A 115,343-nucleotide genomic window follows, 5' to 3' on the forward strand; every position below is an offset into this window, starting at 1 on the left:
TGTGAGCGTTTGAGGTGGTCTTGAAGATTTTGCCACAGCCACCTGATGCAAACACGATTGACTTAGCCTGGAAAACGTGAACGTCGCCGGTTGCCAGATCGTAAGAAACGACGCCAGCAGGACGCTTGTTGCCGTTTTCGTCATCGACCATCACCAAATCAAGCACGTAGTACTCGTTGAAGAACTCAACGTTGTGCTTGACACAGTTCTGGTAGAGGGTCTGCAAAATCATGTGACCGGTACGGTCTGCTGCGTAGCATGCGCGGCGAACGGGTGCCTTACCGTGATCGCGGGTGTGACCACCAAAACGACGCTGGTCAATACGCCCCTCGGGGGTGCGGTTGAAGGGTAGACCCATCTTTTCCAAATCGAGTACTGCGTCAATAGCTTCTTTCGCCATGACCTCAGCCGCGTCCTGGTCTACCAGGTAGTCGCCGCCCTTGACGGTATCAAAGGTATGCCATTCCCAGTTATCGTCTTCAACGTTCGCTAGAGCAGCACACATGCCGCCCTGCGCTGCACCGGTGTGGGAACGAGTGGGGTAAAGCTTAGTCAGTACAGCAGTGCGTGAACGCTGACCTGCTTCAATAGCCGCACGCATACCGGCACCGCCGGCACCAATAATAACTACGTCGTACTTATGTACCTGCATGGTGAGAATGCTTCTTTCTCTGTTTCAAAAAATTATGGTGTTCTACGGTGCTGTGCAGAAGGAAGGCAACAGCTCAGCCGATGCACCAACGGGGCACGGATCAAAGGTGAAAATCACCAGAGTGCCCACCAGAATGACGAACGCGGATGCCAGGAAGAGGATGACCTTCAAGAAGGTACGAACGCCGTCTTTCTGAGCATAGTCATCAATGATGGTGCGAATACCGTTGGTGCCGTGCAACATTGCAAGCCACAGCAACAGCAGATCCCATACCTGCCAGAAGGGGTTAGCGAGCTTACCGCCCACGAAGCCGAAGTCGATGCGGTGTACGCCTTCGCCCATCATGAGGTTCACAAAAAGGTGACCAAAAATCAGCACGACCAGCATGACGCCCGAAAGGCGCATGAAGAGCCAGGCGTACATCTCAAAGTTATTGCGCTTTGAGGATGAGCGGTTGTACTTTACACCATTGACGGTGATATCACGGCTACGAGGTGCAGCTACCTTAGCTTTCAAAGGAGTAGGCATGTCTTAGTGACCTCCAAAGACGATGGGAAGGTGGCGGAAGAGGAAGCCAGCCATGAAGATTGCCCAGAGGATCAAAACGCCCCAGAGCAGAGCTTTGTGATTCTTGGTGCCGCCACTCCAAAAATCAACCAGAATAATGCGGATACCGTTGAAAGCGTGGTAGAGAATAGCCGCTACCAGACCGGCCTCGCCAAGACCCATGATAGGGTTCTTGTAGATATGCATGATTGCATTGTAGGTTTCAGGTGAAACGCGCACCATTGCGGTATCGAGCACGTGAACCAACAAGAAGAAAAAAATCGCAATACCTGAGATGCGATGAGCTACCCATGACCACATACCTTCGCGGCCGCGGTAGAGGGTGCCCTTGGATGTATTCGGCACTGAATAGCCTCCTGCACGTGAGAGTCGTAAAGCGCTGACCTCCACCGCAGTATTTCACAGCTGGCTCAACGCAATACATAATTTTAGACTTGTTCTGCTATCAAAGATTACCAGCACCACGCAGACTTAAGTGACAATATGTCATAAAAAAATCCCCCTCAATTAGCCTACATTTTCATAGTCTTAATCAGTACGAGGGCGTATTTACAGGGCAAACGAAAGACTAAGCAGAACCGAGCCGGTATATCTTTTGGTCAAAATTACTTCTCGGGAGCGTTCATTATGACAAAAATGCAGGTATTCTTTAGACGATGAAAACTCCAATTGAACGTTTTTACCCGTTGATTCCCGCCGGTGGTGTCGGTTCACGCCTCTGGCCGCTATCACGTGCCACTGTGCCCAAGTTTCTGCTCAACCTCACCGGTGGTGAGTCTTCGCTGTTGCGCTCAACCTACGACCGTTTGGTTGATGTGAGCAATGGTTCTGTCATGGTCGTCACCGGTGTTGCCCATGCAAACCGTGTCACTCAACAAATTGATGAGCTACGCGCATCCGATCTAGTGCTAGAACCCTCACCGCGCGATTCCGCAGCGGCAATTGGGTTGGCGTGCGCTATTATCTACCAGCGTCAGCCCGACGCGATTATTGGTTCTTTCGCCGCTGACCACGTCATCGAACCGGTGGACGAGTTCCAGAAGGTCGTTACCGAAGCGGTGAATACTGCTGCTACCGGCAAAATTGTGACCATTGGTATTACCCCCACCGAGCCCTCCACCGCTTTTGGTTATATTCGTGCCACCCATTCTCTAGAGCTCGCTGAAGCACCACACGCTATGGCAGTAGCAGAGTTCGTGGAGAAGCCCGACGCGCCGACCGCCGCTGAGTACATCTCCACCGGGGATTACACCTGGAACGCTGGCATGTTCGTAGCGCCTGCCGAACTCATGCTCAAGCACCTAGAGCAAAATGAGCCGGAGCTGCACGCCGGGGTCACCCGTATTGCGCGCGCTTGGGATACCCCTGACCGCGATGATGTCATGAACGATGTGTGGGAAACCCTACCCAAGATTGCTATCGACTACGCGGTGGCAGAACCCGCTGCAGCTGCAGGCGATGTCGCGATGGTGCCCGGTTCTTTCAGCTGGGACGATATCGGTGACTTTGACGCTGTTGCCCGTCTCAACCTTGAAAAGACCGATAAAGAACTCTTCACCATTGGCGACGAAGTTCAGGTCTTCAACCAGAAATCAACCGGCATCATTGTTGCAGGTACCCACCGTAAGATCGCTGTCATCGGTATTGAAGATGTTGTCATCGTTGACACCCCTGATGCCCTGCTGGTAACCACCCGTAAGGACGCGCAGGATGTAAAGAATACTGTTAATGAGCTCAAGAGCCAGGGCTTAGAGCGTCACCTCTAAGCTACTGCTAACTACGCTAAAAGCTGCACCCCCGGAGTTTTTGTGAGGGTGCAGCTTTTATTTATACCCGGCGAAAAGATTTAGGCTGCCCGAAACTAGTTCGCTCATTCGGTGAAACGGTCTGAGAGTACAAAAAAGCGAACTCACCATTGTCGGCGGATCCGCTGTATGAGTTATCGTTCAATGAGAGTTGCAAACGATGCCCGGCGGGTTTCATCGCGCACCGTAGCGCGGCGGGTGAAGTCGGAGGCACCCCAAAGAGACGCCCAAACATGACTGCGTCTTTAAGTACTAGTTCTCCGGCACCTGCAAAGGTAGGGAAACCCGTAGTTATCACCACCCAAATCAGGAACCCACGCATGGGGGTGTGATCAAAAATAACAGGGCCACAAAGCTCATGCCCGCAAGCAGCAAAGCACGGATACGCAGAAGCTGATGCACTGAAGACAATCAAGATTTACCATCGCCATAAACCACAGTTCGATGACCTTAATGACCTTAAAAATATCAACTTCAACAACCCTAGCTGACCATGAAAAAAATTGGTGAGCCCCTCTCCCAATGGGCGGAGTCTGATAACTTTTTCGAGGCCCTAGACACAGCAACTATCCTGCTTAGAGCTCTTGAAGGTGTTGCCCGCGCTGAAAGAATCTCGCGACTACCACCCGAGGACGCCCAGCTCTTGATGAAACTGTCAACGGTCACACTCCCCCAGCATCAGTGCCCAAGTAACCCCTGACATCAAAGACCGCCTTACCAGCGACATCCAAGAGCAAAGCATGAACACGCCTGAGGTTATCCGAGAAGCACTTGACACATTCCCACTCCAAGCAGCTTAGAAAGCCACAACCAGGGCGCTGATCTTAGGTGCGATGCAGACCATCTTATCTTTTACGTTCAAAGCTCATCGGTTAGATAGAATCCCCCTAACCTCGGGTAGAAAGCCCGAACGGGGTGAGAGGCCGCAAGCCGAAGATGCCATGACTACTTTGGGAAGATTAGCATGAAAATGTGTATATTTTCAGTCTAGAAAAGTACCCGGTGGCTCACGACTGTCAGCGTATCTGTGACGTTTAATAACTATTGACTCAAAGAGAAAGTGGCTTCGGTGGCTTGAGGTATGTTCTAACCTTATGCCGATGCCGTTACGCCTAGGTCAGCTCAATCGTGCCGACCCAGTGCCACTCTTCTTTCTCATAGCGGTACACGCAAAGCCGCTGAATCTCGAACCGCTTAAGCGCGTCAGGGAGGCACTTGAAGTCCCTGAGGGAACGGTCAATCACTTCGTGAGGTACATGCTGAGCAAGAGTCAGATGCGGGCGATACTCAAACGGCGAAGCGCTGCTTTCTACCGCGCGCTCAGCAACCCGATTGAGACCTATTAACTCGGCACCCCCCTCTATCAACGGCAAATAACTCACCGTGGTAACAGGCGCAAAACTGGCAGGCTCCCCCAGACCGACAAACACGCGTCTGCGCCCCATGAGAGCCTTTTGCAAAGCTGCGAGGGTCTGGCTGGCAGGCACCGTCTCAGGTGCCACCATCACCGTAATGTGGACGCTACCGGGATTAAGAATCTCAGGTTGGGCCACCCGCCAACGCTCAATACGCGCAGCTAGCTCATCGGGTACCCGTGCAACGAGACTCACATAACGCTCGTTGGCACGCAGAGTAGGCGAACCGCTTGAATCTGCACTACTCCTCCGGTCCCACTGCTTCACCACTGCGTGTACTACTTCTGAGCGGGCAAAAACCCAATACGATCGTAGACGTTCTCAACGGTGACGGACGCGATTTCACGTGCCTTAGTAGCACCGATAGCCAGCAGACGGTCAAGTTCTGCGGGGTCATCCATCAGCTCTAAGGTGCGTTCGCGCATGGGGGCGAAAGTCTCAGCGGCAATTTCAGCCAAATCAACCTTCAGGTGCCCGTACATTTTGCCTTCGTACTCCGCGACAATGGTGTCGATGCTCTTACCGGTGAGTGCCGAGTAGATGCTCAAGAGGTTAGAAATGCCCGCCTTATTCTCGCGGTCAAAACTGATTTCACTACCGGCATCGGTCACCGCAGACTTAATTTTCTTGGCAGTTTTTTTAGGATCATCCATCAACCAGATAATGCCTTTATCAGTTTCCGCTGACTTCGACATCTTAGAGGTCGGGTTCTGCAAATCATAAATCTTAGCGGTCTCTTTAAGGATGCGTCCCTCAGGAACGATAAAGGTATCACCAAAACGTGAATTGAAACGCTCAGCGAGGTTACGGGTGAGCTCCAGGTGCTGGCGCTGATCTTCACCCACAGGAACCTCATCAGCCTGGTAAAGCAAAATATCTGCTGCCATCAGCACCGGGTAAGTAAACAACCCCACCGACGCTGAATCGGTACCCTGCTTTGCGGATTTGTCTTTGAACTGAGTCATGCGCGACGCTTCGCCAAAGCCCGTGATGCAATTGAGAACCCACGCCAGCTGAGCGTGCTCGGGCACCTGCGACTGCACAAAAAGAGGGGTACGCTCAGGATCAATACCGGCAGCAATGTACTGGGCAGCAGTCATGCGGGTACGCTGCGTCATGATGGCGGGGTCCTGAGGCACAGTAATAGCGTGCATATCAGGAATGAAGAACAGACATTCGGTGCCCGGTTCGTCCTGCAAAGCAACCCAATTACGTACCGCACCCACGTAGTTGCCCAAATGCAGGGAATCTGCAGAAGGCTGCGCCCCCGAGTAAATACGGGTGGCACTCTGCGCCGCATTAGGAATAACTGACTTGAGGTTCTTCTTTTCGCTCATAATCTGTCTCTAAAACTTTTCTCGTCCATCAGGTATACACCCGTTTTGTTTAAAAGCTGTGGGCTGAACCCGGTACGTGCTTACGCTTTTCCAGCGGCTTCTTTGACCATGCTCATGCCATTTTGAGCGGTCACATCAATGGTATCGAGCGCACGAGCAATCATTGCCGGTGACTCATCATCGTTCTTCTTAAGTTCATCTTTAATAACTTTGGACTGCACCAGCACAATCTGGAAGCTGTGCGCCAGTTTGTCATCAAGCATCGCGTCCTCTTCTTCTAAGAACTGACGCATACGTGCAGCGTTTTGATTCTGCTGGATGTTCAACGAGCGTGTAACAGTCACAGCGAGGTAAACAGCTACGCCCAGCCAGCCCGCAATGACGGCGGTGAGAATCCACCCGAGAACCGAGGCCTCGTTGGCGGACGTCATGATTGCCCAGATCAGCAGTACGACGAGAAGTGCCATACCGATGCCAGCACCGATTAGGGCTTTCTGGGTACCGGGATTATTTTCAGGAGCCTTGCGCTGAGGAATAGACATGGTTTCTATTATGTCAAAGAAGCACCCCAGCATAAAACGCCCCTCGTCTGATAAAAAGAGGCGGGCAGAAAAACCCCGGGTTCGCACCTAAAAAGTTAGAGTACGGACGCGGGGTCATTCAGTTGTTAGTTTTTATGAAGTGGCGGCGCGCTCCGCGGTTTCAACCACGTTAACCAGCAGCATAGCGCGGGTCATGGGACCAACGCCGCCGGGGTTAGGTGAAACCCAGGATGCTTTAGCTGCTGCCTCAGGGCTAATATCGCCGGTCAGTTTCTTCTTGCCGGTTTCGGGATCTTCGATGCGGGAGACTCCCACGTCGAGCAAGATTGCACCGTCCCTCACCATGTCGGCAGTAACAATATGTGGCTGACCAACTGCCGCCACGATAACGTCTGCTGCGCGCAGGGCATCAGCTACGTCCTGGGTGCCGGTGTGTACCAGGGTGGGGGTGGCGTTGACGTTCTTGCGGGTGAGTAGCAACCCCAGGGGGCGACCCACGGTGACGCCGCGACCAAAGACAGCAACAGTTTTGCCGTTGAGGTCTAGCCCGTGACGTTCTATGAGTTCGATGACACCGTTAGGGGTGCAGGGCAGGGGCGAGTCAATCTCTCCCCCCGCGTTGAGCACCAGGCGCCCCAGGTTGGTGGGGTGCAAACCGTCGGCGTCCTTATCGGGGTCGATCAGCTCAAGAATATGGTTAGTGTCGATATGCTTGGGCAGTGGCAGCTGCACAATATACCCAGTACATGCAGGGTCATTGTTCAGCTTCTCAATCTCAGCTTCAAGCTCCTCCTGCGTAGTTGATTCGGGTAGGTCAACGCGAATCGAAGCGACGCCGATTTCTGCGCAGTCCTTGTGTTTGCCACCAACATAAGAGTGGGAGGCCGGGTCATCGCCCACGAGCACGGTGCCCAGACCGGGGGTGGTTCCCTTAGCTTTAAGAGCCTCAACGCGCTCTTTCAGCTCAGCTTTAATCGCTGCGGCGGTTGCCTTACCGTCAAGAATTTCAGCCATGTTTACCACTCCTCGATGCCTGAGTAGAGGGGGAACTTCTCGCACAAGGCAGTAACGCGAGCGCGCTGAGCGGTGACGTCTGCACCGGGCTTGAGGGTCTCAGCGATAATGTCTGCAACCTCAGCGAACGCTTCAGCGTCAAAGCCGCGGGTTGCCAGCGCGGGGGTACCGATACGCAGACCAGAGGTAACCATAGGCGGACGCGGGTCGTTGGGGATCGCGTTGCGGTTGACGGTAATGCCAGCTTCGTGCAGCAGATCTTCTGCTTCTTTGCCGTTCAGTTCAGCGTTTGCCAGTGATACCAGTACTAGGTGAACGTCGGTGCCACCGGAGATCAGTTCAACGCCGGCGTCCTTGAGATCCTGCTGTCCCAAACGCTCAGCCAAAATCTGTGCGCCTTCGAGGGTGCGTTTCTGGCGGTCCTTGAATTCTTCGGTACCAGCGATCTTGAAGGCGGTAGCCTTACCCGCGATAGCGTGCATGAGGGGGCCGCCCTGTTGACCGGGGAATACCGCTGAGTCAATCTTCTTCTTCAGCTCTTCGGTGCAGAGAATGAAACCTGAGCGGGGGCCACCGATGGTCTTGTGGACGGTGGAGGAAACCACGTGAGCGTGGGGTACGGGGTTGGGGTGCAGACCTGCTGCCACCAGACCCGCGAAGTGTGCCATATCAACCCACAGGTAAGCACCGACCTCATCAGCGATTTCGCGGAAAGCCGCGAAATCGAGCTGGCGGGTGTAGGCTGACCAACCGGCGATAATGACCTTGGGCTTCTCGGCGCGAGCGAGTTCACGGACTTCGTCCATGTTCACGCGACCGGTTTCTTCGTCTACTCCGTAAGCGGCAACTTCATACAGCTTGCCTGAAACGTTCAGCTTCATGCCGTGAGTCAGGTGACCGCCGTGAGCCAAAGACAGACCCATGATTTTATCGCCGGGGGTCAGTAGCGCATGCATCACAGCGTTGTTTGCCTGAGCGCCTGCGTGGGGTTGCACATTCGCGTGCTCCGCACCGAAAAGCGCTTTTGCGCGTTCAATCGCTAGGGTTTCAACAACATCAACGTACTCGCAACCGCCGTAGTAGCGACGTCCTGGGTAACCTTCTGCGTACTTATTGGTCAGAACTGAGCCCTGAGCCTCCAACACCGCACGCGGTGCGAAGTTCTCAGAAGCAATCATCTCAAGGGTGTTCTGCTGGCGCTCCTGCTCAAGTTTAATGGCTTCAGCAACTTCAGGATCAACTTCTGCCAAGGGAAGATTTACAACAGAGGAGGTGGTCATGCAACGTCCTTTTTTCTAGTGTCAAGGTTGCGAGCCTGCTCTTATATGAGGCTCACGACGTATTCGTACAGACCCTTCTCATTTTAGGTGAGTCCCCGGTCTTATGCGAAGAGGCGCACAGCGCTAACCCAGAGATAGAGTCTGAAGAAGCAAAGAGAAGCCCCTGCAACTTATCCCCCGCTCTCACCAGAAACTCTGTGGCGGTTGGTAAAGTTAATACCAGAGCACACCACCGGTAGAAGAAAGAGCACCCTCACCATGTCAAAAACCCAGTCCCGCCGTGAAGCCCTAGAGCAGCGCCGCAAAAAAGATATCCGTAAGTGGGTTGCCGCAGGTGGAGCTGCTGTGGTGTTACTTGGCGGTGGTGCCCTTGCTTTTAATTTGCTGGACGATAGTTCTAGAAATTCTGCCCTCAAGGCGGCTACCGAGATTCCGGCAGAGTGCAGCACCACCCAGCGCATTAATGTAGCAGCGTCAGAGAAACTTGCAGCGATTATTGAGATGATTCCGGTAAGCGCCGAGGATTGTATCTCCCTTGAAGTTGATAGCAGCGCCTCCCCCACAGAAGTCGCGTCCAATATTATCGGCGGCGCTAACGTACCCCACATCTGGATTCCAGACTCATCGGTGCGTGCAATGCTAGAGCTACAGGGTAAGGCGGGGGTCACCACCATTACCGATTCGCTCGCTAGCACCCCAGCGGTTCTTATTTCTGACGAGAACGTTAATTACAGTACCTGGTCTGACGCTGTGAAGGATGCTGATAATGTTTCGATGAGCGACCCCAAGGTGGACGGTGGCGCTTTTGCTTCTCTGATTTCTGTGGCGTCTGAGGTGGACGACCAGAAAGCTTCGACAGAAGATCTTAAAGCCGGTTCGGGCTTGCGTGCGCAGACCATTGGTGTCGAAGCTCCGGTGAAGAGCGCTTCAGATCTACTCAGCGATGTCGATGCGGGCACCATTCCAGCTGCGGTTGTCACTGAAGCTGACTATGCCCAGTACGCCCTCGATGCTAAAAATCCCTCGATTTTGGTGTCGATTCCTTCTTCAGGCACCACTGTTTTGGATTACCCGCTGATGGTGCCCGATGTGAACGCTAGCAACTCAACGGTGACTACCGCCGCCCAGAAGATCGCCGATTTTGTTGCTTCCGAAGAGGGCAAGGATGCGTTGGCTGAGGCGGGTCTGCGTACTTCCTCCGGTGACATTTTGAGTGAAGAAACGTCGGTGGGTGAACCTACCCAGCTAGAAGTCGCTGACAAGGAGACCCTAACGAATCTGTGGACTGCCTACTCTTTGCAGTCAGCACCCTTGAACGGTTTGATTGTTATTGATTCCTCGGGTTCTATGGAAGAGCCTGTTGCTGGCACTGATAAGAACCGTATGCAGGTAACCACGGAGGCTGCTCTTGCCGGTTCGCAACTATTCCCGGCACGCGATTCATTGGGTGTTTGGGCTTTTGCGCGTGAAATCGGTGAGGACGCGCAGGGTGCCCCGACTGATTACAAGCAGCTCGCTCCGATTCGCGGTATTGAAGAGGAGGTTGAGGGTCGTACCCACCGCGAGGTCATTCAGCAGGTTGTCTCTGAGATGAGTTTCTACCCGAAGGCTCAGACCGGTCTGTACGATTCTTTGTTGGCTTCTTTCCGGGAGATGAAGGCTAATTACAAGCCCGGTGCCGCTAACGTGGTGGTGTTCATGACGGACGGCGCGAACTTCGATGAGGGTTCTATTAGCCGTGAAGATATGATTGCCGCTATTCAGGCGGAGCAAGATCCGAATAATCCGGTCTTGTTTGTGCTGATTGGTATTTCTGAGGACGCTGATCTGGAGGATCTCAAGACCATCGCACCGCAGATTGGTGGTCAGGTATTTGAGGCTGATAACGCTTCAGATATTCAGCGTGTGTTCCAGCAGGCGTTCTCTGCTGACGCGCCCGCAGCAACTGAGGAACAGCAGCAGGAGGCTGCGGCAGCTACCGAATAGATGTGTACTGCTAAGAATATTGGAACTGCCCCGGCTCTTTGGTGAGAGCCGGGGCAGTTTTGTGGTGTTGGCGAGGTGGAGATTTTCCGAACTCGTAAAGAAAGAAAAATCTTCGCCTAGATCCACGCGTTAGCGCGGAAGGTTATTTTTAGTGGAAGAAATGACGGCTTCCAGTGAAGTACATGGTCACTCCTGCTGCTTTAGCTGCTTCGATGACTTCTTCGTCGCGAATAGAGCCGCCGGGTTGCACGACGGCGCGGATACCTGCGTCCAGGAGTACCTGGAGACCATCTGCGAAGGGGAAGAAGGCGTCGGATGCTGCGACGGAGCCGCGGGCGCGTTCTGCGCCGTCTGCTAGGGTGTTGGCTCGTTCGACGGAGAGTTTGCAGGAATCGACGCGGTTGACTTGACCCATGCCGATGCCGACTGCTGCGCCGTCTTCTGCGAGCAGGATGGCGTTGGATTTCGCTGAGCGCAAGGCGCGCCAGGCGAAGGAGAGGTCGGCGAGGGTTTTGTCGTCTGCAGCCTCGCCTGCTACGAGTTGCCAGTTTTCAGGGTTGTCGCCTTCGGCGTGGAGGCGGTCGGCGTCCTGGATGAGTGCGCCGCCTGAGATGGGGCGGTGTTCGAGGGTGTCGCGGGCGAAGCCTTCGGGTAGCTGTAGGATGCGCAGGTTCTTCTTGGATTGCAAAATTTCAAGTGCTTCTGCGGTGTAGCCGGGGGCGATGATGACCTCGGTGAAGATGCCCTTGACGGTTTCTGCCATGGGGGCGGTGACTTCGCGGTTGGCAGCGATGACGCCACCGTAGGCTGAGAGGGGGTCGCAGGCGTGGGCTTTGGCGTGGGCGTCCGCAATAACGTCTACTGCATCTGCTGATCCGACGGCGATGCCGCAGGGGTTGTTGTGCTTGATGATGGCAACAGCGGGCTCGTCAAAGTCGTAGGCAGCGCGCAGGGCGGCATCACCGTCAACGTAGTTGTTGTAGCTCATTGCCTTGCCGCCGAGCAGGGTCGCCTGGGCGATGCCGGGGGCTGCTGCGGCATCGGTGTAGAGGGCACCTGCCTGGTGGGGGTTTTCACCGTAGCGCAGTGATTCAGCCAGCTCGTAGGAGTGACCAGCGAAGGGTGCCCAGGTGTGTTCGTCATCGGTTTCGAACTGGGTGGCAGTCCAGGTAGCAACCGCGGTGTCGTAGGCTGCGGTGTGGGCGAAAGCGGCGGATGCCAGGCGGCGGCGCTGCTTCAGATCAAAACCGCCGTTCTTGGCAGCTTCTACGACCTCGCCGTACTTGGCGGGATCTACGACGATTGCTACAGCGTCGTGGTTTTTAGCGGCTGCGCGTACCATGGAGGGACCACCGATGTCGATTTTTTCGATGATGGCGTCCTGGTCGGCACCCGATGCTACGGTGTCAACGAAGGGGTAAAGGTTTACAACGACCAGGTCGAAGGCTTCGATGTCCATCTCGGCGAGGGTGTCGATATGCTCCTGCTTGCGGCGGTCAGCCAGAATACCGGCGTGTACGCGCGGGTGCAGGGTTTTGACGCGACCTTCGAGGCATTCGGGAAAGCCGGTGATTTCTGAAACTTCAGTCACGGGGACGCCAGCACCTGCGATGGTGGAGGCAGTTGAGCCTGTTGAGACGATGGTGACGCCGGCTTCGTGCAGCCCCTGGGCTAGTTCTTCGAGACCGGTTTTGTCATAGACAGAGATAAGTGCGCGCTTTAGTGGTACGCGGTCTAGCTCAATGAGACTCACTGATACTCCAATGCTTATGCCCCTTTTTTCTTTGGGTTGGTGGGGCAGGTGGATGGGTTGTCGTGAGCCGGTTTTAGCCCCGGCCCGTGGCTGACCGTAACGGTCAAACTGTGGGGCATTTCAGGGGCTAGGCGGTAGCGAGCGTATTGATGGTCTCTACCAGTAGCTTGCGCTCTTGAACTTTGATGCGTTCGTGCAGGGTTTCTTCGGTGTCATCGTTATGCACAGCAACGGCGGCTTGGGCGAGAATCGACCCGGTATCAACACCAGAATCAACGAAGTGCACGGTGAGACCGGTAATTTTCACTCCGTGGGCTAGCGCATCACGCACGCCGTGTGCGCCAGGGAAGGAAGGTAGAAGCGCCGGGTGGGTGTTGATGATGCGCTGTTCAAAGTGCTGCACCAGTTGGGCATCTACGATGCGCATGAACCCTGCAAAGACGATGTAGTCGGGGGCGTAGGAGGCGATTTGCTCTTCGAGTGCGCGGTTCCATTGCTCACGGGTCTCGTACTGTGAAGGCTCCACGAGGAACGTTTCGATGCCGCTGTTAGCAGCGCGATCAATGCCGGTACAGGGTTTATCTGCCCCCACCGCAACGATTTCAACGTTCAGTGTGCCTGCTTGTACTGCGTCCATCATGGACTGCAGGTTGGTGCCGGAGCCTGAAACCATAACAACTATGCGCATATATAGAAGAATACATGAGTGTTTTCACTCTGGCTGACTAACATTCTGGTGTGTGAGCGCCACAACGGGAGCCGGTTCTAGGCAACTAGGGCTTAGCGGTAAAGTAAGGGTATGTCTTACCCAACACAGACTCCCCCGTTTGATGCCAAACGGCAGGCTGAAAAGGTCACTGTGTGGCGTCGAGCCACGATTTTGCTGACTTTGCTTGCCCTGATGATTTTGCTGAATGCTGCGCAGTGGGCGTGGGTGAGCAGTGTGCTGTTTGTGCTGGCTATTGTGACTATTTCGATGGCAATTGCCCGTTTGGCGCCGCTCAAGCCCCCGGTGTTTAGCTACATACTGTACTCGTGCATGATTTTATTCTGCGTGCTTTTGGCTTTTTCTTCAGCGGTCACCGCTCTCTTTTCGGGTGTTAGCGGCGAATATGCCCAGTGTACGCAGCAGGCAACCACTATTGCCCGCGCTCAGCAGTGCTCCACCGATATGGAAAACAGTCTGATGGACGCCCTGACCGGCAAATAGTTACTCTGCCGATTGACGGTATTTTTTAGCTTTAGGACGCCTGATAATCGGACGTTTTTTCTCGGCGGGTTCTGTTTCAGTTACCGGTTTTTGCGCTGCATTATCTTTTTGATCAGCGGCTGTTACTGATTCTGCGGGGCTCTCTACGACAGTCTCTACTGCTGCTACCTGCTGTTGGTCAGGATCCTCAGCATTATCTGCCGTCTTTTCTGAGCTCTCGTGTTCTTCTGCTCGTACAGAACCGGGCAGTTCCTCATCGGCAAATAAACGCGCGAACGGGTTATCCACCTTGTCAGGTGTATCTTGGGTGCCCGCTTCAACGACTTCGCCCTCAATCACGGGAGTTTCAAGAGAGTTGGCTGTGGAGCGGCGGGATCCCTTCTTCCAGAAAGCACCGCTGCGCTGGTGATCGGAGCTTTTGCGGTTTGTGGCGGTACTCGCGAAGCGGTCTAGTTCAGAGGAGTTATCAAGTTCCGCAAAGGGCGCAACGATAGATCCCAGAAAAACACCGATTGCCATCAGGACGGCGGTATGTGCCGCAAAAAGCAGGGGGTCAGCACCGATATCGGTCAAGCGCCCCAAGCCCAAGGAGCCGTGTGCTAAAGCGCCAGTGATGAACGCCAGCACCCCGCTGAGTGCGCCCACGAGGATTGCTAGAAACAGGTGAGACAGTGGCCAAGAAAGCCAGCGGTAAGACAGTTTGAGAGAAAGCCACTCATCGAAGTGGTTTTCACCCTCCCTAAAGAACCACCAACCGGCGGCAAGACCCGCGATCACGGGCACCGACAGGACAAAAAGGCTCCACGGTTCAACCGGTTGCGGAAGGGCTGAAAGCAACGGCAAAGCCGGCATCAAACCCACATCGGTTGTTTGTAAATTGATCGTGGTTCCCTCACCGAGAGCAAACCCAGCGCCGGTTGACCATGACATCGCGTACACCACGAAGTTAGGCACAAAGCCCATCTGCAATAGGGTTATAGCGGTATCGCCCACCACCCCGGCGTGCAAGCTCTGGTAGGTGGCGATGACATCGTTCCAGTTGTAGATAAGCGCAACAGCAGCTAGTACCGCACCACCCACCACGAAGGCTAGGAACCCCACGACTACAGAACGCACCAATGCCCACACGTAAGATCCAGTCCACCGCGAATACTGGCTAAAACGCCGCACCCAGGTAGCAGCGTTTACACCGATCATGCGTGCCAAAGACCGTGACTCGTAGTAGCCACCTGCCACCGCACCGCATAGACCCACGGCAACAGTCATCAGCACTGATGTACTAAGAGGTGTGCTGATAAACGGGGTTGCACCCAAGAAACTTGCGGCAGCGGCAACCGCTGCGTAAAAAAACAAGCCAGAAACAATCGGCACCCAAAACTGCCCCTCGTAGGACGCCTGCGCCAACCGGCGTCCTGACCTGAAAGTCAGCGCCAGCGGAAGAAGCGTCAGACCCAGCGGAGCTAAACTCACCGTGCCTGCGATGGCCGCAAAAACCCCGTTCACCGGAATGTTCAGGTTTAAAGGGGCACCGTGCATCAGCAACCAAATATTTGATGCCACCTGCCCCGCGGTCACCAGACTTGAGCCATGAGCCAGATCGTTGGTGAGGGCAACTGCACCCACCAACAAAAACACAGCACACAAAGAACTGAAAGCAGCAACAAAAAACTCCACTATCCCTTGAAGCCACAAAGGCATAGGAATCGTGCGAGCTGGCGCGGTCTGGGGTGAGGAGGCAGGGGTTTTCATCCCTAACATCTTGTCATGAACTCCCCCACCGTGTGAGCTTCGAGCCACTATTTGAGGCGAAATACCCCCGTTTTTGTGCAAGTTCACACCGAACAGTTACTGTGTGGCAGATAGAGTTGAACCACTATGACACTTTCTTCTGAACCTTTTGTACTGATTACCGGAGCCTCTGCTGGCATTGGCCGTGAGTTTGCCCGGCAATATGCCCAGCGTGGCTACCATCTGGTGATTCACGGTCGCAACCGTTCTGCGCTGGAGTCTTTAGCTCAACAGCTGACCCACCGCTACGGGGTGGAGGTTGAAATTCTTACCGCTGATCTAGCGGTGCCCCACGAGGTTGAACAGGTAACGGAACGCTTGAGTGACGCCGCCAAACCTGTAGAAATTCTTATTAACAATGCAGGGTTCGGCTTGGGTAAGGCTTTTGAGAACGCGAGTGTACACGAGCATGCGCAGCAGGTTGAGGTACTGGCGAAAGTTCCCTTGCAGCTCATGCACGTTGCTTGCCAGCAGATGCTCACCCGCGGTCGGGGCAGGGTTATTAATGTGGCATCGGTGGCGGCGTTCATGCCCAACGGCACCTACTCTGCGGTGAAGCGTTTTTTGGTGACGCTCAGCGAGTCAGCGCACCTGCAGTATGCACCCCGTGGCATTTCTGTCACCGCAGTGTGCCCCGGTCTCACCCGCACCGGGTTCCACGGAGCTATGGGGGTTGATGAACCCATGTTACCGGGCATTTTCTGGCTCACCCCCGAACAGATCGTACGCGAGGCTATCGACGCTAATCTGAAGGGTAAAGCAGTATGTGTTCCGTCACTGCCCTACAAGGTGTTGGTAGCGGTGCAAAAGATAATGCCCGCAGCTCTTGCCACCGAGCTGGTAGCGAGAACTCGCAATTACTAATGCACGGAAGGCTCTGTAGCTTTAGACCTCGAGGAAAGGGTTGCGGGCCTCCACACCCCACTGACGGTAAACCTCAGCTTTAGAACTTGCAATCTCTAGATGGTGGACGGTGGCAGTCGCCGCCATCAGCCCCTCTAGAGCAGCAGTGGGTAGAGGCGTTGCCGTTGCAGAACCTACAGCGTGCAACTTCACTTCAGCGTGACGTCCTGCCCATTCCAAAGCAACCGCAGCGTCAATATCAAGAACGTGTTTGCCGAACCTATCTACCAGTTCAGCGATCCACCGCTCGGTCTCGGAATACGGGTAAAGTCCCTTCAACTCGCCCAAGCTCAACACCGAAATGTAAAGCACCTTATACGAGTTGCGCCGTAAGAAAGCTACAACCTGCGGGTTGGGTTCTGCCTTGCGAATCTCGGCAAGAACATCAGAATCAAGCAGTAAACCGGCTGCGCTCATGCTGCTTTCAGTACACCGTAGTCAGTGGAGGGAATACCGGCAGGGTTAGGGGTGAGCAAGAAATTCAGGAACTCCCCACGAGCATTTGAGATGCGGGTGTAATCCTGAATGCTAATCGCAGAGTAACCCCCACGTGCAGGAACAGAAGCAGATACCAAATCCCGTGCAAAAGATTCGGTAGGGCGGATTGTTGTTGTAGGCATTGCCATGTTGCGCAGAAGATACCGCGCATTCCTTTCGAAACGCTGCTCTTGCCTGTACCAATCGTGACGCATGTATGCGTGAATACAGACCGCTTCGTCATCCGAGCCACCCGTGAACATGGGGTTGGCGTTCAACTAAAGTCGGAGCTTGTCAGTTGAAACTCTTGAAGCTGTTTCAATCATGGCAAGGCGCACAGAAATTTGCAAGTGTTTTTGTCAAAAAATCTTCGCAGAGCCTGCGATGCAGCTTCGATGGTTGCGCTCAAGACTTGACCGCCGTGCGTACACCTTACCCGTTATATACGCCCATCATCCGCTTGATACGGGCATTTTTTCGGTTGCCAGCTACCTACGCCACAGAAACACGCCTAAAGATACGCATGTCTAATTTCACAAACAGGGCACATTGTAGTTATCTAGAAATTGTTCCTACACTTGTAAGATATTCTTTATTCTTTTACCGAAGGTGGATTTTCACGTGAAAACACTCATGCACCGCGCCTTAGCAACAGCTGGCGTACTCTCAGTGGGTGTTTTATCAGCGTGTGGAAACATGAACGCTGAGGCGGACGCGCCTGCGTCCCTGAATACCGCAGGAATAGCCCAAGCAGATGCCAATGAAATTGCGGGCATTATTCCTACCCAATCGCAAATTTCAGATAAAGAAACTTTTAGCTATTTAATTGCTAATCCCATTATTGAAAAATTTGAACCTCAGTCATGGTTCAAATCCTCCCCCCGCAATGCCCTGTGGAACGCCGATCAGCTCACTGACAACGCAACAGCTATTCAAGAAAGCATTGACCGTTGTGCAGCCTACGAGCAAGTAGCGCCCGGTCTGATCGCCACGCCCTCAGAAGACTGGCTCGTGTCTTCCATTGACCGTCGAGAAATCCTGATCGGTCAAAGCGACGTTAACCAGATCGCCGGGTACAGCCAAGTGGTTGCTACCCCCTCAGCAAGCGATGCTGCCAACCTTTTTGCCGAAATCAAAAACCAAACCAATTCCTGTTCTAACGCTCTCAAAGCTGTTTACCCTCAAGCTGCTGACCAGTACTCCTTGCGGTCGCCTTCTATTGACCCACAGAGCGGCACAGTAACACTCGCTGGCACCTACCGCGGGCAGAAATTCCAACTCTCAGTGACCCACCGAGACCGCTACCTGATTTCCACCTGGTTCAAGACCCAGGTCTCCCCCGAATCTGATGTACGAAAGCCCATCGGAACTATTCACTCCCTGGCAGTGAGTAACGCAGAGGCAATACCCGCCAAAGCAGAATCAAAATAAACCGCACGAAACGCCCACGCTACCGCGCTTATCACTGAGCGTAGTAGCGTGGTGTTCTGTTAAGACCCTTACTTTGAAAGGACGCTCGTGGAGTCCTCGCAGCCCTTCCCCGATATTCCGGTGACAGCACCAACTATCTTGAGGCAGGTAGGGCACGGGGCGTACACCCGCGGGCAGGGCTACATGCGGCAAGGGCAAGTGCAGCGTTACAGCTTCGACTCCACCACCCGCGTCCTTGCAGGGAAAGTTAGTGGCAGCGGCGCTCAAACCTATGAAACGAGCGTTACCTTTCCAGCAACCACGATCCCCGGTTCTTTGGCTTTTTCTAGCTACTGCTCCTGCCCGGTAGGGTACGACTGCAAACATGCTGTTGCGCTCATGCTGACCGCTATTGATCGCTCCACCAAAGCAAAAAAGGCGATGACCACCTCATCCCCCACCTGGAACACCGGTGCGCTAACAGAAACTGTGCAAGGGGCTGATGCCGAAAAAACTACCGCCAGAGACATCTCTACCCTTCTTCACCGCGCTTCAGACCTACCGGCAGCTGACTCAGCCCTGCCCACGTGGCGTCGTGCCCTCTCCCACACTCTAGCGGCGCGTCCGCACTCGGGTCTGCGCGAAACATCGCAGGTAGCGGGTGCTCTCGAACTCAAAATTAATGTTCCCGGACGCTTTGCCACCGGTGTCACGAGCGCCACAGCCGCCCCCGCCCAGCTCTTTGCGCGCCCCATGATGAAAGGCTCCAGCGGCAAATGGATCAAGGGCGGTCTCAGTTGGGAAACCTTCATGCAACGCGGCCTTCAGGGCTTCGCGCAGACCTCGCTCTACACTGAACACGAACAGTGGTTCACCGATTTCTACGCGGTCGTGCGCCCCGCGCAATCCGCTTACACCTCGCACAGGGACTGGGTGAATCTCTCCCACACCAGCTCTACCCTGCTCTGGCAGTTGCTCTCCCAAGTAGCCGAGATAGGGTTGGTCTGTGTGCTCGACGGGCAAGAAATCACCCTTGCTATTGCCGATACCCCAACGGTGTACCTTGATGCCCACTTCACCGACGACCAAAACACTCTAGTGCTGACGCCCATACTGAGCTGGCACAATTTCTCTCTGTCTGCCGCGCACTTCCATAAACTAGGCGAACCACGTAAAGGTTTTCTGGCACTGGGGGACGCGGCACAGACCGTCTACTCCCGCGAAGCCGCCCACGCTCAACGCGAGAGACTGGTCCCAGCAGCACTCACCAGCGAGAACCTACCAGGTGAGCTAGAAAGCGAGGACGCACCTGCCGCCTTTACCTCGTCCGCTGACCTCGTCTTTGTGCCCCTCGACGAACCCCTCACCTCAGTTGCCGAATCACTCATCGCCACCGAGCCACTAGAGATTCCCGCCAGCGAGATTGATACCTTCTACCGAGACTTCTACCCTGAACTGGCTCGTTCAGTACCGCTGATCTCCCACGATGAACGCCTCACTCTGCCAGCGCTCGCTCACCCCGAACTGGTGCTTTTTGTAGATTTTGCTGAACAAGCTACCCCCGCAGCACGCACCGTGTGGCAGTGGGCGTACCCCAAAGACCCACTACAGACGGTTCCTGCTGATAACAGCGGTTCCGCTGAAGACACCCACATTTTCCTGCCCGCACTGGGCTACCCCGGTGAAAACCACGCCAGCGTGCGAGACACCGCCTTTGAAGCCCGCGTCCTGAAAAAAGTAAAGACAGTTCGCCCGGCGGTACCCTTCACTAAACACCGTTGGGAGGGGTGGAATACGCGCGTCCTCGTCGATGAAGCACTGCCCGCTCTAGCTGAGATTGACGGGGTACACATCGAAGTCACCGGTGAGATCCCCACCTTCAAAGAGCTAGATACTGAACCAGAAATTATCATTCGCGTGGACGATACCGGCAGGCGCGACTGGTTTGGTCTGGGTATCGCCGTGAAAGCGGGCAACTGGTACGTAGGTTTCTCTGAAATCTTTGCTGCCCTGGCACAGGGGCAGACCCACATGCTCTTGGGAGATGGCACCTATTTTGCTCTCAATCGCCCCGAGTTTTTGAAACTACAAGAACTAATTATTGAAGCAAGCACCCTCAACGAACGCGGCGGCAACAAAGAACTCACCATCACCCGCCATCAGGCAGGGCTCTGGGAAGATCTCGAAGAACTCGCCTCCACCGTAGAAACCACCCGTGCGTGGGAAGAGCACATCAGCGCCCTGCTTACCAAGGAGCAGACGGACGCACCCTCAGTACCCCCGCAGCTACAGGCAACCCTGCGCCCCTACCAGTTAGAGGGTTTCCACTGGCTGAGTTTTCTGTGGCAGGCACAGCTCGGCGGTATTCTTGCCGATGACATGGGTCTGGGTAAAACCCTGCAAACAATCGCGCTCATCGCCCACGCTAAGCACTGGTGGCAGCAGGACGCCGCAGACGCCGAAGGTGAGCAACAGGATTTCGCTCCCTTCTTGGTGGTTGCGCCGACCTCGGTAGTGCCCAACTGGATCAGCGAGGTAGAGCGGTTCGCACCGCATCTGAAGGTCGTGGGCATCAGTGCCTCCCAAGCAAAATCTAAGACCCCCCTAGCGCACACTATTACCGGGGCTGACGTTGTCATTACCTCCTACGCCCTGTTCCGCATTGACGAGCAGGCGTACGCAGATGTGGGCACGCCAGTTCCCTGGAACGGGCTCATTCTCGATGAGGCGCAGTTCGTCAAAAACGCAAAAACCAAAGCGCACCGCATCGCCCGCGAACTCCCCGCCCGCTTCAAGCTAGCGGTCACCGGCACTCCCCTAGAGAATAACCTCATGGAACTCTGGTCAATGTTCTCTATTACTGCCCCAGGACTCTTTCCCTCAGCACGAGCCTTCAAAGACTACTACGCCACCCCGATTGAGTCGGGCGAAGAAACCGCTGCCCTAGGCAAACTGCGCTCACGGGTGCGTCCGCTCATGCTACGCCGCACCAAAGAACTCGTAGCAGCCGATCTACCCGAGAAAAACGACCAGCGCGTCAATGTTCCACTCGCAGCAGCTCACCGTAAAACCTATGACACCCATTTGCAGCGCGAACGTAAAAAGATTCTGGGCTTGGTCGAAGACTTCGATAAGAACCGCTTCACCATCTTCAACTCGCTGACCGCCCTGCGCCGACTGGCACTGGATGCCTCACTCATTGATGCCGAAAAGTACGCTGAGGTGCCCTCATCGAAGCTGGATTATCTAGAAGAGAACCTGCCCGAAATCGTTGCCGAGGGGCACAAGGCACTGATTTTTAGCCAGTTCACCAGCTACCTGAAGCTCATTGCTACCCGGTTGGAGACCCTGGGCATCGATTATCTCTACCTTGACGGTACTACGCGCGATCGCGCGTCCGTACTTGAGGCGTGGAAAGAAGGACGCGCGCCGGTTTTCTTGATTTCGCTCAAGGCAGGTGGTTTTGGGCTCAACCTCACCCAGGCTGATTATGTGTTCATCATGGACCCTTGGTGGAACCCTGCCGCCGAAGATCAGGCGGTCGACCGCGCTCACCGCATCGGGCAAACCAAGAACGTGATGGTCTACCGGTTAGTGTCAGCGGGCACCATTGAAGAGAAGGTCATGGAACTCAAAGAGTCTAAGGCTGCACTCTTTGACGCGGTGGTGGATGACGGGCAGTTCTTCAGCTCCCGGTTGGATGCCGCCCAGGTACGCCAGCTGCTAATGGGCGGGGAGTAAAGCAGCAACGCGCATCCTGTTTAAAAGGTTTACCCCGCCCCAAAGTGCCACTGCAGGGATCAAAAAACGCCCTCTCATGACATGTTGAGGCGGAGTAAAGAATAAGCTGGGTTAGAATTGCCCCGCAAACTTCTCTTCAAACTCAGACGCGGTAGCGTAAGAGGTCTGGGTGCCGTACTTGGTCACGGAATCACCGGCATACAGGTTAGCAATGCGCAAAGACTCGGCAACATCACCAGTTTTTGCCCAGTAGTGACTGAAGCAACCAATAAAGGCATCACCCGCACCGGTGGTATCAAGGGCATCGACAGCATTACCTTCGATAATCTGCTCGCCGTGCTCGCTTATCCACAGCACGCCGCGAGCGCCCAGCGTCACAATAACGTTAGCAATACCAACATCGCGCAGCACATGGGCGGCGTTCTTAATGTCTTCGATTGATTCCACGGGCATACCGGAGAGAAGCTCAAGTTCGGTTTCATTCGGCATGATGAAGTCAACCGTGCGGACGCGTTCAAGCGACAGTTCAGGAGCGGCGGGAGCAGGGTTAAGCAGTACGGGAATGCCCAGCTCTTTGCCAAGGTCGATAGCGGCGTAGACGGTTTCGAGAGAGATCTCTAGCTGCAGTACGATGAGCTGGCAGGTTGCGATGTCATCGCGCGCGTTGTCAAGATCGGCAGGTGAGAGTAGGGCGTTAGCGCCTTTGATAATAATGATGGAGTTGTTTGACTTCTCATCCACAAAAATAGGCGCTACACCGCTGGAGCCTTCGGTGCGAAGAATATATTTATCGTCAATCCCGTTCTCTTTGAAGTTAGCGACGGTGTTCTCGGCGAAAAGATCGTTACCAACGCGCGTCACCATCAGCACCTCAGAGCCAAGACGCGAGGCAGCAACTGCTTGATTGGCGCCTTTACCGCCGCATCCCAAACGAAAATCCGGGGCTTCAATGGTCTCCCCTACTGCGGGCATCCGGTGAATGTAACTAATCAGATCAACGTTGTTTGAACCGATAACTGCAATTTTCATAGGGTGATTCTCTGTGCTTCCTCTTCGTTCAGCAAACCGGTAGTAACTGTAAAGTGACGAGTTTCTCCGGGGGCTAATTCTATGAGTGTTCCTGCTTTTTGCGCAGCGAGATACCCCTCGGGACGTGAGGTGCCGGGTAGGGCGAAAGCAGCAACAGACTGGTCTGGGTTATGCAAGATCCAGCGAGTGGCTACCGGGAATTCTTCGGTTGCGAAGCTGGTATAGAAGGCAGTTCCATCGGGTCGAGTAAGAGTGAACTGTGCGTCTTTGACCTTCTCGGTGAGGTGATCTGCGAAATAGACAATTTCGGGATCAAAGGCTTCTGCGCCCTCCAGCGAATCTGCCTTGTATTCTCCTGCCAGAATTTTTCGGTTGATTTCTTCCCACTGCGGAGTTGGAGTGACATGTGCTGGTACGCTCTCACGCAGTTTGAAGGCATTCGCATCCAAGTTATCGTGCATGGTGCCGCCGGGCACGAAAGCGTAGTTCATGTGACACATGTACTGTAGCGGCATCCGTTGATAAGTAGAACGGTTCGTCACGGCCAGCCCGATATCAAACCTACCGCTATCAGGGGTGAACGTTACAGAAGAAACAGCGGTGTAATGATAACCAAACCCTTGAACATATTCATACTGAGATTCAACGCTCAGTGTGCCGTTTTCATGAATCACCAGCTGTGCACGGTTCATAGGCGCGCACGGAAACTCACCGTGTAAAGGATGCTTATCTTCGGGAGACGGGCAACCGTTAGCCAGTAGACCAGAATGGAAAGCAAAGCAACCGTAAGTATCTTGAATCGTAGCTACCGGGTGGGGCTGAGTAAACATGTTCTTCATGCGTAGGCTCACCCCGTCCGCCTCAGCGTCCCACAGCATACCGCCTAAGTAAGGCAGAATCTCAACGCGCAGACGGGAGCTTTGCACGGTTAAAGATTCAACACCCGAGGGGTACTTCTTAGCCCAAACCTGCCAGTGAGAGCTATTGAAAACATCACGAGGGGTATCCCCAAAGGTTTCACGATGAATAGCAATACGAGAAATCATGCCGCAGTCTCCTTCGAAGCTACAGGGGTTTTGCTGTGACGGTAGATATCCCAGAAATACAGTGCCATAGTGCCGAAGCAGAAAATGTTGATAATAAAGCTAAACTGCATGGAACCGCTGAGATCAGAAATAAGACCCTGCAACACAGGAATAACGGCGCCACCTATAATAGCCATCACAATGATTGCTCCCGCCGTTTCCGCGAAGCGCTTGTCTTCAACGGTGTCAAGGGTGCGAGCGTAGATAGTTGCCCAGCCCGGTCCCAGCATGGCAGAGGCAAATACTGCCGCCCATACCGCGCTGAAGTTGGGAACACTAATAACGTAGACCAAAGCCAACATACCCAATACCGAGTAAGCAATAAGGATCAGATCTTGGTTCACTCGGGTCATCAAGAAGTTGGCGAACATCTTGCCAATGAAGAAAGCAATGAAAGCATAAATCATGTAGTTAGATGCGCTGCGTTCATTAATGCTTGAATCCATCTGCAGAGCCAAACGGATGGTAAAAGACCACAGTGCTGTCTGCACACCCACGTACATGAACTGAGTAATAATGCCCTTGATGAAAGCTGGGCGCTGTGACAGGTAAGCAAGAGTTTCAGCCACGCTCGAAGGTTTCTCTTGATTCGCCTCATTGAGCGGCTTGCAGTGGGGATACTGGGTGATAGCCACCAGAAGCACAAGTACTACAAGCACCATAATCATCAGACGGTACGGTTCAAGGGTGCGTTGCAAGGCCTCCGTTGCGAGCGCCTGACGTGCGGACGCATCCAGCCCCTCCAGCTGCTTGTGGAGGGCATCGCCGTCAGTAAAGATCAGGTACTTACCTAATAAAGCGCCTGCCAAAAACCCCACGGGGGTGAATGTCTGTGAAATGTTCAGACGAAGAGTTGCACTTTCTTTGGGACCAATCATCGACGAGTAGGTGTTGGCTGATGTTTCAAGGAATGAGAGCCCCACAGCTACAGAGAAAATTGCGGCTAGAAAAACAGTGTAAGTAGCAACGTGAGAAGCAGGGAAGAAAAGCATGCAGCCAACGATGTATATGCTCAACCCCAGTAGAAGACCTACTTTGTAGCTGTATTTTCGGATAACTCGAGAAGCTGGAATGGCAATAACAAAGTAACCGCCGTAAAACGCTGACTGCACAAACGCCGATGCTACATCTGAGAGAGTAAAGAGGGCTTTGAACTGGGTAATGAGGATGTCGTTGAGACTTGCTGCTGCTCCCCACATAGGAAAACAAATAGAGAGCAGAATGAACTGAAAAAGCGGAATCTTGCTCAGGTAACCATCTTTTAGCTGCAAGCTACGGTCTTTGATGAGACCAAACCTTGTATTAGGAACACCACCGTCTACAGGTAAATGCGCCTTTGCACTTTCGCTCATAAGTAGTCCTTATCAATAAATTCAAGCTGAGAACCACCCCTGATGTGACCCAGAGAGCGCTTCTTGCTAATTGTCGGTAACTGTAAGAACAGAACCTGAGACTCATCTAAAAATTGATAAGAAGAGACTCCATTGTCTGACCTATGACAACGATAGTAGAACTCCCTTGAGGCGCATCACAGCGTTTTTGGGCACATATGTTCCAATAATGCCCCCTTCTCTTCAGAGAGCAAGAACCTATGAAGACTTTTTAAGTAAGAGCTGAGCTGTATGAATATCAGTGACAAGTTTATTGGCATAGCCCCAAGTCAGTGCCACGTGCAAGACATCTACGCTGGACTCCCCACCAGCAACAGCTATCTTTTGTTCTATTTTGCGCAGCTTAGGCAGGGTAATCCCCATAGTTCTCGCGTTGAGATCGGGAACGCAGACGCGAGCTCGACTATCAATAAATCTCAAGCAAAGATCGCCCACCGCTTTTGTCTGCAAACGCTGTTGCTCATCAGGAGCCAGGTTTTCAGACTGCAGGAGAGCGACGCTATCGACATACCCTCGGGGCGAATAAATCATCACCCGGCACTGCTCACTCTCACGCGCTAACTCCTTGATCTCAGCGCTAGCAACAGCACGCAGCTTCTCATCACACGAATCGAAAATTGCTGGGTAGTCAGTGCTATACCACCTAGCGTTCAATGCTTGAGCCAACTGTTTGTAACAGTGTTCCTTGCGAACTGACCCCACGCGTCCTGCATCGCCACCTAATTGAATGAGCTTTATACCTTCGACATCGCACTCCGGCATAGCATTGGCAACTTCTGCGATGGTTTCAGACCACACGACACCGATAGAATCACCCGAAGTTACCGTCTCTTGAATCATCAACGCGGCTGCTCGTCCCAAAGCTTTTCGCAAGTCGGTAGGTCCGTTCCCGCTAGCCACCACTATACGAACATCTAACAGGTGGTAGCGCTCCTGCAGGGTTTTGATGATCCTACGGTTGTTTTCTCTCGGATCGTTAACGTGTACGCACACAAAACCGCGCTCGCGAGCATGGGTGAGGAGTTTAGAAACTGCTGGACGCCCGATGTGCAACAGCGGAGCGATCTCGGCTTGTGTCATTCCCGAGTAATACATTTTCGTGGCATCAATAGCTTGCTCGTCCCGCCGGGTTAATCCAAATTCATTGCGTTTCATAACCTTAAATAGTTTACTCCGCCCTAAAGTGCCACTGCAGGGGTCAAAAACGCCCTCTCATGACATGTTGAGGCGGAGTAAAGGCTCATCTGTATTTAGGCTCGTACCGAGGACGGGCAGCCCTCCTCATGTTTGCCTTCTTCAACTGCCGTGGCAGCCGGGATGCCCGCGTCATGCTTGCCATGGGCACCGTCATGATGCTCGTCATGGGTTCCATGACCGCCGCCGTGACCCCAGGGGGTGAAGTGCAAGATACCCACGATAGTTGCGCCCACGACCAGACCGAAGACCAATGATAGACCGGTGTTTGCAAACCAGGCCAGTACCGAGCCGATGGCACCGTGAACAGCGTGAGAGACACTGTGCTCTACGCCATGCACGAAGTCATAGGGTGCGGGTAGCCCCAGCTTGTGCATACCGTCCAGCAGAATATGACCGCCCACCCAAAGCATCGCCAGCATACCGATGAACGAAATAACCTTCATGACAATGGGCATAGCTTTAACTAGCCCACGGCCGAAGGACTGAACACCGCTACTTTTGCCCTTGCGCACCAAGTAGAGGCCAAAGTCGTCCATTTTCACAAGCAGAGCCACCGCACCGTAGACAGCAATAGTGATGCCGATACCGACCACTATCAGAATAAGGGCGCGGTTAATCAGAGATTCCGAAGCGACCTCATTCAGCGAAATCACCATGATTTCAGCACTCAAAATGAAGTCGGTACGAATGGCACCGGCAATCACCTTGTTCTCGGCTTCTTCGCCCTCAACCACTACAGGCACATCGGATTCGTGCTTGTCTTTGGAGACCAGCTCGATGACCTTCTCAGCGCCCTCATAACAAAGGAAAGCGCCACCCAGCATCAGCAGTGGGGTCAGCAACCAGGGTATGAACTGGCTCAGCAGCAGAGCAAAAACAAGAATAATCGCCTTGTTCTTCAGTGAGCCAATAGCAATTTTTTTGATGATGGGGAACTCACGTTTAGGCTCAACGCCCTGAACGTACTGGGGTGTTACTGCGGCATCGTCCACCACCACACCAGCGGCTTTAGCGGACGCGCGTCCGGCAGCAAGTGCTACATCGTCCAGGTTTGCTGCGGTTAGTTTTACTAGGGCTGCTACGTCATCAAGTAGCGCCGCCAAACCACCGGCCATACACATCACTTCTTTTCTTTATGTAAAAGCCCATTACGGGGCAAACAGAAAGTACTGTTACTGAAATTATCGTAGTTCAAGGTGTCGAGTGTTATCAGTAGCAAGGGGGTGTGAACTCTGCCGAGCTACACGGGCGCGTCGATGGTGCCTGCGATATGTCTTCGTGTGACATGCTACCGGTAGCGCTCTTGCACAGCGTTGGGTGAAAGTGGTTGAGTGGGTAGTGGTTCATCTCAACGTATTACATAAGGAGACTGTTCATGGCCGTTTCGCCTACCGTAAAGTTTAATGACGGCAACACTATTCCCCAGCTGGGTTACGGTGTGTGGCAGGTTAAAGACGATGTTGCTGAGAAGGTCGTTGGTTTGGCACTGGATGCTGGTTTCCGCCACATCGACACCGCCCGTATCTACGGCAACGAAGCAGGCGTCGGACGCGCGCTGGCGGCATCATCTGTCAACCGCGACGATGTTTTTGTAACCACCAAGGTCTGGAACGAAGACCAGGGCTACGAATCAACCTTGGCTGCTTTCGATGCGTCCATGAAACGCCTCGGCATTGAGACCCTCGATTTGCTGCTGATTCACTGGGCAAGTGTTCATCGCGGTCTCTACCTTGAGACCTGGAAGGCTTTCATCGAGCTGCAGAAGTCAGGTCGTGTGAAGTCTATTGGTGTTTCAAACTTCCCCGAGGAACAGCTACGCGAGATCGTCGCTGAAACCGGTGTGACCCCCGCGATTCACCAGATTGAGTTGCACCCCTTCTTCAACCAGGAGCAATTGCGCAAGGTTAATAACGAGCTGGGTATTGTGACTCAAGCGTGGTCACCCCTGGGTCAAGGTGGCGATATTCTGACCCACGAGACCATCACCAAGATCGCTGAAAAGCACGATGCTACCCCCGCTCAGGTTGTTATCGCATGGCACCTGGCTATCGGTAACGTGGTTATTCCCAAGTCAGTAACCCCTGAACGCATTGTTGAGAACTTTGAAGCTCTCAACATCACTTTGGAGGCTAAGGACGTTGACGTTATCAACGCTCTGAGCCATGAAGACGGCCGTATCGGACCCGACCCGGCTAAAGCAGAATTCTAAAAAATACGCAGATTAGCGTAGAGCGGCGGCAGAGTCAGACGGCTCTGCCGCCACTGTGCATCACTGTGTTTAGGGGTTCTCCCTCCTTATTTTTAAACCCACTATTGGCTGAAAATTTACGGCACAGCTACCCACTCTTTACTTTGCATGATTGATTTCACCCTGCCACCTGCCCGTGTTTCTTTGGGGGCAGGTGGTATTTTTTATACATCGAGCACTCACCGTCAGTGTGGGTGCTTTTGCCTTATGTAGATAAGGAACCACCGTTAGTCGAAAGGGCTGAAGGGCACATGAAAAGGTATTTAGCAGACCCCAAAGTAAGATTTTTATTAGTGGGCGGGTTCTGTTTTGTGCTCACTATGGCTATTAACTACGGGCTAAAATACACTGTACTGACTCACAAGCCAACGTCCGCTCTGATTATCGCTACCGCTGCGGCGTCCTTCGTCAGCTACATTCTTTCTTCTCGCTGGACTTGGGAGCACAGCTCAGGCAAAGCACGTCCGCGCGAATTCGTGGGCTTTATAGTTGTGACCGTGCTCGGCATCATCGTTAATGCCTTCCCCCAGTGGGTTTCACGCTACGTTTTTCATATTGAACAGCCCCACGTCAGCTTTTTGATACAAGAAGCAACAGACTTTATTGCCGGCCCTATTTTGGGCACCATCTTGGCAATGTTCTTTAGATACTGGGCACTTGACCGTTTTGTCTTTCACGGCAAGAAGGCACGCCAAGAGGCCCAAATCACTGAAACACTGCCCGCTAATACCGGCACGTTTGAGCGAGTCTAAGCTACTGCCCTAGCGCTTACGTTTACCGCCCCGATGCGAGCTGGGACGCGCGTCCGCCTTCTCATCGACTAAAAGGGTGAGTGAGATGCGCTTGCGCTGCGGATCAACTTCAAGCACCCGCACGGTGACCACGTCGCCGGAGCGAACGATGTCGTGGGGGTCTTTCACGTAATCGCGGCTCATTGCCGAAAGGTGAATCAGCCCGTCTTGATGTACACCGATATCAACGAAAGCGCCGAAAGCGGCAACGTTCGAGACGGTGCCCTCTAAGAGCATGCCGGGTCGCACGTCGCTAATGTTCTCAACACCGTCGGCATATTTTGCTGTTTTGAAAGCAGGACGCGGGTCGCGACCAGGCTGGGCAAGTTCAGCGAAAATATCGCGTACGGTGGGCAGACCAAAGCGGTCAGTGACGTAATCAGCTGGTTCTAGTTCAAGTAAACGGGTAGCAGGCACGGCTGTCCCCTGCAATCCACCGGCGTCCTTCACGATGTTGCGGGCGAGGTCGTAGGCTTCTGGGTGAACGGCAGAGGCATCGAGCGGTTCATCTCCATCTGCGATACGAATGAAACCAGCTGCCTGTTCGAAGGCTTTTACGCCCAGACGGGGAACATCCAGAAGCTGCTCGCGGCGGGAAAAAGGACCGTGCTCATGACGGTAGGCGACGATATTTTCGGCAGTGGTTTTATTCAGCCCTGCAACCCGCGCCAGCAAAGCGGCAGACGCCGAATTAACCCATACCCCCACCGCGTTCACGCAATCTTCAACCACGTGGGTCAGGGCTTGTTCAAGCAGGGTTTCGGGAACATCGTGCTGGTACTGCCCCACACCAATTGACTTGGGGTCAATCTTCACCAGCTCCGCCAGAGGGTCTTGCAGACGACGGGCAATAGACACTGCCCCGCGCACGGTCACATCGAGGTCCGCGAGTTCATCGCTAGCTCGCTCTGACGCAGAATATACCGATGCACCAGCCTCAGACACCACCACTTTTTGTAGACGCAGGTTCTGCGCAGCACAGCGGCTGATTAAAGTGGCAACCATACGGTCAGTTTCGCGCGACGCAGTGCCATTGCCAATAGCAATCAGCTCCACGGCATGACGCTGGCACAGGCTCTGCAAGGTGATCAGAGCTTCTTCAAGTTTATGGTGAGGTGCATGCGGGTAAATCGCACCGGTTTCTAGCACCTTACCGGTACCATCAACCACCGCAAGTTTCACTCCGGTACGCAACCCCGGATCAAGCCCGAGCACCGTACGGGTTCCTGCCGGAGCTGCCAACAAAACGTCCCGCAGGTTGGAGGCAAAGACGGCAATCGCGTCCTGCTGGGCTTTTTCAAATAATTCAGTACGAATATCGCTTGCCAGACGTGGTAGAAGACGCTGACGCCAGGTTGTGCGTACCGTGGTAGCAAGCCATGAAAGCACCCTGTCGTCATCATCAGAGACAATATTGAGCACCTGCACCGGGATGCCCAGATCGATAGCTACCTGAGCTTCAAAGCTGGCGCGGGCGTGCTCGTAGGCATCTGCCTGACGCTGGGCTTTAGTACGGGCTTCACCGCTGAGCTTACTCAGAGCTGGGGCGGGCTGCGCCACGTCAATACTCACCTTCACGGCTCCCGCTTTTTCGGCGCGTAGCAGGGCGAGGACGCGGTGCGAGGGTATACGGCGAATGTGCTCGGAGAAAGCGAAGTAATCAGAGAATTTAGCGCCAGCCTCTTCTTGCCCCGGAACCAGGCGAGCGCTGATGATACCGGTGTTCCAGAGTTTTTCATGTAGCGTGCTCATGAGGTCGTGGTCGTGAGCGGCACGGTCCATGATGATGGCGCGAGCTCCTGCTAGGGCGCTGGCGGCATCTGTAACACCGGTATCTGGTGCTGCTTCTTCTTCAGGTTCGTGGATATAAGCTGAGGCGATATCGTTCAGACCTGCTAGCGGTACCTGCAAAAGGTCTTCAACAAGGTCTTCAAGACCGGCTTCGTAAGCGATTTGGGCGTGGGTACGGCGGGCACTTTTGTAGGGTGCGTAGAGCGCGTTAAGTTCGCTTTTGGTGGCGGCTGCAAGCACTGCCGCCCGTAGAGATTCACCCAGCGCCTTCTTGCGGGTGAGAGAGTCGAGGACGGACGCGCGTTTGGCTTCAAGGTCACGCAGGTACAGCAGACGCTCTTGAATGGTGCGCAGCTGGGCGTCATCGAGTGAGCCGGTGCGTTCTTTGCGGTAGCGGGCAATAAAGGGAACGGTGGCACCGGCGTCCAAAAACTCGCAGGCAGCTTTGACCTGCCCCTCGCGTACGCCAAGTTGCTCGGTGATAGAGCGAATAATTTGCGGGTCTGCGAAGGTGGTGCCGGTCATCATAATCACTAGTGTCTCATGTGCCTGTGCAAGGCTAGAAATTAGACGCGGTGCGTAATCTTTGTCTTTGTTCGGGGTGTTCTTTGAAGCGCTGTGGTACAGACCCTAGAGTTAGACATACGTTATGTGTTCGCCTGGTTTTATACTTGGTCTGTAGTCGCCCCCAGCTGTTGTTTTTGACGAGGAGTTTTTGCCCATGTCTGTTAACCCCACGATGAGCTATGACGAGTTTTTGGCACAGTACTCTGCGGTGCTCGGGGATATGGCAGATACAGGTATCACGCCCTCTGAGGCTGTGGTGCGTTTTCGCACTGTTTACCCGGACGCACCCGCCCATTACTTAGACAAGGCAATGGTGTCGGGGCAGTGGTTTTTTGTGGGACGACGTGAGAGCCCCATCAACAATGTGATGATAGCTGCCGCCCTATGGTATGCGGTGGCTGAGACCCTGGAGCTTGAGCCTGATCCCCACTACGCTGCGGTGCGTATTGACCCGATCATCATGCAGGATGTTCCGCGTATGTTAGAGATGGCACAGGTGAGCGCACAGAATATTTCGCTGGTGATGTCAAAAATCGGCGCGACGCTCAACTACCTCACCAAGCACCCCTACGCTTCGTTGGACGAGTCTGAGTACGTGGAGTTGTTAGAGAACCCCACCGCTGAAATGCGCGAGGTCGACACTGATGCTGTTCAGTGGCCACCCACCGCTGAAGTTATCTCAGACCGTTTGGGGAATGGTTCATGGGCTACTGCTTTGTTACGTACCAGCATCTGTCCACCCGATATTGATGAGATGGGTTTCTCTGTTGATCCGAACTCCATCTCAGATAGGGAGTTCCGTAACGCTCTTTCTGATTTCTTGAGCTATTGCGTACGCTACGACCGTAAACCTTCCGTTCTGCTCTACGGTGCCTGGTCTACCGACCGTGATCATCTGGGCAAGGTGCCTCTTTTGGGCGCTATTCGCGGACGCTACGGTTCATGGCACATCGCCCTGCAAAAAGGACGCAAGCTCATCAATGACGCGGTGGCTATGGGTAGCGCAAAGGCTATTCCGGTTTCAGCACAACGCAACGGTGCTGCCATGACCATTGAAGAACTCAACGCTGAGGGCATTGGTGTGGTCACCACGTCCGCCCTTCCCTTCAAAATACCGGATGAAGCCTCAGGGTGGATCAGTCTTAATGCGGTAACTACCTCCCGCCTTGAAGAGCTACCTGTCAACCAGACCCTGCGCATCTTCTACCTCAGCCCCGATATGGTGGCGGCCGAAGAATTTACCCCCTTTGTCTCTGTTCTGCGTTCGTCTACCGGGTACCGCTGCGAGCTCACCCCCACTACTGGTTTCGAGAACATTACCGTCACCCTTGACCCGCACTATTTGCTGGCACACGGCTGGTTTGCGCCCAGCGAGGTGAGCCCCGTGTGGAGTCACAGCTTCTTAGATGTTCAAGAGACAGCCACCGCCGTTCTCAACGCCATGCAATTCGGCGCAGGGTGTTCCCGCGTTGACTATTTTCAGTCGGACGCCCCCAGCAACGCCTCCGGAGCCGATGCAGTCCACCCTCATACCGGCTCCGTTCCCATGGTCACAGTAGCTCAATTAAGCACTGTAGAACTGCGCAGCGAATAAAAAGAGACCCCTGCATCTTCTCCAGATAAGCCAGGTATAGTCTTGTACTTTGCCCATTTGAGAGGAGATTTCCTGCTATGTCGAGTCCGCCCCGCCTTGACCCCTCGTACGTGCCTCGATTTTCTCCGCGCAAGCCCAAGGGCAAGCTCCCCTTAGCGCTAGCTGTACTCGTACTGGTGGCGGTGCTTGTCATGGGATTCAACTGGTTGCGGGCATCCAACTGGTCAGTTGAGGAAGCCCTACAAAAGATTCCCGATGACCTGTGGAACACCGTAGTTCTGGGGCAAGAACCCAGCAAAACCGTTGATAACACCGGGTTTGAGCTCTCGCGTCCACGAGAATATTCAACCGCTCTTGCAGTGCTAGATACCCTGCCCGTTCACGAGAAGGGCAGTTCTGCCGGGTACTCCCGCGAAGAATTTGGTAATGCGTGGCGTGATACCGACCGTAACGGCTGCGACCAGCGCAACGACATTCTGGCCCGAGACCTCAACAACACCACCGTTGATTCGAAGTGCAGAGTACTTTCGGGGATTCTCGATGATCCCTATACCCTTGATACGGTAGATTTTCAACGCGGGGATCAAACCTCATCGCTGGTACCCGTTGATCACGTTGTTGCGCTCTCGAACGCCTGGGTGACAGGAGCGTCCAAACTTAACGATGTGCGACGCGTGCAAATCGCCACCGACCCGCTCAATCTTCAAGCAACTACCCGTTCAGCGAACACTGAAAAATCTGATAGGGACGCCTCAGACTGGCTGCCCCAGCCGGGTTACCGCTGCGAGTATGTGGCACGGCAGGTGTCAGTTAAAGCAGCCTACGGTCTGTGGGTTACCCCCGCCGAGAAAACAGCGATACACCGTGTGCTCAGCGATTGCCCAGAACAGCCTGCCTACCGTTCGCGCTTCGTAGGCTAATAGCCTTCGGTACATCTCAAGGAGGCGGCGGTGAATCAGTTAGCCCGGTACTCACCGGGTAGCGCCGAGTATCGGCGGCTACTCATTGCTATGTTCTGCGCGGGGCTTGCCACCTTCGCCCAGCTTTATGCTCCCCAGTCGGTGTTGCCGGCTATAGCCGCGGGCATCAACGTCAGTGTGGATACTGCTGTCCTCACGATCTCTGCGGCAACCGCCGGTTTGGCTCTTTCAGCCCTCGGCTGGGCCTGGTTAGCCGATAGGTTCGGACGCGCCAGAATCATGCTCTGGGCATTACCCTGCGCCACGGTACTGGGGCTGCTCAGCCCCCATCTCAAGCCCTACTCACTACTGCTTGTTGTGCGTTTTATCGAGGGGTATTTTCTCGCCGGGGTCGCCGCAGTTGCGGTCTCTTACATTGTCAGCATCACCACCGTCACCGCCCGCTCAGCGGCAGCCGGAATCTTCATCTCAGGCACATCTCTTGGAGGTCTTGCAGGTCGGTTAGTCAGTGGCTTTGTTGCTCAGTTCTTTTCATGGCAAGCAGCCCTCACCAGTGTCTCGGTGCTGGCGATGGCGGCAACTCTGACCTTCTACCTCTTGCTGCCCAGGGTGCAGGAGCATCCGCGCAATGCCTCCGCCCATGCTAGTCAGTTCATGCGCCAGCATCTAAGAAACCCCGTGCTGATGGGGTTGTACCTTGCTGCCTTTTTACTGATGGGGGCTTTCGTCAGTATCTACAACTACCTGACCTTCAGGCTCGAAGCGCAGCCCTTCGCTCTGCCCGTAGCTCTTGTTTCCCTGCTTTTTTGTGCCTACCTGCTGGGCACTTTCTCATCGACCTACGCCACTTCTTTAGTTAAAAAGTATCGCTTCGGGCAGGTTTTTGGCACAGCGGTAGGGCTGACAGTGCTGGGCATCCTGCTCACGCTCAGCAGTTCCTTAGTGGTCATCATCGCAGGTTTGGCAACGCTGACCACGGGGTTCTTCGCTGCCCACGCTCTCGCCTCAGCGCAGGTGGGAATTATCGCCGCAACAGGGCGTACCCAGGCAACTGCCCTCTACAACGTCTTCTATTACGCAGGATCAGCCGTCGTGGGCTGGCTCATGGGTCTGCTCTACGTTCAGGCAGGCTGGTTAGCTGTTGCCCTCACCTGCGCCGCCTGCGTGTTAGCCGCCGGACTTCTGGTAGCTAACACGTGGCGTCCACCCACGAAAAATCCCGCCCCACCGGCTACACCCACTAGCTAGTGAATGTAACCGTCGGAGCGGGATCTCTGTGAAGGTCAGTCTCAGCAGTGCTTACAGGTTTACTTCGCGCTGCATATCTTCTTTGAAACGCTTGTAGCCGGCAATACGAGTGGGTGAGTTGCGTACTGCAAACCAGCCGATACCCAAAATGATGAACCATAGGGGCATCGCAAACAGGGCGTTGCGGGTGTCTTCGAAGGACGCCAGTAGCACCAGCATTGCCGCGAAGAAAACGAGCACTAGGTACATGGACGCCACCCCACCGGGCACTTTGTAGAGAGATGCCGCATGACGCTCCGGGAACTTCTTGCGGTACACCAGGTAAGCAATCACCATCATTGACCAGTTGAAAATTGCCAAAACAGCTGCGACAGTGGTGACAAGCTCGAAGGCTGCCATCGCGCTTTCACCGGAGTAGAGCAGTACCAAGCCGAAGAGCATGAGCACGGCGGTCAAGAACAGAGCGTTGCGGGGAACACCTGCTGATGACAGCTTGCCGAAGGACTTAGGCGCGCTGCCCTCTTCTGCCAGACCGTACAGCATGCGGGAGGTTGAGAAAACACCGGAGTTTGCGGACGAGGTGGCGCTAGTGAGCACCACGAAGTTCACAACAGAAGCGGCAACGCCCAAGCCAGCGAGAGTGAACATTTCAACGAAGGGGCTCTGATCGGAGGGGATCGAACGCCAGGGGGTCACCATCAGAATAACGGCGATGGTGAGAACGTAGAAGAGAATAATACGAATGGGAACAGCGTTGATCGCGCGGGGCAGGGTCTTGGTGGGGTCTTTAGTTTCCGCTGCTGCGGTACCAACAAGCTCAGCGCCCAAGAAAGCGAAGAGAGCAAGCTGGAAACCAGCGAGGAAGCCGGTGACACCGAAGGGGAAGAGACCGCCGTCGTTCCAAATATTTGAAACCTGCGCCTGGTGACCCTCCGGTGAGGTAAAGCCAACCACGACCATACCGATACCAACAATAATGAGGGCGATGATGGCAACAATCTTAATCATCGCGAACCAGAACTCGATTTCGCCAAAGTTCTTGACGCTGGGCAGGTTAAGGAGCAAAAGAGCAACGATGAGAGCGATCGCTGGAATCCACGCCGGCAAATCTGGCCACCAGAAATGCACGTAGTTGGTAATAGCAATAACGTCTGCAACACCGATAACTACCCAGGTAAACCAGTAGGACCAGCCCACAAAAAAACCTGCCATGGGACCTAGCAGGTCGGTTGCGAAGTCAGCGAATGACTTGTAGTTAAGGTTTGAGAGCAGCAGCTCTCCCATGGCACGCAGCACAAAGAAAATCATGAAGCCGATGATGGCGTACACAAACAAAATTGAGGGGCCTGCCAAAGAGATAGTTTTGCCAGAACCCATAAACAGGCCGGTGCCAATAGCACCGCCAATAGCAATCAGCTGAATATGTCGGTTGCTCAAACCGCGCTGTAGCTCACCCTGGGGTGCGGGTGTATGCGAGGGGACTGCCATCGCGACCTCCTAATAATCCTGCTCTGCGTTAGGTGGTTGACCCAGCAACAGCCAGAGAGGTTTCTATAAGTACCTATTACTATGTAATGCACCTATCTTAGTAGGCATTGGCATCCACAACTTACCCATGGTGCAGGTATATCCTAAAAAAGTACGAGAAAAAAGAAAGTTTTTTCTGTAAAAACACTTGATAATACTTTCTATGTAAAGTAATATTTTTGTATAAACCGCCAGCAAGGCACAAACTCGCACAAGGAGAAACTCATGGGAATCCTTTCAAACGCCGCCCTTCGCACCGCAGCAGGCGCCTTCATTCTTAACTCAGGCATCAACAAGTGGAACATGGACGAGGAAACCTACGGTTACCTCAAGAGCATGGGCTCAGCAGCAACCCCCGCTGTCAATAAGCTCTCCAATAAGCAATTCGGCAAGGGTCTCTCAGCAGCAGAAATTACCCTCGGAGCTGCCCTGCTGTGCCCCCTGGTACCGGCTAAACTCGCAGGTCTTAGTCTGACTGCTTTCGGCGCAGGTCTGGTAGCTATGTACCTCAACACCGATGAGTACACCGAAGCAGACGGCATTCGCCCCACTCAGGAAGGTACTCCCTTCGCTAAGGACATCTTCCTCGTCTCATCAGGTCTGGCACTGCTGACTTCAAAGAAGAAGTAACTTCTCTTTTAGGGCTTGAACCCAAAAACGCCGGCGGCACAGCTTTACAGCTTGTACCACCGGCGTTTTTTATGCGTCCGCTTCTATGGTTCTACCAGTCACTGTTACCAGCCTTGTAGTCTTCACTCATTTGAGCAGTAATTTTCTTGAGCTTGGTCGTATCGGGGTGCTCAAGCTCGGGCTTAGGCATAGTGAGGTCAACCTCGTGGTCAATCTGAGCATCAAGAGCGCCGGGGTGCTGACCCATGAAGTACTCAATATCTTCAACTGATGCCTCAAAGTCGGGGTCATGCTCAAGATAGAGCTTGGTTTCACGCACTACCAGACCAGAAAGAATGACCAAACCGATAAGGTTGGGAATAGCCATCAGACCGTTCATAACATCCGAAAAGGTGAACACTAGACTTAGCGGGGCAACAGCACCTAAACCACAGGCAATAGCAAAGACCATGCGGTAGGTCATCAGGGCTTTCTTGCCTCCACCCAAGGACGCGAGCGCGCGTTCACCGTAGTACGACCAGCCGAGCACGGTGGAGTAACCGAGCAGTACCAGACAGAAGGTAACAATATAGCCGCCCCACTCACCGGGCAGGCCAGTAGCGAACGCTGCGGAGGTCATGGTTGCGGGGTCGTCGTAGCGCCAGGTGCCGGTAGTGATGATGATAAAGCCTGTCATGGAGATAACCACGAGAGTGTCTACGAAGGTCTGGGTCATGGAGGCAAGACCTTGACGGACGGGGTGGGAGGTGGCTGCTACGGAAGCGGGAATAGCTGCGGTACCCATGCCAGATTCGTTAGAGAAGAGTGAACGCTGAGCGCCAATCTGTAAGGCAATGAGAAAACCTGAGCCAACAGCACCGCCGGCAACGCCCGCGCCGGTAAAAGCACCGGTGAAAATCAGGGAGAATGCTTCGGGAATGTTCTGGTAGTTGAGCGCCACGATGTAGGCACCAAAGCCTAAGTAGATCACGATCATCAGGGGCACGCAGAAACCGGTGACCTTTGAGATGGTCTTGATACCGCCGAGCAGGGCAATGGCGGTAAGAATAGCGATGGTGATTGCGGTGGTCATCGGCGGAACGCTGAAGGAGTTTTCCAGGTTAGCGGCAATCGCGTTGGACTGGGTCATGTTGCCAATACCAAAGCAGGCAATCACGCAGCAGACCGCGAACATGATAGAAAGCCCGTACCCGAACTTATTGGGGATGCCGCGGCGCAGGTAGGACTGCGGGCCGCCGGTCATCTCACCCAGCTGGTCGTGGTGGCGAAAGCGTACGCCCAAGAAACACTCAGCGTATTTGGATGCCATACCGATTAGCGCGGTAATCCACATCCAGAACAAGGCACCCGGACCACCCAAGCTGATGGAGAGAGCGACACCGACGATATTGCCGGTACCCACGGTAGCGCCCAGTGCCGTTGCCATCGCCTGAAAAGAGCTAATTTCGCCCTTGAGACCGGACTGCTTGGCGCGGCGACCGAACTGAATACTCATTGCTTTAGCAAACAGCCGAAACTGAATACCGCGCAACCGCACCGTCAGAAAAAGACCGGTGCCCAAGAGCAGAGGAAGCAAAAGCCAAGGCCCCCACACAAAACTAGATACTGCTTCTAAGGTAGATTCGAGCGCTTGCACGATTGCCTTGCCGCCTTTGTATAAAATGTTTAAACCGTCATAGGTGGTTACCATTCTAACCAGTATCTGTGGGGTACCGAACTGTTACACCCGTTAGTGAGTCATCAACCACTATCATTGAACAGTTACTATTGCGCCCACGTGCTTAGAGTTTCCGTACGCGGGCTTTACATCAACTCAAGGAGAGTTATGGAAACTAACAAGATGAAAGAAGATTTGGCTGCTAAAGAGGAGATGCGCGCGGCAGGCTTTGAGCCTATGGAGCAGGAGGTTCCTGAGAAGTTCCACCGCCAGCCCTACTCGTTTGTGCGCCGCGGTGATCGCCTGACCGCCCGTCGCCAAAAGGCGTGGGATACCTACGCACCCACCCACATCCTAGATTTGCCCCGCACCATCGCTGATACTTCGGTAGCGCCCGGGGCAACGTTTGATGAGCAAGCACTCTACGGGCGTACCGCTCCCCTCGTCGTCGAAATTGGCTCCGGTTTGGGCGAGGCTATTGTACACCGCGCGTCCGAAGTACCCGAAAACAATTTTCTTGCTGTTGAGGTCTATACCCCCGGCATCGCTGATTTGCTGCTAAAGATGGGTCAGGCTGGCGTTGAAAACGTGCGCGTGGCACAAGCGAATGCGCCCGAGCTGCTCGATAACTTGCTCGAAGAAGATTCTGTGGACGAGCTGTGGGTTTTTTTCCCCGACCCCTGGCATAAATCCCGCCACCACAAGCGCCGTCTGGTCTCCCCCGATTTTGCCTCCAAGGTAGCGCGCGTACTCAAGCCCGGCGGAATCTGGCGTCTTGCTACCGACTGGGAAGAATACGCCCTGGTCATGCGCGAGGTACTGGAGGCTCACCCTGACTTTGAGAACGTGTACGCCGGTGAGAACACCAGCGAAGAAGACCCCATCGGTGGTTGGGCACCGCGCTGGGAAGGTCGCACGCTGACTTCCTTTGAGCGTAAGGCAGGCGAGGCAGGACGCCGCGCCCACGATCTGACCTACCGCCGCAAGTAAAGCACATAGGCTGGGTCATCAGTGATCGCTTTTTCTCTGGCTCTGTGCAGTCTAGGAATCCCCTGCCAGCGGTCTTTTCCCAAGAATCTGCGATATAGTATCTAAAAAATATGGGTGACCCTACTTTTATTTTTTCTCATCTCTCGTAGCAATTATGAGTAGAGTGAGAACTGATAGCTAGAGGTGAGGGAAACCAATAGACCTCCGAGCATCAACCGCTTAAGCCCACAGTCTCTGTGGGCTTTTGTCGTTAATAACTGATATTCCTGTAAAACCTTCTTCATGTTTCTTGCCTATATCGATGAAATTGGTGAACCAGGCGCTTTCGTTTTCTAAAGACCATGCACGGTACAAAACATCCTCTGCATTTAGCTAGGCTGGCTTCGTAATACCAGAGGAAAGTGTGCGGCAGTTCGGTGCCAAGGTGATTCCTATGGTGCGCGAGCTCGTGGCACAGGAGAAGGACTGTGCGCGTCCACCCAGTAGATCGGGCAGGGGCAGGGGGTGCCGATTAAACAGTGAAAGGTACCGCTTGTGCAAGCGGTACCTTTCACTGTTTATCGATACTTATCCCCAAAACATCTAGGGGTTACTGACCGGTCTTCTCATAGGAGTCGATCGCGCCGGGATTGCCCTCCATGAAAGCATCAATCTGAGCTTTGTCGGCGCGCAGCTGAGGATCGTTCTTCAGATAGTGCTTGGTCTCGCGGGCAATCAGACCCGAAAGAATCAGCAGACCAATCAGGTTGGGAATAGCCATCAGACCGTTGGCGATATCTGAGAAGGTCCAGACGGTAGTGAGTTCGGTGGTGCAGCCAACGAAGACGATACCCGCAAAGAACATGCGATAGACCATCACACCACCGCGTCCAACCAGACGCTCGACGTTGCGCTCACCGTAGTACGCCCAGCCCAAGATAGTGGAGTAGGCGAACATCACCAGACCGATAGTCACAATCCAGCCACCGATCGGGCCGATTTCCCCACTAAAAGCAAGGTTAGTCATGGTAGAGGCTGGAACCAGTTCACCGTCAGTACCGGTTGCATGCCAAGCGCCGGTAACGATCAGAACCATACCGGTGCAGGTCACCACGATGATGGTGTCGATGAAGGTCTGGGTCATTGACACCATACCCTGACGCACCGGGTGGGTGGTCTGCGCAGCCGCAGCGGCAATAGCGGCAGAACCCATACCTGATTCGTTCGAGAAGATACCGCGGGCAACACCGTACTGAATCGCGTAGATCATTGCGGAGCCGGCAAAGCCACCAACAGCGCTGGTGCCGGTGAAAGCATCCGAGAACACCTCACCAAAAGCGGCGGGAATCTGAGCGAAGTTCACACCGATAATGTACAGCGCACCACCAACATAGAAAACAATCATCACGGGTACAAAACCAGCGGTAACCTTAGCGATGGACTTGATACCACCTAACAGAACCATCAGCGTCAGTAGCGCCAGCAGAGTACCGGTGAATGCAGCGGGAATATCGAATGTTTCCTTCAGGTTGCTCGCAATGGAGTTACCCTGGGTCATGTTGCCGATGCCGAAGGACGCCAGTACAGCAGCAATAGCGAAGAAAAGCCCCAGGAACTTACCCAAGCCACCTTTAATGCCACGCTCTAGGTAGTACTGCGGACCGCCAGAAACTTCACCTTTAGAGTCCTTGGAACGGTAGCGAACCCCCAAGAAAGCCTCTGAGTACTTAGATGCCATACCGAAAATCGCGGTCACCCACATCCAGAAAAGAGCGCCGGGGCCACCGATGGAAATCGCTGTCGCGACACCGACGATATTACCGGTACCCACAGTTGCCGCCAGCGCGGTGGTCAGCGACTGAAACTGGGAGATGTCGCCGCCCTCAGCGCCTTCGTCCTTGCGGTCAAAGAAAGCAAGACGAAGGGCAGGGATCAGCTTCACGAGCTGCAAAACGCCCAGGCGAATGGTGAGATAAATACCCGTGCCCAGCAGCAGGGGAATCAAAACAAAGGGGCCCCAGATGATGCTGGAGATATTGCCCAAGATTTCATCGATCATCGACGGTTTTCTCTCTTGAAAAAGTGTGAAAGGTATGTGCAAGAACACGGGTTCTTGTGTGATGTGAGATGAGTCTAATACAGCTCGGGTTACATTTGTGTAACAGCTCTTATTTATGACGTGGTTTTGGGCATAAAAATACCGCCTAACGGCGTCTCCACACTGCCGTTGAAGGCAGTACGTTCGCTGTCAAGCGGTATTTCTTGTGTCAGTGTCAAGTTATTCGCTACTTCACGGGCGGTAGAGCACCACAGCCTGCGATCGGGTGCGTGCAGCCGGACGCTTGCCGCGAGGCAGATTCACCACGTCCCCTGAGAGACCCGCAGCAAAAACACGGGAGTTCTCTTGCAGTCTCAGGCGCACAGCCTCAAGTTCCGCCTGCAGTTCTTTATTGCGAGCGCGCAGCGCCTCCACCTGGTTTTCCAGCTGCATGATGCGCTTAATGCCTTCGAGAGAAACCCCGTCGTGCGAGAGGTTCTGGATTTCCTGCAATTTCTCAACATCGCGCTGGGAGTAGCGGCGGGCGCGTCCGGGTGCGCGCGAGGGCTGAACCAGACCCATGCGGTCATACTGACGCAGGGTCTGCGGGTGCATACCAGCAAGTTCTGCCGCTACCGAAATCACAAAGAGCGGTCGGTCTGATTCATATACCACGGTTTACGCCTTTCTCAGCAGCTCTTCACGCACGTCGCCCTGAGGTGCCAGCTCAACAAAACGCGCGAAGGCTTCTTGTGCTTCATCGCTCAGGTCAGTGGGCAGCTGCACCTCGGGAATGACCAAAAGGTTACCCTTAACCCCGTTCTTACCGGGGAAGCCGCGTTCTTTGGCGCGCAATTTCTGACCGGCACGAGCACCGGGGGCAAGGCGCAGTTTCACGGTGGAACCATCGAGAGTTGGTGCCTGAATGACCCCGCCATTAACAGCTTCTTCAAGTGAAACGGGCACGCGCACCAGCACATCGTCTCCGTCTCGTTCAAAGATGGACGAGGGCTGTACACGCACTTCAATAATCAGATCGCCTGCGCCACCGGGACCGGGCTGACCCTTACCGCGTTTGCGAACCTTCTGACCGTCTTTAATACCGGCAGGGATCTTCACCTCGGTACCCGCACCGTTGCCACCGCGCACATGCACGGTGTGACCGGTAAAGGACTCTTTAAGGGTGATAGTTGCCTGGGCGGTGAGGTTAGCGCCCTTGGCAGGAGCCTGCTGGAAGCCACCGCCACCAAAACCACCGCCTCCGAACATACCACCCAGTAGGTCGTCGATATTAATGTTCTGACCGCCGCCAGCTGAGAAACCGCCGGGGAATCCTCCACCAAAACCACCAGCGCCACCGGGGAACCCGCCCCCACCAAAGCCAGCTGCGCCGTACTTACGAATCTGATCGTATTCCTGACGTTGCTTAGCATCAGAAAGCACATCGTAAGCCTCAGAGACTTCCTTGAACTTTTTCTCAGCCGCGGCATCGCCAGAGTTCTGGTCTGGGTGATACTTGCGCGCCAGTTTACGGTAGGCCTTCTTGATATCGGCATCCGCAGCGTCATCAGAGACGCCCAGAACCTTATAAAAGTCTTGATTCAACCAGTTTTCACTAGCCATGAGTATGAACGCCCCTTTTCTTTACTCGTGCGTCAATCTTGTAGATATAGATATTTGAAGTTTGATTTTTGTCAAAGCACTGAGACCGTAGTATGCGACTTGCGACTTTTGCGAAGCGTAGCGAGCAGTGTTTGAGCTGGAGCGTACTACGGCGTAGTGCTTAGTATTGGTGTGAAAACAGCGGGCAGATCGATTGCTCGTACCTGCCCGCTGCCTCATATTGCTTTATGCGCTAATGCTATTCAGCTGCCGCTACAGCAACCTGCGCGGTGCGAACGACGCGGTCTTTGACCTTGTAGCCGTTACGCAGAACCATTGATACGTGATCTGGTTCGACCTCGCTGGTGGGCTGCTGCAAGACTGCCTCGTGAATCTGGGGGTCGAAAGCATCCCCTACAGTACCGAAGCGTTCCAGTCCCTGCTTTTCCAAAGTTTCAGTCAGCTTCTTAGCAATCGCAGCGAAAGGGCCTTCTTCAAGATCTCCGTGGTTGCGTGCCGCATCAATATCATCGATAACGGGTAGCAGGTTGGTGACCAGGTCAGCAATGACGAATTCACGCAGCTGCTCTTTTTCTTTCGCCGAACGATTCTTGAAGTTGGTAAACTCTGCCTGAAGGCGACGCAAGTCTTCCAAGCGCTCCGCAGCAAGTGCTGCATCCGCGCTGGTCTCTGCGTCAGTATCCGCGCCGGATGCGTCAGCTTCAGCTGATGCTAACGCATCTGACTCGGTGACACCTTCGGGCTCGGGGTGACCCTCAGCCGCCGGAGCCTTGAACGCCTCTTCCAGAGGGTCAGTGCTTTCGGGCTGCACGTCTGCGGGCTCGTTGGTGTTTTCTTCAGCCATGATTAGTTCTTCTTCTCGTCTTCTTCGTCGATTACTTCAGCATCTACTACATCGTCTTCAGGTGCCTGCGCGCCCTCAGCGGTTGCGCCTTCAGCCTGAGCCTGAGCGTAGAGTGCCTCACCGAGCTTGGTCTGAGATTCCTGCAGCTTCTCGTAAGCTGCCTTGACAGCCTCATCGTCATCACCTTCAAGGGCGGTCTTGAGAGCATCAACGTCGCCCTGAACCTCGGTCTTGACGTCCTCAGGCAACTTCTCGCCGTTTTCCTTGATGAGCTTCTCAATGGAGTAAGCAGCGTTCTCAGCCTGGTTGCGGGTCTCAGCAGCTTCACGGCGTGCCTTGTCCTGCTCAGCGTGAGCCTCTGCGTCCTTAACCATGCGATCGATATCGTCCTTAGACAGTGAGGTACCGCCGGTGATAGTCATGGACTGCTCGGTGCCGGTGCCCTTGTCCTTCGCTGATACGTGAACGATACCGTTCGCGTCGATATCGAAGGTCACTTCAATCTGGGGTACACCGCGGGGAGCAGGCGCAATACCGGTCAGCTCGAAGGTGCCCAGGTTCTTGTTGTCGCGAGTGAACTCACGCTCACCCTGGAAAACCTGAATTGATACTGAAGGCTGGTTGTCTTCAGCGGTGGTGAAGGTCTCTGAGCGCTTGGTCGGAATAGCGGTGTTACGCTCAATCAGCTTAGTCATGACGCCGCCCTTGGTCTCGATACCAAGTGAAAGCGGGGTAACGTCAATCAGCAGAACGTCCTTGCGCTCACCCTTTAGAACGCCTGCCTGAAGAGCTGCACCCATAGCAACAACCTCATCGGGGTTTACGCCCTTGTTGGGTTCGCGACCACCGGAGAGTTCCTTGACAACCTCGGTCACAGCGGGCATACGGGTTGAGCCACCAACCAGAACGATGTGGGCGATATCTGATACCTTCACATCTGCTTCAGCAATAACGTCGTTGAAGGGCTTCTTGGTGCGGTCAATCAGATCTGCGGTCATGTCCTGGAACTTCGCGCGGGTCAGCTTCTCATCCAGGTGGATGGGCCCCTCGGGGGTTACTGAGAGGTACTGCAGTGAGATGTTGGTTGAGGTAGCTGAAGACAGTTCCTTCTTAGCCTGCTCAGCTGCTTCACGCAGACGCTGCAGAGCAATCTTGTCCTTTGATAGGTCAGCACCGGTCTTTGACTTGACCTGTTCGAGCAGGAAGTCAACAATGCGCTGATCCCAGTCGTCACCACCGAGGCGGTTATCGCCTGAGGTTGCGCGTACCTGAATGGTGGAGAAGCCGTCTTCGTCCTTGCCTACTTCAAGCAGGGAAACGTCGAAGGTACCGCCACCGAGGTCGAATACGAGAATCAGTTCGTCTTCGTTGCCCTTGTCCAGACCGTAAGCCAGTGCTGCTGCGGTGGGCTCGTTGACGATACGCAACACGTTCAGACCTGCGATTTCACCAGCTTCTTTGGTTGCCTGACGCTCAGCGTCGTTGAAGTAAGCAGGAACGGTAATAACCGCGTCGGTAACTTTGTCATTCAGGTAGGCTTCGGCGTCGCCCTTGAGCTTCATGAGGGTACGAGCTGAGATTTCCTGAGCGGTGTAGGGCTTGCCGTCGATGTCCTGGGTCCAGGTGGTACCCATGTGACGCTTGACAGATGCGATGGTGCGGTCAACGTTGGTGACTGCCTGACGCTTTGCAACATCACCGACCAGAACTTCGCCGTCCTTTGAGAAGGCTACGACTGAGGGGGTGGTGCGAGCGCCTTCAGCATTCGCGATAACGGTGGGCTCGCCACCTTCGAGCACTGATACAACTGAGTTGGTAGTACCGAGGTCAATGCCTACTGCACGTGACATAAGGGTTTTCTCCTTAGTGAGTTTGTATTCTCTGTTAGGTCTTGTCGAACGCCTTGCATGCCCTAGCCAGAAACTTGAGCCATAAGCACTCAAGGCGTTCGTCTTGGTTAACATCTTGCCACGTTTTTGAACTTTGTCAACAGAGTTGAGTCTTATGCACTCAATTTTTTGCACAAAACCACTAGCAGGTAGGGAATTTACTACCCTCAGAGCCCCTTAAAAGCCCGTGTTTTCCGCGCATTTAAGGGGGCGGACGCGCGCCCATCCCCCCTTCCTTTCGCCCTCAGCGAATTTGAGCGAGAAACCGCCGGGCAGTAACAGCAGAAGAATCTTTACTCCGCCTGATAGTGCCATACGAAGGCTTATATAACCCCTGTGATGGCGCGTTGAGGCGGAGCGAGCACTATCACGAAACAAACACAGTGACTAAACTGAAGAGCATGACCTATAAAGTAATGACCGTATGCACCGGCAATATCTGCCGCTCCCCCACCGGCGAGTACCTGCTCAAGCAAGCCGTGAAAGAGGCGGGGCTTGATGTAGAGGTTGATTCATCGGGTATTTCTAATGAGGAGCGGGGCAACCCCATTGACCGCCGCGCCGCAAAAGTGCTCAATGAGTTGAACATCAGCACCAGCGCCCACACTGCCCAGCAATTCGCTGTCAGTGACTTCGCGTCCCACGATTTACTATTGGCAATGGATCTCAACCATTACCGGGCGCTCAAGCGTATGGCTCCCTCTGAGCAGGAGTCTGCCAAGATTCGCCTCATGCGCGAATTTGACCCGACTGTCGCCGATCAGGATCTCAACGAGCTGGGCATTTATGACCCCTGGTACGGAGATCTCAAAGACTTTTACATTACCTACGAGATGATCCGCGATGCTGTGCCCGGCGTGATTGAGCACATTCAGCAGGCTCAGGGTTTATGAGTGAACGCGATGACTCGGTGCACCTAAGCACGCTAGGAATGCCTGCACTACCGCCACACGCGTCCGCCACAGCTGGTACTGTCCATGAGTTTTGTGTGGAAGTGGAAAGACTACTCAACCAGCGGTTACCGCATATTCCTGAGGGGCAGCGACTGATAGTTGCCATCGACGGACGTTCCGGGGCGGGCAAGACGACCCTTGCCACCATCGCCTGTGATTACCTGTGGCAGGCGAGATTCAGCGTTGATATTTTTAGGCTCGATGAAACCTACCAGGGATGGGAGGGACTTGAACCTGCCCTGGAGACTTGGCAGGTTACCAGTGCCGAGATAGCCGCCGGGCGCGCGGGCACCTGGTGGGGTTGGGATTGGCAGGAGAACCAGCCAACCGGTCCTCATACCTTTGCAACAGACGCGCGGGTTCTCTTGGTAGAGGGTGTAGGGGTAATGACGGGTACCGCTCACATCACCGGCTGGGTGGAGCGTGATGATTCTGCGCGACGTGAAGAGGCGTTGGAGCGCGATGGCGAAAGTTACCGTCCCTTCTGGCAGGTGTGGGCTAGTCAAGAAGACGCAATGTTGCGTGAATATGCGAGCGCTTATAACCGGTGCGATATCGTGCTTAATCGCGCATAAAATCTTGTGTGCTGGCGCTCCACCACAAATTATTTTCGCTGTAAAATATTTGGTGGAGTGAAGAACCTAAAAACCGCTAGAAAGAGGCGCACTGTGAGCACTGTTCAGCCCAAAATCACCCCCGCTATTATTGTGGTGCTCGCTTCGCTCACTGCGGTCGCACCGCTGGGTATCGATATGTATCTGGCAGCGCTGCCCGGTATTGCCCAGGATTTAGGTACTACCGCATCGCGCGCGCAGATGACTCTTTCAGCCTTCATGCTGGGTATGGCGGTGGGGCAGGTTTTCATCGGCCCGCTGTCAGATAAAATTGGGCGTCTGCGTCCGCTATATATGGGCGTCATTATCAACCTGTGCGCTACCGCTTTCATCATTTTCGCACCCACCATTGAGCTAGTCATCGCGGCGCGTTTTCTTGCGGGTATGGGCGGTTCTTTCGGTATGGTAGTTGCCCGCGCCATTGTTGCTGACTCCACTAGGGGTCTGCAAACAGCGCGTTTGATGGGCATCATGATGATGATTAACGGTTTCGCCCCCGTGCTCGCACCGCTGGTCGGTGGTTTGGTGCTGACCTTTGGCACCTGGCGCACTATTTTTGGTGTGTTGAGCATCTTTATCTTTCTCTCGACTATCGCCGTTTTTATGGTTATTAAAGAGACTCTTCCCGCAGAAAAACGACGCACCGGTAACCTTTTCGACACCTACAAGGGTTTGGGGCAGGTACTGGCAATTCCCCGTTATCGCGGTTTCATGCTGACCATGGTATTCGGTTTTGGTACTCTCTTTGCCTACGTCTCTGGCTCAACCTATGTGTTGCAAAACGTGCTGGGGCTGAGCGAAACCCAGTTCACCTGGGTCTTTGGCGCTAACTCACTGGGTATCATGATGATGACTTCTCTGGTGACTTATCTGGTTGGACGCGTGCCACAGCGCACCATGCTCACAGTCGGGGTGGTTTCTCTGCTGGTGGTGAGCATCAGTATTCTGGTGCTGTTCAGCGTGGGTATCTCACTGATTCCCACTCTGATTCTGTTCTTCCTCACCACCTGTTCGGTGGGTCTGCTTTTCGGTAACGCTTCAGCGCTTGCCCTGGTACAGGCGCGTCATATGGCGGGATCAGCATCGGCGACGATGGGCGCTACCCAGTCGATTATGGGAGGCATTGCCTCTCCCCTGGTTGCGCTCGGTGGGGCTAGCGCTTACATGCCGATGGGCTACACCATGGTTGCTTTCGCTATTTTGGCGGCGCTGGCTTTCTTTACAACTCCGGTAGCGCCCGGCGACTGGACAAAGCAGGGGGCAGAGGAGTTCTCTCGCGCCGAAAATCTCTAACCTCACCCGCCGCTCGATAACTCCGCGAAAGACACTGCGCGGGGTTAGGCTTGGGGTATGACTACCACCATTGTTTTACTCTCTGATGCCGACCCCAATGGGGTACTGGCAGATATTAACCAGCCCCTGATTAACATCGAAGACCAGGGTTTGACCCGCGGTGACGGTGTTTTTGAAACGATGCTTGCTGCCAATCGGAGCGTGCGTAAATTCGATGCCCACCTGGAGCGCATGGCAAACTCAGCCGCTCTTTTGGATTTACCTATGCCCTCAGCTGAGCAGTGGAAAGCCGCAGTAGCAACTGCTCTGACCCACGCAGAGCAGGGCGCTACTACCGTGCTGGGCGAAGAGCACACCGTCAAGCTAATAATCTCCCGCGGCACTATCGAGGAGGGACCGCACGCGTGGGTGAGCGCGTCCGCCTCATCGGCAAAAGTGCTGAAACAGCGCGAAGAAGGCGTCAAAGCTATGTTGCTACCGCGAGGTCACGACCCGGCTGAAGATTCCACCTACCCTTGGTTGCTTGCCGGGGCTAAGACCCTCTCCTACGCCGTGAATATGTCGGTGCTGCGCTACGTTGCCTCGCGTGGAGCGGACGACGCCATCTGGGTTACTGAAGACCGCCGTATTCTTGAGGGCGCCACCAGCTCTGTGCTGGTTGCTAAGACTATTGACGGGGTTAGCACTCTTTTCACGCCCGAACCTAACCACGGTATTTTGCCGGGCACCACCCAGGGCGCGATTTTTGCTGGGGCGCGTGAAGCCGGTTGGCAGTTGGGCTACGGTCCGCTCTACCCGCAAGATCTCTTTGAAGCTGAGGGGGTCTGGTTGGCGTCCTCGGTGAGGTTGCTGGCACCGGTGACCCATCTCAACGGCACCGTTCTAGCTGTGGACGCGAGTACTACAGAGGAACTGATGGGCTACTTAGCGCGCGGCTGAGGTGAAAAATTCCGAGTGAGCGAGGAAATAAATTTTTCATCTCAGAAAACCCTGTGCTGATTTCCCCTTTATGCGTTGAGAGGATACTTGTGTGTCAAATTCCCGTCATTTTTGACGCACAAGTGTCCTCTCGCGGTGCGTGTAGGTAGTGTTGAAAGAACACAGACAAAACAGCATAAGGAGATTCATGTCTTACACCGTTAAAGCCCTGCGTAAAACCGGCCCGGATCAGCCCTTTGAGGTAGCTAATCTTGAGCGCCGCGACCCGCGCGAAGATGACATCGTTATTAAGATCAAGGCTGCCGGTATCTGCCACTCAGATATTCACACCATTCGCAACGAATGGGGTGAAGCGCATTTTCCCCTCACCGTTGGTCACGAAATCGCCGGTATTGTTGAGGCAGTCGGCGCGAACGTCACCAAGTTTAAGGTAGGCGACCGCGTGGGTGTTGGCTGCATGGTCAACTCCTGTGGCGAGTGCGAACAGTGCCAGAACGACCAGGAGCAGGACTGCCTCAACGGTAACGTTGGTACCTACAATGCTAAAGACGTTGACGGCACCATCACCCAGGGTGGTTACTCACAGAAAGTCACCGTCAACGAGCGTTTCGCGGTAACCATTCCCGACTCCATTGATTTCGATGTGGCTGCTCCCCTGCTCTGCGCAGGCATCACCACCTACTCACCCCTAGCTCGTTGGAACGTCAAAGAAGGCCAGAAAGTAGCTGTTCTGGGTCTTGGTGGTCTCGGTCATATGGGCGTTCAGATCGCAGCAACAATGGGCGCAGACGTTACCGTCCTGTCTCGCTCATTGAAGAAGGAAGAAGCAGCGAAGAAGCTCGGCGCTACCCGAACCCTGGCAACCACCGAAGACGGCTTCTTTGAAGAGCACAAGGGCGAGTTCGACCTGATTCTCAACACCATTTCAGCTCCCGTTGACCTGGATGCTTACCTCAGCCTGCTCAAGCCCCACGGTATCTTCTCAACCGTTGGTCTGCCTCCCGAAGCTCTCGAACTGCACATGGGTAAGCTCATCATTGGCGGTAAGGTACTCACCGGTAACAACATCGGTGGCATCAAAGAAACCCAGGAAATGCTGGATTTCTGTGCCAAGCACGGCATCGTCTCAGTCATCGAAAAGATTTCCGTTGACCAGGTTGATGAATACTACGACAAGGTAGTTGACGGCGACGTTATCTTCCGCGCCGTGATCGACACCGAAACCTTCGAGAAGTAACAGTCTTTACTCACTGAGAGGTTTTATAAAAATCGCGCCCCACTGCTGGTGGGGTGCGATTTTTATATGGATGAAGTTCTAAAAGCTATATGCTCAGTAACTGCGGGCGTCCTGCTTGGAATCCAGCTGCATCACAGAAGGAACTTGAGGGTTCCTATAGACGCTGACACCGCATAAGCGATGAGGGGAATAGCCACCCAAAGAACCGCGAAGACAGCGTCTTTGCCCGAGTGCTGAGGTACGCGTGCCCAGGTACGTTGCCCCGCCCCGAAACCGCGTGCCTCCATTGTGGTGGCAAGCCGTGTTCCCCTGCGAATAGCCTGCACCAGCAACACGAATACCTGACCTGCCGCGTTACGCACGGCATTCACCGGGCCGCGTCCGCCCGCACCGCGAGCGCGTCGGGCAGCGCTGAGCGTGCGCCATTCTGCGAACATGATACCGACCAAACGCAAAGCAGCCAGCGCCGCCAGCACAAAGCGGGCGGGTAGCTTGTAGGTTTGAGCAAGAGAGTCAGCGAGGTCGGTGGGGTCTGTGGTGGTGATGAACATGAGTGCGGGCATTGCCATGGCAAGACCGCGCATCATCATGCCCAAACCGGCTTCTGCGGAGTCAGTAGTGACGGTGATATAGGCAAATTCCAGCAGAACATCGCCGGTTTTGTCTGCCATGATCGCTGTTGCCCAGCCCGAAAGCAGGGTAGCAAGCAGAATGGGCCAGAATCTCAAGAGCAGTCGCACGGGTTTGAAACCACCGGCAGCTAGTGCCACCATTTCAAGCGCCAGCGCCACAGTGCCGGTGACCGCATCAACGGTGGCTACCAAGAGCACGGTGACGAGGCTTGCCACCAGCAGTTTGATACCGGCGTTGAGCCTGCCGTAGACGGTGCGAGCTTCTTCTTTTTCGGCAAAGAGGTCAATACTCATTTTTTACCACCTTTAGCACGCGAGAACCCAGTGCCCGCACGAACTCTTCATCGTGGGTTACTGAGACAACGGCAACGCCAGTTGCCAGCAGCTCGCGAATCAGCTCAAGAAGTTGAGCCCAGGTGCGCGCGTCCTGCCCGAAGGTCGGTTCATCGAGAATCAGGACGCGCGGGGCTGCCGCCAGCGCGGTTGCCACCGACAGTCTGCGCTTTTCACCGCCAGAGAGGGTGAAAGGGTTAGCTTCTGCTAGGTGGCTGAGGTGTAGACGCTGTAAGAGGGCGTCAACGGTTGCTGTCAGCTGTTCTTCGTCAAGGGATTTCTTTTGGGCGCGGGCTACCTGCCGGGGGCCATATTCGAGTTCGGCGCGCACGCTAGGGGTAAGAAACTGGTGTTCGGGTTCTTGAAAGACCATGCCGATGCGTTGCACGAGTTCTTGCCCGCTCCACGAGGCAATGTCCCAAGAGGCTCCCGCGCGCAGCTCATCGCTGGCAGCGAGTAGACCGGCAACAGGCAGTTGTAGCCCCGCCAGCGTCAGTGCCAGGGTTGATTTTCCCGCCCCGTTTGCTCCCATAATGGCAAGATGCTCACCGGCACGCACAGTGCAGTTAATACCGCTTGATACTGCGGGTAGATCAAGAATAAGTTCTTGCGGGGCGGACGCGCGCACCTGCTGACGGCGGTCTTTACGAGCAGCACGCTTAGGTTCGGCGCGGGTGACGCTCAGGTTGCTAGCCTCAATGAGCACCGGTGCGTTGGTGTCAACCTGTGGTAGGGCAACCGTTACTTCTTGGGCGGGGTCATAACCGGGTACCCACACGCCGGATGCAATCAGCTCATCACGCGCGTCCTGCAGCACCTGTTCAGGAGTGCCGTCGTGGCTAATACCGCCGGCAGCATCTAGCACTACGACACGGTCCATGTACTGCGCCCACACCTCAACTCGGTGCTCGACCACCACGAGGGTTGCCCCGGTTGCCTCGCGGGCAGCCAGTACAGCATCGCGCACCTCAAGAACACCGTTCGGGTCGAGATTCGCGGTCGGCTCATCAAGCAAGAGGGCGCACGGGTTCATCGCGAGAATACCCGCAAGACCCAACCGTTGTTTCTGCCCACCAGAAAGAGCTGACGTTGAATGGTTAAAATCGAGGTCTTCTAGACCAACAGCAGTCAGGGCTGCGGGAACGCGCTGCCATATCTCGTCGCGGGAAACCTGCATGTTCTCAGCGCCGAAGGCAACATCGTCACCCACTCGCGCCAAGATGACGGCTGATTCCGGGTCTTGTTGCATAAGCCCCACGGTGCCGAGAGCACTGTGGGGGTGTTTGCCGTTAACCAGCAGCTCCCCTAGGGCGCTCTGTCCATCGTCATCGTGCAGGGTGCCCGCCACGGCGTGTAAGAAGGTTGATTTACCAGAGCCAGAAGGTCCCAACAGCATGACCTTTTCCCCCGCTGCGATGCCAAGGGTCAGCCCCTGTACCGAGGGGTTTTCTCGCCCTGCGTGGTGCCACCCGAAATTACACGCCGTGATGGACGCTCCTGCGCGGTTCACTAGCGGCGGCTCTGGCGTCCGGATGCCAGTGATGAGAGCACACCGGTTTTCAGCAGGGCGCGGGTCAGCACCCAGGCACCCAAACCTGCGATGATGGTGCCCGAAATGATAGCACAGATGACGTAAATGATTTTGTTGTCAAAGGAGTATTCGGGGTTCCACACGATGACTTCGTAGACACCCATGAAAAGACCAGCCACCGCGCCGGAGAGTAACGCCGGTGTGAGACCCCAGCGCTTGTAAAGCAGGACGGCGAAGACCAGTTCCGCTCCGAGGCCCTGTACCAGCCCGGAATAAATGACGGTGATGCCGAATCCTGCCGAACCAATAAAAGCAGAGATAATTGCTGCCAGCAGCTCGGTGTAAAGGGCAGCACCGGGCTTGCGAATAACCAACCCGCCCAGCACACCGGCAATCAGCCAGCCGCCACCAATCAGGGGCATAAACTGGGGGGCTGCTGCCGTTGCGGTGTTAGCAGCCGGGTAAATGGCATTGTTCCAGACCCAGAAAATCAGGGCGCAGGCAACACCGAGCACCGAGGCAACCACAATGTCATTGACGCGCCAGCTCATCGGTGAAGTAACAGCACCGCGGTTATGCGAGGTTGAAGTAGACATAAAAAATTCCTCCCTAATCAATAGGAAGGGGAAGGTTCTGGCACCACTGTGTACACAGACCTCGAGAAATAAACTCGACTCCCTAGCGCCGGTACTAACCGGATCAGGTTCGAGGGTCTGCCCTTATTCAGGCACTCTCAGCGCGGACGCGCTCCCCTGTCGATTCGCTGACCACTTGGCAGTGATCAAGCCAATGTCTTTAGTATAGACACACTCACCAACTGTCACCAACCAAACAGTGAATAAAGACGGACGCGGGGTCGAAGGTAAGAGCGGTTACTTTGCTCAGGGCGTACCCGGCGGTTTATGCGTGCAAAGGAACACGCGTCCAACTATTCTTAGAAAGAACGTTACTTACCATCATCGGAGGAAAACACCATGAGCGTACTCGTCAAGCTCGGTGGCACCGCAGCATCATTAGGCGGCGTGGCACTGTCAAACAAGGTTCTTTCAGCTACCTGGAAGCGCATCACCGGCAATGAGCCCCCCGAATCAAACTCTGATCCCGATGAGCGCTGGCGCGACATCATCCTCTGGTCACTGCTCACCGGTTTGGTCGGCACCATCATCAAGGTTTCCATCTCACGCGCACAGATGAAGATCGAAGCTAAAGAAGGCAACAAGCACGGTAGCCAGTCCGAGGTCTAAGTCTTCTCACCGTCTTGAGAAATTTCTTGAGCAATAGGGGGCGCCCACGCTTATAAGTGTGGGCACCCCCTGTAGGTTCAATGAGCACCAAGACCGCTCTTATCAGCAAGGAAAAAGGAACCTCATCAGCTCAGTAGCATCATCTGTTCTAAAAAGTTAATCTAACGCCCGATTAAACTCTAATTTCAGTGCGTAAGAAATGTTGATGGCATCATAACCGTGCGTCATCAGTTCCCCTGCCATCATGAGCCTAGCGGTTCGCTTATTGCCATCAAAATAAAACTGAGAACGAGTCACAGAACAGAAGTAAACAAGTAAAGCGGGTCACGGGGTGAGGTATCTGAGTGAGCGCAACCATGAGGTTCTCATAATCAACGCGCAACGTAGCTCCTCCTACACCCGAATCGTCCCCCTTCGATTCTGCTACCATCCGTCAAACGTACAGTCCCACCACCGGTCACCACTCCTTCCCCTCTAAAATTGCCAGCTTCAATTGCTTCATGACGAGCCACCAGAGCCTACACCGCATCAGAAAAATTTTTACTCAGCAAAAAACGAACCATCGGCAACACTCTCAACCACTAAGTTGTAGCCCTCGCTCAGAGCAAGAATCTGTTCTTCATCCTCAAGATGCTTACCGCCCACTGTTACCCCGTCAAGCAGGGGTAACAACCTCTGGCAATGTAAAAGTGTTTCCTTCTAAGGCTGCTGCGTTCCAGATGAACTCATTAAGATTCGCTATGAATTGTTGGAATTGTTCCGGGGTTCCATGCAATTCTGCCGGTGTACTGCAAACTTCCTTGAGTAGGTGCCGAGGTTGCCGGTTGCGGTTTAATTCTGCCAGTAGAACCCCAGTCTTTTTGCTGAGTGGCTCGTTCACTCTTACCTTCCAGTTTTCTGTTATTTTTTGCGCGGTTGTAGAAAACCCAAGACTATGCAAATCGATAACTGCTTGGAGATCGGCTACAAAATTGAGATTGTTTTCGTTCTGGTAACCGACAAATTCTCTGTATTGCGCTTCAAGCACCACAATGCTGGTAGGGGTAAACCTGTCTTGGGTAGTGAGCGTTTGGCTTCAAGAAAAGACAATTTCGGTAGGTTCGCTTGTGTCCACAGGATTACTGGACTTTTAGCATCTTCCGTACCCAACAAACGGTTAGCGGCTGGCTCTCCTGAAAGCGCCCATCCCCCCCACGCTGCATCAGCTGCGGATGCCGCCCTCAACATTGATTCACTTGCGGATACTAGCGGTGGTGGCGCAAAAAATTTTGCTGTTTTACGCTCAGCAATATTCGACAGCCGACCTGCTGTCCTCACGATTTCTTCGGGTTCTGTGAGTCCCCATCGTTTAAATCGTTGTGCCCGCCGAGACACAGGTTCAAATTCATCCCCTGATAATTCGGGAATTGAGGTATCAAGCAGATAGCGTGCGGCAAAAGCTACGTCCGGCTCCGATGCCGGGGCAAGAGATATCTCTGCTGAGTAACCAAAGACGAGCGCGATTTCTTACAGGGGTATTCAAAGAGGGAGCGATTGCTCCTGTGCTCATTCGCAGGAGCGTTGAGCGTGTGATACCTGCTTTACGTGCGGTTGAGGTGGGAGTCTGATTGGCAAGCTCCAGCAAACCATTAATATCCATACCCACAATTTCATAAAACTGTTGCCTGAATGCAACAGCTGGTGCAAGCATGCAGCAGTGAGGGGAGTGTGGCGCTAGTGAGATTCTACGATTGTGTTCTCTGCCCCGAGCTGTTGTGAAGTATGCAGTTTCGGTGCAGGTTTCAGCGGAATCACCAGGAGCAGACCTACACCGACCACCACCATGATACCCAGAATGCCCCAGGTCTGAGCGCCCATGAGCGTCACGAAGAAACCAAAGAGAGCAGGCGCTAGAAAGCTAGCGGCGCGTCCGGTGGTTGAGTACAGACCGAAAAGTTCGCCCTCTTCGCCCGCCGGTGAGACCCTTGCCAGGTAGGTGCGGGCAGCTGACTGCGCCGGCCCCACGAAAGCGCACAATGCCAGGCCGCACAGCCAGAAAATATTCTTGCCCTCAATAAAAAGCAGCGGAGTTGCCGCCACCAGCACACCCACCAAAGACGCCATAATGACGGTCTTGGGACCGAGACGGTCATCCAGCAAACCACCAATGAGAGCACCAACACCTGCCACAATATTGCCAGCAATAGCAAAGACAATGATCTCTCCGGCGCTAAACCCAAAAGAGCCGGCAGCGAGAATACCGCCAAACGTGAAAACGCCGTTGAGCCCGTCCCTGAAAATCGCGCTCGTCACCAGAAAGTAGAGGGTGCTGGGGGTCGAACGGTAAATACGGGCGATGGTGGCAAACAGTTGCTTGTAAGCGCGCACGATACCTGCAACACCGCCGGACTCTGTAGCTGTTGCCTGCACTGGTTGCTGCTGACCACGCAGACTCAGCAGCAGGGGCAACGACAGCGCCACGCACCACAGAGCAGAAAACACCGCGATCAGTCGGTAGGTCAGGGATGGGTCGTCTTCAGGTAGCGGCAGCACACCCGGGTTAATAAAAAGCACCATGACGATCACCAGGGCGACGATGCCGCCGAAGTACCCAAATGCCCAGCCTAAACCGCTAATTTTGCCAACGGACGCCGGAGTCGAGATGCCGGGCAGCAGCGCGTTGTAGTTAACGATGGAGAACTCATTGACGATATTTGCCAGTGCAATGAGCGCTACACCGAACCACAAAAAGCTGGGGTCGGGCAGTACGAAGAAACACAGCGCCATCAGGGCAGCCGTTGCGAAAGTGTTAGCTCCCAACCAGAACCCGCGTTTGCCAGTGGCATCCGCCCGTTGCCCGCTGATGGGTGCCAGCAGAGCAATAAAAAGACCCGCGATGGTCAGACCGGTAGACATCACCGCGGTGGTGTGCGTTTCAGAGCCGAAGGTCGAACTCGTGAGATACAGGGCGGTAAAAATGAAGGTGGTCATAATCGCGTTGAAGCTCGCGTTACCGGCATCCCAGAGGGTCCAGGCGAAGACTTTTTTGCGGTCGGGTGTAGTTGCCATGCTCCCTATGCTAGCGGGCGCAGTCACCGCAGAAGTTATGCGACCGGTCTTTATGATCAAGTAAGTTATTTTTTATGGAACCTACCCGGCATATGACCGTCTGACCCTGGTGTTGGTTTTAGCGGCGAGTCAGCCTAAGACTGTGCAGGGACCATCAGAAGTGAGTCGATAAGCATCTATTATGCGCTGGCTGTGATGACGAGCATCTATAGTAGATAAAGATTAGATATGCACCGCTATTCGTCCTTTATGCTGCCCACGGCATCTAACCTCTAGGATTCATTTGAGGCTTATTCAGCTCTTTCTAACTCTGTGATGACGCTGCGTGAGACTCAGCGGGAGTCTATGTTACCTTTTCACCGGAATCTAAGACGCCCCGACCGATAACGCCCAGGTTCATCAGCTCAGTGATGTTGTGTTCAAAGGCTTCAGCGGGAATTTCCGTGTCGTAGAGTTCTTCGAGTCGTTGACGCAGTTTCGCTGTTTCAAGGGGTTTTTCCAACTCAAACCAGATATCACCAGCGAAGAAAGACACCTCAGAGAGCTTGTCACCGCGCATCAGAAGCACCCGCTCGTCAACGCGGTAGGCGCTGCTGCCCGGCCCTCGCCAGAGCAGGTGGGCAGCGGCCGGGCCTCTCTGGGCGTAGGCGATTTCTACCTCTACCGGCGGTTGCACCAACTCGGCGGCGCGTCCACCCCGCAGTAACCCCTGCACCAGCGGCAGAGCCTCTTCAATTTCGGAGTATTCCAGACGCAGGGCACCGCCGCAGTCGTTAATAAGCTCAATCAGTTTCTCCACCCCGTGCTCAGTGGCCGCAACACCCGACGTCTGACCGGTGATGGTGAGTAGCGCGTCCACCATATCAACGGGCACCAGACGCGGAACAACGTGGTTCTCACTCTTATCACGCGCCAAAATAACGAGCTGGGTCAGGGTGAAAGACTGTTCTGAAGAAGGAATCTTCAAATCTGCGCGAGCAGGTGAAATCTGCTCCTTTGGACGCGCGGGGTCAACAATTACCGAGAGCGGTTTGAGGTAGGGCACTACCGAGTAATCGGCGTCCACGATGACGGTTTCATCGGTAAGGTAGGTCAGGTGCTGACCCAAGAACCGTGATGCCGTGGTTTTGCCGGTGCCTGATTCAGCAACGAGTGCCAGCGCCCGCCCCGTTTCGGGGTCGCCCAACGCCGCCGCGTGGAACATCTGGTACTTGCCCACCAGCGTCATAATCATGGTGATAGTAATCTGGCTGACCAGGCTCTCCATGACCTGCTCATCAGAGCTGTAGCGCATAAACAGCAGGCGGCCAGTGTTCTCGGTGCTTTCCGCCAGCACCTGCCGGTAGTATTCGTTGTCCTCTTCAAGAATGATGTAATACGCACTCTCATCTTCCAGCGGAGTAACGTCATGAAGCACCTGCGGGTTCAGCGATTCCCACGCTTCACAGATGGTTTGTGCAAGTTCTTGGGCGTGGTCTACGCGCACTACAACAATAACCGGCACTCCTGCTGGGCTCAAGGCTACAGCTACACTCACTGAATCTCTTTTCATTAATCTCTTGGCATATGCCAAAGGGGTAGGTTACTACTGGGCAGAAATATCGGTGCGGTGAAAGTTCTGGTAGCTACGCGAGGCAGTCGGCCCGCGCTGCCCCTGATATCTGTTGCCGTAGGCACCGCTGCCGTAGGGGTGTTCGGTGGGGCTGGTGAGCTGGAAGAAGCAGAGCTGACCCACTTTAGAACCCGGCCACAACATAATGGGCAGGGTTGCCATGTTTGATAGCTCTAGGGTGACGTGACCCGAAAAACCGGGGTCGATGAAGCCCGCGGTGGAGTGGGTTAGCAACCCCAGGCGTCCTAGCGATGATTTACCTTCAAGGCGTGCTGCCACGTTATCGGGTAGTGTTACCTGCTCATAGGTAGCACCCAGCACGAACTCACCGGGGTGCAAGATGAAGGGCTCATCCGGGGCAACTTCAACCAGTCGGGTCAGCTCCGGCTGATCTTGCGACGGGTCGATATGAGCGTACTTGTGATTATCGAACAGCCTAAAGAACCGGTCGAGTCGAACATCGACGCTGGCAGGCTGAATCATTGCCTCGTCGAAGGGCTCTAGCTTGATGCGGCCGTTATCTATTTCTTGGCGTATATCGCGATCTGAAAACAACACTCTTTAAAAATAACCTACACACCGCCCCTCATTCTGCCTCAGCGCCACTGTGCCAAGGCATGACTTTCCAAAACCGGCGCGAACCCACTAGAATGAAAGCTGTACCGCTTTTTATTGTGGACACGCGGCTGTAGCTCAATGGTAGAGCGCACGCTTCCCAAGCCTGATACGCGGGTTCGATTCCCGTCAGCCGCTCCATTTATCTTCAACAATAAGTACTCAGTCGGTTCTGCGCACTCAGGTATGCAGGGTCGACTTTTTCTTTGCCGTCTTATAAGTACACTAAGGGTTATTCAGTACCTACACACCCCACCGAAGTTGTCGGAATTTCTGTCATTCTGCGATAAAAAACGCCATAAATTTAGACAATTTTGATACTGCGGACGCTTATTCAGGCTGAGCATTAGCTAAGGAGCACGGCAAGAAGACTACCTAGCTGGGCTGAACACAAGGATTCCTCAGCGAGCGAGAACGTAAAACATTGCGCTCAGGCTCTCTGCATGAATAGTCCCTGTGAGTGCTAACGAAGCAGACCACATTGCTTAGTTCGCGGCTGCGTCCAAAGACCTTTCCAATGACGACGGACGTGACCTCCCACCTTGTGTAGGGGACTAAACTGATAAGTAATTACATCTATATCCTCTTTTAGCGTTAGGTTTCTTCGTGGAGTCCCTACTTCTCTTCTCTCTTATTCTGGTGGTAACGCTGGCGGTGAGTGGCGCTGCCAAGGTGAAGGATTACACCTCAACTGCCACAGCTATCTTCAACCTCAAGATTGATAAGTGGCTGCCGGTGCGCGTCAAAACAGCGGCGAAGATTCTCCCCTGGGCAGAAATCGCCCTAGCGGTCGTATTACTTTTTGCCCCCGGAATCCTACAAGTTATTGCGACCTTTTGCGCTCTGTTGCTCTTTGCCTTCTACTGGGTGGTTATTGCGCGCGCCGTCATGAGCGGCAACACCGCAAGCTGCAACTGTTTCGGCACCGCCTCTAGCGCACCTATTTCTCGGTGGACGCTGGCTCGCAACACCGCGCTAGTCCTCGCTGCCGTGGTGGTTGTTGCAGGTGCTTTCGCTGATGGACGCGCACCGCTTATGATGCTGCTCGACCTCACCTTGGAACAGTGGTTCTGGCTCGCCGGTGCCGCTCTAGCATCAGCAACCCTGTGGTTCATCTACCGTTCAGAGACTATCGCCCCGGTGGCAGCACCCGCAGAGTCTGTGTCAGTTGCCAGCCCTGCGGCAGCTACCGCTCACCAAGGCAGAGTGCAGGAGGTACCCGCGTCCGCTAATCCCTACGCTGACAGCCAATTCGCCGAAGAATCAGTAGAAAAAGATTACGTTCGTCTGCCCATTCCCTTTGGCAACATTGCAGAACGCAACGGGCAGGTTCACACCCTACGTCAGTTAGCTGCAACGCAGGCGCGCGTGCTCATTTGGGTCTCCCCCGGATGCGGTTCCTGCCTCGGTATCATCCCCGAGTTTGAACGCTGGCAAGAAAAGTTGGGGTCACTGGTGGGTGTTCACCCGGTGGTGCGTAATGAGGAGGCCGCACAGCGTCTTGAAGTACCCGAAAGTGTACGCATCCTTATTGATAACGACGGCAACGCCCAAGCTAATTTCGGTGACGGAACCCCCATGGCAATAGCTATGGGCGCCGACGGTCTCATGGCAGGCGGCCCGGTCTGGGGCAAGAAAGCCGTCATCAAGTTCATGGACGACCTACTTGCCGAGTTCGACGCCTAACCCCCTCCTCCGAAGAAAGTAAGTGCATCATGGTTGAAAAATCTCTGTGGCAAGAAAAAATTGAGCAGAACCCCTCTCATTCGCAGTGGTATATTCAGCGTTTTGAGACAATGCGAGCTCAGGGGCAGGATATTTGGGGTGAGGCCCGCGTGATTGATGCGATGGTTTCTCGCGGTGCGCGTATTCTTGACGCTGGTTCTGGCGCTGGTCGGTTGGCTGATTATTTGCAACGGGCAGGTCATACGGTGGTCGGTGTTGATGTTGATGCGGCTTTGATCGAGGCTTCTCGGCAGCTCAATGGTGAGGTTGATTTCTATCAGGGCGATTTGGCCCTGTTGCCGGAGGTGCTTGATACTGATGCTTCCTTCGATGCGATTGTGTGCGCCGGTAATGTGGTGACCTTTTTGGCGCCGTCTACCCGGCGGTTGGTGTTGGAGAATTTCGCGGCGGCACTGGCTGAGGGCGGACGCGCCGTTATCGGTTTTGGTGCTGGCCGTAGCTACAGCTTTGACGAGTTTTTCGCCGATGCTGAGGCAGCTGGTTTGACAGTTCAGCAGAAGTTCTCTACCTGGGAGCTGCATCCCTTGAGCGAAAGCAGTACCTTCTTGGTAGCTGTGCTGGGGCGGTAATCCCACCCGTGTGAGACAAAGCAGGACGCCCGAACAAACATGTTCGGGCGTCCTGACTGTATAAAGTTCTATAAAGCCAGATCTCTAGGGGTGAACCTTGGGTTCTTTAGTTACCCGGCAGCAGATTGTACTGACGCAACAAATCATCGGGAGCTAAGAAACCAAAAGCGATCAGCCCCAGCACAAGGGCAGTGGTGATAGCCACCGCGGCACTACGCCAGCCAGGGTGCAACTCGTTGAAAGTCACCAGCCCCGGCCATTGCTGAGAAAAGGCAACCACGTTAATACGCGAGAACACGGTGGTTTGCGGGGCAATATCAGCAGCAATTTTACGCATCGTTTTGGCGTCCCAGATTCTGCCGTCAACGCGCATCAGACGCTTTTTCTTCTCGTTCACCGCCCACAGAGCGGGGGCGCCCTTGGCAACTATTTTCTTGCCTGCTTCTTCTTGGGCGATGGTTTTCTTAGGTGCCAGGTGCTCCACAAACACTGTGTGCGCGATATCGGCAAGTGGCACAGCCTGCCAGCCGATCATGCGTCCGCACATTACATGAGTTTCGGTACGCACAATAATAGTGGGCTTCAAGAAAGAATAAATGACAAAAAAGGCAACTAGCAGAATAAGCACCAGCACTACCGCAAAGGGTAGTACCGGACGCTTGTAGGCTAGAAAGCCGAGAATGCCTACAGAGAGCAGCAGAGCGGGCAAAGCTGCCATGATTCTGCGAAAGTAAGAGTTAATGCGCGGGTGGTAAATTGCGACCACTTCGCCGTACTTATCGGGTACCTGATGTGCGTGTTCTGCCATAGGTTCATAGTAGCCGTTCAAGCAGGTTCAAACGTATTTATCAGTGCCCGGTGGTGGGAACCTTAGGTGATAGACGGCTCACGTTGAGAACACAATGAATGAACGCTGCCCCTGGCATAGGCTAAGGGGCAGCGTTCATGTATTAGAAGGTTTATGCGTTGACTCCGCGCAAACCCAGAATCAGATCCTGTTCGTCTTCTGGATTGCCGGTGACCACCACGGGGATTCCCCAATCCTGCTGGTAGAGGTGACAGGCGGCGTGATCGGGAATCTCACCACCGGGTTCGCCATCGCAGGCAGCAGCGCGGGCGGTAATATGCAAAACTGCCTCAGTAATTTCGGGGTTAAGCACCAAGGCACGGGTTAGTCCCTGTGACGTTCCAGCGCCCTCAAGAATGAAGTTCTCCGGGGTAGAAGAAATCTTCAACTGGGTAGGGTCGCCCCAGCGGGTATCGAGCTTCTGCCCCTTAGGGGCGGTAAAGCGGGATTCGAAGTTCAAGGTGCCGCCGGTCAAGCGGGTGGAGGGGCGGGTCACCTGCGAGGCGCCCTCATCAACCTGCTGCATCTTCTCAGGGATCGCCACACGAGTCAGCTCATGAGCGTTAGCCTCAACCACAATCAAGCGGGAGCTACCGTCCTCAAGGGTCTCCACCAGAACGTCGGACGGCTCTGCAAGACCCCGAGCTACAGTTCCCAGTTCGCCAGTTGCCGGGTCAAAACGACGAATAGCGCCGTTGTAGGTATCTGCCACCGCAAGAGACCCGTCAGGCAACTGGGTGACGCCCAGGCAGTGCTGCATACGCGCGTCCGCCCGCTGTCCGTCCACAAAACCAAAGTCAAAGAGACCAATGCCCACAGCTGATTCGACCTGCACCGCCCCGTCCGTAAAACTAATACGACGCAGCGCTGAGGTTTCTGAATCTGCTGCCCACAGCGAACCGTCGGTAGCTTCAGCCAAACCTGAGGTTTGAGCGAACCAAGACTCATCGGCAACACCGTCTTTGAGACCTTCAGCGCCGGTACCGGCAAAGACGCGCACCTGGCCGTTGCGCGGATCAAAACTAAAGAGCTGGTGGGTACCTGCCATTGCCACGATGAAGGCATCTGCTTCGCGTGACCACACCAAATCCCAGGGAGAAGAGAGCGATACGGTCAGCGGGTCAGCACCCTCAACAATAAAATTAGAGTCCCCCAAGCGGGCGCTCTCAGCATCAATTAGGCGCTGCACACCGCTACCGGCAAGGGTAGTTACCTCACCGGTAGAAAGATTGACCCCGCGCAGACGATGGTTAACAGAGTCGGCAACCACCAGATCGTAGCCCAGCTGCTCGCGCAGGTTTTCGGGCACGAGGGCAACACCCTGGGGTTCGTTGAAGCGGGCGCTCTCAGCATCTCCGTCAGTGTAGCCCTTGGTAGTACCGCCGATGGTACGCAGGGGGCTGGTGAGGTCTTCAGCGACCTGTACCAGACGGTGACGAGCCGTATCAGTGACCACGAAAGTTTTTTGCCCGTCCCCAAACTCAGCAGGCAGTTCTAGTGCTTTACCGGGGAAAGCGAAGGTGCCTTCAGGCTTGGGACGCGGCACGTAGGGACCATCGCCTCGATGTAGGGTGCCCTTGGCATCGTGTTCTTCAACCAGTTCGCGAACCAGCGATATCAGCCCCTGCACATGCCCTTCACCGGAAAGGTGGGCAACAATGTACCCTTCGGGGTCAAGAACCACCAGGGTCGGCCAAGCGCGGGCGGTGTAAGCCTGCCAGGTCTCTAAGTTAGGGTCGTCCAGAACGGGGTGGGTGATGTCGTAGCGGTCAACGGCGGCAGCGAGCGCGTCCGGGTCTGCTTCGTGTTCAAACTTGGGTGAGTGTACGCCAACGGTCACAAGCACATCAGAAAATTCTTCTTCTAGAGGACGCAGCTCATCGAGCACATGCAGGCAGTTCATGCAGCAGAAGGTCCAGAAATCCAGAATAACGATTTTGCCGCGCAGGCTTTCGAGTGAGAGCTGTTTGCCGCCGGTGTTGAGCCAGTTGCGGCCCACTAGTTCTGAGGCGCGAACGCGCGTTGTTTGTCGGATGTTCTCGGCTGAGTGTGTATTCGACACTGTTGTTCCTTAGAAGCTAGGTGGTGTAAAGGTCTCGGCTGGCGTCACAGCTCGAATGAGCGGGCGCGCAAAAGTATTGCGTTTTAGCCTAACAAGTTAGCGCGGTTGCTGCCTGTTTGTTGCTGTTCGGGTAGCTAATTAGAATCAACGTGACATGTACCCGTAATATTTCGTAGGAATGTCGCGCTGTCTTGGGCGCGAAGGGGTTTTAGTAGGTGAAGGTCGGTGGACACGTTGAGTGGTGAACCTGTCAAAGAGCTGCGCAAGGTCTTAGCGCCGCGCCACCTAGCAATGATTGCAATGGGCGGCGCTATTGGCGCAGGTCTTTTGGTGGGTTCGGGTACAGCTATTGCCGTTGCAGGGCCCGCCGTAATCATCACCTACCTGCTAGCGGGCACGGTGCTCTTTGCCGTCATGCGAATGCTGGGCGAGCTATCATCTCTCTCCCCTGATACCGGTTCTTTTGCGGTCTACGCCCGCACCTACATTGGGCGCTGGGCAGGGTTCTCGGTGGGCTGGCTCTACTGGTGGTTCTGGGCGGTAACAGCCGCCATTGAGGCGACCGCCGCCGCGGTGATTATCAATAGCTGGCTGCCCGCGCTCCCCCAGTGGCTGACAGCCCTCGGGTTCATGGTTGTTTTCACCGGCATCAACCTACTGACGGTGCGCTCCTACGGCGAGGCAGAGTTCTGGTTCTCTTCCATTAAAATTGCCGCCATTGCAGCCGTCATGGTGGTAGGGATGATTGCCTTAGCCGGTGGCTTTTCCGGCTCGGGCGCGTCCTTAGACAATCTGACCAATGATTTTGCACCCAACGGTGCCGCAGGTATTTTCACAGCCCTGCTTGCCGTCATCTTCTCGATGTTCGGCGCCGAGATTGCCACTATTGCAGCCGGTGAATCGACAAACCCGCGCGAAGCTGTGGTGAAGGCAGTAAATTCGGTGGTGTTCCGCATCCTACTGTTTTACGTGGGAGCTGTGGCGATTGTAGTCACGGTGATACCTGCGTCCTCGGTGATTGCCGGTGTCTCGCCTTTCGTCACCTTGCTGGAGCGCCTGCATATCCCCTATGCGTCAGTGGTGCTCAACGTGGTGGTACTGACCGCCCTACTCTCTTGTCTAAACGCCTCTATTTACTCTTCTTCGCGCATAGTATTTGCAATGGGGCAGGGGCAGGACGCGCCGCCCACCTTCACCCGTATTTCTAGTACCGGCGCGCCGTGGGTGGCGGTACTGGTCACCGGTGCTGCCGGTTTTGTGGTGAGTCTGCTGAACTACCTGATGCCGCAGCAGGTGTTTTCATTTTTGGTGAATACAACCGGTGCTACGGGTATTTTTGTGTGGCTGATTATCACGGTCACGCACCTGCGTAGCCGCCGGGTGCTCCTGGCGCAGGGGGTTGATGTTACCCAACGCGCCGATGTGCTGACGGTAAAGTTTTACCCTTGGATCAACTGGCTACTGGTTGTTGCCTTGGGTGCTCTGCTGGTCTTTATGGGTGCAACGCAGGCGCACCGTCAGGAGGTTCTACTCTCATCGGCAGTAGCACTGATGGTGGTAACGGTGGGCTTGGTGCGTAACAAACCCACCCCACCGGTGGTAGGGTCTACCGGCGCGCGTCAGCGTCGTTGAGCTCTTCAAACATGGCGTTGTAGGCTTTGAGCTCGGCATCGTTATCACGGTCAGCCTGACGGTCTAGGCGCTTGGTGAGTTTAGTGTCAGATGATGCCCACTGAATCGCCACAATCACCGCTACGAGCATGGTGGGAATTTCACCCATGCCCCACATAATAGCTCCGCCCAGTTGCTGATCTTCAAGGGCCGAGCCACCCCAGGGGCGTCCCAGATTACCAAACCACGAAGCAAGCAGCAGGCTGTTGCCATGCATAATCGCGATGCCTATAAAGGCGTGATAGCCCAGGGTTGCGATCAGAAGTAAGAGGCGGAAAGGGTAGATGGGGCGGTATGGAATGGGATCAATACCGATAAGCACCAGCACGAAAAGGTAGCCGGTGAGCAGAAAGTGAACCAGCATGAACTCGTGCCCCACGTGGTATCGCATCGAGATGCCGAACATGGGGGTGAAGTACATGAGCACCAGCGAACCGGCAAAGTTAAAGCCAGCAAAGAGCGGGTTGGTGATGACTTTTGACCAGGTGGAGTGTACCAGGCGTAAAATCCATTCGCGAGGGCCGCGGGTGCCATCCTGACGTGGTTGCAGGGCAGTAAGCAAGAGGGTGACGGGGGCGCCCAGCACTAAGAAAGTCGGCACAATCATGGTCAGTGACATGTGCTCAACCATGTGAGCAGAGAAGAGCACTTGAGAGTACACCGCTAAACCGCCGGATGTCGCGTAGAAAAGCAGGGTCAGCCCTACTAACCATGAAGCAAGACGCAGTGGGCTACGTTTGCCGCCGAGAGCTCGCACCCGCGTGTATGCCCACACGTAGACAAAGGCAAGAAAAGCGATGATAGATACCCAGAACCAGTCCAAACGCCACTGGGTAAACCATTCAATCACGTGGGGTTCCGGCGGCATTTCGTAGTTGGTAATAATACGCACCGGGGTTGCATCCACCGGCAACTCATCGCTCTTGGGAGGCGCAGTACGCGAAAGCGCCACCGCCAGACCGCTCGCTGCACCCATAATAATCAGCTCGGCGATAATCGCCTGCCACAGCCCGCGAATACCGCTAGTCTTGCCGCTTTCCATCGCGGGAATCAGGCGTACCCGGTGTGCCACACCGATAGCCCCCAGCATCACGGTGAGTGCCAGTTTCAGAACTACTTGCATTCCGTAATTGCTGGTGAGATCAGCCCAAGAATTCATGCGTAGGCTGGCGTTGATAACGCCCGAGGCCAGCAAAAGCACAAAGCTAAAGAGCGCAACTGTTGAGTAGCGTTTGAGCACAGCAACAACCATCGAGACCCTGCGCGATGCCAGGGTAGAATCGCGACGACCAGCAACGGTGCCAGTACCTGCGTCCGCCCGCGAAATCGTACGGGAAATATAGGCAAGTGTGATGAGTCCGCCCGTCCACAGGCTCATACCCAAAACGTGCAGCCCCAGGGAGTTCACCGCGCCCATGTGGTCGTCACCGCCAGAGGAGTGACCGGTCAGCGCCAAAGTGACGATACCCAGCAAAGAAAGTGCCAGCGTGAGTAGCAGGCTAGTGAGAGAACGCACCGCAAAAGTGAGGCTCGAAACTACCAGAGCAACACCCACCGTAAACGCCTGGGCTTGGCCCGCGGTAATAGTAGTGATGTAGCTGGCAAGTTCTTCGGTATAGGTTTCTGAGGTGTTCACCGCGCGCCCGGAAATTTCGGCGTAGGCGAGCACCAGCTGTGCAATGGAGGTCAACGCCCACACCACTGAGGACGCGGACGCTAGGTTCATGATGGCGCTGAAAGCCGGGTACTGCTCACGCTTAAGGTTGGCTATGCGCTGGTCTTTGGTGTAGGTATGCGCCATGTTGTAGTGAGCTTTGCCCACCGTGTCATCGGTAAAACGCGGCACAATACCTATCGCGAACAAAAGGGATCCAATGAGGGTCGCTAGAGCAGTATTCTGGAACACCTCAACCACAGGCAGCAGCCAGCGTACCGTAGGTCCAGCGTCCGCCAGTTCAGTACCGGCGTTGGCACCGGTGAGTATAAATGAGGCGACCATGAGCATCAGCGCTACAGCGGGGAAAACCCAGATCCAGTGAGGGGCGATTCCGCGCACTGTACCGCTTAGCTGTTTCATGTTTTAACCTTCAAAGAGTTGTTGCCCAATATACTGCCCTGGAGCGCATCCCGGTGGAAGAGCAAAAACTGCCGATCCGATGGGTACCGTCCAAGTGTTAAGCATATCTAGTGTGGCAAGTCTGCGCTGAATGGGTACAAACTGAGCCAGCGGATCCACCTGGTAGGAGCAGAAAATCAGACCCGATTGGGAGATTCCGCCTGCGGTATCACCGTGCTGGGAGATCCCCGAGGCAGCTGCCACGGGCAGGTCATAGTTGTAGGGTCTGCGGAGGATGCGTTCGATATCTTTTTCTGGTGCGGCACGCCTGATGTGGGCGTAGGGAGCAATAACCTCAAAGCCTAATTCATTGACCGCCTCGAGGTCTGCCTTATCGTGCTCATGTTCACCGGTCAAGGGCGCACCGTTAGAGAGTTTGCGTCCCACAGCGTCTTCACGAGCTGGCCTATCTGAGAGGTCCCAAGTGTCTAGATTCATATGAATACGGCGGATTACCAGAGAAGTTCCACCGGGTACCCAAGGGGTGAGTCCCTCAACATTTTCTCCCCACACGTACCGGTCAATCGTGCCGTCTTCTTGTCGGGGGTTCACGGTACCATCAACCTGCCCAAAAAGATTGCGCGGGGTCTCACCGGGTTTTTCACTACCGTGGGCGCGCAGAAAACCATCTTGCACCCACCGCACCGTGACAAAAGGACGCGCGCCTTTGAGTAGGGTGCGCTGGGCGTGTGCGAGGGTCATGCGGTCGTTAGCGCACAGTTGTAGAAGTAGATCCCCGTCATTCCAGGCGTCTTCTAGACGGTCGATTTCATCAAAAGCCGGTAGAGGTTTAAGCCACTGCGGTTTAGCTGCTGGGGCAGCTATGTCAAAGATTTTCTCGCCAAAGCCGAAAGTCACGGTAAGGTTGGCGGCAACGGCGGCAAGCTCGGGTTCTTGGTCGACAAGCGAGGGTTCCCCGGCGCACAGCTTAGCGGCGTCAGCGGTGAGAACCCTCATCAGCCGAATCAGCGCCTGGGTATTGGTGCCCTCACATAAATCCAGAGCGATGAAAACAGCATGAGCCTGGGCAGGAGTATCAATTCCCGCTTGGCGTTTACCGTAGAAGGCAACCCGCGTGTCCACCAGCGGGGTCACCTCGCTCTGAGACTGTTTCTCTTCTTGCTGCCCCGCAGAAGTAGAGCAAGCCGCTGTGGCAAGAGCTACGGCACCTAGCCCAACGCCAACAACCGCCCGACGTGTGGTGGAACGTGATGTAATTGAAGAAGTGAGTGAATCGGGGGTTTGCTCAGCCACAGCTTAACTTAACTCTTCTCGTGAATCTTTACTCTGACTGAGGCAACCAGCTACACATCATCTCAGCAAGGTACAGCCGGTGGCGATTTCAGTCTTTTACTGGGCGCAGATGGGCAGCTCTACCGCCGCGTGATCTGCGTGGTCGTGCCCCTCGTGCTCATCGTCTGCGGAATGTGCTCCGTGAGCCGTATGCTCCATGGCAGCAGCAGAGTGTTCATCACCGGGTGCGTACTCCTCTTGGGCGCCCTGGTAGTCACGCACCGCAAAAGTAAAGTTCTTTGATGACTCCGGGGTTTCAATGGCTACGTCAAGGGTGGACCCGGTGGGTAGTGAGCATCCAAGATCCATAAACATGATGTGAGATCCACCGGGTTCCATAGTGAAAGACTCCCCCGGTTCAATGGTGAAGCCTTCAGGAGCTTCCTTCATAGTAGAAGTGCCGGTGGTGGGATCAATCTCGGTCACGTGCAACTGCACCGTATCGGTAGCCGCACTCGCAGCACCGGTGATAGTAACAGTTTCCTCGCTGGTGTTCGTTAAGGTACCAAAAGCAGCGGTCATACCTTTATCAGCCGCTTTGACCCAACCATCAGCCAGCTCCAGGGGTGCTTCTGCTGAAACAGCGGTGCTACTAGCTGCGTCCGTAGTTGTCTTTGATATTGCCTCCGTATCAGATGCGCTACAACCGGTCAGAGCAAGAAAGCTAAAAGCAACAATAGCTGCCAGGGGGCGATAGTTCACGGTCGTCTTCTTTCGATGAGTTCTATCAACACGTATTAGTTCTTGCGATTCTTCGCCACGACTACGCCCACCATACCAATAGTGGCTAGAGCAGCGAGCGTCATGATTACTATATTGGTTGCATTCAAACCGGTGGCAGTCGAAACATTATCAGTAGTGGCATCTGCGGACGCGCTTTCTTTAGGGGCATCAGAGACGAAAGCCTCTGCTGGGGCAGCTGCCGTGTCGGATGCGCCCTCCCCCACCACAAATTCGTAGGTGCCCTGAATGGGATGACCGTCAGATGACACTACACGCCAGGTGACAGTGTAGGTTTCGTCGGCAGCGGCATCCCCAAGATTAAGGTTCTGTGTAACCTGCTTACCGTTAACCGTAGGCTCTCCTTCAGCTACGCTGTCGCCTACAGAGTTAGTCACCCGCACCTGGTTACCAATATCCATGATTTCACCGCTGTAGGTGAGTTCCAAGGCATCGGGGGCAGTCTCAAGCTCAGCACCGTTTTCAGGGTTTGATGAAATGAGTTCATCGTGTGCGTACGCCGGTGTCAGCGCCCCAGCGCATACCGCCGCGGCAATACCCACTGTTGCTAATACACTTCGCGAGATTGTGGGGGTCATGCTAAGTACAGACTTCATTAATCTCTTCAAATCCTTTGGTAAGTATCGATGAGGGGGCGGCTGCCCAGGTGCTCCTCATTGTAGTAGCTCTTCCTGATAAACAGGTGAGAGAACCCTGCTTCGTTCTCGTCTCTGGCGGAAGCTCTAAAAACACCCGTACAGCGCATCCTCTGATAAAAGAAAAAGTTTGATAGGTATACAAAAGGTCGCTTCATACTAGAAGTATGAAGCGACCTTAGTGTGAGGGGAATCCCTCAATGAGACCTAGAGTGTTTCTTGAAGAATTTACTTCTTTGAAACAGCAGCCTTCAGCTTTGAACCTGCGGTGAGCTTTACACCGTGACCTGCAGGAATCTGAATGGTTTCGCCGGTCTGGGGGTTGCGGCCGGTGCGTGCTGCACGGTCAGTGCGCTCGATTGCCATCCAACCGGGAATGGTGATCTTTTCGCCCTGAGCAACTGAAGACTCGAAAACCTGGAACAGTGCGTCGAGCACACCGTTTACTGCTGCCTGGCTGGTGCCAGCCTTTTCTGCTACCTCTGCGACGAGTTCGCTGCGGTTCTTAGCCATTGATGTCCCTCCTGAGACTAAGTACATGAAGTGAGGTTCACTTGGTTTATGAGAACCTCACCACACAATTTACCAGCTTGACTTGGTGATACCGGGGAGTTCGCCACGGTGTGCCATTTCACGGAAACGCACACGTGAGATGCCGAACTTCTGGAAAGTACCGCGGGGGCGACCATCAATCTGGTCACGGTTGCGAACACGTACCGGTGAAGCGTTGCGGGGAAGCTTCTGCAGGCCGAGGCGTGCTGCTTCACGCTCTTCGGGGGTAGCATTTTCGTCTACGAGGGTCTTTTTCAGTGCTTCGCGCTTTTCAGCGTAGCGAGCAACGATGACCTTGCGCTGCTCATTGCGAGCGATCTTTGACTTCTTAGCCATTGTTTAGCGCTCCTCTCGGAAGTCAACGTGCTGACGCACTACGGGATCGTACTTCTTAAGAACCATACGATCGGGGTTGTTGCGGCGGTTCTTACGGGTAACGTAAGTGTAACCGGTGCCCGCAGTGGACTTGAGCTTGATGATCGGACGTACGTCCTTGCCCTTTGATGCCATAGTTAAATCTTCTCCCCGCGAGCGATAATTTCAGCTACAACTGCGTCAATGCCGCGAGCATCAATAACCTTGATGCCTTTAGCTGACAGGTTGAGAGTTACATTGCGACGAAGTGAGGGTACGTAGTACTTCTTCTTCTGAATGTTCGGATCAAAACGACGCTTGTTGCGACGGTGTGAGTGCGAGATGCTGTGTCCAAAGCCGGGAACAGCTCCGGTCACCTGGCAGACAGCTGCCATAGTAGTCTCCTCCAAATGTTGACGAAATGACGGTGCGCAGTGTGCTCTTTCTCAACCGGTAAGCGGCCGGTTACAGAAGAACAGTGAAGGCGTCCCGCCACCAAGGTAGAGCACCGGGTTATTCTCCAAGGCTAGAGTGTTGAGAACCTCGCAACCCGGGTGAGAGTCCGGATTGGGGCCTGGCCGCGGGAAAAACGGTGAAGCTTTGTTTAGTGGTCGAGAGGTGTTGCCACCACTACGAACAGCCTTAAATACTAGGTAAGTCACGCCCTCGATGCAAGCGCAACAGTCTTAAAATCCTTGACTTTCCGCGGTTTATTACGGGTCAGGGCAACTGTTATGCGTGTATTTAAGGGGGAACAACCTGTTTAAAGGCACTAGATAATTCTAGGTGAAACAGGGTATTTCTGCAAGTCAAACCGGGGTTTTTACGAGCAAAAGCGGGGTGTTTTGCGGCTCTTACCATCAGTAAATTACATACTTGCAATTTAAGATGTGACTTTAACGGCTTAAAGTCAGTTGATGGCTAATCTCTGCCTCTGTTCCCCTTGATTTTAAGATCCAGACACTGCTGACTCACCCGCTAGCTCTCAGCTCGTCCTGCCCTCCAATACCCCATAAAAGAGATGCTCTTTTTATCAATGCCAGCCTCGTTCACACAAATGCGCCGCAAATTACGTACCACTCCAGCCTCACCGGCGATAAAGATGTAGGTGTCACTACCACCCTCGGCAACCTGCCAAAGGTAAGGTTCATCCACTGCGGGAGCATCCTCATCAGCAACTGACGCACCGTTTACGCCTAAGATCGCCCGTAGGGTTTTCTCAAGGAGCTGGCCTCGCTCACCGTGCTGAGCACGCGGCATCCAGTGTAAGGTGAGATTCTCTCGCCCCTGGTTTAGCACAGGGCAGTCAGCGAGTTCCTGGGGTAGCTCTCCCTCGCCCGCTGGCACTTCAATCAACGCATCAAGTGCTACCTGGGGCGGTAGCTCCCTAATAATCGAGAAGGCAGCGGGGGCAGCGGTTTCATCGGCACATATCAGGACGCGCGTAGCGTCTTGCAGGTTCCAGCTGGCCCACAGGCTGGCGGGTTTGCAGGGACCCAAGAAAGAGATACGATCGCCCACCTGTGTGTTCGTTGCCCAGGCAGAACCCGGTCCCATACTACCTGCCTCATCTTGGTGTAGCACGAAATCAATGTCTATCTCAGGTATGTTCTTGTGCTGGTCGATACCCCATCTGGCAGCGCGAACAGTGTAGGTGCGCATCCACCCGCGTTCATGCTCGGGCGCAGACAGCCATTCTTCGCGCCATGAATCGTTCAGACCGATAACTACCGGCTCGCTCTGCCCCGGTGGCGGTATCAGCAGTTTGATGTATCCATCGAGGGTCGCGTTATTGCCGTGATACTGAAAAGCAGAGTAATCATCAAGGAATTCATCGGCAAGGGTGATTCTGACGAAGTGCTCTGAGAGACGCTGCACCCTCGTCACAGTGGCGGTAAACAGAGCGAACTGGGTTGTACCCGTTGTATAGACTCTGCGGTTGCTGCTCATAGGGTGCGCCTTTCGTTGGGAACTCGCGCGTCCGGAACAATAACGGTTGCGCCTGTGCCCACAGGGTCGGATACCGAGGCTTTGAGCCCGAAGATAGTGTGCAAGTTCTCTGCGGTAAGCACCTCAGCCGGGGTTCCCTGACTTTCGATTCTTCCATCGCGCATAGCAACCAGGTGGTGAGCTACCCGCGCGGCGAGGTTGAGTTCGTGTAGCACCATCACCATGGTGGTGCCCCGCTGTTCGTTGAGATCAGCCAACAGGTCAAGAAGTTCCACCTGGTGGGCGAGGTCGAGGTAGGTGGTGGGCTCATCGAGCAATAAAATATCTGTTTCTTGGGCGAGCGCCATCGCAATCCACACACGCTGACGCTGACCGCCTGAGAGGGAGGTAACGGAGCGTTCAGCAAGTTCTATGGTGTGGGTTGCCTCTAATGCCCAGGCCACAGCCGCATCGTCTTCGGCGCTGTGGCGTGCAAAAAGCCCCTGGTAAGGGTAGCGTCCGCGCCCCACAAGATCTGCCACTGTGATGCCGTCTGGTGTAATCGGTGCCTGCGGCAGTAGACCGACTTGACGAGCAAATTCTTTGCTGGGGAAGCTGTGAATATTGATGCCATCAAGAGTGATGTCACCAGATTCTGGTTTGAGCAGGCGGGAGATGCCGCGCAGCAGGGTTGATTTTCCACAGCCGTTGGAGCCGATGATGGCTGTTATTTTGCCGGTAGGAATTTCTAAGCTGAGGTCTTGAACAATGGTTTTGGCACCGTAGCCTAGGTTCACCCGGTTAATGAGAAGGTGGCGAGGTATTGCCTGTTTCATGGTTATGTTTCTTTCTGCGCTTGAACCAGTAGCCAGATCAGTGCCGGTGCGCCTAATGCACCGGTGAGGATTCCCACCGGTAAGGGACCAGAGGGAATATAGTCGGTGGCTATCGCATCAGCCGCGATTACGATGATCGCTCCCGTAAGGGCTGAGGCGAGCAGAGAGTGCCTGCCACCAATGAGTCTGCGCGCAATTGGGCCCGAAACAAATGCAACGAAGGCTATGGGGCCGCTGGCTGCGGTTGCTACTGCTGCCAACAGTACGCCTAAGACGATGAAAGTCCAGCGGGTACGGGCAACGTTCAGCCCCAAGCTGTGGGCGAGGTCTTCCCCCACCGCCACCGCATGCAGACGGGTGTGCAGGGCAAAAACGACGGGCACAATCAGTGCTAGGGCGGCGGCAACGATGCCAATACGGTTCCAGTTAGCTACTGAGAGCGAACCGGTCATCCACAAAGTAGCTGAGGACGCACTTTGTAGACTCATACGCGCCAGCAGGTAGTTGATGATGGCACCTGCAAGAGCTGAAACGCCGATGCCCATGAGAATGAATCGGTTGCCCACATTTGTGCGTCCTGCCGCCAAACCCATGACGCCGACTGCCACCAGAAGTGAGAAACCGATAGCGAAAAGTGAGAGGGTCAGGCCGCTCGCCGCCCAAAAGACGATACCAAGCACAGCACCCAGCGAGGCGCCAGTGCTGATGCCGATGATATCCGGTGAGGCGAGGGGGTTTCGCAGCAGTAGCTGAAAAGTCGCACCGGCTGCACCGAATGCTAGCCCCACTAACAGCCCCAAGACTGCCCTGGGTAGCTTCTCTTCCATAACGATAAACCGGGCACCGCGGGCGTTTTCAAGGGTTCCACCTTGCACGATGGTGAGAAAGTCCCCCGGTGTTACGGTGTAATCCCCCAGGAGCACCCGAGCGAAGAATACCGCGGTGAGTAGTGCTACTAGGGCGGCAATGACACGAGCAGGACGTCTGCCTGCTCGCCTGCGAATATCGCGTACTCGTGCTGCGGGTATAACTGACGAGGCTGGTTCTTTAATCAGTGATGCCATGTTTACAGATCAACTGTCTTGTGAAAGCGGATCAGGTAGAGAAAAACGGGAACACCGATTACTACCATGGTGACGCCCACCGGCACTTCTTCAGGCGGTAGGATGATTCTGCCTACTGTGTCAGCCAGGATCAGCAGGCTGGCACCCAGCACGGCAGAGAGGGGAATAATTTTGCGGTAGTCCGGGCCCACCAGCAAGCGCACAGCGTGGGGAGCCATAAGACCGATAAAGGCAATGGGTCCTGCCATCGATGTTGCGGTGCCACACAGTAAGGTGATGCCGATAAAGATGATGAAGCGTTTAAGGGCAACGTTTTCACCCAGCGAAGCTGCCATGTCATCGCCCAGAGCAAAGCTATTGATAGTGGCGGCGTTGAGCAGCAGTACCAGGGATCCAGCAATCACAAGGAACACGCCGGGGATGTATTCTTCCATTGAAGCACCGGCAACTGTGCCCAGCTGCCACTTACGCAAAGAATCCAGGACATCGCTGAACCGCAGAATAAGAGCCGCGGTGAAAGACCCCAGACCTGCTGAAATTGCCGCGCCCATCAGGGCGAGTTTTACGGGGGTTGCCCCGTCGCGTCCGATCGATGCCAGCGCGTAGACCAATACCGAGGTTACCGCCGCGCCCACGAAGGCAAGCAGGGCAAAAGCTGTGGCTGACTGAATACCTAAGAACACGATGCCAAAGACAACGGCAAAGGCCGCCCCCGAATTTACTCCCAAAATACCGGGGTCACCCAGGGGGTTGCGGGTAACGCCCTGCATACCTGCCCCGGAAAGTGCGAGGGCAGCACCAATGGTAGCGGCCCAACAGGTACGCACCAGACGTTGGTCAATAATTGCGCTTTCAATCTCTGTTACAGGTTGTCCTTGCAAGTAGCTAAGAAATACCCCGGCATCCAGCACTCGAGTACCCAGCAGCATGGAGGCAGCCAGCGTCCCTACACATAAAACCGCAGCGCACAAACTCAGCACCGGGTAGCCTGGGGCGACAAACGCTATTCTCCTCAAGTGCGGTCTAGTTTTCGTTCTCATACATACCCTTAGAAAAGGCCCACCGCCTCACCCTGATCTCTCAGGGGGCAGTGAGCCTTATAAAACTGTGCAGTGTTAGGAAGCGTTGCGAGTGTTTTTGATAGCCTTCGACATACGATCCAGCACGTCGGTCTCGTTCACTGCCCACATCAGTGACAGCGGTGAGGTTGCAGAAAGGGCAAGACCGAAGGTCTTATCGGCTTCAAAGACCACTGCGTCGTTCTTGATTGCGGGCATCTGTGCAAACAAATCGTTGCTCTTAACCTTCTCGATCTCGTCTTCAGTATTCACCCACGCCCAGACAACATCCGCCTCAACCTGATCCATGACCTCAGCTGAGACATTGACAAAGAAGCTGTCAGCAGAACCCTCATTTTCTTTGATGTAAGGAGCTAACTCCATGCCCATGAGACTGAAGAAACGCGGACGCGCGTCTATTGAGGTATAGGCACCGAAAGTGTTCTGTTCGAGGTCAAAAGCGCCAGCGATAAAGGTTGCGCCCTTGAAGTTCTCGTACTCGGCTGCTTTTTGGATAAGAGCTTTTTCGGTGTCTTCAATGAGTTTTGCGGCTTCATTTTCTTTACGCAGCATTTTGCCAGCCATTTCTACGGTCTGCTGCCATGATGCCGCCCATGGTCCTACGCCTTCAGGTGCGGGCACAACGGGGGCAATAGCTGAGAGCTTGTTGTAGATTTCCTGGCTCATATCGCCGTAGGGAGTGAAGATTGCGTCGGGGGCGAGCTTGGCAAGTTCGGTGTAGTTCGGGCCGTCGGTCTCATCGTAGCGGGTGGGTTCTTCTCCACCGAGTTCAGCAAGTTTAGCGTCGAACCAGGGGGTGGAGTTGTTCTCATTGTTACCCCAGGTCACTAAAGGGGCACCTACAGGCACTACGCCGAGGGCTAGTACCGCGTCGGGGTTCTGCCAGTTCTGAACAATGGCGATTTTCTGGGGCACTGCATCGAATGTTGTCTCACCGTAGGCATGCTTGATGGTGTAGCTACCACCCTCAGTTTTTTCCGCTGAAGAAGGCGCTCCGCCGGTAGATCCTGTTGAGCATCCTGCAAACAGGGTTGATGCGACGGTTGCAGCAGCGGCCTTCAAAAAGGTGTTGCGTGAGATGGTGACCATGGGTAGAAAACTCCTCAAAAACGCACAGAAGTGTACTGTATTAAAATTAAGGCAAACCTTACTTACCTATTAGACTACCCTGAGTTCTTCATTTTACCAAGTTTTTTATGACCTAATTCAATCGAGGGATTCCCTAATGCTCCATCCCTGATCGAGCAGTTGCTGCCTGAAGATGGGGGCGGTGGTGTAGGCGAACTGCTTAGAGACATGATTATCGTCCATGTAAACAACCACGTTACCAACCACGGCGGGGCAGAAACCGTCAGGGCAGTATGAGTCCGTGAGATCAACGTGGTAGATGTTCGGCAGACCGCTAAGACCCGCGATTGCTGCGTTGGTGGGAGCCAACTTATTTTCCAGAGGCTCACCACAGCCACTGTAATTCAGCATGTTTTCTTCGTAGCATGTGAACATGTTCTGCACGAAACGGGGGTTATCGCGCAGAGCAATGAAGTTGCCTCCGGCTGCGGTTACCTGGCGAGCGACATTATCCAAACCGCGCACGAACTGCTCATCACCAGATGCGCTGCTGCTACGGGTAGACACGGCCACCACGTTGTCAGGGCGAAGCCCTGCAATAGTTTTGAGCGCTTCAGCGTTGAATTCTTTACAGCTGGGGGTGTTCTCTGGTCCTGCCACCGAGAAACTCTCTGCGGGGATGGTGAAACGACAACCGGGGCGCAGCATCACGATGAGGTTGCTCCCCTGGTTCTCAGCAAATTCACTCACCATGGGCAGGGCGTGGTGGGCATGCGAATCTCCCACCATCACGGTCAGCGGCGCATCAACATCACCACCGTACATAGCTGCCCAGCAGTCACGCTCGCCATCGGAGTTCTCCAGCAAAGGATTGGGGGCAAACCCCGGGTAGATCGAGCTACAGCTACCCTGCAAGGCAATACGCTGCTGGTCCACAGTGTAGGGAATCGGTTCTTCGCGGTAGATTGCATTGGGGTCAGTATTGAGGGCACCGGGGAACATATCAGACCCCGCCATAGCTTCGTATTCGCTACGTGCGTCTGCCCGTTCCTGCACTGCGTAAGCTGATGCGGTGACAGTGCCGCCCACAGCAGCCAGGCAGGCAAGCACTGTTGAGATAGGGCGCGCCCAGGGATTGTTGGTGCGGTACTTCTCAAATTTTGCACGACGAGTGCTAGGGGGGGCAGTACGCGCTTTAGAGTCTTTACCGCCTCGCAGTGGCTGTTCGATGAATCGGTGCAGACACCATGCCAGAGCAACAGAGATCAGAATAATAATGAGACCGTCTAGCCATCCAGCTTGAGTTTTGTTGGCTACCGCTGTGTAGAGAATCAGCAAGGGCCAGTGCACGAGGTAGAGACCGTAAGCTGATTCACCAATCCATAGAAGAGGCTTGGAAGATAATAGGCTATCGACACCAGCTTTAGAGCCGGTATTACCGGCAAGCATGACCAGTGCCGCCGAGAGAATAGGCCACAGTGCCATATACCCAGGAAAGCCCGTTTCAACCGGCAAAATCATGCCGGCTGAGGCCAGCCCAATAACACCGACCCAGCCCATGATAATGCGCAGGGCTTTGGGGGCTTTCCACAGCATGGTCGCCATGGCGATCAGCGTTCCTGCGGCGAACTCCCACAGGCGAGCGCGGGTATCAAAGTAGGCAAAAGTCTGCTGGGTATTCGTGGAGATAACCGACCAGGTCAGAGAGGCGACGAATACTGTGCCGAATACCAGCGCGGTTGAGCCCATCAGGTTGAACCGTAGCTTACGTACCATGAGCGCCACGCTGGCAAAGAGGATGGGCCAGAGGATGAAGATCTGCCCCTGCATTGATAGCGACCAGAAGTGCTGGAAAGGGGTTTTGCGGGTGGCGTCTTGCTGGTAATAGTCAACAGCGTTGAAGGCTAGGTGCCAGTTTTGGTAGTAGAGCAAAGAAGCTTTAGCGTCTTCTACCAGACCCATGTGGCGCGAGAAAGGCAAAATGAGCAAGGACGCTATCAGTGTCAGAATGATGGCGACACCGGCAGCTGGCATCAGGCGCTGGAAGACATGCGCCCAATACTTTACGAGTTGTAGGGGCTTGTGCTCATTGATTTTGCGTAGGGAAGACAGCGAGAGCAAGAAAGCTGATACCAACAAGAAGACATCAACACCGCCTGATACTTTACCGAACCAGACGTGATACATGACTACGAGTAGAACCGCGAGGGCGCGCAGACCTTGAATTTCGGGGCGGAACCCGCGAGTTTCAATATAGGTGCCGAGGGGTTTCTTACTTCGAGACGTTTGTGCTGAAGATGCCATGTGTTTCCTGTGTGCTTTCACTGTACCTCGTGTGAGTCGCAAAGACCCCTAAAAGCGAAAAACCCCGATTCTCGTTTCTCGTGCGAAACGGGAACCAGGATTTCCACCGTGAAAGAGCCCCCTACCGGATTCGAACCGGTGACCCCCTGTTTACAAGACAGGTGCTCTGGCCAGCTGAGCTAAGGAGGCGAGCTTTGCGCCCTCACAATACTACAGAATTTTAGGCTCTCATGCACTATTGCACGCATCACGATATTGTAGTGGAAAGTATTATCTGCCGGGTGGCAATGGCTGCGATAAATTCTTCGTCATGGCTGGCGCAGATGACGTTGCCACCGTGGGCGGTGAATTCTCCGATCAGTGCCAGTAGCCGCTCGGTGTCATAGGCATTGAGGGAGGCACTGGGTTCATCAAGTAGCAGCACTGAGGGCTGAGGCGTTAGAGCGCAGATGGTCGCGAGCATCTGTTGTTGCGAGAGGGTTAGGTCATAGGGGTTGGCGCCCAGTTCTTCACCGAGCCCTGCCGCTTCACACAGGGCGTGTGTGTAGGAGGGGTCAGCTGCGCGTCCTGCCCGCACCTCGTCAGCAACACTGGTGGTGAGTATTTGGTAGCGGGGGTGCTGCGATGCCAAGCTAACACGCTGTACACGTTCGGGCGGACGCAGCGCAGCCACTTCCTGCCCAGTGACAGTGACCTGCCCACCATAGGTGGGGAGTAGACCCGCTAGGGTACGTAGAAGGGTGGTTTTGCCGCTGCCGTTTTCACCGCGTACTACGAGAACCTCCCCATCGCTCGTGGTGAGGCTGATTTTCGTGAGTAGCTGTTGGTGCGGGGACAACCGTTTACTTTGCCCTGAACGGGGGTGGTAGAGGTCTAGGTTTGCTTTCAGCGTGGCTGGTTCAATCTGCCAGGGTACAGTGGGAGTCTCTACGGTTTTCATGGGGGATCCGGTATCAATCACCTCGGTGGCAGTTTCTAGCTCGTCCGCGCCGCAGCGGGTGGGTGTGCTCCACATGATGTCGTGGGGGTAGGTCGAGAAAGCACTCAGTACCTGTTGGCGACCATTCGCGTCCAATCCCTGCAGGGGGTGTTCCAGCAGCAGGGGTGCATCCCCCAGTGCCAGTAGGGCGGCGATGGCTACTCGCTGGGTTTGGCCGCCAGAGAGCTGCAGGGGGTTACGTTCTAATACATCTTCAATGCCCAAAGTACGTGCTGCGGTAAGAACCCGAACTTGCATATCTTCGCGGGCAACCCCGCGGTTCTCCAAGCCAAAAGCTAATTCTTCGGCAACAGTTTCTGCCGCTCCGCTGATATTCGCAGCGGGTGATTCCCCAGCGCGTAGGGCGTGGGGATGGCATTCTAAGAATTCTTGAACGTGTTGAGCGTTGTTATCCCCGCGTAGCAGTATACGTTTCATAGCACCACCGCCGCGCAGATTAGAGCGGACGCGCCCACCAGTACCGCGCGCAGATACTGCTGAGCGCGAGTGTCGACAAAGACCAGGTAGCTGGTGCGCGCCGTTTTATTATCAAGGCCGCGTTGGGCAATTGAGTGGGCACGATCTTCGTGTTCAAGAAGCATGAGGTTCACCAGTGTTCCCAAACTTTTGATTCCGAGGGAAATTCTTTTGAGCAGGGTCGAGTCATCGAGCCCGCGACGAATCTGCCCTTCGCGGATAATGCGGATGTAGCGTCCCAGCAGTGCCGGGGCGTTAAGTGAGGTGACGAGAATATAGACCAACCGTGCCGGGAGCTTCCAGCTGGTCAGTGCCCATCGTAAAGCACCCACGCTGTTGGGTAGGGAGATTAGGGCAATGGCAGCGGCGAAATTGAGGATTTGCAGGGCAAATTGGGCACCGTATGCGATGCCTTCAGCACTGATTGCGAAGCGTATCCAGGGTGCCGGCACCCACTGGGCGTAGATGGTGCCCGCACCGGGGTAGCTAACTGTTTGAATAATAAAGGCGGTGAGGGCAACCGGGCCTACACCCCACAGAACATAACGCAGAAGTTTTGACCCGTGCCCGGTAGCCAGTAGCGGGGTCACCAGTACCACCAGTAAAACTGTTCGTAGCGATAAAGGTAGGGGTAGCAGGGCTAGCGGAGTCGCTGCCAGCCCTGCAACAATCCACGTCTTGGGATTTATACCATTGGTTAGGTTCATGCGCGAGAGAAACGAGCCTTTACGCGCTGGGGAATGCCCAGCCCCAGAAGGAAGACAATGAGGAACACTACGCCCTTATCGATGGCGTCAGAAAGAACAGCTTGCAGGGTGGTTGCTGCAAAGAGTGACTGCCCCGTTGCCTGCAAGGTTGCAACCAGCGAACCGGTGCCAACACCCATGCCACCACCGTATACGTAGGCAGCTACAGGGGCGCCAACAAAGCCCGCGATGATGCCCACTAGGACGCCGCTCATGAGGGTGCGCCACCAGCTGCTAAATACGCCCGCGCGTCCGAGATAGCCAGCTAGTAAACCGATCAGGGCAGCACCGGCTGCAAAAGGAATGGTGGTGGGGTTAATGGTCAGACCCCACGCAAGGTTAGTGACCGCACCTGTGGTTGCACCAGCCGCAGGACCTGCGAGGTAACCAATCAAAACGGTTGCAACGGTATCCATGTACAGGGGAATGGGTGAGAGGCCCACGATTTGCCCCAGCACAATATTGATGGCGGCAGCAAAAGGGATAAGAGCAATGATGGTTAGCGGAATGCGCTTGAGATTACCAATCACCAGCAAGATAGCACCGATCATGTAGCCCGCGACCAGAGGCAAGACGACGGTTCCTGATGATGCTTCCTGCTGACCTCTGTATGAGAAAAGAGTCCACAGGTAGGTTGCAGCCATGAGAAGGGTGCCGATAACGACGAGAACGTTGTCGAGGGTGCTGTGAGTATTACCGAGGCGCGCAGTAGCTGCGTGCCTCTGCCCAGAGGTTGATGTCATTTCTGTGATTTTTCCGTGTGTTGCTTGGCTATGCGGCAAAGGCTGCGCGCACAGTTGAGATGAAGTGGTCAAAAAATTCGGGTGGACGCGTGCCGGTAAGTACCTGCGCGTTTGGTTGGCGTTCCCAGCGCCCCAGCCAGTCCGCGATGGTCTGGCCGCGGGTGAGGGTACCGTCAAGCTCCACATCTATCGTGGTGGAGGTCGCTTGCCCCAGCTTGAGCGCGGTAGTGTCGCCTAAGCGAGCCAGCGCTGAGTTCACCGCCAAAGCGGTCACAAAGGGGTCGTGAACATGGGCGATATACCCCAGTCCGTCCCCTTCGTGGAACTCCATATAAAAACGCAGTGCCTCATTGGCGGCATCAAGGATGCCAGTAGGAGCCTGACCTGCGTCTCCGTGTACCAGCTGCTGTCTGTACTCAGCAGTCATCACGATGCTTTCCGTTGCATCCAGTGGGCAGATAACCGGGTGGTGTTCCAGCCCAGGACGCGAGTAGGCATCTAGAACCCGATGCAAAGCCTCAGGGTCAGAGTGTACGTTCCACTCTGTAGTGGGCATAGTATTGCCTCGGTGGTTGAGAGCCCCGCCCATAATGTGTATGGAACGCAGCTTACGGGGAAGCTCCGGGTCTAGTTCAAGTGCCAAGGCAAGGTTGGTGCTGGGTCCTAGAACCACCGCGTCCACCTCATGCAGGTGAGCGTTGACGGTCTCTACCCATAGGTGCGCTCCCCCACCGTGAGTCTTACCGGTATGTGTATCTTGATCTGGCAAGTGCGCGTACCCGGTACCTTGTGGGCCGTGCGTCTCTGGCGTGGTCGTCAGTACCTGCGCGAGAGGGTTTTCAGCTCCTAGTTCCCAGGGTACATGGGACGCCTCGGTGAGCGTCAAGATCCCCCGCACGTTACGCGCAACCTGCTCCGTGGTGACGTTACCGCCCGATGCGATGATCCCAACGATATCGACCGTCGGGTGCGCCACAGCGTATGTAAGCGCCAGTAGGTCATCAATGCCGGGGTCGCAATCAATCAAGAGCTTCATACGGGACATAGGCACGGGTTTCCTTTGAATTCGAGGAGGGCACGTAAAAGGGCAGCTACTACTACAGGTATTTCACTGTAGTAAGTAGCTGCCCCTACTTACAGATTCAATCTTAACTTATGCCTGCTTAGATTCGATAATGGCGTTAATCCATGCTTCGAAATCTTCAGGTGAGGTGTTGAAGGTCTGACCGTCAGCGTACACGGTGGGGGTTCCTTGGACGCCGTTACCTGCTGTTTCAGTGGTAACAACGTTAACCAGTGGGCGCCACTCATTATTGCCCAGTGCCTCCGAGATATCTGCGCCGTGCTTAGATGCAATCTCCTCGATAATGTTGTCGTTGAGACCGCCCTGACCCTGGTGGCTGAATATTTCAGCCTGATAATCCATGAACTGATCTACGTTCACCTGGTTAGCAACAGCGTACGCCGCGTTGGCGGTGCGTGCGGAATAAGAGGTGGGTGATGAGCGATCGAGGAATGCTACGTTGCGGTATTCCACCGTTACTTTGCCGTCTTTGATGAGGTTCTTTAGCAGTTCATTGTTCTCTTTTTCGAAAGATGCACAGTGAACGCAGTTGTAGTCCTGGAAGACAGTAACGTGTACGGGCTCCCCATTAGCGGACGCCTCTTTTGCAGTAGCAACGCCCATGGGCAACCCGGTATCTGAGTTCTTGATGTCATGTACAGAGCGGGTTTCCATGGTGGCTGCACCTTTTTGGATGCCGTCCGCAGTGAGCACAATTCCACCGTAATCATTTGAGGATTCGGGAATTGAACTGGAATCAGCAATCTGGCTATTGCGGGCATTCACCACGACGATTGCGATCATCGTTACGATTGCTGCTACTACCGCCAGCACGGCAAGCTGCAACCAGCGGCGATTGTTTTTTGCTTTGTTGTTGCGCTGAGCCTGCTTGGCTGCCACCGCGCGGGCTGCGGCACGTGCGTCTTTGGCGGCGGTATCTTGTGAAGCCATGAGTGGTTTCTCTTTCTACGGGCAATTCTTTCGGTATAAGCCTAGCCCATAAATACAGTCAGTGCCATTAGGTTTTTAGTTTCCCCAGAAACTTTTAGTTTACTGCTTCCTACTCTATGTTTAGATTCCATTATCTAAAACCCAGGAGGCGAGATGCCAAGCTCGTTGCGCTCTAAAAGCCGGAAGGAAAGAGTGAGTATCTGCGTGCGGAGGTTGCTGCGCAGCGTAAAGATAGTACCCGGTAAAAGCGATAATTACTAGGTCTATGAGCTCTGATGATGTTGAAGAGAGGACTTCTGAAGACTGGGCGATACGCTCAGGTTTGTAGGTTCCACCGGTTGCAAGTACATCAACGATAACGCTTGCAGCGTCAAAGAAAGCGGCACCTTTGCACGCCCACGGCCAGTCAATAAGTATGCCCTGATTTTCAGGACTAATTAGAAGATTGTCTGCACGTAAGTCGGTGTGTACTAGTTGCTCTCCTGCAAGACTGGGCACAAGGACGCGGTCGATTTTCTCTGCGTATTCTTGGGCTTTTGAGTTAAGCTGACTAAATAGTGAAGCGAGCCCCTGGACGTGAGGATTATTCTCCAGATAATTAAAGTTCTCGAACCTCAAGGGTTGAGCAAGATTTCTCTCCCAGCAACGCATTTCATCAGCCATCGATACCTCTAGAAGATCAAGATTCTCCAGCCCCTTCAAAGGAGTATTGGCGACGATATCCAAAGAGCGCATAGTGGCGCAAATATGGGTATTATTCCACGGTTGATGAGGGTGCTCTCCCCACCTCAATGTCTTCTAGCAATAAAGCAACCCACCCGTCCTGGTCATAGGATGCGATAAGCTGTGAGACAGGTAAGGACGAAGGAAACTTACTGGTAATTCTAATTTCGTTTCGGTGCAACTGCGCCGTTGCAGGATGTTTATCTACTGATACAGCTTTAAGAAAAGCTCTTTGCCCGTTAGCAAGTAGCAACCTGTCTGCTGTGCCTAGACTGAATCCTTGTGCCTGCGAATCAGCTAAGGTGATTTCACTATTGAGCGTCTGAGCTGCCCACCTCTGCACCTCTATAGGAAGCTCACACCAAACAACCCCCTAACTATTCAAGCCCCATAAAAAGAAACCCACACACCCAAAAACCCTTAAACAAGAAAAGCCCCACCACCCAAACAACGAAACATAATTATCCAGTTTACCGGGAAACTTACAACCCAACATTAAACGAAAAAGGAGCCCGAGCCACAGCCCAAACTCCTCCATCAAACAAAAAACCCGCGGTGACCTACTCTCCCACACCCTAACAAGTGCAGTACCATCAGCGCAAAAAGCCTTAACTACTGGGTTCGGAATGGAACCAGGTATTTTACTCTCGCCAAAACCACGGAAAACCAAACAACACACACCCCACCAACAAACAAGAGGCGGGGCACACGCCGGGGTTATTACCCAAAAACCATACAGTGGACACGTCAACAACAAAAACAATACTCACATACTCATGCCACCACAAAAAGTGATAAACAGTAAGCCTTCGACCTATTAGTACCAGTCAACTCCACACCTCTTCAGTCGGCGCTTCCATACCTGGCCTATCAACCCCATCATCTATAGGGAGTCTCACACACAAAAAGTGCAAGGAAATCTCATCTCAAAACAGGCTTCCCACTTAGATGCTTTCAGCGGTTATCCCTCCCGAACGTAGCCAATCAGCCATGCACCTGGCGGTACAACTGACATACCAGAGGTTCGTCCGTCCCGGTCCTCTCGTACTAAGGACAGCCTTTCTCAAATTTCCAACGCACGCAGCGGATAGGGACCGAACTGTCTCACGACGTTCTGAACCCAGCTCGCGTACCGCTTTAATGGGCGAACAGCCCAACCCTTGGGACCAACTCCAGCCCCAGGATGCGACGAGCCGACATCGAGGTGCCAAACCATGCCGTCGATATGGACTCTTGGGCAAGATCAGCCTGTTATCCCCGAGGTACCTTTTATCCGTTGAGCGACGGCCATTCCACAATGAACCGCCGGATCACTAGTCCCGACTTTCGTCCCTGCTCGACCTGCCAGTCTCACAGTCAAGCTCCCTTGTGCACTTACACTCAACACCTGATTGCCAACCAGGCTGAGGGAACCTTTGGGCGCCTCCGTTACTCTTTAGGAGGCAACCGCCCCAGTTAAACTACCCATCAGGCACTGTCCCTGAACCAGATCATGGCCCGAAGTTAGATATCCAGAATGACCAGAGTGGTATTTCAACAACGACTCCACACAAACTAGCGTCCATGCTTCACAGTCTCCCACCTATCCTACACAAGCCACACCAAACACCAATACCAAACTATAGTAAAGGTCACGGGGTCTTTCCGTCCTGCTGCGCGTAACGAGCATCTTTACTCGTACTGCAATTTCGCCGAGTTCATGGTTGAGACAGTAGGGAAGTCGTTACTCCATTCGTGCAGGTCGGAACTTACCCGACAAGGAATTTCGCTACCTTAGGATGGTTATAGTTACCACCGCCGTTTACTGGGGCTTAAATTCTCAGCTTCGACCACAAAGATCTAACCAATCCTCTTAACCTTCCAGCACCGGGCAGGAGTCAGTCCGTATACATCGTCTTACGACTTCGCACGGACCTGTGTTTTTGATAAACAGTCGCTTCCCCCTGGTCTCTGCGACCCATACACGCTCCCCACCGCAAGGGCAGTTCACGCTCAAGGTCCCCCTTCTCCCGAAGTTACGGGGGCATTTTGCCGAGTTCCTTAACCATGATTCTCTCGATCGCCTTAGTATTCTCTACCTGATCACCTGTGTCGGTTTAGGGTACGGGCAACTAGAACCTCACGCCGATGCTTTTCTCGACAGCATAGGATCACCAAATCCCCCACAAACGGGGTCCCATCACACCTCAGGCAAACACGGCCGCATTTAACAAACCGATACCCTACATGCTTAGACCACGACAACCATCGCGTGGCTTGGCTACCTTCCTGCGTCACACCTGTTAATACGCTTACCGCCACTGCTCGGATCCTACAACCCGCAGTAAGCTCCACACCAATCATAAAACCAGTGCAGTTACAAACCACATCGCATAGTTAGCATCACAGTCTTAGTATGGACGGTCCTTCGTCGGTACGGGAATATCAACCCGTTATCCATCGACTACGCCTGTCGGCCTCGCCTTAGGCCCCGACTAACCCAGGGCAGATTAGCTTGACCCTGGAACCCTTGATCATCCGGCGCACGGGTTTCCCACCCGTGATTCGCTACTCATGCCTGCATTCTCACTCGCATACCCTCCACCACTAGTTCACACCGCAGCTTCACTGGATACACGACGCTCCCCTACCCAACACACTCCACAAATGAAGCACATTGCCATAACTTCGGTGGTGTACTTGAGCCCCGCTACATTATCGGCGCGGAATCACTTGACCAGTGAGCTATTACGCACTCTTTCAAGGATGGCTGCTTCTAAGCCAACCTCCTGGTTGTCTAAGCAACTCCACATCCTTTCCCACTTAGCACACGCTTAGGGACCTTAGTTGATGGTCTGGGCTGTTTCCCTCTCGACAATGAAGCTTATCCCCCACTGTCTCACTGCTACACTCTCACTTACCGGCATTCGGAGTTTGGCTGACGTCAGTAACCCTGTGGGGCCCATCGGCCATCCAGTAGCTCTACCTCCGGCAAGAAACATGTAACGCTGCACCTAAATGCATTTCGGGGAGAACCAGCTATCACAGAGTTTGATTGGCCTTTCACCCCTATCCACAGCTCATCCCCTCCATTTTCAACTGAAGTGGGTTCGGTCCTCCACCACGTCTTACCGTAGCTTCAACCTGGCCATGGATAGATCACTCCGCTTCGGGTCTAGATCCTGCCACTCAAACGCCCTATTCAGACTCGCTTTCGCTACGGCTACCCCACACGGGTTAACCTCGCGACAGAACACTAACTCGCAGGCTCATTCTTCAAAAGGCACGCTGTCACCCCAAAAGGCTCCAACGGCTTGTAAGCACACGGTTTCAGGTACTATTTCACTCCCCTCCCGGGGTACTTTTCACCATTCCCTCACGGTACTTATCCGCTATCGGTCATCAGGAAGTATTTAGACTTACCAGGTGGTCCTGGCAGATTCACACGAGATTCCACGAGCCCCGTGCTACTCGGGTGGTCACACAAGCGGCGTGTCACATTTCAGGTACAGGACTCTCACCCTCTCCGGCCGTCCATTCCAAGACGTTCCCCTACACAACACAACATCACTACACTAGCCAGTTAGAACTAGAACGGTAACTCCCACAACCCCCATGATGCAACGCCTAACCGCTATCACACACCACAGGTTTAGTCTCATCCGCTTTCGCTCGCCACTACTCACAGAATCATTAGTTATTTTCTCTTCCAGCAGGTACTGAGATGTTTCACTTCCCCGCGTTCCCCCCAACCAGCCTATACATTCAACTGGCGGTAACTCACATCACTGCAAGCCGGGTTTCCCCATTCGGAAATCCTGGAATCAACGCCCTGTTATCGGCTCCCCCAGGCTTATCGCAGATTCACACGTCCTTCATCGGCTCCTGATGCCAAGGCATCCACCGTGTGCCCTTAATAACTTACAAAACACACAAATAATCAAAGAATAAAATCTAAGTTGTTACAAAATCATGAAAACAATAACAGAACAAACAAACACCCAAAAGCGCCCATTCGCTCACAGTTTCCAGAAGATGCTCGCGTCCACTATACAGTTCTCAAACAACAACCCACACACACAACAAACACACCAAAACAGCATATCCACCATGCGCCAGGCACAACAACAGAGACAACAAACCAAAGCTTGCTACCTCAAAACCCAACAGTATACCTTGAAAACACCACAACCAAGCAATGCCAAAAACAATGACGATATTCCACCCATGAGCAAACCCAGTGTCCAACACTCGCGGACAAACCAGGCTCAACCAATAAATGTTGAAGCTCCTTAGAAAGGAGGTGATCCAGCCGCACCTTCCGGTACGGCTACCTTGTTACGACTTAGTCCCAATCGCCAGTCCCACCTTCGACGACTCCCCCCACAAAAAGCGGTTAGGCCATCGGCTTCGGGTGTTACCAACTTTCGTGACTTGACGGGCGGTGTGTACAAGGCCCGGGAACGTATTCACCGCAGCGTTGCTGATCTGCGATTACTAGCGACTCCGACTTCATGGGGTCGAGTTGCAGACCCCAATCCGAACTGAGACCGGCTTTTTGGGATTAGCTCAACCTCACAGTATCGCAACCCATTGTACCGGCCATTGTAGCATGCGTGAAGCCCAAGACATAAGGGGCATGATGATTTGACGTCATCCCCACCTTCCTCCGAGTTGACCCCGGCAGTCTCCTATGAGTCCCCACCATCACGTGCTGGCAACATAGAACGAGGGTTGCGCTCGTTGCGGGACTTAACCCAACATCTCACGACACGAGCTGACGACAACCATGCACCACCTGTACACCAGCCCAAAAAGGGAAACCCTATCTCTAGAGCGATCCAGCGTATGTCAAGCCTTGGTAAGGTTCTTCGCGTTGCATCGAATTAATCCGCATGCTCCGCCGCTTGTGCGGGCCCCCGTCAATTTCTTTGAGTTTTAGCCTTGCGACCGTACTCCCCAGGCGGGGCACTTAATGCGTTAGCTACGGCGCGGAAAACGTGGAATGTCCCCCACACCTAGTGCCCAACGTTTACGGCATGGACTACCAGGGTATCTAATCCTGTTCGCTCCCCATGCTTTCGCTTCTCAGCGTCAGTTACAGCCCAGAGACCTGCCTTCGCCATCGGTGTTCCTCCTGATATCTGCGCATTCCACCGCTACACCAGGAATTCCAGTCTCCCCTACTGCACTCTAGTTAGCCCGTACCCACTGCACACCCGGAGTTAAGCCCCGGGCTTTCACAGCAGACGCGACAAACCGCCTACAAGCTCTTTACGCCCAATAATTCCGGACAACGCTCGCGCCCTACGTATTACCGCGGCTGCTGGCACGTAGTTAGCCGGCGCTTCTTCTGCAGGTACCGTCACTTTCGCTTCTCCCCTGCTGAAAGAGGTTTACAACCCGAAGGCCGTCATCCCTCACGCGGCGTCGCTGCATCAGGCTTGCGCCCATTGTGCAATATTCCCCACTGCTGCCTCCCGTAGGAGTCTGGGCCGTGTCTCAGTCCCAGTGTGGCCGGTCACCCTCTCAGGCCGGCTACCCGTCGTCGCCTTGGTGAGCCATTACCCCACCAACAAGCTGATAGGCCGTGAGCCCATCTAAAACCAGTACAAACCCTTTCCACCAAAAACCATGCGGTTCCCAGTCATATCCGGTATTAGACCCAGTTTCCCAGGCTTATCCCAGAGTCAAAGGCAGGTTACTCACGTATTACTCACCCGTTCGCCACTAATCAACCCGGTGCAAGCACCAAGCATCATCGTTCGACTTGCATGTGTTAAGCACGCCGCCAGCGTTCGTCCTGAGCCAGAATCAAACTCTCCGTTAAAAAACAAAAAAGAATGATAACTGTTATAGCTCAAAAATAAACAAAACCATCCCATACTCCACAAAACGGAAGCACCCGCCGTGCTTAATGACGGAACAAACACCACAAACATAGTGCTCGAGAGATGATCATAACTGTCATATTGAAAACCAAAAGTTATCAAAATAATAAATAAATTGGTATCAATCAAAGTTTTTATAAATCAAAGCACACTATTGAGTTCTCAAGCAACAAACCACCCCAACACTCACCCCACACCAACCGGCGCAAGAAGCTCGCATTGAGCAGTCAATTCTCTTATTTCAGCTACCCACCGCAGCAGGCAACCATTCAAGCTTACCAGAAGCATTTCCACACCGCAACACGAAACAACATGTTCCACATCACAACCACGCATGAGCACATCCCAGCAACCACCACAACAGGCAACCACACAAAACCAAGCACACACGCACCAGAAACACCCTATAAAACTCTCAAAACCACCGCCCGACTAGGCACTTCATACAGCACCCCGCCACGACGACTCAAACAACTATACGCACCCAAAACACACCCCCGCAACCAACAAACCATAGACGCAGATTACTTACACACCTGTCATTAGAACAAACACCCAAGCCACAACCACTTTAAGGAAAAGAAAACTTTTTCAAAAAAGTTCCAGAACCAGAGTATTGACACTAACCAAAAACAAATTTTAGTGGTGCAGGTTATAGGCTTGCCTCACTTGCCGACAAAAAGAGCTGGTGGGCTCACCCCCTCGAGGTAAGCCCACCAGCTCTCAATCTATTTACTTGCTCTGCGCGCGACGACGGGAAACCTCATAGAGGCTAATACCCACTGCCATCGAAGCATTCAAAGACTCCATCGCTGAGTCGATTGGAATCGAAACAATCTGATCGCAGTTCTCAGTCACCAGACGGGAAAGTCCCTTACCCTCAGAACCCACCACAATCATCAGCGGCTCAGACGCCAATTCAAGCTGCGGCAAATCAATATCGCCACCACCGTCAAGACCAACAACAAAGATACCTGAATCTTTAGCCTGCTGAATCACGCGAGTCAGGTTAGTTGCCTTTGCCACGGGAATACGCGCTGCAGCACCGGAAGAAGTCTTCCACGCTGAAGCGGTAACACCCGCTGAACGACGCTCAGGAACAATCACGCCATCACCACTAAAAGCTGAAACGCTACGGATAATAGCGCCCAGGTTACGAGGGTCAGTAATGCCATCAAGGGCAACAAACAGCGGCGGAGTTTCCATCTGGCGGTTATGCCAACGATCCATGACATCGAGAACCAAGTTGCCAGCGTCCGGGTACTTGTACGGAGGAATCTGCAAAGCAACGCCCTGGTGTACAGCACCTTCAGTCAAACGTTCAAGCTCACCACGAGAGATTTCGAGCATGGGCAGACCAGACTTATTAGCCTCGGTCATGATGTCGCGGACGCGATCATCAACCTCAATACGGCTCATCACAAACAGGTGCTTAGCGGGAATACCAGTCTGCAAAGCCTCAAGCACCGAGTTACGACCGGTAACCAGCTCTTCAGAGGTACGCTTACCACCAAGACGAGGACGGCTGGTGCGCTGAGTACCAGTTGCCTTACGACGCTCAGCAGCCTGCTTCATCTTATGCGCCTTATGGTAGACGCGGTCCTCAGCTTTGGGAGTGGGTCCCTTACCCTCTAGAGACTTACGACCGTGACCACCGGTGCCCTTAGTAGGACCCTTCTTTTTGGTGGTCGCACCGGGGCGATTACCAGCTTTAGCCATCTATAAAACCTTTACTTTCCTAGCCCAACGCAGCGTCTAAGGCTGTGTGGACCCCTTGATACAGATAAATCTGTATCCATACTACGCACACGAACCCTAAGAAACCGACCAAGTAGAGCCAGTTGCGGAGTCCTTAACCGTCACACCCGCAGCAGCCAGCGAGTCGCGAATCTGATCAGCGCGTGCCCAATCTTTCTCAGCGCGGGCAGTCGCACGCGCTTCAATCAAAGACCGCACCAGAGAATCGAGGGCAGCATGCTCAGCATTTGATGCGTTGCCTCCACCAATATTCATCAGCGGCAACAAGCCTAAGACCTTCACCATCGCGTATACCTGCGAGGCTATCTCAGCTACATCGCCACTTTTTGCAAGCAAGGAGTTACCGGCGCGAACAGATTCGTGAAGTACCGCCAGTGCCTGGGGAATGTTTAGATCATCGTCCATTGCATCGGCAAAAGCAACAGGTACCTGCGCATCCGGACGGTGGAACTCGACGGTAGCTGCTACAAACGCTTCAATGCGCTCCACCGACTTGGTAGCTTCAGCCAAAGAGGTGGGACTGTAATCCAGAACCGAACGGTAATGTGCCTGCCCCAGGTAGTAGCGCACCGCCAGAGAACGCGCCTCCTCAAGCATTTGAGACGGGGAAACAGTATTGCCAATTGACTTGGACATCTTTTCGCCCTCGAAAGTCACTAAGCCATTGTGCAACCAAAGGTTAGCGAACCCGTAGCCAGCGGCGGTGGACTGCGCCATCTCGTTTTCGTGGTGTGGGAAGCGAAGGTCAAGCCCTCCACCGTGAATATCAAACGTTTCACCCAGGTACTTGCCCGCCATCGCCGAGCATTCCAGGTGCCAACCGGGGCGACCGCGCCCCCAAGGAGAATCCCACGAAGCGGTCAGAGGCTCCCCCTCTTTGTAGCCCTTCCACAGGGCAAAGTCGCGGGGATCGCGCTTACCACGGGGGTCAGCATCGGGGGCCTCCTGCATATCATCAACCCTCTGGTGAGTCAGCGAGCCGTACTCGTTCCAGGAACGAACATCAAAGTAAACATCACCAGAATCATCGAGCGCAGGATAAGCATGACCTCGGTCGATGAGACGCTGAATCAGAGCGAACATCTCGGGAATATGACCGGTTGCTCGCGGCTCATAAGTGGGCGGTTCGATAGCTAGTGCCTCGTAAGCACCCGCAAAAACCTTTTCAAAACGGTAGGCAAGTGCCCACCACTCTTCGTTGGGGTGTTCCCCCTCATAACCGGACTGCTTGGACGCTGCCGAATTGACCAGAATCTTATCGTCAATATCGGTCACGTTACGAACCGTAGTGACCTTGAAACCCCGGTAGTTCAACCAGCGCGATAGCTGATCAAAAACCAAACCGGAGCGCACATGCCCAATGTGGGGTGCGCCCTGAACCGTTGCACCGCAGTAGTACAGCCGTGCCTCACCGGGGTGAACCGGGGCAAAATCGCGAACAGAAGCTGTCTTGGAGTCATAAAAACGTAGAGTCACAACCTCAAGTTTACGCGGGTCTGCGAGCAATACGCATCTTTAGATGACGTTCATATGACGCTGTGTACACACGCAGTGATAGCTCACTATCTGCTAGGGACAGTGCGCGCTTACAAGAGCTGCTTACAAGTCTAAATTTTTTCGATAGACCAGCGCCGTTGCAATCGCTGCTACACCTTCACCTCGCCCGGTGAGTCCCAACCCATCAGTGGTGGTCGCGGTAACAGTGACAGGGGCAACCGCAGCCTCGCTCAGCACACGGTTAGCTTCTTCACGGCGCGGTAAGAACTTCGGTTTGTTGCCCACCAGCTGCACAGCAATATTGCCAATTTCGAAGCCGGCAGCACGCACAATCTCTGCCGCCTCTGAAAGAATACGGACGCCAGAAGCCCCCGCCATATCGGGACGATCCACTCCAAAATTTGAGCCCAAATCGCCAGTTCCAGAAGCAGAAAAGAGAGCATCCGCTGCGGCGTGAGCCACGACGTCCCCATCAGAGTGCCCCGACAGCCCGGTATGCCCCTGCCATTCAAGACCAGCTATCCACAGCGGCGTTGTTTCATCAGCATCAAAAGCATGAACGTCAGTGGCGATTCCTACCAGAGGTAACAGCATGATAATCCTTTACAGATAGTTATCTTCTTGCAGGACGCGCGCCAGCGCTAAATCCAGCGGAGTTGTAATTTTGAAAGCATGCGGGTGACCGGCAACCGCGAGCACCGGAATGTTCAGGGTTTCAGCCAACATCGCATCATCTGTAATAGCCTCAGCCGTTACAGGGTCAAGATTTTTAACCTCTCGGTGAGCCTGCCGCAAAGTAGCAAGATCAAAGCCCTGAGGGGTTTGTACAGCCCGCAGCTGCGATCGTGCAGGAGTTCCGGTTACCAGCCCAGATGCGTCCACCGTTTTGATAGTATCGACCACCGTAAGCGCAGGAATTACCGCTTGCTGACCAGCTGCAAGAGCTCGGATAACAGCATGGAACACCTGCGGCGGAGTAAAGCAACGGGCTGCATCATGTACTAGGACGCCAGTGATAGGAGCATCATCGAACCCTGCTTGCACTGGTGCGTCCTCAAGGGCAACCAAAGCAGAAGTCACCGACTCAGCACGGGTGTTCCCGCCCTCAACCGCGAGCGCACCAAAACGCGCGCAAATATCACGCATCTGAGTATCGCCCACCGGCACGGTAACTACCAGACGCGTAGCAACACCAGATGTCACCGCACCTTCAAGTGCCCACTCCAGCAGGGTTTTACCCGCTATCTCAACTAGAGCTTTAGGAACTCCCATACCTAAACGGGAACCAGACCCTGCTGCGGCAATAACAACGGCGAATACCGGTCTCTGCAAGGAGCCAGTATTCGCCGTTTCAAAAATCTTTGTTTCACTCACATGTGGAGCATACAGGATTTAGACGTCTTCGAGAATCTTATCGAGTTCTGCTTCAGCAGCCTCTTCTTCGATGTCTTTAGCCAACGCCACTTCTGAGGAAAGAATCTGACGAGCCTTCGCCAGCATGCGCTTCTCGCCTGCCGACAGACCGCGGTCGTTCTCGCGTCGCCACAAATCACGTACCACTTCAGCAACCTTCAGTACATCACCTGATGCCAGCTTTTCAACGTTAGCCTTGTAACGGCGAGACCAGTTAGCTGCCTCTTCGGTGTCTACAGCCTGCAGAACATCAATGACTTCTTGCAGTCCTGTTTCATCGACAACGTCGCGCATACCGACCATGTCCACGTTCTCAGCGGGTACCTCAATCACGAGGTCGCCCTGAGCGACCTTAAGTTTCAGGTACATTTTTTCTTCGCCGCGGATAGTGCGCATCTTGATTTCTTCGATGGTAGCAGCACCGTGGTGAGGATATACGACTGTTTCGCCAACCTCAAAAAGCATATGGATAAACCCCTTTCAGCCTACCCATTCTAACACGACCGCCCCACCCCCACTCGGGGGAGCCCCAAGGTACCTGTGGAAGCCTCTAGTAACACATCGTTGAGAAGGGGACGTTTTGTCAATAAAACCGGTAGAATTATGAAAGACACATAACCCATGCTTGTCTTTGGCGCGCTCTGCACCCCAGATTTGATACCTCAGCAGTATCTTAAGGAGCACCAAAGATGTTTGCTTCACACCATATTCTTGAGGAGTACACACCGTGAAGAACGCTGCTTCAAAGACCGTCAGGCGCGCAGGCGCAACCGTTGCCCTTGCAGGGGCTCTTCTGGCAACCACCGGCTGCGGTTACATTTACGAACAGCCCACCACATTCATGTATGACGCCAGCGATGGAGTCTCATTCACCATGTTCCCCAAGGGGCAGCGCGTTGATGTTCGCAACATCATGGTCATTTCAGCAGGTAAGGATCAGCCCGGACGCGTTCTAGGCACCGTTTACAACCTGGGGGAAGAAGACCAGACTGTCTCATTTAAGATGGGCGATCAGAGCTTCGATGTTAAGGTGCCTGCAGGTCAGCACGTTATTCTCGATGACGATGCCAACGAAATCGTTGTAGATAATGTCAGCGTTCACCCCGGTGAAATGATCCAGGGTTCTCAGGCGATGATCGGTGAAACCACCGAGGCATTCAACATGCCCATTCTCGATGGAACCCTCGAAGAGTACGAGCCCTACATTCCCAACGCTGCGTCCTCTACTACCGAGGGTCAGTTCGAGTCAGAGCCCAACACTAAAGAAGACGCTGCTGTTGCACCCGCAACTGCGTCCCCTCGTTCATAGGGTCTCAGCAACTCAGAAATTTTATACAAACGGGAGCACCAGTAATGTGGTGCTCCCGTTTTTGTGCCAATTTTAGAAAATCATGTGCAGCGCAACCACCTCCTTGGGGCTAGACCAAACCCCGGCTGACATGAAACGATGAAACAATAGTATTCATTCGCTCTTGCTCAAGGAAGTGCATCATGAACGATTCGGTACAAACCCCGCTCAATATTGACCCTGACTGGTGGCGTCAAGCTGTGGTCTACCAGATTTACCCCCGCTCATTTTCCGATCAGGACGGCAACGGCATCGGGGATCTGGTGGGTATCACCTTGAAGGTTCCCTATCTTAAAGAACTGGGAGTAGATGCCGCTTGGCTCTCACCTTTCTACCCTTCAGCCCTTGCCGATGGCGGCTACGATGTTGATGATTACCGCGATGTAGACCCCAAAATCGGCACCCTTGAAGACTTCGATGTTATGGCGAAAACCTTGCACGATGCAGGTATCAAGCTGATTGTCGATATCGTTCCCAACCATTCTTCTGACCGTCACGAATGGTTTATTGAAGCGCTAAATTCACCCAAGGGGTCAGCGGCACGTGATCGCTATATCTTCCGCGACGGCACCGGAACCAACGGTGAGAACCCACCCACCGACTGGGTGTCAGTTTTCGGCGGACGCGCCTGGGAACCGGTAGGCGACGGACAATGGTACCTGCACATCTTCGCGCCCGAACAGCCCGATCTCAACTGGGAAAACTCCGAGGTACACGAAGACTTTAAAAAGACACTACGCTTCTGGTCTGACCGCGGAGTCGATGGTTTCCGCGTCGATGTTGCCCACGGAATGGCGAAAGACCTTACCGAACCGCTACCCAGTGAAGCGCAACTGCAGGAAATCCCCAAAGAGGGAAACCACCCTATCTGGGACCGCGACGAGGTACACAATATTTTCGAAGAGTGGCGCGAAGTGCTCAACGAATATGCCCCGCCCCGCACCGCCGTTGCCGAAGCATGGGTAGAAACCCACCGACGTCCGGCTTACGCCCGTTCAACCGGTCTGGGGCAAGCATTTAACTTCGATTTGCTCTCTTCACGCTTCAACGCTCAGGAGTTCCGCGATATTGTTGCCCTCAACCTAGAACTTGCCAAGAAGTCTGGCTCATCTAGCACCTGGGTACTGTCCAACCACGACGTGGTACGCCATGCCACCCGCTACGGTTTGCCCATTGACGCTGAGAAAACCAATGAGCAGGTAGGACGCGAATGGCTACTCGCCGGCGGACCAGAGGATCAGCTCGATCGGGAACTGGGCGCGCGACGTGCCCGCGCTGCAACTCTCTTTGAGCTGGCGCTGCCGGGCTCAGCCTACCTCTACCAGGGCGAAGAACTTGGCTTACACGAGGTCGCTGATATCAGCGATGACCAGCGCCAAGACCCCACCTTCTTCCGCTCCCCCGGCATCAATATTGGTCGTGACGGTTGTCGCGTCCCGCTGCCCTGGGAGGCACTCGGTGATGCGTTCGGCTTTAGTGATGCAAAACCCCACCTGCCGCAACCCCACTGGTTTGCCCAGTACGCAGCTGATATTCAGGACGCCGACCCCACCTCAACCCTGAACCTCTACCGCGCAGCTTTGCGCCTGCGCACAGAACTTCAGACCGATGAAGAACTTGAGTGGCTAGAAACCGGCAATGACAAGGTGCTTGCCTTCCGCCGTCCCAACGGCTGGGTGAACATCACCAACTTCGCTACCTTCGATGTAAAGATTCCGGAGGAACTGACCGAGGGAGAATTCCTGCTAGCTTCGGTACCTTTTGACGGTGAAAAGCTGCCCGGCTCCACGAGCGTCTGGTTCAAGCAGGACTAGGTTCTGGGCTCCTAGACAAAAAGTACCGTCTTGTGCTGTTTGTACCGCGACAATAAAGGTACAAACAGCATAAGGCGATGCTTTTTCAAACAGCTTTTTTAGAGCGCGTAGAAGCCCTCATCACCAAAGAGAAACAAGAACTAGCGCAGGATCCAGAAGAAGAACTCAACGAGCTCACCGCCATTCTGATGGACCGCGGGTTCACCGCAAAAACCGCGCGCACCGTAGCTCTTGAACTCACCGAAAAAGGACGCCTTGCACGCCCACCTAGACTTCAAACTCGGTATCGACGCGGACGACATTCCCTCCCCTGAACGGCAGCATTCGCCTCGGCGGGATCCTTCCTCATGGGTGCGCTACTGCCAACCCTGCTGATTCTGCTGCTATTGGTTTCTATCCGTATTCCGGCAACCTGCGTTGGTGTGCTGGTAACGCTGGCTATTACCGGCACTCTGGGCGCTAAATGGGACGGCTCACCCAAGTACGGCGGGGCAGCCCTACTCATGGTTATCGGCGGTGCGCTAGCATTATAGCGGTTACCTACGGAATCGGTCTGCTACTGGGAGTTTCAGTAGCCTAAGCAGGCTGTATAGGGTCATGAAAAAGCCGCCCGCACCCCAACATAGGGACGCGAGCGGCTCTCTGATGTTGCCGGATGTAACCTTTGGTGGATTTTCCACCGAAATTTTCAAAATAACGGTGGAAAATACACCAAACTTCAGAGGTTCAGCATCTTCTCAAGATCAGTAATCTCTACAGCAGCAGGAAACTGATTCCTCTTCTCAACCTCAACAAAATCAGGAATAGTCGAATGCTTCTCAAGCTCACCAGTATCTAGATTAAACCGATAAATATCAGCATCCTTACCCTTCCAAAATTTAATCTGGAAAAGATAGTTATCTTTAAACTCTAAGAAACCAGGATCAGAACTAGCATCATAGTCAGCAAGCTCAAACATCTTAGTATTATGAGCAGTTTCCAAATCTGTTTTAATGACGTCACCGCTACCGGAGACCCACCAGAGGTCATTTTTATAAACATATTTGCTTATAAATGCTGGATTCCACATTTCATCATTAATGCGAGTGGACCAATCGCCAGTAATTTCTTTTTCGAAAAATTCGCCAGTCCCGATATCATAAGAAACTAATGATGACCCCTCATAGTCCTGCGGTCCTCCTCCCATTGGGGATGTAATTTCAGATTTAAAATTATCAACAATATGATATAGTTTTTTATCTTTACACACTAAATCATTGTCATCCGAATGCAATTTATTATATTTAAAATCCCCAACGGGTTCCGTCTTGAAATCTGGATAAAGAGAAAGATATTGGGCGGGTGATTCTGCAGCACCATATCCGCTATTAGTGGATGAAAGATATGGTGTAGTCTTCCCCCAAATGCTTCCATCTTCACATTGGGCAGCGTACTCTAAATTATGGGGTAATCGAAAAACCTTTCTAGTTTCCCCTTCATTTACAATGATTTTCCACTCATAGCCACTTCCTTTTTCATCTATGAACCCTACATTATCCAAGGCGACAGATCCGCCTTCAGTGATTGGTAGCGAGAAGCTAAGCATAATATGAGGAGTTAATTCATAACCGTGCTCGATAGTTTTTAAACCGTTCGAGTCTAATATGTAATCATTTGATTGGTCGCGATAGTACAAACGTTCTCCATCAAAATTAAAGTCGGCTTTATTAAGTCCTTCCGTAGCGATATCGCTCCACTCCCGAGCCTCAGAATCGTAGAAAAGAACACTACTACCAGGATTATTTTCCAGACCATCAGCAGCATGATAATCCCCAGCAGCATAGACAACAAAAGAACTGTCTTTCAGCTGCTCTTCAGGACTCTTATCGCTAATCTGCACATTACCGGGCGTGCATGCAGATAACAAAAAAAGAGCACTGACGCAAAGTGCAAACGGTTTCCTCATAGCAACTCACCTCTTTGTGAACTATGTCGGCGTGGGCAATGCCCTCAACGGAACACTACCCACACCTTCTATCTAGTAAATAACAGTCTAAAACCGTGTCTCATACAAAGTAACCCACGATGATTTAGCAATATCCGTAGGGTACACTCCCGGACCACCATTAGAATCAAGATCAACGTTAGGGTCTGTAGACTTATAGGCTGCCCACACCAGCTGTGAACAGTTATAAGAAGTAGCATTCACAGTCTTATTTAAGAAAAAAATCCCGTTGTAAGGCTTTCCTACCTGACGTAAAGCAAAATTAGCAGCCTTAATCTTATTGGGACTCTGTTTATCCCAACCCACGTAGTACTTATAGGCAGGTGCAGGTGCGATAGCGCTTCCTGCCCATACAGTACGCACAAATTTTTTATACCCCTCAGCCTCTACATAGTTTGAGTTGGTGTAATAGATACCATTATGTCCATGCGGGATGCCGGCAGTACTATTCGATGAATAGAAAATATCCCCAATGTACTTGGACGACTGTAAGGCAACCGTCCGCCCGCCTCCACTTGCAACCTCAGCTTGTGGTGCTGCAGCTGGCATACTCTCAGAAGAACCATCCATTGCATAGCTGCGATACTCATCAGCAGCCCTCTGAGCAGCCTGCTCCACAGAAATAGCCTGGCTCTGTGCCAGATCTTCCAACCCAGCAACGACTTCAGCACGTACCTGCACATCGTCGGCAGGAACACCAACCGAAGTAACCAGATAATCAACATTTTGCTCATAAGCACTCTGTGCAATTCCTGGAGCAGAAGCCCCCATGAGAAGACCCACAGCAAGAACCGCAGTAGTGGAAACCTTCAAGAACCTCATCGTTCTCTCCTTCAATAAAAAGATCCATACAAGAGTAGGTTCAACACCGAAAAATCATATCTTCGATGTACCTACATAGTAAGCTCTGCCCGCAGTAAACAAAGGGAGGATTTTAAAAGTCGGTACTTAAGTACCGACTTTTCTCAGCCTGGTAAAGAACACGGTTAGAAAGAGCTATACTCCCCTAACTATGACCCGCGCCTCACCCTGCTATTCTCAAATTACCACTACAACCACCAAGAAACCCACCCCATGAGCAGTCTTCTCAGCAACCTTAAACAGCTCACTCATACCGCCGCACCCCAATACATCCATCTCCTAGCCCTCGGCGGTGGCGTCCTCTTCTGTGCCCTCGAAATCAGCTTCCACCTCACTTACTTCAATACCCCCTACGGTATACGAGCCATCATTCTCAGCGCCCACTACCTCGCCTGGGGAACCCTCTTCTACAAATGCAGCAAACTCTCAGCCTGGGCATATTGGTCAACACTGCTCTTCGGGTCCATCATCTTCGTCACCTACTCCGACTACTACGCCTTCTTCGCACTCGCAGCCTACCCCCTCACCGTAGCCTTCAGCTCAACCAGGCAAAACATCATCAACCTCATCATTCTCTGTGCCGCCCTCACAGATGACATCCACGGAACCACCCCCTTCAACACCGTTGCCTTCATCACCATCAGCACAATAGTATTCTTTTTTCCCCCCTAGTGATCCGCCTGCACTGGGAACGCACCATCCTAGAAACCCAAAAACGAAAAGCCCAACAAGAACAAAGCAGAAGAACAAAACAGGGAACTTGCCAGAGAACTCCACGACGGTCTCGCCCGCCATATCAGCGCACTCACCCTACAAGCCAACAAAGCCGCCATAGAAACCCCAGATGCAGTCACCAAAAACGAACTGCTCAACGCCATCAGCCTACAATCACGAGACGCCCTCCACCGCATGATGCGCACCCTACGCAACGAACAAGACCTCACCCAAAAACCACACCTCACCAACACAGAAATAGACCTTCAAAGCACCCTCAAAGGAGCCCTTGAAAAACTAACTCTTGAAGGCTTCACCATCACCGGCAGCCAGGCAGACCTCACACAGATTCCCGATAGCCTTGCCCCCAGTCCTGCGCATGATCAACGAACTCGCCTTCAACATCAGCAAATACGCTCCACCGGGAAGCACGGTTGAATTCTCAACCCACCTCGAAAAATCCACGCTCACCGTACACAGCAAAAACACCCTGCAAAGAAAAAACACACCCGGCGCAGACTACGGGCTAGCCGGAGTCACCGAACGCATCAATGCCCTTGGCGGAACCATCAACATCCACAAGAAAAAACTGCGAAATCACCATCTACCTCCCCCCTCTAAAAAGGAAAAGACCATGACACCAAAAATCAGGGTTGCAGTCATCGACGACGTACCCGAAGCCCTCGCCTTCTACATCACCTGCTGCCCAGACACACTAGAACTCATAGACCAAGCCAGCAACGGCGTGCAAGCTGTAGAGCTTGCCCATACGCTTCACCCCGACGTCGTCCTCATGGACGGCGTGGAAGCCAGCAAAATCATTCTTACCGAACTGCCGGACACAAAAATTATCGCCATCAGTATCTTCCACTCCAACGACTACGTAGTGCCCGCACTACAAACTGGAGTACATGGCTACCTGCTCAAAGACTCCCTACCAGAAGAGGTCTACACCGCTATTATTTTGGTAGGACGAGGTTGCTCCGCAGTAGACGCCAGGGCAATAAGCAACCTTGTAGCATCGCTACCTAACCCTGTAGAAGGGCCAGACGAGATGTGGGCGTCGTTCACAGACACCGAAAAAAGAGTGACAGCTGCCCTCTGCAACGGCATGAGCAACAAGGAAATCTCTCTACATACCGGCTACGCAGAGTCAACCGTCAAAAATACGCTGGTGCATGTGATGGACAAGCTCGGCGTCAATAGCCGCCTGCAAATCGCCATTGAGGCGGGCAAGCATCGCTTCCCCACACAGTAAATTTTGTCATCGGAGGCAAGAATACGAGAGCATGCTCAGGCTTCCTTGCGGCTACATCCTGGGACTCAGCAGGAACCTCTGCGACAGAAGCGTTAGAAGACTTAACCTTCGCCACCAGGTCAGCGTTGGTAGCTACAACCTTCTTCTTAGGCTTCTTCGGCGCATCAGTTTTCTCTGCCCTTAGGCATCGCGGCAATGCAAAACCCCACCTGCCGCAACCCCACTGGTTTGCCCAGTACGCAGCTGATATTCAGGACGCCGACCCCACCTCAACCCTGAACCTCTACCGCGCAGCTTTGCGCCTGCGCACAGAACTTCAGACCGATGAAGAACTTGAGTGGCTAGAAACCGGCAATGACAAGGTGCTTGCCTTCCGCCGTCCCAACGGCTGGGTGAACATCACCAACTTCGGCAATAATCCCGTCGACCTGTCGGATGGCGACGTACTACTCACCAGCTCACCTTTGCGCGAAGGTCAGCTGAACGGCGCGTCCACCGCATGGATGAAAAAATAAACAGTAATCTCTAGATCTGGCTTAAGCCACCTCAACGTTAAAACGCCCCGGTGCTCACCGCACTGGTTCATCAGATACGGTGAGCACCGGGGTATTACTGCGCGCTAGATACTTTTACTATGCGCGGCTAATAACAACTTTCACCGCGTCGTGCTCAGCAGCATTGCTAAAGAGGTCATATGCCTCCTCAAACTGATCAAAGGTGAAGTAATGAGTAGCCATAGCCTTCGCATCGAGGCGACCAGCTTTGACCATGTTCAGCAAAATATCCACCGATGAGCAAGAAACAAGACCGGTCGCGATGCTGATATTAGAAATCCACAGTTTATTCAGGGGCAGCTCAACAGCTTTGCCGTGAACTCCAGCGTTAGCGACAGCACCGAAAGGACGCACCACGTTCAAGCATGTCTCAAAAGTTACGGGAATACCCACCGCCTCAATGGCGACATCTACACCCAGCCCGTCGTTGGAAAGAGCCTTAATCTGTTCAACAGCGTCAGCATCTGACGCATTGACCTTATCGGTGGCGCCTAGCTCCAATGCCTTGTTCATACGGTTGTCATCCATATCAACAGTAATCACGCGTCCAGCGCCTGCCAGCTTGGCGGTCATAATTGCGCCAAGACCTACAGGACCCGCGCCAATGACTGCCACAGTATCGCCCGGTTTTGTGTTGCCGTTTTCAATACCAATCTCAAAACCGGTGGGCAAGGCGTCAGTGAGGTAAAGAACCTCATCGTCGCTCAGCCCCTCGGGGACGCGGTGTACCGAGGTTTCAGCGAAGGGCACACGCACGTACTCAGCTTGGGTACCGTCAATCATGTAACCGAAAATCCAGCCGACGCCCCAGGGATTTGACTGGCAGTGAGCCGCCTGGTTCTTCTTGCAGTAGGAACACTTGCCGCAGTTGGTCACCGCGGGAATAATAATGCGATCGCCCACCTTCAAATCGGTGACAGAAGCACCCACCTCAGTAATAGTACCCACCGCTTCGTGCCCCAGAATGCGTCCGCTCTCCACCTCAGGCACATCGCCTTTAAGAATATGCAAATCAGTACCGCAAATAGTGGTGGTATCAACGCGAGCAATAACATCAGTGGGATTAATAATCTGCGGGTCAGATACTTCTTCCCATCGACGCTGACCGGGACCGTGGTAAACAAGTGCTTTCATGAGACTGCATCTCCTCACGCCTTCTCGCACTGCTGTGTGCGATATCTGTCTGCTGTAGTGGAATAAAAAACCTTCCACCATCAGTCTACGCAGGGGGTGATATAGGGTACAAATAACCTATACGGCTTGGCATTCTCAAGGCTTAAGGTACAGAAAAACTACCGCCTCAAAGCAAAGATACCGCCTACGGTGGATCAATGAATTTCACCCCTTAGACGGTACTTTTTATCACCTCAATGGCTTAGGGTTCAAACTTGTACCCCAACCCGCGCACCGTCACCACATAGCGGGGATCTGACGGGTCGGGTTCAACCTTAGAACGCAGACGCTTAATATGAACGTCAAGGGTTTTAGTATCACCCACATAATCAGTACCCCATACCCGGTCAATCAGCTGGGAACGAGTGAGCACGCGTCCTGCATTACGCAAAAGCATTTCAAGCAGTTCGAACTCTTTTAGCGGCATTGAAACAGGCTGACCCAAAACGGTCACCACGTGGCGCTCAATGTCCATGCGAACAGGTCCACTCTCAATTGCTGAATCTGCAACGTCCTCAAGATCGCCGCGGCGGCGCAACACCGCGCGGATACGAGCAATCAATTCACGCGCGGAATAAGGCTTAGTCACATAATCATCGGCGCCAAGCTCTAGACCCACAACCTTATCAATTTCTGAATCCTTAGCAGTCAGCATGATAATCGGCACCGTTGAAGTAAAGCGGATTTGTTTACAGACCTCCATGCCAGACTGCCCCGGCAACATCACATCAAGCAACACCAGATCAGCGCCGTTGCGTTCGAACTCAGTGACAGCATCAATACCGTTATCAATCACCTGCACCTCGAAGCCCTCTCGTCCTAACAAAAAGGCAAGAGGCTCACTCAACGATTCTTCGTCCTCAACTACAAGAATTCTGGTCACTGTCTTTTTCTCCTGAAGATGTAAGGTGGCTGCCTAAGATTCAGTCTATTGTAGGTCTGCAAAAACTTATAGGGTCGCTTGTTCGAGCAACTCTTGTTCGGTCTGCTCATCAACGGCAGGTAAGGTCAACGTGAAGGTTGAACCCTGGCCAGGCACCGACCACAGACTGATATCGCCGCTGTGCTGAGCCATCACATGTTTGACGATGCTCAAGCCCAGACCGGTGCCACCCGTTTGGCGCGATCGCGCCGGATCTACCCGGTAGAAGCGTTCAAAAATGCGGTCTTGCTCGTCCTCGGGGATGCCCTGCCCCTGATCCTTGACGGACACCTTGATGACGCTATCGCGGCAGCTCACGCCGATACCGACCTTCGTGTTCTCGGGTGAGTAACGGATGGCATTTTCAATAAGATTTCGCACAGCAGTGCCCAGCAGTTCTCGATCACCGTAAGCGGGACGCTCGGTACTGCCACCCACCTGCAGCTGAATATTTTTGTCTTCCGCTGTCAGTTTATTGCGATCGACCGCTTCGGCAACGATAGTGTTCATATCTACTAGCTGAGACTGGCTCACAACATCAGTTGATTGCAGACGAGATAGCTCAATAATGTCTTGAACCATGGCGCTGAGGCGCTTAGATTCTTTAAGAAGTTTCTGCGTAAAGTGGGCAACGGCTTCGGGATCATCTGCCGAGGATTCAATTGCCTCACCCATAAGACTAATAGCACCCACGGGCGTTTTAAGTTCGTGGGAAACATTCGCCACAAAGTCGCTGCGCACCGCCTGAGCACGGGCGATTTCGGTGCGGTCATCTGCCAGTACCAAAATGTATTCATCGCCCACCGGAGCAACTCGCAAATCAATCACCAACTGGTTGCGTTTACTCGGCCCCCCGCGCATGAGGTGAATTTCGCGCTCCTGAATAATACCCTTAGCGCGAACCTTATGCACCATCTTCAACAGATCATCAGAAATAAGAGTGTGCCCGCGCACCAGCCCCATCGCATAAGCACCCGGAGACGCCTGCACAACCCCATCAACCGCGTCCACCACAACGTAGGCACGACCAATCACCGCCAAGACCTCGGCGGCACCATCACTGAGCGTCGGTTCTTCAACGTCTGCCCAACCTGCTCTCTCGCGGTCACTCAAACGCACCGCCCACAGGCTCACAAAGCCAAGAACCAGCCCAATAAAACCTGAAATTACAGCAAGAAAGGTTGGATTCACCCCTCCAGCTTATGCCCTACTGTCGCTGCAACCTAAAGAAAACCCTGCCCAAAACTGCGCGGTTCAACTAACGTTCACTTTCAGACACCTTAGCGTTCACAAGAATCTGACAAACTTAGAGACGATAGCACTACATGTAGCACTGTGCCCTCTTACAGTGATGAGGGTACACAACAATGGACCGAAGAAAGGACGCTTTACGGTGCGGAAAGTCTTCCGAGCAGAACTGCAGCAGGTGGGCGAAGAGATGGTGCAAATTGCCACCCTCGTTGAAGAAGCTCTCGCGAACGCCTCACACTCCTTCTTAAATGCTGATGTTCAAGAAGCTGAAGAGGTTATTTCAAATGACGCGCGCATTGACTTCTTGCAGAATCAGCTAGACGAGCGTTCAATTGACATTCTGGCTTTGCAGAGCCCGGTTGCTTCTGACCTACGCATGATTGTTGGCGCGCTGCGCATGAGCTCTTCTCTTGAACGTATGGGTGATCTGGCTCGCCACATTGCGCAGATTGCTCGTATGCGTTTTCCTGACCATGCGGTCCCCGCTTCCATTGAACCCGTGTTTGAAGAGATGATTGAACACGACAAGATCATCATCGCTAAGGTCATTGAGCTACTTGAAACCCGCAACCTTGAGCATGTAGACGCTATTTCCCGCTCAAAGGTACGCATCAATGAGCTACACCGCAAAGTATTCGATATTTTGGCGTCTGACGAGTGGCAGGAAACCGCCCAGGTAACCGTCGACGCCACCCTCGCTTCACGCTACCTGGAGCGTTTTGGCGACCACGGCGTTTCGGTTGCTCGCAAAGTAACCTACCTCGTCACCGGCGACTGGAATATTTCCTCTTAGCCACCTTGCGCCCGCCTACTAAAGGTTGGGGCAGAAACTATGCAGAAAGATGTAGGCAACTCCCGCGGTTGCTACTTTCTCCTGAGGGTTTCTGCCCCATTTTGTTTTAAAACAGTCGGTGTTTCATGTGGTCCTCTGCGTATTCGCCTCTAATATCCAATTGATAACGATTCTCATTATTGCCACAGGGCTCATAGCACTCCCCCGACCCCTTTCAGTCGCAGTGCTAGGCGCATTCATTATGACCGGCGCAGGCATCCCAGCCACCCACGCAACCACCGGCAAGGAAAAGCTGACCCACCCTACAACGTCCAGTTGCACATTAACTACGAAAACCAAAAACCCACCCGTTACACCGGCACCGCACTCAAGGAGCAGTGGATTCCCGCCACCACCCGCTGTACTGTGGGAGCTGCCGATACAGCAACTAACGTTTCCTACTCCAAAGACAAAAACGACCTGGGGAACGCGCACACTTCTGCCGAAATCATCAAAGCGTCAGGAACAGAGCTTTCCCTCATCAAGCTCAACACACCCCACGAGCTAACCGCTTACCCCGCGTAGCCACCGACCACTCTTTCTCTAAAGGAGAGCGCGGCTTCATCTACGGTTACGGACGCGGTTTTGGCGGCGAAGAAGTAGATTGGTCTGGCAGCTACGGGTGCTAGCATCACCGCCATCCTCGCACTGGGCGCGTTAGCAGTCATCGGCGGCACCGTACCCCTGCTACGCTCGCGCAAAACCAGCTAGCATCAAAGCGCACGTGAAGAGATAAAATCTTTCCTCACACGCCTATGAAAAGAGCCTGACCCACTTGAAAAATTCAGGTGGGGCAGGCTCTAGTTTTTACTCAAAAACTTCTTTACTTCTTGCCCTGGTTAGCAACAGCCTTGATAGCATCCGCTGCTGCCTCGGGGTCAAGGTACTCACCGGCAGCTACGGGCTTGAAGTTCTCATCCAGCTCGTAGTAGAGGGGAATACCGGTGGGAATATTCACGCCCACGATATCCTCATCTGAGATGCCTTCGAGGTTCTTCACCAGTGCGCGCAGTGAGTTACCGTGCGCAGCGATCAGAACGGTCTTGCCAGCTTCGAGATCAGGCTTAACGTCTGACTCCCAGTAAGGCAACATGCGCTCAAGAACGTCCTTGAGGCACTCGGTCTTAGGAGCGTTCTCAAGATCAGCGTAACGAGGATCGTTAGCCTGTGAGAACTCGTCGTTATCGTCGATGGCAGGAGGCGGCACATCGTAAGAACGACGCCAGGTCATGAACTGCTCTTCACCGTACTTCTCAAGGGTTTCAGCTTTGTCTTTGCCCTGCAAAGCACCGTAGTGACGCTCATTCAGACGCCAGTTACGCTTGACGGGAATCCACAGACGATCTGCGGCGTCCAGAGCGAGGTTAGCAGTGTTGATAGCACGACGCTGCAGTGACGTGTGAACAACGTCGGGCAGGATGCCGCGATCTTTGAGCAGCTCACCGCCGCGCTTAGCTTCAGCTTCACCCTTTTCGGTCAAGCGTACATCAACCCAACCGGTGAAAAGGTTCTTTTCGTTCCATTCTGACTGTCCGTGACGGAGCAATACCAATTTATAAGTCATGACTCTATTCTCTCACTTAAAGCCCACCTGTTGGAAGCTAAACCAACCTTAAATCCAAAGAAAAACAACATTGCGTAAGAATGGCGACTGGCTACCGACCCGCGTCCGGCTCTCAGCCTCTTGCCTCCCTCTCCCCGGGGGGGTGACCACGAAAAGTAACGGTGACCGCACATTTCGTGGTCAGCACTACTTCTGGCGGTCACCTCTGACTTCTCGTGGTCACCCCTGGTGGGGCGGGCACAGAAAACCCGCCCTCCTCAAGGAGAGCGGGCATTCAGTCACGATGTCAGAAAGATATTAACGACGGCGTATCGCCACAGCAGGACGCACATCTGCCAAGAAAACACCGGCAGCAGTCACAGCAATCAACACAATAAACAGTGAGGAACGCGCACCCAAATAGACCGTATAAAGGTTAAACACGAGCGCAAGAGCACTGGCGGTAGCCACAGCTACCCAAAACCCCTTAGTGCGCTTGAAGGCAGATTCATAGGCGTAGGAGCTAGCTCGTACCGCCTCTACCAGAGCGAAAACACCCACCGCTGTAAAAACAACAGCAAGCGCAAGGTCAATACCAAAGCGGGCTATAAGAAAAAATTCAAGAGGACTCACGGGTTCTAGTCTAGCCTTTACTTCTCAAGCACAGAAAGTGCCTGCACAAAATCTTGGTAGAGATCTTCTGCGTCCTCAATGCCCACTGACAGGCGCAGCATCGATTCGGGAATAGAAACAGGCTCAGCCCTATGACGGCGACGGCGCTCAACCAGCGACTCGACTCCACCGAGGGAGGTTGCGTGAGTCCAGAGTTTCATGGTGCGTGAGACCTCGTCGGTTTGCTCCGCTGTAGCGTCGAGAGTGACCGCTAGAATCGACCCGAAGTTTTTCATCTGGGCGGACGCACGCTCGTAACCGGGGTCGGTGGTAAGACCGGGGTAGCGCACAGCCACAACGCGAGAGTGTTCTTGAAGGCGCTTAGCGAGGTAAAGAGCTGTTTCTGATGATTGTTTGACGCGCAGACCCAGGGTGCGAATACCGCGCAGACCCAACCATGCTTCAAAGGGGCCCGCGATAGCACCGTTGGTTGTACGGTGGGCGTACATGGCGGCTCGCAACTGCTCATTCGAGGTGACGCTGATACCCAGAAGCACATCGGAATGCCCAGAAATAGCTTTGGTTGCAGAGTGCACCACCACATCAGCGCCCATCGCCAGCGGGTTCTGCCCCAGTGGGGTCGCAAAAGTGTTATCAACCGCTGAGACCACGCCCAGGCGTCGTGCCGCTGCTAAGAGCACAGGAAGGTCAGCGACCTCCATCATGGGGTTGGTGGGGCTTTCAATCCACAGCAAGACCTGAGGGGCCGCATAATTGACGGTTTCAGGGCTCAAGTTGTAACTAGCTGCAACCTCCTCAAGAGTTGCCACCGTGGCGTCCGTATCTTCAATATCAAAACGAATGACCCGGGCGATACCGCGTGCCTCCAGGGTTTTTGCCAGGGTTACCGATGCCATGTAGGCATGCGCGGGAATCAAGAGAGTAGAACCTGCGGGAACCAAATCTTGAATAGCAGCAATTGCCGCCATACCCGAGGCAAAAACCAAACCGGGCAGGGACGCGCCCTCAAGATCAGCAACAACTTCTTCTAGCCCCTCCCAGCTCTGATTCGTAAACCGTGCATAGGTATTAATGTCAGAAGGTCCCACCTGGTAGTAGGTTGAGGTCATCTCAATAGGCGGGTTTACCGGCGCGTTCTGCTCGTGAGGCGGACGTCCGCCAGCTACTACGCAGGTAAGGGGTGAAAAGTGTGCATCGTGTTCGGTCATACCTCTTATAGTAGATCTTCTCAGCGCCTCAGCCTCCTAAGCCAAGTGGCGAACTGTCTAAGTTGCGTTGGATTGGTAGTCTTATCTGTGTGAATACCAGCTTGCACTTTACGCCCGCTACCGCCCCCAACGCCCACACCTGCCCAGGGTCTTTTATTGTTTTCGAGGGCGGCGATGGCTCAGGAAAAACTACACAAATACGTCTTCTCGCTGATGCTCTGCGCCAAAAACTGAAGAAGGTTACCGTCACCCGTGAACCCGGCGGCACCAAAATTGGCGAAAAATTGCGGGCACTAGTGCTTGAACACGGCAACGGTGAAATCGACGCCCATACCGAAGCCCTTATTTTTGCCGCATCACGGGCAGCCCATGCCCACCAGCTTATTCGCCCGTGCATTGAGCGCGGTGAAGTGGTGCTGTGCGATCGCTACATTGATTCTTCTGCTGCCTACCAAGGCGCCGGGAGGGGTCTAGGAATAGACACCATCGTAGATCTCAGTCGCTGGGCAACCAACGACCTCACCCCTGACCTCACCATTGTTCTTGATGTTCCCTTAGCGGTTTCGCGCGAACGCGCCGGTGCGCGGGGGGCTGCAGATCGTATGGAATCGGAATCTGATGATTTCCATGCTGCCCTGAGCGATACCTTTATTCAGCGGGCGGCAGCTGACCCCGCTCGTTACGTGGTTATCGATGCTACCGGCACCCTGGATGATGTTCACCTGCGCGTTCTTGACGCTGTTTCTGCACCTTTAGGGTTGGGCGCATGAGTGTCTGGGAGAAGCTAGTTGGTCAAGAGGCGGTTGTTGCTCAATTACAGCGCGCCGCCCAAAAGGAGCGTCCCACCCACGCTTGGCTGTTCAGCGGGTCGGCAGGGGCAGGCCGCGATACCGCTGCCCTTGCTTTCGCAGCGGCTTTACTGTGCGATAATGAAGGCGCACGCGGTTGCGGCATCTGTAAATCCTGCCTGACGGTACTCAGCGGATCGCACGCCGATCTCACTCACTTTCGCACGCAAAATCTCACCATCAAGATTGAAGAAGCCCGCGAACTCATTACCAAGGCGCAGGACCGCCCATCGGTGGGGCGCTGGCGCGTCATGATTGTTGAAGATGCCAACCGTATGCCCGAACGTACCTCTAACGTTCTGCTCAAAGCTATCGAGGAGCCGCCTCCGCACACTATCTGGCTGC

Annotated in this window: 100 protein-coding genes, 2 tRNA genes, 3 rRNA genes, 2 pseudogenes and 2 riboswitches (2 of these 109 running past the window's edge); of the genes and pseudogenes, 34 read left to right on the forward strand and 73 right to left on the reverse strand. The window is 54.0% G+C overall.

The genetic code is table 11. The features are described 5' to 3' along the window. The 3 genes in view from sdhA to sdhC are tightly spaced (at most 42 nt apart) and all read right to left on the reverse strand, a layout consistent with a single transcriptional unit that may run on beyond the window. Positions 1 to 652, reverse strand: partial view of a succinate dehydrogenase flavoprotein subunit gene (sdhA, locus tag JR346_RS08410; protein WP_204877441.1) — the 5' end (the start) only. The gene continues 1,112 nt to the left of window position 1, outside the view; only the first 652 of its 1,764 coding nucleotides appear in the window; it begins with the start codon at positions 650 to 652; the stop codon falls past the left edge of the window. Positions 653 to 694: 42 nt separating this feature from the next. Further along, complete coding sequence (locus tag JR346_RS08415) at positions 695 to 1,180, reverse strand: succinate dehydrogenase hydrophobic membrane anchor subunit (protein WP_204877442.1); 486 nt, start codon at positions 1,178 to 1,180, stop codon at positions 695 to 697. Between the two features lie 3 nt (positions 1,181 to 1,183). After that, positions 1,184 to 1,564 (reverse strand): succinate dehydrogenase, cytochrome b556 subunit, encoded by a 381-nt coding sequence (gene sdhC, locus JR346_RS08420; protein ID WP_204877443.1) that lies wholly within the window; start codon positions 1,562 to 1,564, stop codon positions 1,184 to 1,186. Positions 1,565 to 1,875: 311 nt separating this feature from the next. Between sdhC and JR346_RS08425 the strand changes: the two genes are divergently transcribed. Continuing rightward, positions 1,876 to 2,985 carry a mannose-1-phosphate guanylyltransferase gene (locus JR346_RS08425; protein WP_204877444.1) on the forward strand — a complete coding sequence of 370 codons (1,110 nt, stop codon included), beginning with the start codon at positions 1,876 to 1,878 and terminating at the stop codon, positions 2,983 to 2,985. Positions 2,986 to 4,136: 1,151 nt separating this feature from the next. Here the strand turns inward: JR346_RS08425 and JR346_RS08430 are convergent. The 5 genes from JR346_RS08430 to glyA all read right to left on the reverse strand — a co-directional run bounded on the left by JR346_RS08430 (position 4,137) and on the right by glyA (position 8,612). After that, a complete protein-coding gene (locus tag JR346_RS08430; protein ID WP_204877445.1) occupies positions 4,137 to 4,634 on the reverse strand; it encodes a 2'-5' RNA ligase family protein in 498 nt (165 codons plus the stop codon). 83 nt (positions 4,635 to 4,717) lie between these two features. Further along, complete coding sequence (trpS, locus tag JR346_RS08435; protein WP_205482227.1) at positions 4,718 to 5,776, reverse strand: tryptophan--tRNA ligase; 1,059 nt, start codon at positions 5,774 to 5,776, stop codon at positions 4,718 to 4,720. Between the two features lie 80 nt (positions 5,777 to 5,856). After that, positions 5,857 to 6,318: a hypothetical protein gene (locus tag JR346_RS08440; RefSeq protein ID WP_204877447.1), complete on the reverse strand. Its 462-nt coding sequence runs from the start codon at positions 6,316 to 6,318 to the stop codon at positions 5,857 to 5,859. Positions 6,319 to 6,450: 132 nt separating this feature from the next. Then, a complete protein-coding gene (locus JR346_RS08445) occupies positions 6,451 to 7,332 on the reverse strand; it encodes a bifunctional methylenetetrahydrofolate dehydrogenase/methenyltetrahydrofolate cyclohydrolase (protein WP_205482228.1) in 882 nt (293 codons plus the stop codon). Positions 7,333 to 7,334: 2 nt separating this feature from the next. Beyond that, a complete protein-coding gene (gene glyA, locus JR346_RS08450) occupies positions 7,335 to 8,612 on the reverse strand; it encodes a serine hydroxymethyltransferase (protein ID WP_205482229.1) in 1,278 nt (425 codons plus the stop codon). Between the two features lie 258 nt (positions 8,613 to 8,870). On the opposite strand from glyA, the gene JR346_RS08455 reads away from it, so the two are divergent. After that, positions 8,871 to 10,598: a substrate-binding domain-containing protein gene (locus JR346_RS08455; protein ID WP_205482230.1), complete on the forward strand. Its 1,728-nt coding sequence runs from the start codon at positions 8,871 to 8,873 to the stop codon at positions 10,596 to 10,598. Between the two features lie 148 nt (positions 10,599 to 10,746). Here the strand turns inward: JR346_RS08455 and purH are convergent, their stop codons facing one another. Together purH and purN are read right to left on the reverse strand one after the other, a co-directional pair. Continuing rightward, positions 10,747 to 12,351: a bifunctional phosphoribosylaminoimidazolecarboxamide formyltransferase/IMP cyclohydrolase gene (gene purH, locus JR346_RS08460; RefSeq protein ID WP_205482231.1), complete on the reverse strand. Its 1,605-nt coding sequence runs from the start codon at positions 12,349 to 12,351 to the stop codon at positions 10,747 to 10,749. Between the two features lie 127 nt (positions 12,352 to 12,478). Further along, complete coding sequence (gene purN / locus JR346_RS08465; protein ID WP_204877452.1) at positions 12,479 to 13,039, reverse strand: phosphoribosylglycinamide formyltransferase; 561 nt, start codon at positions 13,037 to 13,039, stop codon at positions 12,479 to 12,481. A gap of 111 nt (positions 13,040 to 13,150) precedes the next feature. On the opposite strand from purN, the gene JR346_RS08470 reads away from it, so the two are divergent. Continuing rightward, positions 13,151 to 13,561, forward strand: a complete 411-nt coding sequence (locus tag JR346_RS08470) for a hypothetical protein (RefSeq protein WP_205482232.1) — start codon at positions 13,151 to 13,153, stop codon at positions 13,559 to 13,561. Here the strand turns inward: JR346_RS08470 and JR346_RS08475 are convergent, their stop codons facing one another. Beyond that, positions 13,562 to 15,310, reverse strand: a complete 1,749-nt coding sequence (locus JR346_RS08475; RefSeq protein WP_205482233.1) for a DUF6350 family protein — start codon at positions 15,308 to 15,310, stop codon at positions 13,562 to 13,564. Positions 15,311 to 15,436: 126 nt separating this feature from the next. Between JR346_RS08475 and JR346_RS08480 the strand changes: the two genes are divergently transcribed. Further along, on the forward strand, positions 15,437 to 16,213 hold the full coding sequence (locus JR346_RS08480) for an SDR family oxidoreductase (RefSeq protein ID WP_204877455.1): 777 nt from the start codon (positions 15,437 to 15,439) through the stop codon (positions 16,211 to 16,213). A 21-nt stretch (positions 16,214 to 16,234) separates the two neighbouring features. Here JR346_RS08480 and JR346_RS08485 read toward each other — a convergent pair whose 3' ends face one another. Both JR346_RS08485 and JR346_RS08490 read right to left on the reverse strand, forming a co-directional pair. Continuing rightward, the gene (locus JR346_RS08485; RefSeq protein WP_205482234.1) at positions 16,235 to 16,669 is read right to left on the reverse strand and encodes a plasmid stabilization protein; all 435 of its coding nucleotides are present in this window, start codon (positions 16,667 to 16,669) and stop codon (positions 16,235 to 16,237) included. Beyond that, a complete protein-coding gene (locus JR346_RS08490) occupies positions 16,666 to 16,872 on the reverse strand; it encodes a nuclease PIN (protein WP_240333921.1) in 207 nt (68 codons plus the stop codon). Before JR346_RS08490 ends, JR346_RS08485 begins: the two co-directional genes overlap by 4 nt. Before the next feature lie 39 nt (positions 16,873 to 16,911). Continuing rightward, positions 16,912 to 17,042: riboswitch (SAM riboswitch) on the reverse strand. 308 nt (positions 17,043 to 17,350) lie between these two features. Between JR346_RS08490 and JR346_RS08495 the strand changes: the two genes are divergently transcribed. Together JR346_RS08495 and JR346_RS08500 are read left to right on the forward strand one after the other, a co-directional pair. Next, positions 17,351 to 18,160 carry a hypothetical protein gene (locus JR346_RS08495; protein WP_205482235.1) on the forward strand — a complete coding sequence of 270 codons (810 nt, stop codon included), beginning with the start codon at positions 17,351 to 17,353 and terminating at the stop codon, positions 18,158 to 18,160. An 87-nt stretch (positions 18,161 to 18,247) separates the two neighbouring features. Next, positions 18,248 to 21,880, forward strand: a complete 3,633-nt coding sequence (locus JR346_RS08500) for a DEAD/DEAH box helicase (protein ID WP_205482236.1) — start codon at positions 18,248 to 18,250, stop codon at positions 21,878 to 21,880. Between the two features lie 111 nt (positions 21,881 to 21,991). Here the strand turns inward: JR346_RS08500 and rbsK are convergent, their stop codons facing one another. The 5 genes from rbsK to JR346_RS08525 all read right to left on the reverse strand — a co-directional run bounded on the left by rbsK (position 21,992) and on the right by JR346_RS08525 (position 27,697). Continuing rightward, entirely contained in the window at positions 21,992 to 22,909 is a 918-nt protein-coding gene (rbsK, locus tag JR346_RS08505; RefSeq protein ID WP_205482237.1) for a ribokinase, read from the reverse strand. Continuing rightward, positions 22,906 to 23,955, reverse strand: coding sequence for an aldose 1-epimerase family protein (locus JR346_RS08510; protein ID WP_205482238.1), 1,050 nt, complete (start codon positions 23,953 to 23,955; stop codon positions 22,906 to 22,908). Before JR346_RS08510 ends, rbsK begins: the two co-directional genes overlap by 4 nt. Further along, on the reverse strand, positions 23,952 to 25,346 hold the full coding sequence (fucP, locus tag JR346_RS08515; protein ID WP_205482239.1) for an L-fucose:H+ symporter permease: 1,395 nt from the start codon (positions 25,344 to 25,346) through the stop codon (positions 23,952 to 23,954). Before fucP ends, JR346_RS08510 begins: the two co-directional genes overlap by 4 nt. A 237-nt stretch (positions 25,347 to 25,583) precedes the next feature. Then, complete coding sequence (locus tag JR346_RS08520) at positions 25,584 to 26,540, reverse strand: sugar-binding transcriptional regulator (RefSeq protein ID WP_205482240.1); 957 nt, start codon at positions 26,538 to 26,540, stop codon at positions 25,584 to 25,586. A 95-nt stretch (positions 26,541 to 26,635) separates the two neighbouring features. Further along, complete coding sequence (locus JR346_RS08525) at positions 26,636 to 27,697, reverse strand: DUF808 domain-containing protein (protein ID WP_205482241.1); 1,062 nt, start codon at positions 27,695 to 27,697, stop codon at positions 26,636 to 26,638. Between the two features lie 260 nt (positions 27,698 to 27,957). Here JR346_RS08525 and JR346_RS08530 point away from each other — a divergent pair, with 260 nt between their 5' ends. Together JR346_RS08530 and JR346_RS08535 are read left to right on the forward strand one after the other, a co-directional pair. Continuing rightward, the gene (locus JR346_RS08530) at positions 27,958 to 28,791 is read left to right on the forward strand and encodes an aldo/keto reductase (protein WP_205482242.1); all 834 of its coding nucleotides are present in this window, start codon (positions 27,958 to 27,960) and stop codon (positions 28,789 to 28,791) included. A gap of 290 nt (positions 28,792 to 29,081) precedes the next feature. Continuing rightward, on the forward strand, positions 29,082 to 29,582 hold the full coding sequence (locus tag JR346_RS08535; protein ID WP_255521876.1) for a GtrA family protein: 501 nt from the start codon (positions 29,082 to 29,084) through the stop codon (positions 29,580 to 29,582). Positions 29,583 to 29,591: 9 nt separating this feature from the next. Here the strand turns inward: JR346_RS08535 and JR346_RS08540 are convergent, their stop codons facing one another. After that, positions 29,592 to 31,940: a Tex family protein gene (locus JR346_RS08540; protein WP_205483941.1), complete on the reverse strand. Its 2,349-nt coding sequence runs from the start codon at positions 31,938 to 31,940 to the stop codon at positions 29,592 to 29,594. A gap of 193 nt (positions 31,941 to 32,133) precedes the next feature. Here JR346_RS08540 and JR346_RS08545 point away from each other — a divergent pair, with 193 nt between their 5' ends. The 3 genes from JR346_RS08545 to JR346_RS08555 all read left to right on the forward strand — a co-directional run bounded on the left by JR346_RS08545 (position 32,134) and on the right by JR346_RS08555 (position 35,741). Continuing rightward, the gene (locus tag JR346_RS08545) at positions 32,134 to 33,573 is read left to right on the forward strand and encodes a hypothetical protein (RefSeq protein ID WP_205482244.1); all 1,440 of its coding nucleotides are present in this window, start codon (positions 32,134 to 32,136) and stop codon (positions 33,571 to 33,573) included. 77 nt (positions 33,574 to 33,650) lie between these two features. After that, the gene (locus JR346_RS08550; protein WP_205482245.1) at positions 33,651 to 34,493 is read left to right on the forward strand and encodes an HNH endonuclease family protein; all 843 of its coding nucleotides are present in this window, start codon (positions 33,651 to 33,653) and stop codon (positions 34,491 to 34,493) included. Between the two features lie 30 nt (positions 34,494 to 34,523). Further along, the gene (locus tag JR346_RS08555) at positions 34,524 to 35,741 is read left to right on the forward strand and encodes an MFS transporter (protein WP_205482246.1); all 1,218 of its coding nucleotides are present in this window, start codon (positions 34,524 to 34,526) and stop codon (positions 35,739 to 35,741) included. Between the two features lie 51 nt (positions 35,742 to 35,792). Here JR346_RS08555 and JR346_RS08560 read toward each other — a convergent pair whose 3' ends face one another. Continuing rightward, positions 35,793 to 37,229: an amino acid permease gene (locus JR346_RS08560; protein WP_205482247.1), complete on the reverse strand. Its 1,437-nt coding sequence runs from the start codon at positions 37,227 to 37,229 to the stop codon at positions 35,793 to 35,795. Between the two features lie 264 nt (positions 37,230 to 37,493). On the opposite strand from JR346_RS08560, the gene JR346_RS08565 reads away from it, so the two are divergent. Next, positions 37,494 to 37,898 carry a hypothetical protein gene (locus tag JR346_RS08565; protein ID WP_205482248.1) on the forward strand — a complete coding sequence of 135 codons (405 nt, stop codon included), beginning with the start codon at positions 37,494 to 37,496 and terminating at the stop codon, positions 37,896 to 37,898. A gap of 91 nt (positions 37,899 to 37,989) precedes the next feature. Here JR346_RS08565 and JR346_RS08570 read toward each other — a convergent pair whose 3' ends face one another. After that, entirely contained in the window at positions 37,990 to 39,534 is a 1,545-nt protein-coding gene (locus tag JR346_RS08570; RefSeq protein ID WP_205482249.1) for a sodium:alanine symporter family protein, read from the reverse strand. A 234-nt stretch (positions 39,535 to 39,768) separates the two neighbouring features. Here JR346_RS08570 and trmB point away from each other — a divergent pair, with 234 nt between their 5' ends. Beyond that, a complete protein-coding gene (gene trmB / locus JR346_RS08575) occupies positions 39,769 to 40,545 on the forward strand; it encodes a tRNA (guanosine(46)-N7)-methyltransferase TrmB (RefSeq protein ID WP_240334046.1) in 777 nt (258 codons plus the stop codon). A 589-nt stretch (positions 40,546 to 41,134) separates the two neighbouring features. Here trmB and JR346_RS08580 read toward each other — a convergent pair. The 5 genes from JR346_RS08580 to dnaK form a co-directional block, all read right to left on the reverse strand. Continuing rightward, positions 41,135 to 42,583: a sodium:alanine symporter family protein gene (locus JR346_RS08580; RefSeq protein WP_205482250.1), complete on the reverse strand. Its 1,449-nt coding sequence runs from the start codon at positions 42,581 to 42,583 to the stop codon at positions 41,135 to 41,137. Positions 42,584 to 42,814: 231 nt separating this feature from the next. After that, on the reverse strand, positions 42,815 to 43,177 hold the full coding sequence (locus JR346_RS08585) for a heat shock protein transcriptional repressor HspR (protein ID WP_240334047.1): 363 nt from the start codon (positions 43,175 to 43,177) through the stop codon (positions 42,815 to 42,817). 63 nt (positions 43,178 to 43,240) lie between these two features. After that, positions 43,241 to 44,185: a DnaJ C-terminal domain-containing protein gene (locus JR346_RS08590; RefSeq protein ID WP_204877474.1), complete on the reverse strand. Its 945-nt coding sequence runs from the start codon at positions 44,183 to 44,185 to the stop codon at positions 43,241 to 43,243. A 238-nt stretch (positions 44,186 to 44,423) separates the two neighbouring features. Next, positions 44,424 to 45,029 (reverse strand): nucleotide exchange factor GrpE, encoded by a 606-nt coding sequence (locus tag JR346_RS08595; RefSeq protein WP_204877475.1) that lies wholly within the window; start codon positions 45,027 to 45,029, stop codon positions 44,424 to 44,426. Between the two features lie 2 nt (positions 45,030 to 45,031). Beyond that, a complete protein-coding gene (gene dnaK / locus JR346_RS08600; protein ID WP_204877476.1) occupies positions 45,032 to 46,879 on the reverse strand; it encodes a molecular chaperone DnaK in 1,848 nt (615 codons plus the stop codon). A gap of 440 nt (positions 46,880 to 47,319) precedes the next feature. Here dnaK and JR346_RS08605 point away from each other — a divergent pair, with 440 nt between their 5' ends. The 5 genes from JR346_RS08605 (at position 47,320) to JR346_RS08625 (ending at position 51,954) form a co-directional block, all read left to right on the forward strand. Next, positions 47,320 to 47,811, forward strand: a complete 492-nt coding sequence (locus tag JR346_RS08605; protein WP_239478831.1) for a low molecular weight protein-tyrosine-phosphatase — start codon at positions 47,320 to 47,322, stop codon at positions 47,809 to 47,811. Positions 47,812 to 47,906: 95 nt separating this feature from the next. Further along, positions 47,907 to 48,446, forward strand: coding sequence for a hypothetical protein (locus tag JR346_RS08610; RefSeq protein WP_204877477.1), 540 nt, complete (start codon positions 47,907 to 47,909; stop codon positions 48,444 to 48,446). A 93-nt stretch (positions 48,447 to 48,539) separates the two neighbouring features. Continuing rightward, positions 48,540 to 49,778 (forward strand): multidrug effflux MFS transporter, encoded by a 1,239-nt coding sequence (locus JR346_RS08615; RefSeq protein WP_240333922.1) that lies wholly within the window; start codon positions 48,540 to 48,542, stop codon positions 49,776 to 49,778. A 57-nt stretch (positions 49,779 to 49,835) separates the two neighbouring features. Continuing rightward, a complete protein-coding gene (locus JR346_RS08620) occupies positions 49,836 to 50,717 on the forward strand; it encodes an aminotransferase class IV (RefSeq protein WP_204877479.1) in 882 nt (293 codons plus the stop codon). A gap of 187 nt (positions 50,718 to 50,904) precedes the next feature. Beyond that, the gene (locus tag JR346_RS08625) at positions 50,905 to 51,954 is read left to right on the forward strand and encodes an NAD(P)-dependent alcohol dehydrogenase (protein ID WP_205482253.1); all 1,050 of its coding nucleotides are present in this window, start codon (positions 50,905 to 50,907) and stop codon (positions 51,952 to 51,954) included. Positions 51,955 to 52,085: 131 nt separating this feature from the next. Here the strand turns inward: JR346_RS08625 and JR346_RS08630 are convergent, their stop codons facing one another. From JR346_RS08630 to JR346_RS08640, 3 genes are read right to left on the reverse strand one after another with little or no spacing between them, the layout of a single operon-like run. Next, complete coding sequence (locus JR346_RS08630) at positions 52,086 to 52,880, reverse strand: energy-coupling factor transporter transmembrane protein EcfT (RefSeq protein ID WP_205482254.1); 795 nt, start codon at positions 52,878 to 52,880, stop codon at positions 52,086 to 52,088. Further along, a complete protein-coding gene (locus tag JR346_RS08635; protein WP_240333923.1) occupies positions 52,870 to 54,429 on the reverse strand; it encodes an ABC transporter ATP-binding protein in 1,560 nt (519 codons plus the stop codon). The genes JR346_RS08630 and JR346_RS08635 overlap by 11 nt, the downstream gene beginning before the upstream one ends. Further along, positions 54,429 to 55,046 (reverse strand): ECF transporter S component, encoded by a 618-nt coding sequence (locus JR346_RS08640; RefSeq protein WP_204877482.1) that lies wholly within the window; start codon positions 55,044 to 55,046, stop codon positions 54,429 to 54,431. Before JR346_RS08640 ends, JR346_RS08635 begins: the two co-directional genes overlap by 1 nt. Before the next feature lie 62 nt (positions 55,047 to 55,108). After that, positions 55,109 to 55,214: riboswitch (TPP riboswitch) on the reverse strand. Positions 55,215 to 55,424: 210 nt separating this feature from the next. On the opposite strand from JR346_RS08640, the gene JR346_RS08645 reads away from it, so the two are divergent. After that, positions 55,425 to 55,694, forward strand: coding sequence for a DUF4235 domain-containing protein (locus JR346_RS08645; RefSeq protein WP_204877483.1), 270 nt, complete (start codon positions 55,425 to 55,427; stop codon positions 55,692 to 55,694). A gap of 655 nt (positions 55,695 to 56,349) precedes the next feature. Here the strand turns inward: JR346_RS08645 and JR346_RS08650 are convergent. The 4 genes from JR346_RS08650 to dcd all read right to left on the reverse strand — a co-directional run bounded on the left by JR346_RS08650 (position 56,350) and on the right by dcd (position 60,912). Then, positions 56,350 to 56,721 (reverse strand): hypothetical protein, encoded by a 372-nt coding sequence (locus JR346_RS08650; protein WP_205482255.1) that lies wholly within the window; start codon positions 56,719 to 56,721, stop codon positions 56,350 to 56,352. A gap of 686 nt (positions 56,722 to 57,407) precedes the next feature. Then, positions 57,408 to 58,742: an MFS transporter gene (locus tag JR346_RS08655; protein WP_204877486.1), complete on the reverse strand. Its 1,335-nt coding sequence runs from the start codon at positions 58,740 to 58,742 to the stop codon at positions 57,408 to 57,410. Between the two features lie 343 nt (positions 58,743 to 59,085). Continuing rightward, positions 59,086 to 60,279 carry a hypothetical protein gene (locus JR346_RS08660; RefSeq protein ID WP_205482256.1) on the reverse strand — a complete coding sequence of 398 codons (1,194 nt, stop codon included), beginning with the start codon at positions 60,277 to 60,279 and terminating at the stop codon, positions 59,086 to 59,088. Between the two features lie 48 nt (positions 60,280 to 60,327). After that, on the reverse strand, positions 60,328 to 60,912 hold the full coding sequence (dcd, locus tag JR346_RS08665) for a dCTP deaminase (protein WP_205482257.1): 585 nt from the start codon (positions 60,910 to 60,912) through the stop codon (positions 60,328 to 60,330). 124 nt (positions 60,913 to 61,036) lie between these two features. On the opposite strand from dcd, the gene JR346_RS08670 reads away from it, so the two are divergent. The 3 genes from JR346_RS08670 (at position 61,037) to JR346_RS08680 (ending at position 63,284) form a co-directional block, all read left to right on the forward strand. Continuing rightward, positions 61,037 to 61,110, forward strand: a tRNA-Gly gene (locus tag JR346_RS08670). A gap of 465 nt (positions 61,111 to 61,575) precedes the next feature. Continuing rightward, the gene (locus tag JR346_RS08675) at positions 61,576 to 62,655 is read left to right on the forward strand and encodes a MauE/DoxX family redox-associated membrane protein (protein ID WP_205482258.1); all 1,080 of its coding nucleotides are present in this window, start codon (positions 61,576 to 61,578) and stop codon (positions 62,653 to 62,655) included. Between the two features lie 29 nt (positions 62,656 to 62,684). Beyond that, positions 62,685 to 63,284 carry a bifunctional 2-polyprenyl-6-hydroxyphenol methylase/3-demethylubiquinol 3-O-methyltransferase UbiG gene (locus JR346_RS08680; protein ID WP_205482259.1) on the forward strand — a complete coding sequence of 200 codons (600 nt, stop codon included), beginning with the start codon at positions 62,685 to 62,687 and terminating at the stop codon, positions 63,282 to 63,284. Between the two features lie 106 nt (positions 63,285 to 63,390). On the opposite strand, the gene JR346_RS08685 is transcribed toward JR346_RS08680, so the two are convergent. After that, positions 63,391 to 64,092, reverse strand: coding sequence for a hypothetical protein (locus tag JR346_RS08685; RefSeq protein WP_205482260.1), 702 nt, complete (start codon positions 64,090 to 64,092; stop codon positions 63,391 to 63,393). Positions 64,093 to 64,243: 151 nt separating this feature from the next. Next, on the reverse strand, positions 64,244 to 66,193 hold the full coding sequence (locus tag JR346_RS08690) for an NHL domain-containing thioredoxin family protein (RefSeq protein ID WP_240333925.1): 1,950 nt from the start codon (positions 66,191 to 66,193) through the stop codon (positions 64,244 to 64,246). Between the two features lie 225 nt (positions 66,194 to 66,418). On the opposite strand from JR346_RS08690, the gene JR346_RS08695 reads away from it, so the two are divergent. Beyond that, on the forward strand, positions 66,419 to 67,825 hold the full coding sequence (locus JR346_RS08695; RefSeq protein WP_205482261.1) for an amino acid permease: 1,407 nt from the start codon (positions 66,419 to 66,421) through the stop codon (positions 67,823 to 67,825). Here the strand turns inward: JR346_RS08695 and JR346_RS08700 are convergent. The 29 genes from JR346_RS08700 to JR346_RS08840 all read right to left on the reverse strand — a co-directional run bounded on the left by JR346_RS08700 (position 67,800) and on the right by JR346_RS08840 (position 98,520). Continuing rightward, entirely contained in the window at positions 67,800 to 69,941 is a 2,142-nt protein-coding gene (locus tag JR346_RS08700) for a cytochrome c oxidase assembly protein (RefSeq protein ID WP_240333926.1), read from the reverse strand. The two genes, JR346_RS08695 and JR346_RS08700, sit on opposite strands and share 26 nt — an antisense overlap. Positions 69,942 to 69,944: 3 nt before the next feature. Next, a complete protein-coding gene (locus tag JR346_RS08705; RefSeq protein WP_240333928.1) occupies positions 69,945 to 71,234 on the reverse strand; it encodes a Dyp-type peroxidase in 1,290 nt (429 codons plus the stop codon). Between the two features lie 96 nt (positions 71,235 to 71,330). Then, complete coding sequence (locus JR346_RS08710; protein WP_205482262.1) at positions 71,331 to 71,975, reverse strand: copper chaperone PCu(A)C; 645 nt, start codon at positions 71,973 to 71,975, stop codon at positions 71,331 to 71,333. 35 nt (positions 71,976 to 72,010) lie between these two features. Continuing rightward, positions 72,011 to 72,610, reverse strand: a complete 600-nt coding sequence (locus JR346_RS08715; protein ID WP_205482263.1) for a copper resistance CopC family protein — start codon at positions 72,608 to 72,610, stop codon at positions 72,011 to 72,013. A gap of 267 nt (positions 72,611 to 72,877) precedes the next feature. Continuing rightward, a complete protein-coding gene (locus tag JR346_RS08720) occupies positions 72,878 to 73,162 on the reverse strand; it encodes an HU family DNA-binding protein (protein ID WP_205482264.1) in 285 nt (94 codons plus the stop codon). A 69-nt stretch (positions 73,163 to 73,231) separates the two neighbouring features. Then, positions 73,232 to 73,537, reverse strand: a complete 306-nt coding sequence (rpsN, locus tag JR346_RS08725; RefSeq protein WP_204877495.1) for a 30S ribosomal protein S14 — start codon at positions 73,535 to 73,537, stop codon at positions 73,232 to 73,234. Between the two features lie 3 nt (positions 73,538 to 73,540). Further along, positions 73,541 to 73,711, reverse strand: coding sequence for a 50S ribosomal protein L33 (gene rpmG / locus JR346_RS08730; protein ID WP_204877496.1), 171 nt, complete (start codon positions 73,709 to 73,711; stop codon positions 73,541 to 73,543). Positions 73,712 to 73,713: 2 nt separating this feature from the next. Next, a complete protein-coding gene (rpmB, locus tag JR346_RS08735) occupies positions 73,714 to 73,950 on the reverse strand; it encodes a 50S ribosomal protein L28 (protein ID WP_204877497.1) in 237 nt (78 codons plus the stop codon). Between the two features lie 583 nt (positions 73,951 to 74,533). After that, positions 74,534 to 75,505: a siderophore-interacting protein gene (locus JR346_RS08740; protein ID WP_204877498.1), complete on the reverse strand. Its 972-nt coding sequence runs from the start codon at positions 75,503 to 75,505 to the stop codon at positions 74,534 to 74,536. Next, positions 75,502 to 76,320 carry an ABC transporter ATP-binding protein gene (locus JR346_RS08745; protein ID WP_204877499.1) on the reverse strand — a complete coding sequence of 273 codons (819 nt, stop codon included), beginning with the start codon at positions 76,318 to 76,320 and terminating at the stop codon, positions 75,502 to 75,504. Before JR346_RS08745 ends, JR346_RS08740 begins: the two co-directional genes overlap by 4 nt. Positions 76,321 to 76,322: 2 nt before the next feature. Further along, a complete protein-coding gene (locus tag JR346_RS08750; protein WP_204877500.1) occupies positions 76,323 to 77,384 on the reverse strand; it encodes an iron chelate uptake ABC transporter family permease subunit in 1,062 nt (353 codons plus the stop codon). A gap of 2 nt (positions 77,385 to 77,386) precedes the next feature. Next, a complete protein-coding gene (locus JR346_RS08755) occupies positions 77,387 to 78,424 on the reverse strand; it encodes an iron ABC transporter permease (RefSeq protein WP_255521877.1) in 1,038 nt (345 codons plus the stop codon). Positions 78,425 to 78,499: 75 nt separating this feature from the next. Beyond that, positions 78,500 to 79,552, reverse strand: a complete 1,053-nt coding sequence (locus JR346_RS08760) for an ABC transporter substrate-binding protein (protein WP_204877502.1) — start codon at positions 79,550 to 79,552, stop codon at positions 78,500 to 78,502. A gap of 117 nt (positions 79,553 to 79,669) precedes the next feature. Continuing rightward, on the reverse strand, positions 79,670 to 81,835 hold the full coding sequence (locus JR346_RS08765) for an acyltransferase family protein (protein ID WP_205482266.1): 2,166 nt from the start codon (positions 81,833 to 81,835) through the stop codon (positions 79,670 to 79,672). A gap of 115 nt (positions 81,836 to 81,950) precedes the next feature. Beyond that, positions 81,951 to 82,024 (reverse strand) — tRNA-Thr (locus JR346_RS08770). Between the two features lie 58 nt (positions 82,025 to 82,082). Further along, positions 82,083 to 83,252: an ATP-binding cassette domain-containing protein gene (locus tag JR346_RS08775; protein WP_205482267.1), complete on the reverse strand. Its 1,170-nt coding sequence runs from the start codon at positions 83,250 to 83,252 to the stop codon at positions 82,083 to 82,085. Next, a complete protein-coding gene (locus JR346_RS08780) occupies positions 83,249 to 83,998 on the reverse strand; it encodes an energy-coupling factor transporter transmembrane component T (protein WP_205482268.1) in 750 nt (249 codons plus the stop codon). Before JR346_RS08780 ends, JR346_RS08775 begins: the two co-directional genes overlap by 4 nt. After that, positions 83,995 to 84,780: a histidine kinase gene (locus JR346_RS08785; RefSeq protein WP_204877506.1), complete on the reverse strand. Its 786-nt coding sequence runs from the start codon at positions 84,778 to 84,780 to the stop codon at positions 83,995 to 83,997. The genes JR346_RS08780 and JR346_RS08785 overlap by 4 nt, the downstream gene beginning before the upstream one ends. Positions 84,781 to 84,808: 28 nt before the next feature. Beyond that, positions 84,809 to 85,825 (reverse strand): nucleoside hydrolase, encoded by a 1,017-nt coding sequence (locus JR346_RS08790; protein WP_239478839.1) that lies wholly within the window; start codon positions 85,823 to 85,825, stop codon positions 84,809 to 84,811. Between the two features lie 108 nt (positions 85,826 to 85,933). Further along, positions 85,934 to 86,794 carry a DsbA family protein gene (locus JR346_RS08795; RefSeq protein ID WP_204877507.1) on the reverse strand — a complete coding sequence of 287 codons (861 nt, stop codon included), beginning with the start codon at positions 86,792 to 86,794 and terminating at the stop codon, positions 85,934 to 85,936. A gap of 120 nt (positions 86,795 to 86,914) precedes the next feature. Continuing rightward, on the reverse strand, positions 86,915 to 87,529 hold the full coding sequence (locus JR346_RS08800; RefSeq protein ID WP_205482269.1) for a phosphotransferase: 615 nt from the start codon (positions 87,527 to 87,529) through the stop codon (positions 86,915 to 86,917). A gap of 535 nt (positions 87,530 to 88,064) precedes the next feature. After that, positions 88,065 to 88,181, reverse strand: a 5S ribosomal RNA gene (gene rrf, locus JR346_RS08805). Between the two features lie 133 nt (positions 88,182 to 88,314). Further along, positions 88,315 to 91,423, reverse strand: a 23S ribosomal RNA gene (locus JR346_RS08810). A 369-nt stretch (positions 91,424 to 91,792) separates the two neighbouring features. Then, positions 91,793 to 93,326, reverse strand: a 16S ribosomal RNA gene (locus JR346_RS08815). The 16S, 23S and 5S rRNA genes sit together here, the layout of an rRNA operon. A gap of 793 nt (positions 93,327 to 94,119) precedes the next feature. Then, complete coding sequence (rlmB, locus tag JR346_RS08820) at positions 94,120 to 95,106, reverse strand: 23S rRNA (guanosine(2251)-2'-O)-methyltransferase RlmB (RefSeq protein ID WP_204878234.1); 987 nt, start codon at positions 95,104 to 95,106, stop codon at positions 94,120 to 94,122. 96 nt (positions 95,107 to 95,202) lie between these two features. Continuing rightward, on the reverse strand, positions 95,203 to 96,621 hold the full coding sequence (gene cysS, locus JR346_RS08825) for a cysteine--tRNA ligase (RefSeq protein WP_205482270.1): 1,419 nt from the start codon (positions 96,619 to 96,621) through the stop codon (positions 95,203 to 95,205). Positions 96,622 to 96,744: 123 nt separating this feature from the next. Continuing rightward, positions 96,745 to 97,236, reverse strand: coding sequence for a 2-C-methyl-D-erythritol 2,4-cyclodiphosphate synthase (ispF, locus tag JR346_RS08830; RefSeq protein WP_205482271.1), 492 nt, complete (start codon positions 97,234 to 97,236; stop codon positions 96,745 to 96,747). Between the two features lie 9 nt (positions 97,237 to 97,245). Further along, positions 97,246 to 98,016, reverse strand: coding sequence for a 2-C-methyl-D-erythritol 4-phosphate cytidylyltransferase (gene ispD, locus JR346_RS08835; RefSeq protein WP_240333930.1), 771 nt, complete (start codon positions 98,014 to 98,016; stop codon positions 97,246 to 97,248). A gap of 18 nt (positions 98,017 to 98,034) precedes the next feature. Continuing rightward, the gene (locus JR346_RS08840) at positions 98,035 to 98,520 is read right to left on the reverse strand and encodes a CarD family transcriptional regulator (protein ID WP_204878232.1); all 486 of its coding nucleotides are present in this window, start codon (positions 98,518 to 98,520) and stop codon (positions 98,035 to 98,037) included. Positions 98,521 to 98,782: 262 nt separating this feature from the next. Between JR346_RS08840 and JR346_RS08845 the strand changes: the two genes are divergently transcribed. The 3 genes and pseudogenes from JR346_RS08845 to JR346_RS10640 all read left to right on the forward strand — a co-directional run bounded on the left by JR346_RS08845 (position 98,783) and on the right by JR346_RS10640 (position 101,750). After that, positions 98,783 to 99,364 (forward strand): hypothetical protein, encoded by a 582-nt coding sequence (locus JR346_RS08845; RefSeq protein WP_205482272.1) that lies wholly within the window; start codon positions 98,783 to 98,785, stop codon positions 99,362 to 99,364. Between the two features lie 182 nt (positions 99,365 to 99,546). Further along, positions 99,547 to 101,217, forward strand: a complete 1,671-nt coding sequence (locus tag JR346_RS08850; RefSeq protein WP_205482273.1) for a glycoside hydrolase family 13 protein — start codon at positions 99,547 to 99,549, stop codon at positions 101,215 to 101,217. A gap of 77 nt (positions 101,218 to 101,294) precedes the next feature. Further along, positions 101,295 to 101,750, forward strand: a pseudogene (locus tag JR346_RS10640) (VIT1/CCC1 transporter family protein). A gap of 185 nt (positions 101,751 to 101,935) precedes the next feature. On the opposite strand, the gene JR346_RS08865 reads toward JR346_RS10640, so the two are convergent. Together JR346_RS08865 and JR346_RS08870 are read right to left on the reverse strand one after the other, a co-directional pair. Then, the gene (locus JR346_RS08865) at positions 101,936 to 103,162 is read right to left on the reverse strand and encodes a hypothetical protein (protein WP_205482276.1); all 1,227 of its coding nucleotides are present in this window, start codon (positions 103,160 to 103,162) and stop codon (positions 101,936 to 101,938) included. 87 nt (positions 103,163 to 103,249) lie between these two features. Next, entirely contained in the window at positions 103,250 to 104,023 is a 774-nt protein-coding gene (locus tag JR346_RS08870; RefSeq protein WP_205482277.1) for a YiiX/YebB-like N1pC/P60 family cysteine hydrolase, read from the reverse strand. A gap of 252 nt (positions 104,024 to 104,275) precedes the next feature. On the opposite strand from JR346_RS08870, the gene JR346_RS08875 reads away from it, so the two are divergent. The 4 genes and pseudogenes from JR346_RS08875 (at position 104,276) to JR346_RS08885 (ending at position 106,549) form a co-directional block, all read left to right on the forward strand. Continuing rightward, positions 104,276 to 104,734 (forward strand): hypothetical protein, encoded by a 459-nt coding sequence (locus JR346_RS08875; protein ID WP_205482278.1) that lies wholly within the window; start codon positions 104,276 to 104,278, stop codon positions 104,732 to 104,734. A 96-nt stretch (positions 104,735 to 104,830) separates the two neighbouring features. Beyond that, positions 104,831 to 104,980, forward strand: a pseudogene (locus JR346_RS10645) (hypothetical protein); the annotation flags it as partial. A 100-nt stretch (positions 104,981 to 105,080) separates the two neighbouring features. Continuing rightward, entirely contained in the window at positions 105,081 to 106,034 is a 954-nt protein-coding gene (locus JR346_RS08880) for a response regulator (RefSeq protein ID WP_205482279.1), read from the forward strand. A 125-nt stretch (positions 106,035 to 106,159) separates the two neighbouring features. Further along, positions 106,160 to 106,549 carry a hypothetical protein gene (locus tag JR346_RS08885; protein WP_205482280.1) on the forward strand — a complete coding sequence of 130 codons (390 nt, stop codon included), beginning with the start codon at positions 106,160 to 106,162 and terminating at the stop codon, positions 106,547 to 106,549. Positions 106,550 to 106,666: 117 nt separating this feature from the next. Here JR346_RS08885 and JR346_RS08890 read toward each other — a convergent pair whose 3' ends face one another. From JR346_RS08890 to JR346_RS08900, 3 genes are all read right to left on the reverse strand, one after another. Continuing rightward, the gene (locus tag JR346_RS08890) at positions 106,667 to 107,722 is read right to left on the reverse strand and encodes an alcohol dehydrogenase catalytic domain-containing protein (protein WP_205482281.1); all 1,056 of its coding nucleotides are present in this window, start codon (positions 107,720 to 107,722) and stop codon (positions 106,667 to 106,669) included. A 241-nt stretch (positions 107,723 to 107,963) separates the two neighbouring features. Beyond that, positions 107,964 to 108,644: a response regulator transcription factor gene (locus JR346_RS08895; protein WP_204878228.1), complete on the reverse strand. Its 681-nt coding sequence runs from the start codon at positions 108,642 to 108,644 to the stop codon at positions 107,964 to 107,966. A 66-nt stretch (positions 108,645 to 108,710) separates the two neighbouring features. Beyond that, positions 108,711 to 109,874 carry a cell wall metabolism sensor histidine kinase WalK gene (locus JR346_RS08900; RefSeq protein WP_205482282.1) on the reverse strand — a complete coding sequence of 388 codons (1,164 nt, stop codon included), beginning with the start codon at positions 109,872 to 109,874 and terminating at the stop codon, positions 108,711 to 108,713. A 202-nt stretch (positions 109,875 to 110,076) separates the two neighbouring features. Between JR346_RS08900 and phoU the strand changes: the two genes are divergently transcribed. Together phoU and JR346_RS08910 are read left to right on the forward strand one after the other, a co-directional pair. Continuing rightward, a complete protein-coding gene (phoU, locus tag JR346_RS08905) occupies positions 110,077 to 110,727 on the forward strand; it encodes a phosphate signaling complex protein PhoU (protein WP_205482283.1) in 651 nt (216 codons plus the stop codon). Positions 110,728 to 111,042: 315 nt separating this feature from the next. Further along, positions 111,043 to 111,291 carry a hypothetical protein gene (locus JR346_RS08910; protein WP_205482284.1) on the forward strand — a complete coding sequence of 83 codons (249 nt, stop codon included), beginning with the start codon at positions 111,043 to 111,045 and terminating at the stop codon, positions 111,289 to 111,291. Here JR346_RS08910 and JR346_RS08915 read toward each other — a convergent pair. From JR346_RS08915 to JR346_RS08930, 4 genes are all read right to left on the reverse strand, one after another. Then, positions 111,279 to 111,434: a hypothetical protein gene (locus tag JR346_RS08915; protein ID WP_204878224.1), complete on the reverse strand. Its 156-nt coding sequence runs from the start codon at positions 111,432 to 111,434 to the stop codon at positions 111,279 to 111,281. The genes JR346_RS08910 and JR346_RS08915 overlap by 13 nt on opposite strands. A gap of 155 nt (positions 111,435 to 111,589) precedes the next feature. Next, a complete protein-coding gene (locus JR346_RS08920; RefSeq protein ID WP_204878223.1) occupies positions 111,590 to 112,330 on the reverse strand; it encodes a phosphoglyceromutase in 741 nt (246 codons plus the stop codon). A gap of 297 nt (positions 112,331 to 112,627) precedes the next feature. Continuing rightward, positions 112,628 to 112,942: a DUF2516 family protein gene (locus tag JR346_RS08925; RefSeq protein ID WP_240333932.1), complete on the reverse strand. Its 315-nt coding sequence runs from the start codon at positions 112,940 to 112,942 to the stop codon at positions 112,628 to 112,630. 17 nt (positions 112,943 to 112,959) lie between these two features. Next, complete coding sequence (locus JR346_RS08930; RefSeq protein ID WP_205482285.1) at positions 112,960 to 114,150, reverse strand: PLP-dependent aspartate aminotransferase family protein; 1,191 nt, start codon at positions 114,148 to 114,150, stop codon at positions 112,960 to 112,962. A gap of 101 nt (positions 114,151 to 114,251) precedes the next feature. Between JR346_RS08930 and tmk the strand changes: the two genes are divergently transcribed. Together tmk and JR346_RS08940 are read left to right on the forward strand one after the other, a co-directional pair. After that, the gene (gene tmk, locus JR346_RS08935) at positions 114,252 to 114,920 is read left to right on the forward strand and encodes a dTMP kinase (RefSeq protein ID WP_240333933.1); all 669 of its coding nucleotides are present in this window, start codon (positions 114,252 to 114,254) and stop codon (positions 114,918 to 114,920) included. Continuing rightward, positions 114,917 to 115,343, forward strand: partial view of a DNA polymerase III subunit delta' gene (locus JR346_RS08940; protein ID WP_204878220.1) — the 5' end (the start) only. It continues 722 nt past the right edge of the window; only the first 427 of its 1,149 coding nucleotides appear in the window; its start codon is at positions 114,917 to 114,919; its stop codon lies beyond the right edge, outside the window. Before tmk ends, JR346_RS08940 begins: the two co-directional genes overlap by 4 nt.

The sequence above is a fragment of the Rothia sp. ZJ932 genome (genome assembly GCF_016924835.1).
In the GTDB taxonomy this organism is placed as follows: domain Bacteria; phylum Actinomycetota; class Actinomycetes; order Actinomycetales; family Micrococcaceae; genus Rothia.

Excerpts from the sequence above, each read along its gene's own strand:
- JR346_RS08525 (WP_205482241.1), bottom strand. The coding sequence starts at position 27,697 with ATGGCCGGTGGTTTGGCGGCGCTACTTGATGACGTAGCAGCCCTAGTA.
- JR346_RS08475 (WP_205482233.1), bottom strand. The coding sequence starts at position 15,310 with ATGAAAACCCCTGCCTCCTCACCCCAGACCGCGCCAGCTCGCACGATT.
- JR346_RS08915 (WP_204878224.1), bottom strand. The coding sequence starts at position 111,434 with ATGACTGCTAACGCGCCCAGTGCGAGGATGGCGGTGATGCTAGCACCC.
- JR346_RS08655 (WP_204877486.1), bottom strand. The coding sequence starts at position 58,742 with ATGGCAACTACACCCGACCGCAAAAAAGTCTTCGCCTGGACCCTCTGG.
- JR346_RS08840 (WP_204878232.1), bottom strand. The coding sequence starts at position 98,520 with ATGCTTTTTGAGGTTGGCGAAACAGTCGTATATCCTCACCACGGTGCT.
- JR346_RS08865 (WP_205482276.1), bottom strand. The coding sequence starts at position 103,162 with ATGAGGAAACCGTTTGCACTTTGCGTCAGTGCTCTTTTTTTGTTATCT.
- JR346_RS08510 (WP_205482238.1), bottom strand. The coding sequence starts at position 23,955 with ATGATTTCTCGTATTGCTATTCATCGTGAAACCTTTGGGGATACCCCT.
- rpmB (WP_204877497.1), bottom strand. The coding sequence starts at position 73,950 with ATGGCAGCTGTCTGCCAGGTGACCGGAGCTGTTCCCGGCTTTGGACAC.
- JR346_RS08760 (WP_204877502.1), bottom strand. The coding sequence starts at position 79,552 with ATGGTCACCATCTCACGCAACACCTTTTTGAAGGCCGCTGCTGCAACC.
- JR346_RS08580 (WP_205482250.1), bottom strand. The coding sequence starts at position 42,583 with ATGATCGATGAAATCTTGGGCAATATCTCCAGCATCATCTGGGGCCCC.
- JR346_RS08755 (WP_255521877.1), bottom strand. The coding sequence starts at position 78,424 with ATGAGAACGAAAACTAGACCGCACTTGAGGAGAATAGCGTTTGTCGCC.
- JR346_RS08745 (WP_204877499.1), bottom strand. The coding sequence starts at position 76,320 with ATGAAACAGGCAATACCTCGCCACCTTCTCATTAACCGGGTGAACCTA.
- JR346_RS08535 (WP_255521876.1), top strand. The coding sequence starts at position 29,082 with ATGAAAAGGTATTTAGCAGACCCCAAAGTAAGATTTTTATTAGTGGGC.
- JR346_RS08545 (WP_205482244.1), top strand. The coding sequence starts at position 32,134 with ATGTCTGTTAACCCCACGATGAGCTATGACGAGTTTTTGGCACAGTAC.
- dnaK (WP_204877476.1), bottom strand. The coding sequence starts at position 46,879 with ATGTCACGTGCAGTAGGCATTGACCTCGGTACTACCAACTCAGTTGTA.
- JR346_RS08585 (WP_240334047.1), bottom strand. The coding sequence starts at position 43,177 with ATGCACCCGCAGACCCTGCGTCAGTATGACCGCATGGGTCTGGTTCAG.
- JR346_RS08680 (WP_205482259.1), top strand. The coding sequence starts at position 62,685 with ATGGTTGAAAAATCTCTGTGGCAAGAAAAAATTGAGCAGAACCCCTCT.
- JR346_RS08700 (WP_240333926.1), bottom strand. The coding sequence starts at position 69,941 with ATGAAACAGCTAAGCGGTACAGTGCGCGGAATCGCCCCTCACTGGATC.
- JR346_RS08785 (WP_204877506.1), bottom strand. The coding sequence starts at position 84,780 with ATGACATCAACCTCTGGGCAGAGGCACGCAGCTACTGCGCGCCTCGGT.
- fucP (WP_205482239.1), bottom strand. The coding sequence starts at position 25,346 with ATGAGCGAAAGTGCAAAGGCGCATTTACCTGTAGACGGTGGTGTTCCT.
- rbsK (WP_205482237.1), bottom strand. The coding sequence starts at position 22,909 with ATGAAAATTGCAGTTATCGGTTCAAACAACGTTGATCTGATTAGTTAC.
- trpS (WP_205482227.1), bottom strand. The coding sequence starts at position 5,776 with ATGAGCGAAAAGAAGAACCTCAAGTCAGTTATTCCTAATGCGGCGCAG.
- JR346_RS08425 (WP_204877444.1), top strand. The coding sequence starts at position 1,876 with ATGAAAACTCCAATTGAACGTTTTTACCCGTTGATTCCCGCCGGTGGT.
- JR346_RS08445 (WP_205482228.1), bottom strand. The coding sequence starts at position 7,332 with ATGGCTGAAATTCTTGACGGTAAGGCAACCGCCGCAGCGATTAAAGCT.
- JR346_RS08540 (WP_205483941.1), bottom strand. The coding sequence starts at position 31,940 with ATGATGACCGGCACCACCTTCGCAGACCCGCAAATTATTCGCTCTATC.
- JR346_RS08470 (WP_205482232.1), top strand. The coding sequence starts at position 13,151 with ATGTCTTACCCAACACAGACTCCCCCGTTTGATGCCAAACGGCAGGCT.
- glyA (WP_205482229.1), bottom strand. The coding sequence starts at position 8,612 with ATGACCACCTCCTCTGTTGTAAATCTTCCCTTGGCAGAAGTTGATCCT.
- JR346_RS08415 (WP_204877442.1), bottom strand. The coding sequence starts at position 1,180 with ATGCCTACTCCTTTGAAAGCTAAGGTAGCTGCACCTCGTAGCCGTGAT.
- JR346_RS08850 (WP_205482273.1), top strand. The coding sequence starts at position 99,547 with ATGAACGATTCGGTACAAACCCCGCTCAATATTGACCCTGACTGGTGG.
- JR346_RS08455 (WP_205482230.1), top strand. The coding sequence starts at position 8,871 with ATGTCAAAAACCCAGTCCCGCCGTGAAGCCCTAGAGCAGCGCCGCAAA.
- JR346_RS08890 (WP_205482281.1), bottom strand. The coding sequence starts at position 107,722 with ATGAAAGCACTTGTTTACCACGGTCCCGGTCAGCGTCGATGGGAAGAA.
- JR346_RS08800 (WP_205482269.1), bottom strand. The coding sequence starts at position 87,529 with ATGCGCTCTTTGGATATCGTCGCCAATACTCCTTTGAAGGGGCTGGAG.
- JR346_RS08790 (WP_239478839.1), bottom strand. The coding sequence starts at position 85,825 with ATGTCCCGTATGAAGCTCTTGATTGATTGCGACCCCGGCATTGATGAC.
- JR346_RS08920 (WP_204878223.1), bottom strand. The coding sequence starts at position 112,330 with ATGACTTATAAATTGGTATTGCTCCGTCACGGACAGTCAGAATGGAAC.
- JR346_RS08775 (WP_205482267.1), bottom strand. The coding sequence starts at position 83,252 with ATGAAACGTATACTGCTACGCGGGGATAACAACGCTCAACACGTTCAA.
- JR346_RS08720 (WP_205482264.1), bottom strand. The coding sequence starts at position 73,162 with ATGGCTAAGAACCGCAGCGAACTCGTCGCAGAGGTAGCAGAAAAGGCT.
- JR346_RS08480 (WP_204877455.1), top strand. The coding sequence starts at position 15,437 with ATGACACTTTCTTCTGAACCTTTTGTACTGATTACCGGAGCCTCTGCT.
- JR346_RS08625 (WP_205482253.1), top strand. The coding sequence starts at position 50,905 with ATGTCTTACACCGTTAAAGCCCTGCGTAAAACCGGCCCGGATCAGCCC.
- ispF (WP_205482271.1), bottom strand. The coding sequence starts at position 97,236 with ATGCTGTTACCTCTGGTAGGAATCGCCACTGACGTTCATGCTTTTGAT.
- JR346_RS08765 (WP_205482266.1), bottom strand. The coding sequence starts at position 81,835 with ATGGCATCTTCAGCACAAACGTCTCGAAGTAAGAAACCCCTCGGCACC.
- JR346_RS08530 (WP_205482242.1), top strand. The coding sequence starts at position 27,958 with ATGGCCGTTTCGCCTACCGTAAAGTTTAATGACGGCAACACTATTCCC.
- JR346_RS08750 (WP_204877500.1), bottom strand. The coding sequence starts at position 77,384 with ATGGCATCACTGATTAAAGAACCAGCCTCGTCAGTTATACCCGCAGCA.
- JR346_RS08595 (WP_204877475.1), bottom strand. The coding sequence starts at position 45,029 with ATGGCTGAAGAAAACACCAACGAGCCCGCAGACGTGCAGCCCGAAAGC.
- rpsN (WP_204877495.1), bottom strand. The coding sequence starts at position 73,537 with ATGGCTAAGAAGTCAAAGATCGCTCGCAATGAGCAGCGCAAGGTCATC.
- JR346_RS08685 (WP_205482260.1), bottom strand. The coding sequence starts at position 64,092 with ATGGCAGAACACGCACATCAGGTACCCGATAAGTACGGCGAAGTGGTC.
- JR346_RS08715 (WP_205482263.1), bottom strand. The coding sequence starts at position 72,610 with ATGAAGTCTGTACTTAGCATGACCCCCACAATCTCGCGAAGTGTATTA.
- rlmB (WP_204878234.1), bottom strand. The coding sequence starts at position 95,106 with ATGGCTAAAGCTGGTAATCGCCCCGGTGCGACCACCAAAAAGAAGGGT.
- JR346_RS08520 (WP_205482240.1), bottom strand. The coding sequence starts at position 26,540 with ATGAAACGCAATGAATTTGGATTAACCCGGCGGGACGAGCAAGCTATT.
- trmB (WP_240334046.1), top strand. The coding sequence starts at position 39,769 with ATGCGCGCGGCAGGCTTTGAGCCTATGGAGCAGGAGGTTCCTGAGAAG.
- JR346_RS08550 (WP_205482245.1), top strand. The coding sequence starts at position 33,651 with ATGTCGAGTCCGCCCCGCCTTGACCCCTCGTACGTGCCTCGATTTTCT.
- JR346_RS08490 (WP_240333921.1), bottom strand. The coding sequence starts at position 16,872 with ATGCCTACAACAACAATCCGCCCTACCGAATCTTTTGCACGGGATTTG.
- JR346_RS08605 (WP_239478831.1), top strand. The coding sequence starts at position 47,320 with ATGACCTATAAAGTAATGACCGTATGCACCGGCAATATCTGCCGCTCC.
- rpmG (WP_204877496.1), bottom strand. The coding sequence starts at position 73,711 with ATGGCATCAAAGGGCAAGGACGTACGTCCGATCATCAAGCTCAAGTCC.
- JR346_RS08645 (WP_204877483.1), top strand. The coding sequence starts at position 55,425 with ATGAGCGTACTCGTCAAGCTCGGTGGCACCGCAGCATCATTAGGCGGC.
- JR346_RS08640 (WP_204877482.1), bottom strand. The coding sequence starts at position 55,046 with ATGTCTACTTCAACCTCGCATAACCGCGGTGCTGTTACTTCACCGATG.
- JR346_RS08875 (WP_205482278.1), top strand. The coding sequence starts at position 104,276 with ATGAGCAGTCTTCTCAGCAACCTTAAACAGCTCACTCATACCGCCGCA.
- JR346_RS08930 (WP_205482285.1), bottom strand. The coding sequence starts at position 114,150 with ATGACCGAACACGATGCACACTTTTCACCCCTTACCTGCGTAGTAGCT.
- JR346_RS08485 (WP_205482234.1), bottom strand. The coding sequence starts at position 16,669 with ATGAGCGCAGCCGGTTTACTGCTTGATTCTGATGTTCTTGCCGAGATT.
- JR346_RS08560 (WP_205482247.1), bottom strand. The coding sequence starts at position 37,229 with ATGGCAGTCCCCTCGCATACACCCGCACCCCAGGGTGAGCTACAGCGC.
- JR346_RS08870 (WP_205482277.1), bottom strand. The coding sequence starts at position 104,023 with ATGAGGTTCTTGAAGGTTTCCACTACTGCGGTTCTTGCTGTGGGTCTT.
- JR346_RS08565 (WP_205482248.1), top strand. The coding sequence starts at position 37,494 with ATGGGAATCCTTTCAAACGCCGCCCTTCGCACCGCAGCAGGCGCCTTC.
- JR346_RS08620 (WP_204877479.1), top strand. The coding sequence starts at position 49,836 with ATGACTACCACCATTGTTTTACTCTCTGATGCCGACCCCAATGGGGTA.
- JR346_RS08780 (WP_205482268.1), bottom strand. The coding sequence starts at position 83,998 with ATGAACCTAACCAATGGTATAAATCCCAAGACGTGGATTGTTGCAGGG.
- JR346_RS08440 (WP_204877447.1), bottom strand. The coding sequence starts at position 6,318 with ATGTCTATTCCTCAGCGCAAGGCTCCTGAAAATAATCCCGGTACCCAG.
- purN (WP_204877452.1), bottom strand. The coding sequence starts at position 13,039 with ATGCGCATAGTTGTTATGGTTTCAGGCTCCGGCACCAACCTGCAGTCC.
- JR346_RS08630 (WP_205482254.1), bottom strand. The coding sequence starts at position 52,880 with ATGAGTATTGACCTCTTTGCCGAAAAAGAAGAAGCTCGCACCGTCTAC.
- JR346_RS08740 (WP_204877498.1), bottom strand. The coding sequence starts at position 75,505 with ATGAGCAGCAACCGCAGAGTCTATACAACGGGTACAACCCAGTTCGCT.
- JR346_RS08590 (WP_204877474.1), bottom strand. The coding sequence starts at position 44,185 with ATGGCTAGTGAAAACTGGTTGAATCAAGACTTTTATAAGGTTCTGGGC.
- JR346_RS08795 (WP_204877507.1), bottom strand. The coding sequence starts at position 86,794 with ATGGCTTCACAAGATACCGCCGCCAAAGACGCACGTGCCGCAGCCCGC.